Consider the following 115343-nt stretch of genomic DNA (forward strand, 5'->3'; position numbering starts at 1 on the left):
AACAAGCGTTTGTGACTAATAGATTGCAAGGTGCATGTCCAGTACTTTCAATTAATCAGAAACCTTTAGTAAATTGCCAAGATTACATATCTCATCTATTCGAATAGCAAAAAGTTGGATTTTAAATTCAATCAAACTAGACACATAACCCTAAATTGTTTTGAAACCCTATGATTAAAAAAATTTTTCTGATTCTCTTAATGCTCATTGTTATATCATTAACCTATTTGTATTGGTACACACAGCATCTTACCTCCCAGTCTTTAACAAATGAAATTAATATTTCATGGCAAGTAGAATCAGGTCATGGAGTGATTCAAACTTTGGCAAAAATGGAGAAAAAAGGGTTAATTGTAAATAGTAAACATCTGAGTTGGTATTTACGTATAACAGGATTACCAAAAATTAAGCAGGGTGAATATACATTACCTAAAAAGATCACTGTGATGGACGCTTTATCTATTTTCGAAAAAGGGCAATCGGTGCAATATTCAGTGACCTTTGTAGAGGGTAAAACGGTTCAGGAATTTTTAGCATTATTAACAGAAGTGAAGCAAATTGAGCATAAAATAGAAAATATGAGTGAGCTTGAAATTCTCAAGGCATTAAATAGTCCTTATATGCGTTTGGAGGGGGTGATATTTCCAGATACCTATTTCTACCAAAAAGGGGATTCAGACTTAGATATACTTAAGCGAGCAAACGCTAAATTGGAGCAAGTATTGAAGGTCCAGTGGGAAAATAGGGCAGACGACCTTCCTTATAAATCTTCATACGAAGCGCTGATTATGGCTTCTATTGTTGAAAAGGAAACAGGCGTTGCATACGAAAGACCTGAAATTGCAGGAGTTTTTGTAAGAAGGTTGTTAAAAAAGATGCGACTGCAAACGGATCCTACTGTTATTTATGGATTGGGCGATCAATATAATGGTAACTTAACTCGTAAACACCTTAAAACTCCAAGTGATTATAATACCTACTTAAATTATGGCCTGCCTCCTACGCCCATCGCTGCAAGCGGAGAAGAAGCCATTTTTGCTGCTTTGAATCCATCTAAAGGTTCATCTTTGTATTTTGTTGCTAAAGGGGATGGTACTCATTATTTTTCTACAAATCTTGATGAACATAATAATGCGGTGAATCAATATCAAAGATATAAACGAAATAAAGAAAACTATCAGTCGGCTCCCATTCAATAAATATAATAATTTAAATTTTGGGGTCAGATCCAAATTTTATTATTATCTGCAATAATAATTTTAAAAAATTTCGGATCTGACCCCAAAATCTTTCATCCGATCATGTCTAAATAAGACAATTCAAAAAAATGGATTTAAAATACTCTAATAATACCGTTATGGATTATGGTATTAGAATCAATACACTTTACCCAAACGCTGAAGAATTTATTTATTTGAAGTCAATGAACAAGATGGCGCATTACAATTAGTAATTGATAAGCACCTGGATAATGAGGTGCTTTGCGGATCAATTAATGAAATAAAATCATTTATTGCTCGAAATTAAAATCCAAAGGTGTGAAATAGAACAGAAATGCTAATTCTGGGTGGTCAATATATAAAACCTGTTTACTTGCAGTTTGTTTTGTTTCATTCACTTCAATTGAAGAGGTTAATCTATAGGGTAATGTTTTTCCAAACATATGAGTATTAAAGGAGGCGAGTTGTGATTGGTTTTTATCAAAATTCAAATCATTAAACTCTTGTTGTTTTATTTCAGTGAATTCGTTGATATACAGTTGAGGATTAACTTGGATATATCTCGAAATGGTTAAGTGCAACCATCCTGAAATTTCATATTGACTGCCAAACTGTTTGCCAAAATTTAATTCTATTGGTGTGTAAACCTCAGAATCAAAAATCGGTTGTTGCCATGCTAAATATTCAATAACTTCCATATTTCTATTGCGTTTGAAGTTTTCTGCGTGTTCTTGTAATTCTAAGTTTGATAGTTCGGGTGTTAATATTAAATAAGGTTTTGGTAGTAAATTTTGCGTATCATGGGTATTCGAAAAAAACTGAATCACTTGATCATAGGTTAATTGCTCTTCATTGATCAATTGCTGTAAATCAAGATCAGGCTGGCTTAACAGCCTAAAGTCTAAATCTAAAAAACTGATTGATTTGGCCTGAGATGCTGCAAGTGTTTCAACTGTGTTTGGAGAAGCGGGTAACACACTGATATCAAATTGTTCAGGATTCACACTTTTTACTGCATGGTTTTTGAACACTATCATTTCAACCTGATACCATCGCCCAGAATTAGAATTGGCCTGTGCAAAAAAAGATAAACATAAGTTGGAAACAATCAAACATGTTTGTACGATACGGATTTTTTTCATGAATTTGGCTTTTTACTGATTAATTTTAAAATTTCATTTAAGCGTTCAAAACGCGTTTCTTTTTCACTTTCTATAAAAAACTTTAACTGGTCACCTTTGTTTAATTTAAACATTTGAGGCATAGACTGAATTAACTGAACCAATATAAAGGGGTCGATTGTTGTTTGACTGGAAAACTCTATAGTACCACCTTTGTCACCCATATCGATTTTCTTAATCCCTAAAGGTTCCACTTGTAATTTTAATGCAGTTTGTTTGAATAGATTTTTACATGGATCAGTTAACAAACCAAAGCGATCAATCATTTCAATTTGTAAATCATTGAGTTCATTTTCTGTTTTACAACTGGAAATTCTTTTATATAAACTCAAACGCATATTAATGTCGGGCACATAGTCCGCATCAATTATAGCCGCTAATCTAAGGTTGATTTCAGGGCCATGATTATCCATGTCATTAATATCAAAACTTTGTCCATTTTTAATGGCGTTGACCGCTTTTTCAAGCATGTCCATGTATAAACTAAACCCAATGCCTTCAATGTGACCGGTTTGATCCTCGCCTAATAACTCACCTGCGCCACGGATTTCTAGATCGTGGGTAGCTAATGTGAAGCCGGCTCCTAAGTCTTGCGCCCCTTCAATGGCTTCTAAACGTTTGATGGCATCTTTTGTTAAATTAGCAGCAGGAGGCGTTAACATATAACAATAGGCTTGATGATGAGATCGGCCCACACGACCACGTAATTGGTGCAATTGCGCCAAACCAAATTTGTCAGCACGCTCAATAATGATGGTATTTGCCGAAGGGATATCAATACCGGTTTCAATAATGGTGGTACACAACAACACGTTGAATCGGCGGTGATAAAAATCCTGCATCACTCGCTCTAACTCTCGTTCGTTCATTTGTCCGTGACCAATGCCTATGCGGGCTTCAGGGATCAATTCTTGTAATTTATTTTTTGTTTTTTCTATGTCTTTTACACTATTATGTAAGAAATAGATCTGACCCCCACGTAAAATCTCACGCAAAATGGATTCTTTGATGATGTCGTCATCGTATTCGCGCACAAAGGTTTTGACAGACAAACGACGCGCTGGAGGCGTAGCAATAATAGATAAATCTCGAATCGCTGACATCGACATATTTAATGTACGAGGGATTGGTGTGGCAGTAAGGGTCAAAATATCAATATCGGCACGTAATGCTTTGACTTTTTCTTTTTGCTGCACACCAAAACGATGCTCTTCGTCGATGACTAATAAACCTAAATCTTTGAATTTAACATCGGCAGATAATAATTTGTGAGTGCCAATCACAATATCAATGGTTCCAGATTCCAATCCTAACAAGGTCTGTTTGGTGACTTTTGAGGCAGTAAATCGTGATAACAAGCCGATATTGATAGGCCAGTTAGCAAATCGGTCTGAAAAATTTTCAAAATGCTGTTGAGCCAATAGCGTCGTTGGCACCAAAATAGCCACTTGTTTACCGGATTGAGCCGCTAAAAAAGCCGCTCGAATCGCCACTTCTGTTTTACCAAAACCCACATCACCACACACCAATCGATCCATTGGTCGTGTGCGACACATATCTTGAATCACCGCATTAATGGCGGCTTCTTGATCCGGGGTTTCTTCAAAGGCAAAGCCTTGTGCAAATTCACGATAATCGGCATCGCAAGGCTTAAACGCATAACCCTGTTTGGCTTCGCGTTTGGCGTAAATATTTAAAAGTTCCGCTGCGGTATCCCGTATTTTTTCAACGGCTTTGCGTTTGGCGGTTGACCATTTTTCAGTGCCTAAGCGATGCAGTGGCGCGCTTGCTTCTTCGCTTGCACTGTAGCGGCTGATTAAATGCAATAACCCAACGGGCACATATAGCTTGGCGTCACTTGCGTATTCTAATTGTAAAAACTCTTGAACTTGCCCATCTACTTCTAAGGACTGTAACCCTAAATATCGACCCACGCCGTGATCTAAATGCACAACAGGCGCACCTATATTTAATTCAGTTAAGTTTTTAACAATTAAATCGGGGTTTTCACTTTTGGCAGAGCGTTTTCGTTGACGCTGCTGCACAATGAACTGGCCAAATAATTGAGGCTCACAGATGACTTCAATGTTTAACTCAGGCAGAACCAAGCCTTCATCTAACGGCGCAACGGTCAAACAAAGCGGTTCAGTTGAATCCAAAAATTCTTGAAAACTGTTAACTTGTTTAATAGTCAGGTTTTGGCGTTTAAATAAACCTAATAGAATTTCACGCCGACCTAATGACTCAGCACAAATTAACATTCTTTTTTGATCATCTAAAAAGTGATTTTCAAATAAGATTAATGGACGTTCATGAGTACTATCAACGTAGAAATTCTCACTTTTGTCCACGTTTGCCTGATACTTACCAGCGGCAGGTTTGTCTTCACCAAGTTGAGTGCTTAAATTTAAACGCGCAAATTGTTTTAGGGATTTAAAAAATTCTTCTTTATGAAAATACAACGATTCAGGGGGTAAAATCGGGTGAACAATATTGTGTCGCTGGTTTTCATACCGATGATGAATATCAGCTAATTGCTTGTCCATGCTGCGTTCTAAATTTTCAGAGCAAATCACTAACCAATCATCATTTAAATAATCAAAAAAGTGCTGAGTTTGATCAAAAAATAACGGTAAATAATACTCAATACCGGCAGGCACCACACCTTGAATGATATCTTGATATAACGGGCAATCTTGGGTGTTAATTGCGAATTGTTCACGAAAACGACTTCTGAATGAGTTGACGGATTCTTTGGTTAACGAGAATTCTTTACCCGGTAATAACACCAATTCTGATATTTTTTCTAATGAACGCTGAGTTTCAGGGTCAAAATAACGCAGCGTATCAATTTCATCGTCAAACCGCTCAATACGTACAGGGAACTCACTGCCCATGGGGAAAACGTCAATAATTGCCCCACGAACCGCAAAATCGCCATGTTCATAAACCGCTTCAACGTTTTGATAACCCGCCTGTACTAGGTTGTTTCTAAAATGTTCAACGTCTAACACTTGATTAAGCTTTAAACAAAAAGAATGTTGAGCAATAAAAGAGCTAGGAGGCAAACGAGTCAATAGGGTATTGACCGAACAAAAAATAATTTGCTGAGCTTGGTTAGACAACGATGCCAATAATTCTATACGCTCAGAAATAATATCTTGATGAGGAGAAAACTGATCATAGGGCAGCGTTTCCCAATCCACAAACTGCTTAGTGGTGATCGATTTATCTAAATAAAACTGAGTTTGCACCTCAAGGGCTTGAGCTTGCGCGATAGAATCGCAAATCACCAAAATAGGGCGCTTAGTTTGCGCACAACTTTGGGCAATATAATATCCTTGAGCACTGCCTGAAAGATTAAACAATGTACGTTGGTCAGAAGACCCTTTTGGTAACGTGAAGCTCATAATGATCAATGCAAAATAACAAAAAAGACATGATATAACAAAATGCGTGTCGCTAAAACCATCGCAAAAAACCAGATCCAATATAATCCAGGGGTCGGATCCATTTTTCCAAAAATAAACCGGGGGTCGGATCCAAAATTAACCAGTTCTTTTTAATTAATGGCTCATACGATTTTTGGATCCGACCCCAAGCTATTCTTTATAAATGGTTAGACATTTTAGATTTGCCCCTTAACTGATCTACCTAATTTATTGAGTTAGCTCTATTTCTCGTTGCTGTAAAAAATTAGTATGAGTAATACAGCAATATTCCAGGTTCAATCACCCCAGCACATCAATAATTTATTTAAGAGGGGTTTTTATGAAAGTAAAACGAATAGTCACCAATATAAAAACAACCGACCCTGAATTAGGCAAAGATTTCTATGAGACTATTTTTGGGCTTGACGTTGCCATGGATCTTGGTTGGATTAAAACCTATGCAAATGTAGGCAATATGCCAGTACAAATAAGTATTGCAACACAAGGCGGATCTGACACACCAGTGCCAGACATTTCAATTGAAGTTGATGACATCGAAACAGCAATCAACAGAATAAAAAAGCATAATATTAAATTTGAATACGGACCAATTTTTGAGCCATGGGGAGTGTACAGATTTTATGTGCGTGATCCATTTGGAAAGTTAATCAATGTCATTGCGCATATTTCAAATAACCAATAGGGTTCTAGCAAGGGGTCGGATCCAAAAAATAAGCCTGGGGTCAGATCCAAAAAAATCTAAAGGCTTGTTTTCCAGCCATTTCTTAAAAATGGATCCGACCCCTGGATTAATTTTGACACTGAGATATTCGTTTTTTGGATCTGACCCTAGGCTAAAGCATCAGCATGCAAAGTTTACTTTGGTTAAATTTAAAGCAAAAAAAACGCATCTCAAGGATGCGTTTTTGGTTTTAATCAATATTTTGCTTAGTATTCTGCAGGTCGGTTGCGTAGATAATGATCAAGTAACGTCATATAACTTGCAAAAGATACTTGCCAGTTAATTGCGATTTCGTTGGTTGCCCAAGAATCTTGATGATCTACATAAACACGCATTGGTGCTAGGTTTTGTAGTACGGCAGCGGCTGTATCCCCTTTAAGCTCCACAGAGTTTGGTCCACCTACAATCAAACCATAAGGCTCTTTTACTGCTTCTGATGTTAATGGTCTAAAGTGTGGCCATTTTGGTTGTACCGAATATTTGCCTGTGATGAAATCCATGCTTACTGGGTTTAAACCAAAAAACCAATGGCTCATGTCGTAGGCCGATTCTAGATATTCACGCTTGCCTGTTAACTTATAAATCCAAAGTTGCTCTAGTGCAACAGTAGAGATAATACCATTGGATCCCCAGTTCATCTGATCTTCTTCGCCTGCAATACCAATCATCCAAGGCGAGTTAGCTTGTAATGCAATTTGTTGCTGACCAAATTTTTCTAGGTTTTCGATGATCATTAAACGAGTAGACAAGTCTGAGCTGTCATTTAAGGCATATAAGAACAACGCCATAAAGTTGGTTTCTCTCCAGTCAGGCACAACATCACCAAAACGATCCAATACCGCCACTTCTTTTAAGCGCGTTTGAATACTGGTGTGTAATGCAGGATCTTTAGTATGTGTCCAAAGTGTCACATCTGCTAATAATCGCTCATCGGTTTCTTTATAATCGGTATAAGGTCCGCCATATTCAACATTGTCATAACGATCTTCAACCATGATCATTTCAGGATTAGCATCTAACCACTCATAGGCTTTTAATGAAGCTTGTAAATACACTTCTGCCTGCGTTTTATCATCAGCTAATACAGATTGGCTGTATACTTGATATGCTAAAACCATAGTCGTTGCAAAATCTGCAGTGGCAGTAGACGAAATAGGCAATACTGTTTTAATGCCTTTGTCATCTTGAGGTTTTAACGCCAAAGAAGGCCAGTCGGCAGTTGCTGCTTTATGATGAACCGCGCCTGTTTCATTTTGCATTTTTAATAAGAAATCTAATTCGTATTTCAAAATAGATAATGCATCAGCACGTTGAGGATTATGATTAGAGACGGGGAATACTTTCTCCGAATTGGCCTCTAACGCAAAATCATAAGCGTTAGGTTCATATAAATACGCCATTAAACCCAAGGTTGTCGACCAAGCACCGTTAACAGAATATTTCCCGTAATCCCCCGCGTCGAACCAGCCACCACGCACATCCATAGTTTTATCAGAGTTAAACACTTGAGCACGGGTATCTTGTTCGTGAATTGAACCGTAAGGGCCTTGTTCACCATCAGTTAACCACCAAAAAGCAGACCAGGCAGAATCACGGTATTGTGCGATATGTTCAGCCTGCTGGAAAATTTTGAAGTTATTAGTAGTGAGTTTTGATTTTTTTACTTCTTTAATAGGAGGCATAATAACTGTGTAAAAATCTTCAGTTTTGTATTGACTGAAGTCAATTACGCTTAACGGTCGCCCTGAAGTAGGGTGGGGTTGAGCAGAAATTGTATTTGCTAATTTGTCTTTTATGCCTGAATCTTTAGATTTCAAGGTAACGGGATAGCTTTCAATGTTCATCCACTGTTGTGATTCAATCACAATTTGTTTGTCAAAATCTGCCAAGTAGCCATGACGATCTGCGTGAAGTAAGTAATGCTCTCGACGTAAGTCTTCTTCTTCCCAAACATAATACGTATAGTTTTTAAGGGTCACATCATAGTTAGTGGCACCTGCTGCCATGATATTAACAAATGCAATGTCTGTCATTCCTTTTGGAATTTCAAACCAATATGTTCCTGAATCGTTATATACAAACCCTTTTCCATCACTGCCGTAAGATAATTCAAAAACCGCATTACCATTATCATCTGTAGCAGGTTTTAATTCTTTACCATTTACTTGGAACTGAACAATTTTACTTCCACCCCAAGAAACAGTATGTGAATCTCCTACTTCTATATCTACTGATAATAATTTACGACCATAAGGTAATTTGATTTGAGAGTTAATTTTAAACATCTCAGCATCGTCCCATTCGCACCCTGGGTTTTCATCCCATAATCGATAGCCAGATTCGTCATCTAAGGATTTGCCAACGATGCGTTTTTTGCTCCAAAGAGGTTCGGGGGTTTTATTGAAAACCATTTTAAAAACTTCAGAGCCGGTTGTATCAATGGCCACATCTTTTGGGGCAATATAATCGCGAATGATTTCTTCTACTTCTACTTCTTCTTCGTTATCGTCTGGAAGTGAAGGCGGGCAATCTAATTCTGCAGTGACTGGTTTGACTGTCATTGGTTGTTTGGTTGTTTGTTTGATTGTTTGTTTGACGATGTTGTCTTCTATAATGTCAACTTTTGAATCCATATTTTCCTTTGTGGATTGACAGGCGCTTAATAAAATTAAACTGGTCGCTGCAGCTGTACTTAGGCGAATCATATGATCTCCGATATTTAGGGGGTGTAAAAAATGGTGCAAAATGTACCTTTTTCCGATACTTTTAGCAATTCAGTTTGTTAAAATTACACAGTGCGTAGAGTAATTATGAGTAAATTTCAAATTTCAGGAACCATATTGAATGGCCAGTTACCTTATCAGGAGCTTTTAAAATTAGCCAAAGCATTAAATTGCAAGCTGACTCAAACAAGTGATGGGTATTTGATCAAAAATAAGCAGCTTGAAATAGTCATTGATTTACCAATCATACAAGGTAAATTAATGGAAATAGAGGAAGTTGCTATAATATTACAAGACAGCCTGAAAAAATATGACTGCCTTTATAATATTGAGGTGTACGAACTAAATGGAAGGCCTATTGATCGTTGGCAGGGTTAGTGTTTTCAGTTTTTATAGCTTAGATTTATCTCGATTTTTCCAAATTTCTTGCGCTTTTTGTTTTGCTGTATTGGGGACCATAAATGTAGATAGCGCTAATTCGATGGATCCAATAACTGTTGGTACACCATAATCAAATGCTTGATCGCCATTGATGCAGTCAGTATTGCGCCACACCCTTTTTAAATCGTGTATATCTAATAATTCAGGTTTCACTAATCGTCTTGATAATAATTTATCAAATTTCAATGATGTTTCCTTACCATCTTTCACTAAAAATGCTTCTCTTGACCCTTCTGGATTTCTTTCAAATTCCCCACCTTCGCCTTTATAAACAAGGGCGCTAGAGTACCCCAGTAATACATTGGCTTTTTGGTGTACCCCTTGATACGCCGGATGAAATATACCCTGAAGCACATTTTTCGCATGAAATGGGTTTAATAAGCGGCAAAGAGTATGAACAGGGGTTCGCAATCCCATAATGTTTCTTTTATTCATAACATTGGCCATGGCTGGGTTGATATGGCGCAAACATAAATAAGTGAAATTAGAATCGTCCAGTTGTTTCTTGGCTTGCAAAACACTTCGAGCTGTTGTGATGCCAAGTTTTTCTAAGGTTTCTTGCGCGTACATTCTGCCAATAGTATGGCCATCAAAACCATGCATAAATACTTTATAACCACTATCGCTAAGGGCTAACGCCGCTAATAAATACCACGGTAATTGACGTTTTTTTCCTGCATAGCAAGGCCAGTCAAAATCTGGTTGCATGGATTGTGTTTCAAAATCCTGTTCAAACATTTGTTTGATTGCTTGGCAAAACCCTGCTAATTCTTCTGCGGATTCTTCTTTCATACGCATTAACATCATAAATGCGCCAAGCTGTTCATCTAATAAATTGCCATTAATAATCATTGTCATCGCATCAAACGCTTCTTTTTGCGTTAAGTGTCGAGCGCCATTTTTACCCTTGCCAATAATACGGATATATTGTGCAAACGGGTGTTCTACTTTTTCATATTCGTGATTTTGAAATTCGATCATAAACAATTGTCCGGTTTAGGTAGGCCTGCTAATTTTGCTGCCATTTTCGCTGGGGATTGGCCAAATAAAGTCATTAAATAAATGCTGCTAGCTTTATCAGGCCCTAATTTTAATTTTAAAAATTTACATAAAGGGCGCATTGCAGGTGAAAGTTCGAAGGTTTGATAGAATTCTCGTATAGTGAAAATAACTTCTAAATGCTCAGGTGTTAACGTGATTTTTTCAAGTGTCGCCAGATGGATGCATACCTGTTCATTCCATTGAGTTAAATCTTTTAAAAATCCCAAATGATCTGTTTGAATATTCATATTAGAACCAGTTTAAGATGAGGTTACTGTTTGCACTGATATCAATCCAAGTGGCAAAATCAATTGGCTTAAAGTGCTCATGAGATACATTTCTGGCATTTGCGTCTTCATCTAATACAAAACAACCGATGTTTTTATCTTTTATAGCATCAATAAATTCAGGAATTAATAGATTATTTACCCCGGATTCGATCAAAATTAATGCATCTTGATCTGCTAGTAAAGCTATGCATTCAGTGACACAATTTTGGGGGGATATGCCTTTTAAGGTATGCAGAGTTTTAATACTTTCTATCGGTAAGTTATTTGAAATTACATGTTTCATAAGCGAATGACCTTTGAGGCAGTTTGCAAAAGGATTGCTTTTTTATCATTGGGTAACACTTTTATATCAAGGTTTATTTCATCTAATCCTATTTGAAATTTTGCTAAGTCTTGTTCAAATACATAAATTGTTTCTATACCATAAAGGGGGAGGGCACTCAAAGATTTATTGATGTCTTTTTGTTCAATTAATTTACTATTTTGTGCACGCAATTGAAGTACTGCATCGCCTTGAATCAATAAAGCACAATTTAAATCAAACGCTCCGGCTGCTAATACCATATCCAGCAGTTCTTTGTTTTGTTGTTTGGCAAAAGGAGGGTGTGAACTTATAAATAAAATCATCCAAAGGTCACCTGTTTGTCTGCATTGTCCATGCTTGTTAAAAATTCCCCTAAACCCACAATGTTAAAACATGAATGTACATTGCTTTGATTTTTGTTGTAACGAGCACAATCCGCATCGTTTAAAACGCCGCGTTTAATAGCGGCACTGACGCATACGTTTAATTCGATTTGATTTTGGTTTGAAAAATCTAACCAATTTTGTTGGGTTGGATATTCATCCTGTGCAGGGACCAATAAATTTGATGCAAGTATAACGGCATCTTGATAAAAGAAAATCTGTTCTATTTGATGGTTTTTTGCAATTAATGCATTACAAAATCGAATGGCTGTACGGTGTGCGCTGTCAAGTGGATGAGCAACTACACAGATGCTGAATTTCATGGCTAGAATTGTCGCGTATAAAAAACTCCATTATACGCAACTGATTTGAATTGTTATAGGCGTTATTGAATATTCAAAACAGCCTGTTGATTATGCGTATTGTTCATGTTGTAGCAATCGAATAAATAAGCGCATTTTTAAATTATCTGCTTCAAAATCGTGAGGGCGTTTCATTAGGTAATCCATACATTTTTGTACTATATCGTCCCAGCTGTTACCAACTAAGTGACTTGCAGGGCAATGTTCTAAAGATTTTTCAATTTGATCAACTAAATAGTCAGAGGTTAATCCGTTTGGAAGGTATGCATATTGATCATTAATGCGATCAAACATAGCTCGAGCAACTTGACCACGTCTAAAAATTGAATAGTTTTGAGTAGACTTTTTGCGAATTGGAACAATAGCCATAATGATTCCCTTGGGCGCATGAATTGGAGTGAGATCACTTTAAAGGGGATTGAATTGAGTGACAATGGATAACTCGGTGGATAAATGGTTGATATCTTGAGTATAAATTAGGTATAACCAAGGTATTAAATTGCCTTTTTAAATCAATCACTTACGAGGCGGTTGTTTGAGCTTTTGATCAAAAAATGTCCACGTGAAACATATTAGGTATCAAAATAAGGGGGTTTTAGTATTAAAATTTCAATCTTTAGAATAGAGGTGCTGATAAGTGGTTGCATTTAAGAAAGTGTAATATTTCCTATTGCCTTAAAATGGGTTCTAAGCAATCATACGCATCTTTATTTTTGGTAAGGTTTAATAAGATTTATGGGTGTGTTTCGTATAGCAATCAAAAGTTTGTTTGTCATCCTGATGCTTATATTTGGTTTCGTTATTATATTATTTAGCATGTGTTTACGTGCGATAAAACTTATTAATATGCTTCAGTTGTTGTTTGTTGTGAGAAAATGGTATCAATTATTACTGTTTTTCTTGGACATAAAAGTTCACGTTCAATCAAATAAGCAAAAGCCAGATCAATTAAAAGCCTCTGTAGTGGTGGCAAATCATATTTCTTGGTTAGATATTGTTGTACTTGGCAGTGTTATTCCTACCGATTTTTTATCAAAGTCTGAAGTTCGAAACTGGCCATTAATAGGTTGGATGGCTAATCAAATTGGGACGTTATTTATCAAACGTGGCGGCGGCGGTGACGTTGACGGATTAAAAGTTCAAATGCTTGAGTACGTCAATGATGGTAAAAATATATTGTTTTTTCCAGAAGGAACTACAGGTAAAGGGGATGGTTTAATGGTGTTTAGGCCAAGATTGTTTTCTACAGCTATAGATGCAAAAGCAAACATATTACCTCTAGCAATAAAATATGGATTACAACAAGGTGCTCATCCGGTGATTCCTTACGGGTCTGAACAAACGATTTTTGTAAATTTACTTTCGGTTATGGCGTATGGTCATGTGGATGTCTATGTTCAATTTGGACAAACAATTTCATCAAAAGAGACCAATCGAGATGCATTAGCAAATACTGCCCAAAAACAAATTGGTAATATGCTTAATCTTTCTCAATCTCAGATAAAACAACGCTACCAGCGCACAAATGAATCAGTTGCTGATTAAATTCAGCAGATTGAGTTAGCGGTACATTAATCGTCATCATTAACTGTTCACTATATTGGCAGTCCAATATAGTGAACGGCATTTGCGAACAATAATGGCGAATTTTATTCTCAAATGAAAAATCACAAACAACCATAAAGGTCGTCTTTTTAATCTGCTCAACCAACTCACATTGATCCAAGCATTGATTCACCGCCTGTCCATAAGCTCGAATCAACCCGCCAGCACCTAACTTTATTCCACCAAAATACCGAACCACAACCGCTAACGTATTCACTAAATCATTATGCTGTAAAATCGAAAACATCGGTTTGCCCGCAGTACCCGACGGCTCGCCATCATCCCCCATACCGCTATGATTCCCAACCAAAAATGCGTAACAAATATGCCTAGCATCGGGATAGCGTTGTTTTAAATCATGCAATACAGCATTAACTTCTGACTTATCTTGAATCGGATAGACATAGGTAATGAACTGGCTTTTTTTAATAATTAACTCAAAATGCCCAGCTTCTTTAAGCTCAAAAGGCATTAACGCAAGCCCACTTTCATAAGCGCCGTGCAAAATACAGCGTTCACTTTTTCAGACAAAACCTCCTTAAACTCAGATGCGGGATCATCATCCATTGAATGTAATTGATACTGCACAATGGTGGGTTTGGTGTCATCTAACAAAAACGTAATTCTGCGACGATTTCGCTGATTATCAACGGTTAATAAATCGCATTTAAAGCCTTGTTTACGTAATTGACGGTTGATGCCCACAATAGGGTCAATATCGCAAAACTCTTCTTGAATGGTTTTTTGTGAATGACTGAAAATTTCAGCTAGCCAATACACCGCGTCTTTTTGACTCATAATGATCTCAATTATATAAAAGCGGGGGATTATCAGGGGTTCTTACACATTAATCAATTCAGATAAATTAATTTGAAATCACAAAAAAAACCTTGAACTTAAAATCAACGTCCCCATTAAAGCTAGCACTTATGAATGAGGCAAATTATTGCGCAAGAATAAGCCAATAATGTCTTTAGGGTTTTACTTAAAGAATCCAAATAAACTAAATTAACTAAGGTGAGTTACATGACACAAGAAACACAAAAAGAAACCCACAGTTTTCAAACTGAAGTCAAACAACTATTAAATTTGATGGTGCATTCTTTGTACTCAAATAAGGAAATTTTCTTACGTGAGTTAATTTCAAACGCTAGTGATGCGTCGGACAAATTCCGTTTTAAAGCATTAAAAGATGACTCATTGTATGAAAACCAACCTGACTTAAAAGTCACCATTACTTTTAACAAAGAAGCAAAAACATTAACCATCGCTGATACAGGTATCGGCATGGACAAAGACGACGTAATCTCACACTTAGGTACCATTGCTAAGTCTGGTACGGCTGAATTTTTAAGCAACATGACCGGCGATGAGAAAAAAGATTCTCAGCTAATCGGTCAATTCGGTGTAGGTTTTTACTCGGCATTTATCGTGGCAGACGAAGTAACCGTTGTCACTCGTAAGCCTGGTCAACCAGTTGACGAAGCCACACAGTGGATCTCAAAAGGCGACGGCGAATTCACATTAGAAACCGTTTCTAAAGAACACCGTGGTACGTCTATTACGCTTCACTTAAAAGACGACGAAGTTGAATTTGCCGACGCACACCGTCTTCGTGGTTTAGTGCGTAAGTACTCTGACCATATTTCAATTCCTGTTGAAATGATCAAAGAAGCTACACCTGAATTTGATGATGAAGGCAACATCAAAGAAGTTGAAGGTGAGCAGCCAGTTGAATTTGAAGCCGTTAACTCTGCAACAGCACTTTGGACGAAGTCACGTTCAGAAGTCACTGATGAAGAATATCAAGAATTCTACAAGCATATTTCTCATGATTACCAAGATGCATTAACTTGGAGCCACAACAAAGTTGAAGGTAAATTAGAATACACATCATTATTGTATATTCCTGCCATGGCACCGTTTGACATGTACAACCGTGATCAAAACAAAGGCTTAAAATTATACGTTCAACGTGTGTTCATCATGGACGAAGCGGAACAATTTTTACCAATGTACTTACGTTTCATTAAAGGTGTGATCGATTCAAACGATTTATCCCTAAACGTATCACGTGAAATTTTACAATCAGACAAAACCATCGACTCAATGCGCAGCGCATTAACCAAACGTGTTGTTGACATGATCGCTAAAATGGCGAAAAAAGACGAAACAAAATACTTAGAATTCTACAAACAATTCGGTCAAGTATTAAAAGAAGGCCCTGCAGAAGACAACACAAACAAAGAAAAAATCTTAAACTTGTTACGTTTCTCAAGCACACATACTGACAGCGAAGTACAAGATCAAGCATTAAAAGCTTACGTTGAACGCATGAAAGAAGGCCAAGATAAAATTTACTACATCACCGCTGAGAACTTCATTACGGGTAAAAACTCACCGCACTTAGAAGTCTTCCGTAAAAAAGGCATCGAAGTATTAATTTTGTCTGATCGTGTAGACGAATGGATGATGGGTTATGTGCATGAGTTTGATGGTAAGTCATTCCAAAACGTAGCAAAAGGTCAATTAGATCTAACTAAGTTTGAAACCGAAGAAGAGAAAAAAGAACAAGAAAGCACAGACAAAAATTTCGAAAGCTTATTAAAACAAGTGAAAGAAATTTTAAAAGAAGAAGTAGAAGACGTGCGATTAACCTACCGTTTGACTGATTCACCTGCGTGTTTAGTCTTAAGTGAAAATGATATGGGCGCTCAAATGCGTAAAATCATGGAAGCGGCTGGTCAAAAAATGCCTGAATCTAAAGCAACATTAGAGCTTAACCCAGAGCATCCATTAGTTGCACGTTTAAACACAGAGTCAGATGATCAACGTGTAAGTGATTTATCACACATCTTGTTTGAACAAGCGCAATTAGCAGAAGGCGGACAGTTAAAAGATCCTGCGGCTTATGTTAAACGTTTGAATACATTGCTTTTATCTTTAGCTGGGTAAATGTTCTTTATGTTTAATTCTGCTTTTTAAGTTTAATTCTTAAAGAGACAAGAATTAAACGCTTGATGAGAATTTTTGCGGAAGGAAACCTTCCTTGAATTCTCAGTCGCTCTGTATATCGGACTTCTGTCCGTCAAACTAATTAAAGCCATCCTTGTGATGGCTTTTTTTTAATATTCAGTGAATAGATTGTCGGCTTGATAACACAGGGATGTAGCTTATTGTGTGTATCAAAGTAAGTCGTAAAAATGTATTTGATACTTTTATTGATTATTTATTGAAGAATAAAATTAAACCAGGCGGAATTTTGCTAGAAAAATTGGTGATTAAATGAATATTGTAAATAGTATCTATGGTAGCAGAACAACGGCATTAATAAATAATGCTTATTTTGATTGTTATGGTTGTATTTATGAATGGAATAATAATTTATCAATTTGTTTTCAACTTGAAAACGAAAAAATTCTATCGTTAATTGAACATAAATATGAAGTTATTATTGCTAATAAATTTTATAATTCGTTCTATATGTTGGACGGTTCTAAATTTGATAGACGATCTGCTGTAGATAAATTCAAATTACACCCTGAATTGACATATAAATTAATCGATAGTGAAAATCATCAGTTACTTATAGTTAATGACGAGTCGTTATCTATACCAAAAACTGCAAGTGTTATTTTTAGTGGGAATAATTGTTTATTATATCAATTCAATCAAAAGTTGTTTGTATTAACAGATAAGCTTAAAGTTTTGGATACTTATGATTTATTGAAATATAAAGTTTCAATAATTGATGAAGATATTTATTTTTTTAATCTTATTGATTTAGGGTTTTATTTTTTAAATGTAGATGATTTGCAATGCGAGTTAATATTTATAGATACAGTTCGTAGTGATAATGATTTCAAACAAGATATTCATAAAATTGGAGAGTTAGGGAAACTCTGTTTAAATAATGCTAAAATATGAGTGTCCATTAATTTTAAATAAAACCTATATATCACATGAAACAACTCAGCTTTACAGACGCAGAATCCCATTTAAAACGAAAACAAACTCGAAAAGAAAAATTCCTTAATCAAATGGAAGAACTTGTTCCTTGGGGCGTTTTTCTGCCTATCATCGAGCCATTTTATCCAAAAATGCATAAAAAAGGTCGTCAGCCTTACCCGCTTGAAACGATGCTTCGTGTTCATTTAATGCAAAACTGGTATACGATGAGTGATCCATCAATGGAGGATGCACTTTATGAAATTGCATCTATGCGACAATTTGCTCGATTAGAATTAACACATAAAATTCCTGATGAAACGACCATCTTAAAATTTAGGCATTTGCTTGAGAAGCATAAATTACAAGAAAAAATGTAACAAGCCATGAACCAAATTATGGTTGATCAAGGTGTATTATTAAAAGAAGGGACACTGATGGACGCCACAATTATTCACGCATCACCTTCAACCAAAAACAAATCGAAAGCACGCGATCCAGAAATGCATTCCTGCAAAAAAGCGAATCAATATTATTTTGGAATGAAAGCGCACGTGGGTGTTGACATGTACACAGGCGTGGCGCACAGCATGACTTTCACATCGGCTAATCATCATGATGTGACCGAAGCGCATAATTTATTGCACGGTGAAGAAAAATTAATCGGCGGTGATAGCGGATATTTAGGTGCGGATCAGCGTGAAGAAAATAAAGATGTTTCAGCCCAATGGCTGATCGCAGAGCGACCAAGTTCATTGGTAAAAAAACACGGGACGGGCACAATTTACAATGACAAAAAAGCCACGGAAAAAATAAAGGCGCAATTAAGAGCGAAGGTGGAGCATATTTTTAGAATCGTAAAGTGTCAGTTTGGATTTCGAAAAGTGAAATACAAAGGGCTAGCAAAAAATGCGGCACAGCTGACGATGTTATTTACGTTAGCCAATATTTATATGATGAGGAATTTATAAATGAACTAGGCGAGTTACGCCTAGAATTTGGCAAACCAGCCAAATTCTAGGAAGTATGCGAGTTTTTTCGCAATTTCAGGGTGTTTTTTAGAAAAAAAATTGTAAGATTTTTTTTATTGAGTCTTTAGGATTCTAAATCAGAGATTCCTTAGGTGAAAATAAAATTATAAAAATATTTGATAATATTTATGTATGGAATTCTAGAAATGATATTGAATTAGTAAAATTAGATAGTAATAAAAAAATAAATTTTGCCTATGCAAAAAGTAATATCTTATATGTTGTTTATTTTTACGAGCCAATACTTTACGCCTACGACACCAACTTCAAACAACTACCTAGTAATGTAGTATTGCCTAGGAGCACTGATTACATTGCAAATATATCTTATGAGGGTAAAAATAATATTTGTAGAATGGTCAATCATGCTGATTTTAGTCGTACTTATTTTGCCAAATGGAATGATGACGAATTTCTTAAAAATGACAAAATTGAGGTTCAATTGGAAAATGACTTATTTAATCTAAATCCAGAGCTCAATGACGAAAAATTAAATTATAATGTGGTTGTTACGTTAGATGAGAGTGTGACATTTGATAATTATATTCGTCATTCATTCTCCGGTTTTAGCGAATTAGTTTGGTCTTTATGTTTTGATAAAGTAAATGATTTATTTTTGGGTAGAGCGCCTTCCGAATACTCAGGCTTATCTATAATTAGATTGAAAAGAAATATTTATAATCCCTTACAAATTAAAAGAATTAATGATATCGCACATGAAATAAATAGACGGATGATGTTGCAAAAAATAAAAGGTACCGATATTACTCCACATTTAGAAATTGAATTAATCTAAGAATCGAGACTAACTAGGGCGCCCATCTCTAAAACAACTAGGGACATCCAAAAGTTTGATAAGTCCCAATTTTGAAATTTAACTGAATTTAAGTAATGGATGTCCTTAGTTGTTTCATAGTGATAAAATCAATCGAACAAAAAAAAAGGGGGGTCAAAGCTTGACTTCGGACAACACTAGTGTGTTCCTGCGGTCTGAAGTCAAATAGAGTAGAAGACAGCCACATCTAAAAAAACATGACAGCCTCCCCTCATCAAACCGTACGTGCGGTTCTCCCGCATACGGCTTTCCGATATCCTTCTTCTCAAGCATGCACAACTTTCCAACGCGGTTTTACTGGTGGCTGATACAACCCTAAATAACCGTACAAATACTGCCTTGGAAATTTATGATAACTCGCCCCTCTATTTCTCACCTTGTGTCTGTACCTTAGTTGGTGTCGCAGACTTTCTTCCATATAGTATCGGATCTTCTTTATTTTTCGATGACCGTAACCATAATAAAAATAATTGCACCAGCCTCTGACTGTTGCATTTAATTGTCTAACCACTTCATTTATCGGTACTGGATTCATCGCTCTTCGAGTGTAAAATTTAATCTTCTCACTTACTTTTTTCATCGATTTCTGTGACGGCTCAACCATCGGGAATACTTTTCCTGATTGTTTGCTTTTTGCCATTGAAATTTCAAAACCTAGAAAATTAAACTTCTCTTTTAGCGAATCTACCACTTCAGTTTTGTCTCCATTAAGTTGTAAATCTAATTTACCCAAAACTTGTGTTAACACTTTATATGATGCATCTGTTTCATTTTTACAAAGAATCACTAAATCGTCAGCGTATCGGACTATTTTCGCTTTTAATTTAAATGCTAAATTGTGTTTGTCCCATATTCTATCCAATACATCCAGATAGATATTGGCCAATAATGGCGAGATAACACCACCTTGAGGTGTGCCTAATTTACTTTTCTTACCACCTGCAATAACCGTTTGTTTTCCGCTCTTTTCTACTTTGATCACCACCGACTTTAACCATTGATTTAATAACGCTAATACTTTCTTATCAGAAACTCTCAGCGATACTAACTTCATGAGCTTAACGTGCGCGATGGTATCAAAGTATTTCGACAGGTCAGCATCAATCACTTGTGTATGTCCCGATCTTAACGATTGAGTAATACTGTTCATGGCTTGATGAGCCGATCGATTAGGACGAAATCCGTAACTGTTATTACTGAAGCCCGATTCAAAAATTGGTTCAATGACAATTTTAACAGCCATTTGGGTGATTCGATCTTCAATATTCGGGATACCCAACGGACGAGTTTCGCCATTACCTTTCGGTATGTCGACACGTTTAATTGGACTGGATTGATAGGAATTAAATTTAAGCTTAGATTGTAAAATATTTAAGTAACGCCACTTTGATATTTCTCGTTCTATTGTTTCAAATGTCACCCGATCTAAACCAGGTTTGCCATTGTTTTTCTTAACAAGTTCGTAAGCATATTGCAGGACATCCAAACGATAAACCTTGTCATAGATTGAATAAAAGCAAAATGTGGATTGTTGTTTGGCTTTTTGAAATAGTTTCCTCTGAAGGTCACCGACTCGTTTTTTCAAACTGGAAGATGTTAATAGCATAATGCAATCATCTGAGCCTTTTCCTCTTTGGTTACATGAATAAAGTAGAGCCACTTCCCTTGGGTGTCGTTATGTTGTCGCTCACCCTCAAACGGTACTATTAGCCCCTCTGACTTCCAATAAAGCCCGTCATCATTTCGCTCTTCGCTTATAAATGACCGTTGATTCTGCAAAAATCACCTTATTGGATCTCCCGTCCTGCACAATGTATCTTCCACCACATACCACTCTTATAACCCCGAAGGACTCTTTCGTTCATGCTCATTAAACATGTTTGTGACTGTCTAAAAAAGACAGATTAGAAATCATATTTTTGATTGAAAGATGACAGCTTTCCCCTTCAAATCAGAGAGTCAGCGTCCTTATTTAGTTAACGAGGCTAAACAGATTCACTTGCGTTGCGGTCTGCGGTTTCGCCTTTGAAAAACTTACAGCATCCAATTACTTGAACACTGCTTTTCAGTGCTACCTAGGTGAATGAGTAATTCCTAGGACAGGACTTTAACCTGCTAGATATATTGCCGGTAACGGCGTACGATTTGACCCTATTGAATTGTTTTTGGTTGAAGATTAATTATACTATTTGCGCATTATGACGCATACCTTGGGTGTCCATCTCATCACACATGCTAAAAAAACGACACAATAGTCCTGATTTTGATTATTATGTAAGTCTAAGTTATTTCGGAGAAAATAAATGAAATACAAAATCCTAATTAGTATATTTTTTATAATTTTGATTGCTTGCAGTGGTTCAGGAAAAAATAAAAATTCAAAAGTACTCGGATTATATGCTAATGAAGTATTCGAGTCTCAACGAATGATTGATTTATTGAACTTTGCATTTTCTGGAGATGTTCAATCTTTAGAAAGCGCAAATTATACGGCTGAAGAAATCAATAAACGAGGAACAAAAGGTTATAACGTTTTAATGTGGTCATTATTTGATGAAGAATTGAAATCATTTGAATGGCTGATTAAAAATGGAGCAGATATTACTTTGCCTTGGAAAGATGGAAAAAGCTCATTGATTGCTCGAATGTATAATAAAGATATCAGAGTTTTAAAAATTGCATTAGATAATGGATTAGATCCTAATTATCAGGTCAGGGGGAGGCCTATGTTATACCACCTCATTTCATGTGGTTTGCCGCATAAAATAGAATTTTTTAAGTTACTTTTAGACTATAATCCGGATATAAATTATGTGAGTAATAAAGGCTTTAATTCATTTTTGGATCAAAGTATGACGATAGATTGTATTAAATACTCATATTATTTTATCGAAAAACATGAAGAACAATTAATAGGTAACGGCGATATAGAAAAAGCATATATTTACTTTGCAAATTCAATTGCATTCAATGCATATGACAATAGGTATGATATTGACACCGATGAAGAGTTATTGTTATTTGAGTATTTGGAGCGTTTATTGACTAATTATCATGGCGATAGTTATTTAAGTGAAATACAGAGCAAAATTAAGTATCTAGACATATATTTAATCATAAAAAAAGATTGGAAAGATAATAATGAAAAGTTATCGAAAGATTATTTTTTGAATTTTGACTATGAAATTAAAAAAAGAGAATACAACTCAGCTAACTAGTGCCCAGTAAGCGCCGAACGAACCACATTCTAGAAAATCATCCATTCACAGTTTAATCTAGCCTCTTTTTAAAAAGAGGCATCAAACATGAGCACTAAAAAATATAACTGGGATGAAATTATCTCGAATTTCCAGCAAAGCAAATTAAGCCAAGCCGAGTTTTGTCGACAAAATAAGTTAAATGCAAAATATCTCAACCTCCAGCTAAGTAAACGAAATTTTACGAAATCCAAAAACACTCAATCTGACACCGCTCATAAAAAGTCAGTATTTGTTAAAGTCATTCAGTCTGATTCTCAAATAACCACAGCTGCATCGATCACTATCGAATTGAATCACATCAAAATTAAAATCCAGCAGAACGATCCAAATTGGTTGGCTGATTTTTGTAAGGCGATGGTTTAATGAAGTCTCATTTCGATTTTGAACACATCTATTTACATCGTGATCCGGTTGATTTTCGAAAAGCCATCAACGGGTTATCGATGATAGTCACTGATGAACTCGAACAATCTTGCTTTCAAAATGCACTGTTCATTTTTTGTAATAAACATCGTGACAGGCTTAAAATTCTGTATTGGGATCAAACTGGTTTTTGTCTTTGGCATAAACGTTTAGAAGAAGATAAATTCAAATGGCCAAAAAAACATAGCCAAAATTGCATTGAATTTACAACTGAACAACTAGATTGGTTATTGCGTGGTTTAGATGTATCTAAGCTCATTCCACATTCGAATAAAATTTATGATGATTTTTAGAAATGAATCATTAAAATTAACTGCATGAAAATGATGCCCGATTTAGAAATAGAAAATAAAAAGCTTAAGGAAGATATTTCTGAAAAAGATCACCAATCAAGACACACTGAATAAGTAACAAAACATCACAAAACTAAAATAGAGCACAAATCTAAGGGTTAGAGCTGTTGACCAACTTTTGACCAATTCGTTTTTACTAAAAGGTTCACAAACCCGTACGATATTGTTCAGATCGTTTATCGCCACTTGTATCAACAGGCGACACACTTCCACCAAGCTGCTGTTCAATTTGAGCGATAAATCGTGCATCACCCAACGCCTAAGACTTATTCGTTGCATCGCGAATTTGCTGTAACGGCAGCGCTTCAATCTCATCATCAAACAACGAACGATACCGAAATTTACGTGCTTGATCATCTTTTCCTAAATTCAAATAACAATCGTGAGGCGTTAATAATTGTATGTCTTTGTCTAACGCATTCCCCTAACTTGACCAAGGGTAACTCGCTGGATGATCCACCATCTTTGCACGCACAGGATTCATTTCAATATTACGACATAGTTGTAAAAAATAATTGTCTGAGCCCACCAAAGTAGAGCGATATCGTCCCTCCCAAAGGTTGATAATGTTCATTAACGTAACGTACATAAAATCGACCAAGAGACTGCATGACTTGACTGGACTGATACTATTTTCAGTTTTGGGTGTCATCAACAAATGTACATGATTCGTCATCAACACAAACGCATTTCAATCAAACTTAAACCTCAGGCTAAATTACATTGGGGTTGGAGAGGCCTTGCTTTTAGCTCAAGTGGTTTACTTGCAGGAATCTGTTGCATGGGTGGCCCATCTTTGGTTTTATGGGCGATGGCGCACGATTGGTCTACACAAAAAATACGTGGATTTCTATTTGCTGCATTTACAATTTCGTTGCCCATACAAATTTTAATCATGGCGTTTACTTTTGAATCAAGCATAGTGCAATCTATATTAATGGGTGTCATGCTGACTCCCGCCATTTATATTGGTGCCAAAATTGGATTGCCATTGGGTAACACTCTGAGTAAATCCTTGATGCGCAAAATTTTACTTTTTATTTTATTAGGGATTGGGTTAAGCTCCAGTTTGCCTTTTGTTTATCAGTTTTTAATATTTAAAGGATCCAAATGCAGTATTTAAATAAAACAGGCGTCTATTTTCTAATGTTTATTCCAGCGATTATAATCGCGGGGTTATACGGCAGTGTGCACGATCAAATCAGCTTTTCTTTTTCAACTGAATATTTCACCCATTTTAAATTCATTCAATTTAATACACCCTGGGCTCAAGATTTTCCAAGATTAGGTGCGGCAGTGGTGGGAGCAAAAGCCACATGGTGGATGGGTGTCTTAGTGTTTATCGTGTTAGGTTTATTTGGTTTTTTGTTTGATAGTCCTAAAATTATGGCCATTGAATTGTTCAAGTCATTTTTAGTTGTGGTGTTAGTTGGTTTAATCACTGGCTGTCTAGGTTTGATTTATGGTTATATCGTGGTTAATGATCAATCTATAGAACAATATCAGAGTTGGATATGGTCTGATGTGACCCACCCCGTGCAATTTGTGCGAGTCGGGTTTATGCATAACGCTAGTTATCTAGGTGGGTTAACAGGTTTGTTATCTGCCATTGTGTATTTATTATTCGCTCATAAACGCTATACAGGACTTAAATGATGAACATTATTCCGAAAAACAAATCAGACATTGAAGCGGTATCCAATTTAGATAACTTATCAAATAAAGAGCTAGAGCCTTATTTAGTAGAGTTATTAACTTGGGTTCAAGATATTAATTGGCCCGTGGCAGGTTATATTGCACCCAGGCTTTCTCAAGCAGGCATTGAAATAATAGAGCCCATAAAACAAATTTTAAAGTCAGATGATGCCACTTGGAAATACTGGATAATTTCTCAAATTTTGCCATTTTCAAATAAACAGGTTCAGGACAGCATGAAGTCTATGTTAATTGAAATCATCAATAACCCGACTGCATCGGATCATCACGACGAAGTGGATTTAGTTGCCAAAGAATTAATAGAGAGTATGCAAAATGAAACCTGAGATTAATCCAAAAAAAATTGTGGTATTTACCGGTGCAGGCATCAGCGCCGAAAGTGGATTGCAAACCTTTCGTGATTCAAACGGATTGTGGAATGATTTTAAAGTAGAAGATGTAGCAACAATTGAAGGTTGGAAACAAGATCCCAAACAGGTACTTCAGTTTTATAATGACAGAAGAAAACAAGCGTTTGAAGTTGAACCCAATGCCGCACACGAAGCCGTAGCAAAATTAGAAACGCAATATGAAGTGGTGATCATCACTCAAAATGTCGATGACTTGCACGAACGCGCAGGCTCAACCAATGTGATTCATGTACATGGCCAACTAAAATACGCCAGAAGCAGCTCAAATGAAGCATTGACGTATTTATACGATGAAGGTAAACCCATACAACTTGGGGATTTATGCGAGCAGGGCAGTCAGCTAAGACCCCACATTGTTTGGTTTGGTGAAAACATTCAAAACTATGAAGTCGCTAGAAAACACTTAGTTACCGCCGCCAAAGTATTAGTAATTGGTACGTCTTTGAGTGTTTATCCTGCGGCCAATATTTTAAAAAAAGCACGGTTTAATGCTGAGAAAGTCATCATCACGCAACAGCTCGATAAAAAACCCGGCGGTTATAAATTAATTAAAGGAAATGCGACTGAGCTGGTGCCCATTTTGGTTTCTGATTGGTTAAGAGCATCATGATTATTTTATGGGTTGTACTTTTTTTGACCAGTACTTGGTTTTTAACATGCCTATGTTTATACAGAATTAAACACGGTGATGAGTATCAAATTCAAGCAAACGTAACTTTTAAAATGGTGCAGATAACGTTGTCAAATAGAGAACTTTTTGAAAAAATACTGAGAAATAAAGCAATAAATATTGAAGGGTATGATCAAGTTTTTGTGTCTAATCAAACCTATAAAAAACTATACCCTAAAGTATTAAGTGAAATGAGAACCCGCAATCAAACAATACAAGTAACATTGAATGTCACGCCACTTTTATTTGGTGGAAATTCAATCGCTAACATTCAGGACATCACGATGCTTGATGCATCGCCCAAGATTATTAAATAAATGGTTAAAGTTACATTTGGAAGTCAGCTTACCTAAACTGTGATTTGGTAATGTTCGATTTAAATCATTTTCGAACGCGGTATGTTATAAATTACCAATCTACTAAATTTTGTGCCTTGAGTATTGCCATTATGTCTTTTTTCTCCAATTTGAGTGTCGCTCAATCTATCACCTACCCAAATCTTGCTGACGGCAATATCACTTCAAATAATTACGAAATTGTCAAAATCATTGACGGAAAAGTGAGAGGCGTCATGTACGAGCCTAAATCACAACAATTATTTATAAATGCAGACAGCCACGTTTGGCGAATAGACAATCACGGACAGGTGATCGACACTTTTGAGAGTCATACACATTGGTACAGCTCGGGTTATTATTTTTCTAAGAATTACTATAATGATTGGGTATTAACGGGTGAGCGACAGGACAAAAAATACAATGAGCATATCGACGCAAGTCAATTCAAAGATAAGCAATTATTTCAACTCTTGGATCAAGCCGATATTGTAGAATTTGATTTTTCTAGTGATAGTGCGTTTGCTTATTTAATAACTGGCAAAAAAAGTACAATCATTGAAATTCCTCACAAACGAAAAGCAGTCAATCGATCTGGAGATGACGAGCGTTATAAAGACATGGCTTGGAGTCAAAGCAGTATGACGGGGTATACAAAAAAATACCAAGACCGGTTTACACCTGTAAATCCCGATTGGGTCGGGGCTGCATATGCAGAAGATGTGGATGCGCCTCTAACGGTGAGCGGATTTAAAAAACGAAAATACTATCTTGAAGAAGGATTAGGTGGGCAAATAATGGCACCTATTATTTTTCCATTTTTTGGTGGGTCTTGGAATAATCTTCCAGATCGATATTGGTTTGGTGACGCCCTTGTGGATTTTAAAATCAACGATGAAACATTATTTTTTCGTGTGTTTGCTGACAAACAATCAAAGGATCAAAGTGGTAAACGCTTGGTTAATTTTTATAATTTTGTTGTTTATGATTTTCCAAATCAACCTGATGTTAAACTATTAAAATATAAATATTTACCCTATCGATATTCAGGTACGCCAGATAATTTAAATCATTATTACGAAAAAAACGTGGGTTTTTACCTTGTTCGTAAAAAAAGCCTTTCCAGCCCCAATCAAAAATATCCTCAACCTTGGTTTATTCACACAGAAGGGTTAGAAACCCAAGAGGAAGTTTGGGGCCATGTAAGCTTTGTTGATCCAAAAATAAATGCTCAATTTTATCAAATAGGACAGCGTGACATGCATGAATATGTTGTCACCAATAACGCAGCAGCGGCACCTCAGCCTTTTTATTATTTACCAAAGCAAATAAGTGTTAATGTCAAAACTAAGCACTACCGCTGTGTATTTCAACTTACATCAATCAAACAAGACACCCATTGGTTTCATAACCCTGAGGACTATACGGATTTAATTTTTGAGATTGTGTTTGATCAAGACGAATTAGCCGCTATTGTTAAATCGTTAACTAAAAAACAATCCAATAAAAAAACAAAAACGCCAATAAATATTAATGTGGTGTTTGAGCAGGTAACAGACATAAGTGCCTCGTTAAAAGTATTACTTGAATTTAAAGGCAAGACTGTTGAGTTAACTCAATATTCTATAACTACACATTTACCCGATACCCCAAGAATTAAACGCGCAAAATTAAAAGCATTAAATGAGGCCGTAACTTACGGTCATGCTAATTTAGAAACATTAATGAGCAGTATTCACGACTTAACCAAAACCGATGAATATGAAAAAGAATACGCTGCGTATGCCACACAATATATTGCAATTCAAATTAATAACCATGCACTTTCTAGAGAGTTTGAATCCATACTCGCGTTATTTCAGCTCTACGTAGACGATTTGTTGCCATTATTAAATAAACAAACGGCACAAGACAGTACGTTATATAATCACTCAGTGATTGCTAGTCAGTCTTTAGTAGCAGCCATGGAGCAAAAACAACCCGCAACTATTGATTGTGTGTTTGATAAAATGTTTGAAAAAAACTTTGATGTCACCACCTTTGAAAATGGTGTGTTGGTTTACAATATTGCCTGTTATTACGCCTTAGTTGAAAACAAACCGGCTTTACTTGTGGCCGCTAAACGCTCCCGACAGTTAGGTCATTTAGCAGAACAATTTCTCGATGACAGTGACTTTGCGTTATTTTTAGAAGATGAAGCATTTTTAAATACGATTAATGCGCAATATGAACCAGCTGTTGATCCACATAAAAATAAGAATTACACGATTGATGAAAATAAAAACGAAAAAAATGACTTATAAATAATAAGTCATTTTGGTTTGACGCAATCTTTTTATAGTTGCATTAATCACGAAACAATGAATTATTCCACGCCCAACCACCTATCGCTTCATTCCAACCCATATAGTTTTGACTGCGTAATTCAACCATTCTTTCGCAGGCTTTTCTGCCACTTAAATTTTCATGAATAATATGAAAATCTTGTTCAGTAAACGCAAAATCAATCCACGCTTTTTGAAGGATTTTATTATTATGTTTCCCTGATTTTAAACTGGTAAATAAATATTCTTTGTACTCGTCTAACGTATTGGTCATACCGATGAATCCTTCATCTAATGGTGTGCCTTTGGGAGCAATGTGATAAATATAATAACCAAATCTGGGCATACGATCGATTGCTCGTTGTTTTTTGTCATCTTGTTCTTGTATGCGTTGTGCTTTTATTTCTTGATGGGTTAAACGCTTAGAACGAGTCTTATAATTTAAAACAATCATTAATGCTGTAAAAATAATAAATATTATAGTGTAAATTGACATGTGAGATACCGTCTGAATAAAGTGATAGGGTACCGTTAATAAAATTAAAAATCAGTTGATTCATTATTTTAAACTTTAAGACATCTGTGTGTAATTACGAGATTAGAAATAACCCCAGCAATTAATATCCTTAAAAAACATAAAACACGTCATAAAATTCATGAATATACCCATGATGAATCGAGTCAGTCTTATGGAGATGAAGCGGCAAAAATCTTAAAAGTAACACCCAATCGAGTATTTAAAACACTGGTTGTTCGCATCGATCATGGTGAATTGATTGTGGCTATATTGCCCGTTTCGTCTCAATTAAGCATGAAGCACGTTGCAAAAGCCGTAGGGGCAAAAAAAGCCATAATGGCTGACAAGTCAGAGGGGATTCGTGCTACAGGGTATGTTTTAGGTGGTGTCAGTCCAATTGGGCAAAAAAAGCAGCTGAAAACCGTTATGGATATAACCGCCCTGAATTTTCCAACTATTTATGTCAGTGCAGGGCGCAGAGGCTTAGAGATAGAGCTAAATGCTGATGATTTGGCTTTACTCACACAAGCAAAATGGGCAAACCTACGACTACAAGAATAAAACTTGAAACAATTCAGTTAGCATGATGGTTAAGTGCTAAAGTTAGAAGGATATAATGATTCAATTTTTGCGGATAAATTAAAGGCGAATACATGAGCGGTGTGCTATCTAATGATAAAAAACTATCAGTACTGTACAGATTAGAGCCAGGCTGTTTAGGGCCGCAAGGTAAGGGATTGATTGATGAATTTTGCAACTTTGCTCACACCCAATTGGACAGCCTTGAGTCCCACGCCATTGCTTTAAATATCATCCCAAGACATGATAAAACCCTAAATGAAATGCAATGTATTCTTGCTGGGAACAACATAAGTCACACCCAAGCTAAAAAATATCTTAATCTGCTTAAGATTGATCTGGATGAATTTGAGAATAATCTGGACGATAAACTTGAAACATTAATCACTGAATTTATGAACAAAAAACATTGATAGATATAACTCGAGATTAATAGCAGTGAACTCAATAAGTTCACTGCTATTTTCAATTAAGCAATTAAGCAATTAAGCTGCGTGTTGTTTACCCTTATGCTCTAAAACCTGATTATTTGCATTGATTGTGATTTTTTTGGGTTTCATGGAATCGGGAATTTCTTTAATCAAATTAATGGTTAACAATCCGTTTGACAGATCTGCATCAATAACTTCTACATAATCAGCCAAGCTGAATTTTCTCTCAAATGCCCGATTAGCAATGCCTTTGTGTAAAAAATTCCCCTCTTTATTTTCAGGTTTATTACTGCTGATTGTCAGCACCCCTTTGTTAACCTGAATATCAATATCTTCTTGAGAAAAACCTGCAACCGCAAGGGTAATGGCGTAGCAATGTTCATCAAACATTTCGATATTGTATGATGGATAGTCTTTTGACTGGTCCTGTGAAGCCATTGCACTATCGAGTAATGTTGCTAAACGATCAAAACCAATGCTGCTGCGATAAAGTGGGGATAAATCAATTGAGTTCATAATAGAACCTCCTTAAAAAGCGAAATAAGATTAAAAAACAATTAATGTAGGTCAGCTTAACCTCACCGCCTACCATTTTTAATTTAGGGTCATCAATTTCCATTTCAAGGTTTTTTTAAAATTTTTATATTTATTTTTAATGTTTAGGAGAATGTAAAGTTTGCCTGTCTATGTTATAACGCGGTATTGTTAACCTTTGCAAAAGAGATAAACATGGCACGTCCTACAAAAGAACAAATAAGAGAATTGCCTTTATATTTGGGACTCGATATGGAACATATACATATTGTAGACACTCAAGAGCAAGCTCAATTGGCGCTAGTGACTTTACAACATGAACACAGTCTTGGTTTTGATACCGAAAGCAAACCCATATTTCGTAAAGGGCAGGTTTGTCCGGGTCCTACACTTATTCAATTAGCGAATGCAACGGATGCTTTTTTATTTCCGACAAGATTTGCCTTTGCTGTTGATGCGGCAAGTCAATTGTTAAACAATCCCAATATTAAAAAAGTAGGGTTTGGACTGGCAGGTGATAAAAAAGAGTTAAGCACTAAACTAGACATTCATATTCAAAATATTGAAGATTTAGCCGTGACTGTTAAACATTTAGCTGGTGAAAAAAAGCCACTGGGTGCAAGAGCATCTGTAGCGTTTGTACTAAAACAACGATTAGGGAAGGGAGCACAAAAATCAAATTGGGGCACTTATCCGTTAAGCCCAACACAAATTCAATACGCAGCAAACGATGCCTATTGCGCAATTTGTATTGAAAATGTGATTCATACATTATGAATAAAATAAATATCTGCAAAGCAAATGTACAAGATGCGCCCATAATTTTAGAAATACAAAAACAAGCGTACATATCTGAAGCTGAGTTAAATAATGATTTTAACATTCCACCTTTAACTCAAACGTTAGAAGAATTAATAGCTGAATTTGACAATAAACTGATATTAAAAATAGTCAAAGATGATCAAATTATTGGAAGTGGACAAGCACAATTACATGGTTCAACTTGCCATATCGGTCGTATGGCGGTTAAATCAGAATTTAAAGGTCAGGGAATAGGATCTCAATTATTAAGCACGTTAGAGTCATCATTTATTGAAGCTGACAGAGTAGAATTATTTACAGGTAAACAAAGTAAAGCCAATTTAGCCATGTATGCGCGTCGTGGTTATGAGGTATTTAAACAAGAAAAACTCGGACAGACACAAGTTGTGTTTTTATACAAAAATCTAAATCAATAAAGAATTATTTTGTGAGGTTTGTGATGGAATCTAAAGTTGTATTAATTACCGGTGGCAGTCGAGGCATAGGTGCACAAAGTGCTATATTGGCAGCCAAACAAGGTTGGGACGTAGTCATCACTTATCGAAACCAACCCATAGAAGCGCAAAAAATAGTTGATTACATTCTAGAGCTGGGTTGTTATGCAATAGCAATTAAAATGGATCTTGCCATTGAGCAAGAGATTATTGATCTGTTTGAAAAAATTGATTCTGAATTTGGCCGATTAGATGCACTAATTAATAACGCAGGGGTCATCACGGCTATTTCAAAATTTACGGATATGTCTTCTGATCGCATAAAAAACGTATTTAATATTAATGTTGTTGGGACATTTATTTGCACTCAACAAGCCGTTAAACGCATGGTCATCAGCGAAGAAGGCCGAGGAGGCAGTATTGTTAATTTGTCGTCGGTGGCCGCAACCATTGGTTCACCCAACGAATTTATAGATTACGCCGCCTCAAAAGGTGCGATCGATACACTCACACTTGGTTTAGCAAAAGAAGTGGCCGAAGACGGCATTAGAGTGAATGCGGTAAGACCTGGATTAATCAATACTGAAATGCATGGTGATGCTGGGGATATCAACCGGCCTGAAAAACTCAAACATAATATTCCAATGCGCAGGGCAGGAGAGCCATGTGAAGTGGCAAGTGCGGTAATTTGGTTAATTTCAGACGAAGCGTCTTATGTGAACGGTGCAATATTAGATGTTTCAGGTGGGCGTTAATTACTGGTTTTATTTTGTCAATTGAATAGCCAGGGGGTCGGATCCAAATTCTTCAACTGGGTAATACCGTTATTATGACGGCTGTTTATACATGTTTGGTATGTTAGCCATAAGTGGGCAATACAAAATCTACTGTCCAGATGGTGTATGTGAAGATATTCAGTAACCATTCGTAGAATATATGTTTCATGAGTAATATTTAAAACCAGCATCCATTGCTGGTTTTTTTTGCTTTACGGTATGTTGGCTGAAATACAGGGTTGAATGGTATCAATTTTAATAAAGGTGGAAAACATAATGATGGATTTAGAACTAGATCACTTCTTTATATTAACCGACAAACCAATAAAAGCAGGGGAGGTATTGCTTGAAATGGGGCTCAAAGAAAGTGTTAGTCGGAATCATAAAGGACAGGGCACTTCCAATCGCCGTTTTGAGTTTTCTAATGGCATGCTGGAAATATTGTATATTCGAGATATTAATGAAGCGAATAATGGGCCTGCAAAAAACTTAAATCTACCCAAACGAATTAAGAATAAAGACGCATCACCATTTGGCCTGATTTTTAGACGTAGAAATGACAATACGCTTAATGTGCCTTTTGATGGCTGGGCCTATCAACCTGATTTTTTTGAAGCACCTAAAGCGTTTCATATTGGTGATAATTCTGAAAATCTAGCCGAGCCTTTATGTATTTATTTGCCTTTTATTGAACCGTATAAAGCTCAAGAGAAAGTAGGGACTTTTCAAACAATTAGTCATATTCGACTTACAACAACTATTAAAGTACAGTCAAAGACACTTCGATTCTCAGGGTCAGCCCATAAATTGGATATTGTTACAGAAAATGAACATCTACTTGAACTGACATTAGATCGTGGTAAACAACAATTAACTAAAGATCTACGTCCAATATTGCCACTGATTATAAAATGGTAAAGACCATTTACCCTGACTCACTCTCAATAAAGTCGAAACCATAATTGCGCAGGGCGGATCCAAGTCTCGCTAGCCTGGGGTCAGATCCATTTTTTGTTTCCCCGCATATTAAATATTCGTTATACAATTGGATCCGACCCCAGGTTAAATAAAATTCATGTTTTTTGGATCCGACCCCTGAATTTCTACTCATAAATTTTAAGCTTTAAACGCTGGTGAGATTCAATGTGTTAACTTCAGATCGCACCCATCTCATTACTGAGAAATTTAGAGGTATTTATTCGATTTGGTTAATACATGCCAAGCGTTGCAAAGACAGTAGTGTGGGTTTATGTTTAAATGAATTCATACTTTCAAAAATCCATTAATTTAAAATAAGGGAGTTCAAATATGCAAACAATCAATGAAAAAATGGACGCGTTAATAGCCATTCAAGAATATGAAGCCGCATACTTATTGGGTGCTAATATTCTTGCACAACATCAAAACAATGAAGAAGCCGTCAATGCTCTGTGTTCACTCACCGCGAAATTACGATCTGACTGCAACGATTTGGCTTTTAAACAACGCGACAACAGCACTGAATATCACGATTTAGAAGCCCTGTTAATTAAAACTAACTTGCTGACTCATCAAGATATGAATGGTGCATTTCTCACAAGTTCTCTACAAAATTAAACGTCATTTAAGCTAATATTTTTTAAACGAGCAGGTTTGGAGTAATTTCATTTATTTTTTGAAACTGACCAACCACTGGATACAACATTGTTGTTATGCCTGAATTCCTTTAAGCATAACAACTATGCCCACAATATAATCCCTTCAAAAAAATCAGTATTCAACAAATTTCAATCAACTCAATTTGATTGAACACATTTGTTGCTTATTCGCTTATAAAACAAACACGACCAATTGCTCATATTAGACACTCATCTCTTTCAAATAAACTGGCATAATAGACGACTAAATCAACTCAGTTATACAGAGGTAACATGTTAGACATTCAATGGATTATTACATTTTTAGTATTGGGCTCGTTTGTAGGATTTATGGCAGGGCTGTTAGGTATCGGTGGCGGCGGTATTATGGTGCCAATGCTAACGACCATTTTTATTATGCAGGGCGTAGATGCTAATAATGTAGTGCATTTGGCATTGGGCACATCAATGGCATCAATGATATTCACTTCGTTTTCAAGTTTACGTGCACATCATTCAAAACAAGCAGTGCTATGGCCCGTAGTAAAACGAATGGCCATAGGCATAATACTCGGTACTTTTTTAGCCACATTTATAGCATCTAACATGCGCTCTGTTTATTTGGCCATGTTTTTTACAGCGTTTATGGCGTTTGTATCCTTACAAATGTTTTTAAATAAAAAACCCAAACCCAGCAGACAACTTGCAGGCAGTGCAGGGTTGTTTGGTGCGGGCACATTTATTGGATCCATCTCAGCGTTAGTTTCCATTGGTGGAGGCTCTTTAACTGTCCCGTATTTAACATGGCAAAATGTAGACATTAAAAAAGCCATTGGTACATCAGCTGCCATTGGTTTACCCATATCTATTGCAGGTTCATTAGGCTATTTAATTAATGGCGTAATAAGCTCAAACGCAGTTACCTACACAAATACGCTGTATACATTTGGCTTTGTGAATTTACCTGCTGTCTTATTAATCTCAATTACAAGTGTATTTATGGCGCCAATAGGTGCTAAATTTGCACACAAATTACCCGTTGCCATTTTAAAGAAAATATTTGCGGTTCTTTTAATTATTTTAAGTATTAAAATGCTGATTAGTGTTTTGTAGACTGAGTTGATATGAATGCATTAATTGAATTAGAAAAGTCATTACACCAATTTGAAACAAGACAAAACCAAAGCTTAGTACAGAAGTTGCTGCATCCAGAGTTTAGAGAAATCGGCATGTCTGGTACTTATTATGATGTTAAAACAATCAACGAAATGCTTTTACAAGAAGAAAAACCAACAGCACACATACATTCTCAAGATTATGAATGTCTTAATTTTGATGAAAATACTAAACAACTAATCTATAAATCGGTCATTATTGGATCCGATGGACAGTTAACCTCCTTTGCTATCAGAACATCTATTTGGATAAACAAAAATAATAATTGGACAATGAAATATCATCAAGGTACACCGTGTTCTGCATTTGAAATAAAAATTTGACTGTAAAGGAAAAAAATTGATTATTAGAAACGCAACCTTAGCTGACTTGCCCTACATATACGACCTATGCGCTAAAACCGCATTTGATGGTAAAGATTCAAGGTCACTGATCAGCGATGACAACAAAGTAGGGCATTACTTTGCAGCGCCTTATTTACATTATGATTTAGCGGGTTGCTTTGTAGTATGTGACAACCATTTAGTGAAAGGCTATATATTGGGAGTAGTTGACACCAAACACTATACGCAATGGTTAAATAATAATTGGATCAAACAGATTCAACCGCTTTATGACATAAATGCAACGCCTGTGAGTGGCCTTGATGCATATTTAAATACGGTTATTCATAATGCTACACAATTAGATGAGCGGTTAGATCAGTATCAAGCGCATTTTCATATTGATCTTTTACCCGATTTTCAAAACTTAGGCTGGGGTAAACAATTGTTTCAAGCGTTTCGTGATTATTGTAAACATAACAACGTTGAAAAACTTCATTTGAAGGTGTCTTGTACTAACTTAAACGCATTAAGCTTTTATGAACATTTAGGGTTTTATGAAATATTTAAAACTGAAAGTATTGTTGCGGTTGGATTTGATATTTAATCTAACAAATTATCAAATAAGTACCTGACAATCAAAATATGGAAAATACAAATCATGAAATATTTAACGACTTTTTTCATTCTATTTATTTCATTAAAGGGTCAGGCTGAAGTGTCATGGAAATCCATGCAACATTATAATATGGGGGATCTTGATTTTTGCTTAGAGGCAGAGCAATGGATTAATGATAATAATAACAAAACACAAGATTTAATAAATAAAGGACTCACATCAATTGAGGGCACAACGGGATTCTATATATTGAATGTTGCAAACAATAAACCCACAGACATTTTTGTGGTATATGCAAGTTCAGGTACCTGTGGTTCAGCGGGCTGTTCAACTAAAGCGTTTGTTAAAACGGATGAGCGTTGTACTGAAATCCAAAGTCCCAATTGGCATTTTGGAAAAGATATTGGCTTTGATACTAGCTCTATATACTTAGGGATCCCAAGTAAACAATGTGCTATTTGGACGTTTGATGGTGCTAATCGTTTAAATCACCAAGGCAATATAGACAATTGTGGTAGTTAATTTAAAATTTGCTCTTGTAGTAAACTAAAGATAGACCTTTAGTGTTAACCTAATAAACCAATCAATTAAAGGTATAAAAGTGAATATCCGATTAGTATTATCAGCGCTTGTGTCATTTGTATTTTATTTTACCTGGGCGTATTGGGCTAATTATTCCGATGATATTGCTAGAGCTGTCACGTTAAAATCTGCATTAGTTCAGGGTACTTACAGTGCCGTGGTTACTTTATTTTTTACAGCTGTTTTAGAGCGTTTAGTATTCAAATATAAAAATAATGTCATTTCGTTAATGTTCATTACACCTATTATTTGTAAATTTCATGCTAAATCCCCACAAAATTTGGCGATTAAACAAAGCTTTAATAATGCTATTGATCGTTGTGCCAATTTTACAGATCACAAAAAAATACCCGCTACTTTATTCGCTCCGATCATTCCTTTAGCGGTACAAACTGTATTGGTCATTAGCGTCAATATCATAAACCAAACGCCAAATTTAGCATTAACCGTTGCACCCAGTATTTTATTTACCGCACTGTATGCTTACAGTTATATGTTTGTTTTACTTAAAAAATGGAGTTGAGCTAAAACCAACAGTATTAACTCATGTTAATACCGTTAGTAAACTGCAGGAAATTGTCGATACACAGTATGAATGTCATCCAAAATTTCTTGACTTAAATTAATATTCACCGATTCAATATTGCTTTTTAAATCCGTCATATTTGTTGCCCCAATTAAATTAGACGTCACAAACGGTTTTTGGTTTACAAACGCCAAAGCCATTTGACATGGATCTAATCCATGACGTTGTGCAATTTCAATATACGCGCGGGTTGCATCATCAACCGATTGACCTTGACGATGTTCTGCACGTGTTTCCATGGTTAAACGCTTACCAGCAGGCTTTGCACCATTTAGATATTTACCGCTCAATATGCCACGGGCAAGAGGCGACCAAGCCAATAGTCCACAGTTTTCTGCGTAGGATATTTCAGCTAAGTCGGTTTCAAAATGTCGACACAATAATGAATATTCATTTTGAATACTTACCGCTCTTGGCAATTCATTAATTTCGCTTAAGGTTAACCATTTCATTAATCCCCAAGCGGTTTCATTTGATAACGCGAAATGACGAACTTTGCCTTCTTTGATTTTACACGCCATCCAATTTAACACTTCAATGAAATGTGCTTTTTCTTTTTGAATATCAAACTTAGGATCAAACTCCCAAGTTTTGCCAAAGTGGTATGATCCACGATTAGGCCAATGTAATTGATAGACATCTATATAATCGGTTTTTAAGCGTTTAAGGCTGTCTTGTAATGCTATGTCTAAATACATTTCATTAATTTGATGTTTACCATCACGTAACCAAGGCAAACCGGGGCCCGAAATTTTAGAGGCTAAAATAATTTTTTCACGGTTTTGACGTTTTTCAAACCAATTACCTATTATGCTTTCGGTGGTGCCAAAGCGTTCAGGTGAGGGGGGTATGGCGTACATTTCAGCAGTATCAAAAAAATTCACCCCTTGATCTAACGCATAATCCATCTGCTCAAAGCCATCACTTTGTGTATTTTGCCAACCCCATGTCATGGTGCCTAGACCTATTAAACTGACTTCTAGATCGGTGCTGCCTAATTTGTTGTATTTCATTTTTAGCCTTGGGCGTATTAGTAGATTAATGAGACAAATTACTATTTATTCGCACATTAATAAACTAATAATGGGGTGTTTTTTATATCAAACATTCAATATTATTGTATTATTTATTGTCTTCATTGAATCGCGGATTCAAATCCGAAGTGCATCAAAATCTATGCAGCGAATGCTGCTTGATATTCATGCATTAAATCATATGGCGTTTCATAATTCAGTATTTTTCTTGGCCTTGTATTTATTTTTTTAATCGCACAATCTACCTCTTGCTGCTTAACAGTTTTAAAGTCAGTGAATTTTGGAAAATACTGGCGAATTAATCCATTTGTATTTTCATTCAACCCTCTTTCCCAGGAACTATATGGGTGCGCAAAATAAATTTCTGCGTTAAGTGCTTTACTAATTTCTTCATGTCCAGAAAACTCTTTTCCATTATCTGCTGTAATCGTGTGAACAAGGTCTTTGTAAGGTTCTAGTAGCCTAATTGTTGCCGCTGTTACATCTTTTGTACTTTTGCTTTTTACCTGTGCAGCGACTGTAAATTTTGTTTTACGCTCAACAATAGTAACTAATGCACCACTGTGTCCTTTTCCTATTATGGTATCAATCTCCCAGTCACCCACGCGGGATTTTAAATCAACAATGGATGGCCGATCATCAATACTGATTCGGTTTTTAATATGTCCTCGTGTTGATTTTCCATTACGGCGTTTATCATATTTTTTTCCAACTCGACGAAGGTGTGTGTATAAATAACCACCTGCACGCTTATCTTTCCAAATATGAATATAGATGCTTTCGTGGCTGATGAGTGTCGCCTCATCTTTAAGAAGCCAATTTGAGATTTGTTCAGGGCTCCAATCCAATCTAATTTTAGTCTCTATAGTTAAGATCAATTCTTTAGTCATCTTTGTTGGTTTACAAGCATTTTTCCTTCGATTATCAGTCAATATCTGTGCTTGTTTGTACCGATAACCGCGTTCGCCTGTGTTGCGTTTAAGCTCTCGACTAATTGTGGATTGATTGACATTAATAATTTCTGCAATTTTTCTTTGTGAAAAATCACTTTTAATTAATGCGTAGATCTGGCATCTTTATTCATAGGTTAGCTGTGGGTTTATACTCATAATCACTTCATCTCTTGCCGGAGAAAAAGATTATGAGCTTACCTTCAGCTGACCTCTTTTTCTACCTTGTTAGATGATGCACTTCGGATTTGAATCCGCGAATTTAATAGATCGGAGGGCATAAAAAAATAGTAACTTTGGTTGAAACATGGATGCTATGTAAAATGAAATAGACGGATACAAATACAGAATTTTTCTGTATTTGTCACTAAGTTGAAAATTTAAGGGATAAGATAATCCCAAATAATCTTACAAACTTTAGGAGCCTCTGATTTAGAAAGATTTTTTCAGCGAGTCATTTAGGCGCAAAGTGCGCGGCGATAGTCGAAGCGAAATGACTGGTCATTTTCAAGACTATCAACAAAGCAATTTGTGCCTAAATGGCTCGCCCTACGGGGCTTTCAGAAATCCCACTACTCTTCGTTACGATTTTTCGAAATAACCAGTTATTCCTAAAAAACCGTGCCTCGATTAGTGAAATTTCTGAAAGCCTGAATTTATCTTTCTAGATCAGAGGCTCCTTTAATTAATTATAATGTTTTTGCTCGAAATTCTTAAAAAAAGACAAAGTGGTTAACAATAACCCAAAAGATAGACGGACAAAAATAGTAAATAAAAAATCTATGTTTGTATTGTTAACAAAGAATTATTCTATGTTTCAATATCAAGACTTGAAAATAGTGAAGATTGATTCTGTATTTCACTTAAAAAAATAGTAAATGACATAATTTGAAATCCCTCAAACTTGAGGTATAGTGTGGTTTTAAAACGAATTGACGGAGACTATTTAAAATGCGAAATGCAGGTTTTTTTCCGTCTAATAACATGTTCTGTGTACAAGGAGGCTGAATGAGTTTACCTAGAAAAGGCAGTAGAGCAATCAATGTTGGAGGGATAAACTATCGCTGGTTAGTTAGGGCTAGGCCAACATACACTCAAGCTTGTCAGGATGGACCGATGGTTGCTGCCGTAGAGCAAGAGAATACAAATGGGGCAACTCTATCTATAAAATTTAAATGGCAACGCCCAGATGTGGCCATTAATATGTATCCTAATTCGGTTACGCCAAAACTCGTCGAGTCCTGTATTGAAAATGCAATAAGCAAGGGTTGGAAGCCAGCCGAATCTGGACCAGCATTTATTTATGAGTGTGAGCTCGACCAACACAGAACAAGGTTGTTAAATTGACAGTTTTTCCGTCGCTCCTTTTTGTGCTTGATAGCACAAGCGGGCTCCTCCAAAACTGCAATTTACAACGGCGTTATACGACTAGAGTCGTTCTTAAATATGAATAATGAAAAATTTAATTATTGGGCTGGATCTTTAGGTGGTTATTTAACTGCTATTTCACATTTAAATGACCAACAAGGGTTTAGGCATTCTTTTTTTGCAGATATAGTTGATCAGAAACACAGTACCCTTGAAGATTCGATATGTAAAAGGCTTAAAATTAATGATATTAAATTAATAAAATCTGCCTCAGAATTAGATACAATTAAATTGTTTGCATCTACAGTAAAGAGGAATGTATTTAATAATTTTCTATTAGGTGATCATCTTAAAAATAAAGAGATAGAGAATTTAATAAAAGAAAGAATCCAATGGCACATTGAAGAATACATTACACTAATTGAAACAATATCTGAGATTAGACCTGAGTCTTGGTCTGCGAAAGTAAATCGTGGTAACTCAGAAATTGAATACATCTTTTTTAGATTTGATAAACATATAATGATGGTTGGGTTTTCCCACACTAAAAAAGTCGTATAACTAATTAAAACCGACGCAAAACACTCCGCCTTCTTTGTGTTTCGCTTCGCGAAGTATACACAAAGAAGCCTCCGCGTTGTTGCGCGGTTTATTAGAGCGTTATGTGCCCAATCCCCAGTTGAGAGCTACTATAAATGTCAAATAGAGACCTTACGCAAGAAGAAATTGATCGCTTAGATCGGCTTAAAAGAGACAATAAAGTTCGATTGGTAAAAATGGGAGCTATGCTCATCTCTTTATCTGCATTTTGCATGGCAACATTATCGGCTCAAAATATTCCAAGCTCAATAAACTTTATACTTACGGTAGTCGTACTAATAATATTTATAGTAGTACTTTTATTCACAAAATATAGAAATAACCCATTACAGAAAGCACTAAAAGAATTGTATCCGCAATGCAAGGATAACCAATCCGCTAAAAAGCATTTAGATGAAGTTAATGACTGGGTAGGATTTGGGGAGAAAAAGCGGGAGCTATGGCTTCCAGTTTTAATCGCCGTTTTATTTGTAGCGTATGCGCTATTTGATCACGGCATTTGTGTCTTAAGTTAAACACATAACAAGTTTGTTAACTCGGACAAATTTTAAGTGTGAATTTTTATGGTGGCTACGCCACTTTATCACAAAAAACCACACTTAAAATCTGCCGGTTACAAAGGCGTTATATTTATGGAATCAAAAGTGAGTACTAAATTATGAATATTGAATATTATGAATCAGCAATCAATGCTCCAGATGGTGGTGTTTCATGTAGAATAAAAGTAAATGAAAAGGTGATAGCACTTAGGATCTCGATGGAAGCTCTTCAAGATATTGACCCATCGTCATACCAAAATGAGCCTTTAAAACAATTTGAAAAGTATAAAGCTGAACTTCTTGTAAAGGCAAAAGAAAAAATAATAAAAAATCAACTAATGGATGATGTGGTTTGGGTTAGAACCTCCGACCTATAAATATATAATCGGGTAGCCGAGAGTCTTTAACTCTCAGCCCCCACAACACCCTGCATGCGGCTCCGCACACGACTAAATGGATTTAGGAGATAGAGCAATGCAGGGGCATATTGCCGAGGGCGTTTCATTTAGTGTGATGAAGCTTAATCCAACCATCACGTAGTGAAACCAATCCCGCCTTCTTTAAATAATCATTTGCCTTTTTAAAAAACAAAGAGGGCTTCATTAATGCCAAACGTTTTCGCACTGCGCCACGGGCCTTTACTGGTTGTCCCACAATTAATTGCCATCTTATAATAAACTCCCAACTTCATTAAATTTCCTACTTTGGTTCGTGGTTTTCGCCACTGTCGCCAATATGCCATTCTCACTCTTCTGCGTATCCAGTTATCTAGATCACAGCAAAGCTGATAACATTTTGCGATGCCAAAATAATTTATCCAGCCTCGAATATATTGACTGGTTTTAAAAAGTTGGTAGCTCATACTGACACCCCAATTTCAGTTGATGAGTTTTCGAATTCTTTGCTTAAATTTATGCAAAGTTTTCTCGTGCCATTACCGAATTTACGTGGCCAAAAGAAGGTAAATGGGCAGTGGTTAATATTTTTGTATGATCCATAATTTGGAGGCTACCTAAAAAGAATTGGATGTAAATATGGAGAACAAAAAGTGATCGCTTGATGAAACTAAAATCAATCATCCAAGCTTCAATCCCTTAGTACACCTTGGTATCACTGGTTTCCAGAGTGATTATTTTGAATACATTGAATTTTCAAGAAAATGACGACAATCAATTTAAATATTTTTTTGTGAAATTAACGTTCTAAAGTGTTCAGAGAATGAATATACTGTTTGAAATTAATTAAATTAAAAATGAGCGTGGAAGAAAGTTAATTTTTCTACAGACCTTTTATGATTCCGGATTCAAGGAATGAGCATGTCAAAAACTATGATCCGTGTAATTTCAATAATAATGACCGTATCTCTATTTGTTGGAATAATATTTCACAATATAGGGGTATCAATAAGTCGATTTTATTTTCCTGATAGTTATAATGGATATCCAATTGCTATCCCTATTTTACTTTTCACTTTTTTAATATATTTTTTGATTTGTACGTTTACAGGTAGATTCTTAATTTGGAAAAGTGGCACTAAAGAATCATAATAAACCCTTGGAACTAAGCCCTCTATGACAAGCTATTGTACACATCGTTGCGGCTACGCCTCCACTGGGCAGGATTTGAGAAATCTTCAAAAAAGGAAGTTTGATGTTACATAAGTTTCATAGGTTGTCCGCTCTACTTATTGGCTCTTTTATTTTATTCCACTTTATTAATCACCTATATATTCTGGGCGGCGTACAACAACATATAGAGTTCATGGAAACTTATCGCTTGGCTTACCGTAATGTCATCGCAGAGAGTATCTTATTATTATGTGTAATGTTTCAAGTATGTAGTGGTCTTTATTTTGTATGGCAACGCAGAGGTCAACGCTCGAGGTTTCTCGAAAAGGCGCAAGCAATATCAGGCTTGTACTTAGCGTATTTCTTTATAAACCATGTTGGTGCTGTGTTATATGGTAGGATTGGCGCAGAATTAGATACCAATATTTATTATGGCATCGCGGGGTTTCATACAGATCCATTTCAGTTCTTTTTTATCCCTTATTACTTTTTTGCAGTTGTTGCTTTATTTGTCCACTTAGCCTCTGTATTCAATTGGCTTAGTCGAAACGCAATTGAACAACCGTTACGTACAAAGCTTGCTTACGTAATAATCCTTATCGGGGTTTCTATTTCTACAACCTTAATACTTGGCTTTTGTGGTGTATTTAATGAAATATCAATTCCGCCAGAATATAGTGCCACTTATGAATAAGAACCTAATAAAAGCACGCGGACAACGTACCGCTGCCGATGTTTGAGGCGTTCGGTTGTAGAAAAAACTCTAAGTGCGAAGAGCAAACCTTATCAAGTCACACATTGTAAGATTGGCATGGTCATTTTGATACCTTAAAGGAAAACCTAAAAAGCAACCCCACAAATTAAACAATCAATTCAAATGCGCAAGAGAAGTCTTTGTGCAGTCACCATCAATTTTGCTTTTTCTTCTTCTAAAATTTCATCGGTAAATTGCCCCATAAAACAACAGAAAATGCCTTCACCGATCTTAGTTCTCTGTTCTTGGCTCCATTGGATGTCCGATGTGTTGGTATACACCATGAGAATGGCCGTGGCTTTCTGTATGAGAGTAATTTAGACGAACTTATGTGAATATTTTCAAACATAAGTATCTAAAACAATCCTCACACATTTTCGCAACTCACCCAATTAGCATATGCCTTGTATATGCCAAAACTAATGATATACTTCTAATAACCTAATATGAGTGTTGGAGTGGTTATGAAATTGGTTTCAATTTTTAAAAATGGTAAAAATCAAGCAGTGAGAATTCCTAAAGATTTGGAGTTTGATGGGGTCAGTGAGCTTGAAATTTCTCGTGAAGGCGACACTATTATTTTACGTCCTGCTCGCCAAAATTGGCTTTCTTTACAAAATATTGAACATGCTGATGACGATTTTTTAATCGACCGCGAAGAGTCAATCTCTGATGAAGGGCGATTTTAATGGCTAAAACTGTGTATATGTTAGACACCTGTATTTGCAGTTTTATTATGCGTGAGCAACCTTTAGAAGTGTTGCAAAAACTCCAAAATAAAGTGATGCAGCAACATCGTATCGTGATTTCTGCCGTGACTTACGCTGAAATGTGTTATGGCATTGTTGGCAAAAAAGCATCACCAAAACATAAACAATTAGTTGTTGAATTTATAAAACGAGTTGATGAAATTTTGCCATGGGACAAACTCGCAGTTGAAAGCTCTGCGTTAGTTAAAAAACAATTAAGTGATGCTGGAACTCCTATAGGAAATAACGACACAGGTATTGCTGGGCATGCTATTTCTCAGAATTGCATATTAGTCACTAATAATTTGAGAGAGTTTAATAGAGTAGAAGGTTTAAATGTTGAGGACTGGGTGCATTAGTTAGCTTTATTAACCTGAAGTACAACCATCAAAACCATCCCCGCAAACAAAAAAACCAGCAAAAGCTGGTTTTTTTATATCAAATCAAACAATCACTTCAAATGCGCAAATGCAGTCTTGGTGCAATCGCCATCAATTTTAGATTTCTCTTCTTCTAAAATTTCATCAGTGAACTGCCCCATAAAACAACAGCATATACCTTCGCCAATCATGGTTCTTGGCCCCATTGGGTGGCCGATGTGTTGGTAGACCCCATGAGAATGGCTGTGGCTTTCTGCATGAGAGTGGTTATGGTCGTGGGAATGACTGTGAGTTTGATCAGCGCTGTGATCATGGCTATGTTCGTGCCCATGTTGGTGAGAATGACTATGATCATGGGCATGTTCATGATCTGATTTTGATTCACCTTGTGTATCGTCTTGTGGGTCGACAAATTCTGCATGGTGATGATGAATGTCTACATCGCCAGCTGCCAATCTGCGTTTGAATGAGTGCATTAATGACTCTTCACCTGCAGGTAGTTCACCTGACATGATTTCTTCAACACGGTTTTGGAACGCGTCAATGACTTTTGAATGATCACTCAAATAAGGCGTTTGGATGAATTCGATACTTGGATTAGCTTGTGCCACTTTGTCTACGTAACCGGCAATTCGTTTGATTAAACGACCCGTAAATAAGAAGTAGGGCGCAACGACGATGCGTTTGTAACCTAACTTCATTAGGTTTTCTAAACCCACACCTACTGATGGATAGGTAACGCCTGAATACACGGTGTCGGCCCAGCCAAAGCCCATGTTTTCGTTGACTATACGAGTCAGTTTGGCTGCTTCAGCATTGGCTTGTGTGTCTGATGTGCCACGGCCAACGACTACTAATAATGTGTCGTATAGATTTTCTGGTGGGTTTTGTGGATCTAGGCCCATTGATTCGTAAATACGTGCTTGAAAGGCTTCGATCATGTCGTCTTGTAAGCCTAATTCACGACCGTATGTGACGTTTAAATTGGGTTGTTTGTCTTCAAATGTAGTTAATACCGAGGGTATGTCATTTTTGGCATGAGTAGCGGCAAACAACATACCTGGCACTGCAAATATTTCTTCAACGCCTTGGTTGATAAGGCTGTTTAATCCCATATGAATGTTGGGAGCTGAAAATTCTAAAAAGCCGTATTCAACGGGAATGTCTGGGTAACGCAGTTTTAAGCCTTTGGCCACTAAACCAAATTCACGCTCTGCGTCTTTATCACGGCTGCCGTGACCACAAATCATAATGCCTTGTTTTTTGCTCATGTATTTTCTCTTTTTTGGATCGACTTGAACGCGTCTTACTTTTGCGCGGACAAGTTTTAATTAAGATTTTGCTGCTATATCGTTAAATCAACAACTGAAAATGGGTACATTCAATAAAAATGAATGGATTTAATGAGTGAGCGATGTCACATCTAAATCACGTGGCACATTATCGCGCATACTGTCTGGATAAACTAGCGAAGGGCATGCTCATATAGAGTTTTTTTAGGTATTTCTTTTAAAAACAACAAGCTTGAGTAGGTTTAGCATTCATCACTTTTCAATCCGTTTAACGTGAATACTTATTTATTGATAATCCAAGTCAACCAAGGATAATACTCTTCAACTTTACCCAGAATTTACCGCCATGCGCTTAGATAAATTCATCTGCAAAAGCACCGATTTAACCAAAGCTGATGCTATCCAACGGATACACATGGGCAATGTGAGCGTTAACGGTGAGGTCATCACCATTGAGTCTACTCAAGTTCACGAAAACAATACTGTGCTTTTAAATGGCGTTAAGTTAATCACTCGTGCGTTTCGTTATTTATTAATGCACAAACCTGTTGATACGGTTTGCTCAAATGTGGATCAAGCGTACCCTTCGTTGTTTACATTATTAGAGATTGAAAACAAATCAGAGCTGCATATTGCAGGTAGATTAGATGCCGATACGACTGGCTTGGTTTTGATCACCGATGATGGTCGCTGGAGTTTTAATATTACGCTGCCTGAAATGCAATGCAGTAAAGTATACAGAGTGGGGTTGTCACGTGACATTCAAGAGGATGTGGCCCTTAAGTTTGAACAAGGCGTGCAATTACAAGGTGAAACAGGTTTAACTTTGCCTGCAAAACTAGACACTATTTCACCAAGAGAGGTGTTATTAACGATTACAGAAGGCAAGTATCATCAAGTAAAACGCATGTTTGCCAAGGTTGGTAATCGAGTGGTTAAATTGCACAGAGAGAAAATAGGACAAATCAGTTTGGATGTTGAGGTGGGACAATGGCGTTATTTAACAGATGCTGAGATTGCGTTGTTTCGATCTTAATTCATTAGAATGTTATTGAATCAAACCTAATTCCCTTTGTTTTTTCTTAGACAATGCTTGGGCAATCAATGCATGGGAATCTTGAATATATTGCTTTAACTCTTTGTCTTTCATTTCACAGTCATCAAAACGTTGAATCCATTTAAATCCACGGGACGCCAAGTAAGGTGCAGGTTGACAGCCTGGGTGGTCCTTTAAAATATCAAAATTCAAGTCAGTAGTTTTAAAAGTGACTGAAAGTTGTTCATTTTTATTCCAACCTGCAATAGCAAATACTTTACCGCCCACTTTCCACACTTGCGCGTTGCCCCATTGCTCTACAAAGGTGGTGGCTGTTAGATTTTTGCAAAATTCATTAAATTGGTCTTTTGTCATTCGTGTTTTCTCTTTTTTAACAAAATGATTTTTATAGAATGATTATACTTGCTAAATTACCGCAATTTTAAAGTTTAAATATAGAGGCATCACTTGTTCGATTCATTACTTTAAAATAACAATCATCTGTTTTTGGTGATTGATTGAAGCTTTGTGATTGTGAAAGCCTTTCTTGTAGATAGTAATTTGGCATAAAAAAAGGCCACTTCAAATGAAGCGACCTTTTACTAAATCAATCATAAAATATTTAAATTAATCGTTTAATTTAAAATAAGTCCAGTTGATTGAATCGTTTGATTCATACATTTCAGCAGCAGATTCCCAGTTAGGGTTAGTATCAAAATCATCGGCTAAGTCATAAATTGATTCATCTAAACAGGTCGCTAAATCAATTGATAATTGGTTTTTAGATTCTTTTCTGAATTTTTTAGCAACTAATAATGCTTGAACACCCACTGATGGAATAACAACCAATTTGCCACCAATGTTATAAGTTAGGTTTGATTTAACATAAAACGGCGCTTTTTCAGCTAATTCTAAATAATTGATCGACACTAATGTATAACGATTTGTTTTAAGAATATTTTCAACGGCTGCGTAAGGCTGGCCACCGACCAATAAAAATGGAATCGTTGGAGAAGCTCTTTGACCTTCAGGTATTTCAACAATATTTAAATTTAGGTTATAAAAAGAACTTAACGCTTTTAATGAAACTAACGATCCACCCCAGCTGCCCACTGTTTGACCAATTAAGGTTTCAAGCTTCAATGCAACGGTTTCTTCTTCATCAGATTTTGAACTGAACCAACCGCCAGATTTTTCTTCTTCACCTTCAGGCTTCCAATTATTTGGGAAAATCAAATGGAAGGATTCAGTATGCAAACCAGAAATGATACCGATACTGTTTTGGTTTACTTTGTTTGGGGTGGTTTTTGCGTAGTATTTTAGTACATCAACTTGCACAATACCGCCATAAAAACGTTTATTCATCATGCCATCAATATTATCAATGCTTCCGCCTGATGCTGTATTTACTAATACATCGTCACCTGATTCGGGTGCACACCAGTCTTCACTAATGATGTCGTTCATCATTGCATAGTAATTACCCGTAACCGAGCCCGATCCAAATGGTAGTTCGCCTGCTGATGCGATGGTTGTGAATATTAAAGTTGATAAAATAATTATGAGTTTACGCATGATAATTTCCTATTAAAAAAGTGATTCTTGTGATTGAGGTTGTTGCTGCCTAGGTTTTGTTTCTGAATTTCCCATTGGAGATCCAAAAAAAGCCGTAGCCACAATTAAACCTACACAAATTAAGGCACAAACTAAAAAAGTTGAGATAAGAAGTTTAGAGCTCGTTTGCATTTTTGGGTCTTGATCTGACATGTGAAATTTCCTATTTAGCTTGATCGTTCAGCAATGCGTAACGCATCTTCAACGCTGGATTCTAGTTTTATGGTTGCTGTGTAAAATTCTTCTTCAATGGCTTCAAACGCAGTTAAGGACAACATATTGTCTAATGCGTTATCAAATGTTGCACTGGTTGCGTCAATGACTTGATTCGCCATATCGGATATTTTCTTCATTTTTAAATGTTGTTCTACTTTTGTTTTAAACGCTTGGGATTGGTCGTTGCGTAACTCAACAATTTTAGATGCATTTTCTGCTGCAGGTTCTAATACTGCTAGATTTTCTTTAGCAAATTTTAAAACTGGGGAATCAGGCGCTTCATTTTTAATCTCGTTTTGAATTTTACGAATGGCACCTTTTAGCATGTCACGTGCATTAGCAGCAACTTTAATCGACTCTTCTTTGGCAATGGCCATATTTTGCAATTGAACGTCTGCATTTTCAGAAGCTTCTTTGATTTGACGCGCTAAAGCTGCGTTTCTAAAGCGTTGCTTAATATATTTGTCATTCGCGCGAATGTAATAAAACCCAAACCAAATTGCTGGCAAAATGATTGCAGCTGCTACTAACGCAATTAACCCCGTTAATATTTGTACTGCAAAATAAGTAAACAAAAATAAACCTAAAATTGAAGCAACAAAGGCAATATTTCGTTTATGAGGTGTAATTTCTTCTTTCGCTTGGGCTTTAAGCGTATTGATGACGTTTTTATTTTCTTGTAAAAAATCCGACATTTTATCTCCGATTGTCTAAAGTTTTTTGACTAAAGATGCTTTAGTCCTTTTAAGTTGAATTTTAAATCTATCATGTCTCGATACTTTGTTACCAAATGTAAAAAAGTGAGAATAGATTGATTATATTGTTTCGTTGTTTAACACACAATCAAAAGCCTGTACTTTTTAAAGATGAGGTGAAGTGTTTATAATGATCAAATTTCCAAAGTGTCATTCATTTAATTGTTATTGTTTGGATAACGTTTTTTCAAAAACGCGTGCGACATAATATGTCTCAAGACATATTATGTCAATTGTCGCATTTGATTTTTTAACGTTGACTGTAACTTGGAATTTAAACTCTCACTTTTAAACTTTCAGTTTATTATTCAAAATTATGATTTAAAAGTGATAATTGTCATACTTTTAGCGAGTATAAGTTCATTTTTTGATCGAGATTAAACTTCAAATAAAGGAAATTTTAATGTTAGAACTTTCAGGTGGTCGTGAAGATGCCATTTATTTATCAGAAAACCAAGTGCATCGTCCCTTAAATCCGTGGTCTAGCTCCATGCATAAATTATTAATATATTTACATGAAAACGGATTTACCCAATGTCCCAAATTTATTCGAACAGAATCTAATCAAGAGATTTTAAGTTTTATAGAAGGGGGCAGCTATAACTACCCTTTAGTGGGAGAAATTGCATCACTTGAAGTTTTAATCAGTGCTGCAAAAACATTGAAAGCTTTTCATGAACAGTCTGCGAAATTCATCCAAAGCACTCAAGTAGAGTCATTGCCTTGGATGTTAGATTTACAAAGCCCTATTGAAGTTGTATGCCATGGCGATTTTGCACCTTATAATGTTGCAATCAAAAATAATCAGGTTACAGGTATTTTTGATTTTGACACCTGCCATCCAGCACCAAAACTATGGGATATTGCCTATGCAGTGTATTGTTGGGCGCCGTTTAAAACTAAAACAGATGATGCTTTGGGCACTTTAAATGAACAAATACATAGAGCTAAAGTATTTTGCGATGCTTATGATCTAAGTCAAAAAGAGCGTGTCGAATTAGTAACAATGATGATAAAACGCCTAGAAGCATTGGTGAAATTTATGATAAATCAGGCTGACCTACAGGACATTCAGTTTCAAAGAAATATACAAGATGAACATCATTTAAGTTATTTGTCCGATATTGAATATTTGAAACTGCATGCCGATTTAATTCGAAAGGGTATTTTAACTAACTAATTAATTGATTACATTTAAATCAACAGATGAAAGTATTGTTCAACAAATAAAAATTCTATTAAAAATCGTATGGTATTGAGAAAGCTTGGCAACATGAAGTACCTGAATTTGTATTATTAGGTAGCAACAGTTGCAAGTCTATTTCTGGTCCAGAAAATCGATCTGGAAATAAAAAAGTTGGACACACTCATTTAGTGAGAGTTGATTTGAATCTGATGCTACAAATTAAATAGAGGATATCGAGTTAGAGTCCGTTCAAATTATATTCTAATTTCAATAACTTCAATAACTGCTCTTTGGCTGTCCTTATTTTTAAAAAATCGTTACTATTCACTTTTTTTATGAGTAATTATGATGGAAAAAATGCATGAAATAGCGTCGATCGCTTCGGATATTTTTTTAGTGTTATTTGGTTCAGCCATTTTATTAGCGCTTATTACTATAATTGTGCTTTACATTTACGATCGAAATCAAAACAAACACACAGTGATGCGCAACTTTCCAGTCATTGGGCGTTTAAGATATCGCTTTGAACATATTGGTGAATTTTTTAGACAATACTTTTTTGCCATGGATCGCGAAGAATTGCCCTTTAATAGAGCGCAACGAAGCTGGGCATATCGTGCCGCAAAAAACGTAGAAACCACCGTGGCGTTTGGATCCACTAGAAGCATGTTGAGCCCGGGGGATATGTTGTTTTCAAACAGTACGTTTCCCACACTGCCTGAGCAATATCAAGAAAACCATACGATATGTTTTGGCGAGCACTATGTCAAAACACCTTACACCACTAATTCCATTATTAACATATCGGCAATGAGTTATGGAGCGTTATCTAAAAATGCCATTGAAGCGTTGTGTTTGGGAGCTAAAAAAGCGGGCATTTGGATGAACACAGGTGAGGGGGGGTTAAGTCCGTTTCATCAAAAGACCGATTGCGATTTGATCTTTCAAATTGGTACTGCCAAATATGGTGTACGTGACGAAAATGGACAATTATCTGAAAAACGATTAATTGAATTGTCTGAAATTCAACAAGTGAAAATGTTTGAACTAAAACTCAGCCAAGGGGCGAAACCAGGCAAAGGCGGCATGTTGCCCGCTGCAAAAGTCAGCGCTGAAATTGCCAAAATTCGACATATTCCCATTCATACTGATTCAATCAGCCCAAATCGTCATACAGATATTGCCAACACCGATGAATTACTAGAAAAGATTCACTTCATTCGCAAAACCACAAACAAACCCGTGGGAATAAAATTTGTATTAGGCGATAAAAAATGGCTGGATGATTTATTTGAAACCATCAACCAAAAGGGGCTAGATTATGCACCTGACTTCATCACCTTAGATGGCGGTGACGGCGGTACTGGAGCAGCGCCTCAACCATTAATGGATTATATGGGGTTGCCACTTGATGTGAGTTTACCTATTTTAATTGATCAACTCATTACCTATCGATTACGAGATCGAATTAAAGTAATTGCATCAGGTAAATTAATCAATCCATCAAAAGTAGTCTGGGCATTATGTGTTGGCGCTGACGCGATAAACACCGCCCGTGGTTTTATGTTTTCATTAGGTTGTATTCAAGCCATGCAATGTCATAAAAATACCTGCCCAACAGGCATCACCACAAGCGATGAAAAACTACAAAGAGGGCTAGTGGTAGAAGACAAAGCCGAGCGTGTTTATTCCTATGCGAAAAACATGAACAAAGAAATCAACATGATGGCGCACAGTTGTGGACTGACACAACCAAGAGAATTCAGAAGAGCACATTGTGTAATCATTGATTCAAATGGGAAAGCCAAAAACTTGGATGAACTTTATTCAATGAAGTAATAGATTTTAAGCTATTGAAATTTAAAGGCTTTTAACACAACTTAAAGTAATTCTTTAAGTTCGTGAAACATTCTTAAACTCAATAAATACAAAAGTAGCAAGCCTGAAAATCCTAGAGTCAAAAATCCTGGGGTCGGATCCATAAATTCAACAAGCCGACCCAGCTCAACTATCAAAAAACAAAAAACGGATCCGACCCCTGACTCAAAATGATTAGCTGGGGGTCGGATCCATTTTTTTAAGCGTGCTTATTTATTCGAGGTAATCAGTTTTTTGGATCTGACCCCCGGCTATTTTCGTAATGCATCAATCGTGATTTTTTGGATCCGACCCCAGGCTTTGGTTTTAACACATTAAAAGTTTAATCATTGATAACATCGGTTTGAAAAAAAAGGTAGAATTATCAGCTTTTCAAATTTCATATTCAGGGGTCAAATGAGCGGTTTATTTATTACAGTTGAAGGCTTAGAAGGCGTAGGCAAATCAACGAATTTAGCATTTGTTGAACAGTGGTTAATCAATAAAGGCTTAGAAGTCGAAACGACTCGTGAACCAGGTGGCACTGCACTGGCTGAAGATATACGTGAATTATTATTGGCAAAGCGTGACGAGCCCGTAAGCCAGACCTGTGAATTGCTGATGATGTTTGCTGCACGCGCTCAGCATTTAAGCCAAAAAATCAATCCTTGGTTAGATCAAGGTAAATGCGTGTTATCTGATCGCTTTACCGATGCAACTTATGCTTATCAAGGCGGTGGTCGTGAGATGGATGTTTCTATTATTAATCAATTAGAAGGCATCGTACAAAATGGCTTACAACCTGATTTTACTTTGTTATTAGATGCGCCAGCAGAAATTGGCTTGGCTCGCATTCAATCTCGTGGATTTACAGACAGAATTGAACAAGAAAAAGTTGAGTTTTTTGACCGTGCGCGTGAAGGGTACTTAGCTCGAGCTAAGGCTCAGCCCAATAGAATGCACATCATTGATGCAAGCAAAACTTTAGAACAGGTTCAAACTCAAATTGACGCCACTTTAACTGCTTTTTTTAAAGCTCGTGAGCAAGCTTGATGTACATTTGGCAAAATAACGCATTTAACCAAATTATTGATTTATATAAACGTCAATCGCTTCCACATGCTTTGTTATTATCGTCTGATCCATTTTGTGGCGTAGACGAAATGGCCATTCATTTAGCCAATGCGTTATTGTGTGAGCACGAAAACAAGCCTTGCGGTGAGTGTCGTAGTTGTTTATTACAAAAAGCAGGCACTCATCCTGACTTCATGTTGGCTCAGCCACCTGAAGGCAAGCACATTCTTAATATTGAAACCATTCGTGAGATGATTGAATTTGCTCACATTACCTCTTCAATTAAAAATAAAGTAATTGTCATTCAACCGGCTGATGCCATGAATGAAGCGTCTTCAAATGCCATTTTAAAATTGCTAGAAGAACCCAGCGACAATACGTTTTTGATTATGGTTTCAACGGCAAAACATCTATTACTACCCACCATTATCAGTCGCTGTCAAAAATGGCATGTACCCACACCTGAAATGGCAGTATCCGAGAAATGGCTGATCGAGCAAACGGACAAACCGCAAGAGACCGTTCAATTAGCATTGAATCAGTCTAACCATCAGCCTATTAGAGCAAAAAGTTTTCTAGAAAATGATGATATTGTGTTTCAACAGCGTATTATTGATGGATTACAGCAATTATTTAAAAAGCAGATATCTCCCGTACAATTGTCGAGTAATTGGCAAAAAGAAAATCTTGGTCAAATATTGTTTTGGCTTCAAAACTGGCTAACGACTAGTATTAAACTGCAAGTGGCCAAAACAGGGGATCACCAAGCATACGAAGCAAATAAGCGAATTATTGCGTTTACAGCTAAGGTTGCTAGCTCTGAAAACCTATTTGAGTTCTACTCAAAGGTTCAAAGATACAATCTAAGTCTCAATAAACATCAAAATCTCAATCCGCAATTGATTTTAGAGGATATTTTGATAGGCTGGCATAACTTGATCGACCAAACGAATTGATAGGTAAAATATGAGTGAAGCAGGACCAAGAAACGGCATACTATCCGTAACCATGAAAGACAAAGCAGTATTGTATGCCGCTTATATGCCTTTCGTGCAAAACGGCGGATTATTCATTGCAACTAACCGTAAGTTTCAACTAGGTGATGATGTCTTTTTGTTAATGAGCTTAATGGATGAGCCCGAAAAAATTCCTGTAGCTGGCAAAATCATCTGGATTACACCAAAAGGCGCACAAGGCAACCGTGCTTCGGGTATTGGTGTTCAGTTCGAAAAGAAAAACGACCTTGCTCGTGACAAGATTGAAACCTATTTAGCAGGTTCGCTTTCATCTGAAAAACCAACGCATACGATGTAATATGGCTTTAATTTATAACCTTTACAGCACCGATGGTTGTCACTTATGTGAACAAGCATTGGCGCTGATTGCTCAAGTGAATCCCAATATCAAAATAAACGTATTAGATATTATGGATGATCCTGTCTGGCTTGAGTCCTTTCAAATTCGAATTCCTGTTTTAGAAATCCCTAATACGTCAATCCAGTTAGATTGGCCTTTTGATGCAGAACAATTATCTCAGTTTTTAAGTACTAATGACTAAACAGATTCTACTCAGCGTTGGTTTTGTCATTTTATTAGGCCTCATTGTAAGCGCTAATTTTCTGTTAGAAAAATACTCACTCGTAAAACCCTTTGCCTCAGATGAAACCATCAATACGTTATTGGCCAATCAAGCTCAAACTAAGCAGTCTTTTTCTGGTATTTCACAATCAAGCCGTACACTAATTCATATCAATCAACCTTGGTGCATTTGTAACTCATTTACGTCATCTCATGTTTTAAATCTTGATAAACTGGCTACTGCACAATCCATTAAAACCATTAATGTTGAATTAGGTGAACTGAGCGCAGATCAACAATCAAAAGACTGGCAAAACTTGCTCTCACTTATTCCATCAACACCCGCAACGGTGTTACTTAATGATTCTGGCAACATCGAATATATAGGGCCGTACAGCTCAGGATTAACGTGTAATAGCGGTAATAGTTTTATTGAGCAGTTTTTAAAACAAGAACAATCAGACAAAACCATTGCCAACTGGATCAGCACGGGCTGTTATTGTTCGGTTAAATAGAATAAATGCACATGGTGCTTGACTTGAGCGGGGCATTCGTTAAAGTTGCGCGCATTATTTTTTACATCAATTTATTGGAGTTTTCATGGAAATCGCATGTTTAGATCTTGAAGGGGTTTTAGTACCTGAAATTTGGATCGCTTTTGCAGAAAAAACAGGTATTGAAGAATTAAAAGCAACCACTCGTGATATCCCAGATTACGATGTGTTAATGCAACAACGTCTTCGTATATTAGATGAACACAACTTAGGATTAAACGAAATCCAAGAAGTGATTGCGACGTTAAAGCCTTTAGAAGGCGCCGTTGAGTTTATTAACTGGTTACGTGAGCGTTTCCAAGTAATTATCTTGTCTGACACGTTTTATGAGTTCTCACAGCCTTTAATGCGCCAATTAGGTTTCCCAACTTTATTGTGTCATAAATTAGAAGTCGCTGAAGACGGTAAAGTGATCAACTATCACTTACGTCAAAAAGACCCTAAGCGTCAATCTGTATTGTCTTTACAAGGTTTATATTACCGAGTAATTGCGGCAGGGGACTCGTACAACGATACCACTATGCTTAAAGAAGCGGATGCGGGTATTTTGTTCCATTCACCACAAAACGTGATTGACGAATTTCCACAATTCCCAGCGGTACAAACGTTTGAAGATCTTAAAAAAGAATTCATCAAAGCAAGTAACCGTGAATTGAGCTTATAAATTTAAGCGAAGGATCTTTAAAAACCAGCGATTGCTGGTTTTTTTATGCCTGCTATTTGTGGTTATTGATTTACGAATATGTAGTTGGAAGCGAGGGAACCAGGGGTCGGATCCATTATTTAATTAGCCTTCTTCTAAAGCCTGGTTAAAAATTTGGATCCGACCCCAGGTTTAGATATGTCCCCCTAAAATATACTTTTGTCGAGATGTGATATCTACTGGCACAATGAGCTATACAGATGAAGTCAGAGGTCGGATCCACTTTTTTACAGGCTCATTAACACCGACTTTTTCATTTCTGGATCTGACCCCAATTTAACTTTAATGGATCCGACCCCTGGCTAAAAAACGCTGACAATATGTACTAGGTGCATAAAACAACAGACGAAAAAAAAACGCTATTGGTTGTGAAACCTAATAGCGTTTTGATTATGATCTTGAGAGCTTAATCAACCAAACCGTATTGAGTTTTTAAAATCTCAACAATTTCTTCTTTAGGGTTTTGGCTTAACTCAATTTTACGACCTGTGATTTTTTCAGCAATACCTAAGTATGTATTTGAAATGTCTATGATTGCATCAACAGGCAATGCATTATTGCGTGCTAACGCGCTTCGCTCGCTCATACGCTCTTTGTTTAATAATATATCTGGGTCTGGAAAATGATTTAACAAAAACTGTCTGAATCCTTCTTTTGAATTTTCAACGATGTTGCCGTTATTAAATTCAGATTCGTCCCAAATACGTGATGAATCGGGTGTTCCGACTTCATCCATATAGATTAGTTTTTCATTTCCGGCTTTATCAGATACATAACCAAATTCAAATTTAGTATCAACAAAGATCTGACCAACATCAGCAAGTGCATCGCTAATAACATTAAAGCCTTCTTTCAAAAGTTTTTCGTATTGAGCAATATCATCAGTACTTGAGAAGTTGAATCCTTCAAAGTGTTCTTCAATATTGGCACGAGTGATATTCACGTCATCGGCTTCAGGCACGCCATCTAAACCTTTTAAAATGCCTTTAGTAGAAGGTGTGATCAATAATTCTGGTAATTTTTGGTCTTTTTTCAAGCCTTCAGGCAACGCAATACCACAAAAATCACGCTCGCCTTTTTCATAAGCGCGCCACATAGAGCCGGTTATATATCCACGAGCAATGGCTTCAATCATGATTGGCTTGGCTTTTTGTACAATCCAAACAAACGGATGCGGTATGTCTAAAATATGGCTATCGGCTAGGCCATTATCTTTAAACAGCTGAAACCAATGGTTTGATACTGCATTTAATGCCGCTCCTTTACCAGGCACACCTTTTAAGCCGTTTTCACCTTGCCAAATACAATCAAAAGCTGAGATACGATCACTGATCACCATAATGGCTAAAGGCGAATCAATAGCAACGTCGTAGCCTTTTTCTTCAATCAATCGGCGACTGTCTTGTTCAGTTAACCAATACACAGAGCGGACTTTGCCACTATGAACAGGTAAATTAGTACGGATCGGTAAATCATCGTTAACGGCTAAAATAGAATCAGCAAGACGCATCTAAAAGGCTTCCAAAGTTAAATAAGGCTAAATAAAAAAAAGAGCGCGATTTTATCAGATTGTGTTTGGGATGTAACTATTGATGGGTCACTTTGATTAAAAGCAGGCTAGATACTACGCATATAAAACCAAGCTCCTTAAAAAAGTAGCTAACTATTTAAAGTTAAATTGCTAATATATCTCAGTGGCATCATTTTATTTACCTTACGCAGTATCCGAATATTAGTAAAGACGAGTCACAATACACCTAGTCTCATTGTGAATATTTACAAACGGAAAATCAAATTACACATTCTGGGGTCGGATCCAAGTTCTGTCAAAGCTATTATTTGTGAACCCAATTAAAAATGGATCTGACCCCAAATTACGTTACTTAAGGAAACTCTGTTTAAATAATGCTAAAATATGAGTGTCCATTAATTTTAAATAAAACCTATATATCACATGAAACAACTCAGCTTTACAGACGCAGAATCCCATTTAAAACGAAAACAAACTCGAAAAGAAAAATTCCTTAATCAAATGGAAGGACTTGTTCCTTGGGGCGTTTTTCTGCCTATCATCGAGCCATTTTATCCAAAAATGCATAAAAAAGGTCGTCAGCCTTACCCGCTTGAAACGATGCTTCGTGTTCATTTAATGCAAAACTGGTATACGATGAGTGATCCATCAATGGAGGATGCACTTTATGAAATTGCATCCATGCGACAATTTGCTCGATTAGAATTAACACATAAAATTCCTGATGAAACGACCATCTTAAAATTTAGGCATTTGCTTGAGAAGCATAAATTACAAGAAAAAATGCAACAAGCCATGAACCAAATTATGGTTGATCAAGGTGTATTATTAAAAGAAGGGACACTGATGGACGCCACAATTATTCACGCATCACCTTCAACCAAAAACAAATCGAAAGCACGCGATCCAGAAATGCATTCCTGCAAAAAAGCGAATCAATATTATTTTGGAATGAAAGCGCACGTGGGTGTCGACATGTACACAAGCGTGGCGCACAGCATGACATTTACATCGGCTAATCATCATGATGTGACCGAAGCGCATAATTTATTGCACGGTGAAGAAAAATTAATCGGTGGTGATAGCGGATATTTAGGTGCGGATCAGCGTGAAGAAAATAAAGATGTTTCAGCCCAATGGCTGATCGCAGAGCGACCAAGTTCATTAGTAAAAAAACACGGGACGGGCACAATTTACAATGACAAAAAAGCCACGGAAAAAATAAAGGCGCAATTAAGAGCGAAGGTGGAGCATATTTTTAGAATCGTAAAGTGTCAGTTTGGATTTCGAAAAGTGAAATACAAAGGGCTAGCAAAAAATGCGGCACAGCTGACGATGTTATTTACGTTAGCCAATATTTATATGATGAGGAATTTATAAATGAACTAGGCGAGTTACGCCTAGAATTTGGCAAACCAGCCAAATTCTAGGAAGTATGCGAGTTTTTTCGCAATTTCAGGGTGTTTTTTAGAAAAAAAATTGTAAGATTTTTTTTATTGAGTCTTTAGGATTCTAAATCAGAGATTCCTTAAGATTTAATTCAACAATATTTTTTAGATTTATCGATTTTTTGAATATGAGTGTTCTTGAATAGTAATTGTAAGTTATTACGTTGAAGCATTTTCATATCTAATAGATCAAGTATCTGAGTATCTGAGTATCTGAGTATCTGAGTATCTAAGTATCTATCGAAGTGTAATTTATCCGATTAATCTAAAAAATTGAATCTACATTAAACATTCAATTAAAATGCATTTCCAACAGATCTACAGCTAGTAATCTATTAAGTGTATTGGTAATAACTTAAGTGAATCAAAAATTGTAATTACAATATGACCAACTAAATTCAATCGTATTCACCATGATCAAAGGCATTATTCACAAAATAGCATATTCATAAGAACCCAGCTAAATATGGAAGTTCTCTCTCTTACCTATCTAATACACACAATGTCCAGTACTAAATAGAATTGGACTTTTTTTATAGTAATAGGTAATCTGAGAGTACTTCCATATTTATATACGCTAGGTATTCTTATGCAAACCCTTAATCATCCTTTTCCGTTATTTGATAGCCACAAACGATTTGCCGATGCACAAGATCAAGATTACCCGGACACTCAAAAATTGTTAAAGCCAATATTTGCATCTGACTCTAATAAATATGAACATTGGCTTTGGACCAAAGAATACCTGCAGTTTATAGCACGACATAAAGCCACTGGGACATTTGATCGATTTAGAAACGAATGTGAGCGATTTTTATTATGGTGCTGGTGTTTTAAGTCTGACAAAACTTTGAGCCAACTTAATAAAATCGATATTTTAGAGTATGCAGACTTTTTATGGTCACCGCCTAAAGCATGGATCGGCCAAGATGCTAACGCACGACGATTTGAAGAATCTGGCGGTATATTTAAAATCAATCCAAATTGGCGACCGTTTGTGTCACGACAATCTAAAGCATCCAAACTTAAATCGCCGTATCACATCAGCCAGTCAACGCTAAATGCCTCATTTGTCGCATTAACCACATTCTTTAATCACTTAATTGATTTAGATTTAATTGCCAAAAACCCAATCAAACAAGCTAAAAAAGATTGCCGTCACTTAATGAGAGATACACAAGTACGACAAGTTCATCGATTAAGCGACCTACAATGGCAGACTGTTCTAGATTGCGCCACTCAAATGGCCGATCAAGACAGTCGATTTGAACGTCATTTATTTCTAATTGCGTCTCTTAAAACCCTGTATTTACGTATTTCAGAATTAAGTGACCGAGACAATTGGAAACCCGTTATGGGCCATTTTTGGCACAAAGACGGTTATTGGTGGTTAAAAGTTTACGGTAAAGGCAATAAACTTCGTGATGTTTCAGTCCCTGTTTCATTCTTGCCTTTTTTACAACGTTACCGTGAAAGCCGTAATTTAGGCCCATTACCATTATTAGATGAAAGCGTAGCGATTATCAGTAAAAACAATTCTCACAAAGGCCTTGGCGCTCGTCAACTGCGCCGTTTTGTACAAGAAGTATTTGATGATGCCTACCTTAAATTAGTTCAAACGGGCCTGACTTTAGAAGCTAATGAGTTAAAATCGGCCAGTGCCCATTGGCTACGACATACAGGTGCCTCTATGGATATTGAGGAGAATCGCGATCTTAAGTATTTATCAGAAGATTTAGGTCATGCATCGCTTGCTACTACAGACACCATTTACGTGCAAACAGATATACGCAACCGAGCTGAATCAGGAAAATATCGTAAAGTTTAAACCAGTTAGTAATGTAGCCTAGGGTCGGATCCATTTTTCTTTTACTCTATTTTGATACAAATTTTAAATTTTTGGATCCGACCCCTGGCTCATTAATTCTGCTCAATCAATTGAGCAGAACTTTGAACGGGACTTTTAATGCAGGCTAAAACAGGTTCAAAATATTGTTGTTTTTGTCATCGCGTTTTCAATAGATTAAACCTTATCTCGTCATCTAACTTGTACCTAATTCATAATTCTCTATAATTCGCGCTCATTTTAATTCCGAATCGTTTTATGTCTGACTACCCTCACCGTTTTTCTGTTGCGCCCATGATGAATTGGACCGACCGCAATTGTCGATTTTTTCACCGTCAATTAAGTAAAAATGCATTGCTGTACACTGAAATGGTCACCACAGGCGCTTTGATTCATGCTGATGCTCATCGATTTTTAAAATATCACGAAGCGGAACATCCAATTGCTTTACAGCTTGGTGGTAGTGATCCATCTGAACTGGCTCATTGTGCTAAATTAGGTGAAAAATACGGATATGACGAGATTAATTTAAATATAGGCTGCCCATCTGATCGAGTTCAAAATGGCATGATTGGCGCAATTTTAATGGGTCATAAACAAATAGTGGCTGACGCCGTTAAACAGATGAAAGACGCATCAGATGTACCAGTTGTTGTGAAACACCGAATTGGGATTGATGATTTTGATTCAGAAGCATTTCTATTTGATTTTGTCGATCATGTTGCTAAAGCCGGTTGTGACACATTTGTTGTTCATGCTCGTAAAGCAATACTTCAAGGGTTATCTCCAAAAGAGAATCGCGAAGTACCTCCGCTTAATTACCAGCGAGTTTACGATTTAAAGAAAGAATTTAGTAATTTAAACATAATCATCAATGGTGGTATTGAAACCACTGAGCAATGTCACGAACATTTAAAATACTGTGATGGCGTGATGTTAGGTCGCAAAGCGTATCACGACCCTAGATTATTAATGCAGGTTGATCATGAATTTTATGGTGATTCAGAACCAGATGTAGATCAAATTGTTCGTGATGCGATTGCGCAAGTTAAGCAATATATTCAATCAGAAGAAATACCAATTAAGTACATTACTAGACACATGCTTGGGCTTTTTTCGTCCGTAAAAGGCGCAAAACAATATCGACGTCATTTAAGCGAATACGCACCACAGTGTGGTAATCGAATTGATGTATTGTGTGATGCGCTAAGATTTGTTGGGTATTGATTTAAATTTCATTCAAAAAACTGACTTTTATTTAAATATAAGACTGGTTTGCATAGATTGGGGCCAGATCCATTTTTAAATTATCACCTGGTTTACTGTCATTTTTAATTTTTTGGATCCGACCCTTGGATTAAAAACACCTTCATTATGAATTCGCAGCACTAAGAATTAATGCCTCAAGATTGATTACGCAGATGGGTTGATTGCTTATCAATTGGAACCTGGATTCCGTTATTTCATCTTCAGAGTAATTTTGAGATATTACAGAATCCACACCATTTATGATGAGTGTTTTATTTTGAATCTTTACTACTGCTTTTATTCTAATAACCTCCAAACCTAATAATTCATTAAAAAGTATATTCTCGTCAAACATAAAACTTTGATCAAATATCAATCCAACGGCAAAGAATCCTTCTATATTTTGCTCAAACGTTTGAATGGCTTTTTTAGTCTGATTAGGCTGAAAATCCATAAAGTCTATTGAATCGTCTTGCGATTTTAAACCTGTAGTATTCAAAAGTAGATTGAGTTTGGGCTGGGTTATGTTTAATTGAGGCTTAAATTTGGATAATAACTCCTGATCAATGCGCCCTCGCTGAGTTTGAACAATCAATTCTGAGACAATATTTTTTTGAATCATCCAGTTTTTAAATAAAGCAACATCTGCATATTCAAATACATCTTGTTTATTACACACCACCACATTGGCTACGGATATTTGGGTGGTAAACAGTTCATGTTCTGCATATCTAGCATCTTTGACTTTACGTGGATCCACAACTGTAAATACAGTTTGCAGGTTGATATAGGGCAATATCGCTAATTGATTAATGATTTGTTTGGGATGACCTAACCCGGTAGGTTCAATTATAAGTCGATCAGGTGATTTGTTTTGTTGTTTAAGTAATTGAACCAAGGCTACTTGAAACGGCACTCCATTAGCACAACACAAACAGCCACCCGCTATTTGGCTAATTTGAATCTGCCCTTTTTTGGATGAACCATCCGTTAAGTTTGATTCAATGATTTGATCATCTAACCCGACATCGCCAAATTCATTAATTAATACCACCCAGTGTTCATCGTTATTTTTATGAGTGATTAATGATCGAATTAAGGTGGATTTACCGGATCCTAAAAATCCAGTTACAATGTTAGTTGGCACTTTGTTTATTGGTGAGGTTTTGGTTAGTTTTAAAACAGTCATATTGAGTTAGAATGATAAAACCCAATTATCAATGATTAAATGGAAGATGACTACAGAATATCTTTTATTCGTTTAAATAATAAAATTGATTACTCATCTTGATTAAATAACTCATATAACATTTCTAAAATAGTACTTAAACTTGATTCAAATTCTTGGCTATTGCCACGAGTTTCTTCAATTTTTGAAGACGCGCCATATGCAAGCTCCATTAATGCTTTCTCTTGATCTTCTTCTAAACCTAATCTAAATAGTTCACTTTCTAAATTAACGATTAAATCCAGCATGGTTGTACGAATATGACTATCATGTTTCACAAACTTTGATTTTATGGATTCAATTTGTTGTTCAGTCATTTCAATTACACGACTTAAAACAATATTTCGATTTTTATTTAAAGCTGTATTTGCTTTAATCGTTTGAATTCTGCCATCTGCAATGCTAATTAAAACAGCTAAATGATCATTAATACGGCCATAACGGCTTTCGTCATCAATTGGCATATTTTTGATTAATAAGGATAAATTATCACTTTTTACTATCGTTCTGATGCCGAAATGGGTTATTCGGTCATTAATTGCTGTTGTTTTTATCAATAACCTTGCTTCAATAGATTGTTCATCGCAACCATAAAAAACATTCGGTGTATTTGGAATGAATGCACATGAAGATAAGCCAAATTCTTCGGATATTTTGCAAATTTTTTCGGCCATTTTACTTAGTGAATCCGCTTCTAATGTTGAAGTCACAAAATTTATGACCTGACCTAATTCACTACTGGATGTCATTGCTTCCATTGCAACATTCATAGCATCGGTGGCTTCTTGTTTTATACGCTTCATTAAACCGGTTTTACCTAAATTTTCGTGAATTTTTTTAAGTAAATCTTCCTCTACTACAGGTTTAATTAAATATTCGTCGCCGCCGGCCTCAAACCCTGCCAAACGTTCTTCAGCTGTATCTAATCCAGAAACAAAAATCACAGGAATTGAATTAGTAGATTCGTGGCTTTTTAATTTAACACAGGTTTCATGTCCATCCATTCCAGGCATATTAACATCAAGCAATATTAAATCGGGTTGATGCGCTTCAACTTGATCTAAACAAGCTTGGCCAGAATCTGCTTCAATCAAATCATAATTTGACTCTAAAATAGCAGTTAGAACCATTCTATTCATTTCACTATCATCAACTACTAAAATTGTATTTCTCACTAGAAACCTGCTTATTTATTTTTATAGATATATTGAGTGTAGATCGATTGTTTAAGGAAAACTGATTTTAACGTCCCTTGATTGTGAAAAATTGTAACGGCAATCCCCTGCCTAATCTGTTTCATTTGCCAACTATTACATTGCCGTAATTCACTCAATTCACTGTAACCTATTGATTTTAAATAAATTATATATTTGGCACAGCTTATGCTTTTTGCTAAACAACAACATTGATACAGAAGATGGTTATGTCAGCATTAGGTTTTCAAAATTCATTAGGTATACACCAAACGGCATTATTAACTCGTGCAGAACGATCTGAAATTTTAGCCAACAATTTAGCTAACTCAGATACCCCTGGGTTTAAATCCAGAGATATGGATTTTCAAGCAGTGTTAAAAGGTGAAGTTCGAAAACACTCATCGTTAGCTGTGAATCAAACCCATAACGGACATTTACCAGGAGTTGGTTTTGCAGATTTTGATCTGCTTTATCGTACTCCTACACAACCATCCTTAGATGGCAATACTGTTGATGATAATTTAGAAAATAGCGAATTCACTAAAAATGCAATGGGCTATAACGCCAGTTTTGAATTTTTAAATGGCCGTTTTAAAGGGCTAGTTAATGCGATTCGAGGGGAATAATGATGTCTTTAAGTAATGTTATAAATATCGCTGGTACTGGCATGAATGCCCAAAGTATTCGCTTGAATACGACTGCATCTAATATCGCTAATGCTCAAACGGTATCTTCAAGTATTGATGAAACCTACCGAGCAAGAAAACCGGTTTTTCAACTCCTACAAAAGCAATTTCATGATTCAAATTTTAGTGAAATGTACAGTGAAGATAATGTCGGTAATGGCGTAAAAGTCGGTGGCATTATTGAAAAAGACGATCCTTTGGATATTCGATACGACCCGACTCACCCAATGGCAGATACTGAAGGTTATGTGTTTTATCCTAATGTGAACGTCGTGGAAGAAATGGCGGATATGATTTCATCTCAGCGCAGTTTTACAGTAAACGTTGAAGTATTTAATACCGCAAAAACCATGCTTCAAAAAACATTAACGATGGGTAAATAAGGAGTAATTTATGGCTGATGTAACAAGTGTACAAAGCTCCGTTCTTGATCAATATGCGTTAGTTGATCCAAATAAAACCAAATCTAATGAAATGGGACGTGACCAGTTTTTAGAACTAATGATTGCTCAATTGAATAATCAGAACCCTTTAGAGCCTAAAGAAAATGGCGATTTTATTGCGCAGTTAGCTCAGTTTTCGACCGTTGAAGGCATCGAAAGCATGGGGACAAGTTTGGATGATATGTCTGCAAACTTTAAATCCAACCAAGCCATTCAGGCCTCTAGTTTGGTGGGTAAACATGTCACCATCGAAGGGAAAACCGATACGGATTTAAACTGGGGTGAATACATTTATGGCAGTGTCGAAATACCAGCTGGCATGGATAATTTGCACTTACAAATTATCAACGAGAAAGGCGATAAAGTTGAGGATATTTCCTTGGGATATCAGTCAAATGGTGAATCTCGTTTTATTTGGAATGGTGCGCAACTTGAGTTTAACGATGACATGATTGATATCGATTTAAGTAAGTTAGAGACAGATGAAGAAGGTCGCCCTATTCCCCATGCGGAAGGAAATTACCAGTTCAAATTGGTGGGCACCAGCGAAGGACAGCAGCAAGAAATGGCTATCTCAATGAGCGCTCGAGTGGACTCAGTTTCCATCACCGGCGGCTCAGAGTTAGTACTTAATTTATCAGGTAATGAAACCACTTCATTGCTTAATGTAAAACAAATTAATTGATCGCGGAGTAATGTATGGGATTTAGTTCAGGTTTAAGTGGCATTGCTGCTGCAAATAAAGATTTACAAATCACAGGTAACAACGTTGCAAACGCAAGTACGGTGGGGTTTAAAACCAGCCGTGCTGAATTTGGCGATGCGTATACCACTACCATTTTAGGCACAGGCGGCAACGCCATAGGCAGTGGTGTAAATGTTGACTCCGTTGCACAAAAATTTACTCAAGGTAATATCAGCCAAACAAACAGTGTGTTTGACTTGGCGATCGATGGTGCGGGATTTTTTGTTTTAGGTTATGAAAATGGCACGCAAACTTACTCTCGTTCGGGTATGTTTGGCGTGGATAAAGATGGGTTTATTACAAACAATCAAGGCGGTAAATTGCAAGGATTTGGTACTGATGAAAACGGCATTGTTACGGGAATTTTACAAGATTTAAAAGTAGAAACCGGCAATCAACCTCCTAAAGGCACGCAAGGTGTAGAAGCGCAAGTTAACGTTTCTGCAGGTGCTCAAGTTTTGCAACAGCTTGGATCCATTACACGCACTAACGGTTTGGCAGTTGGTGTTGCTCAAGTTGGTCAAGCTGAAGCGACAAGTTCGGTTTTATCGACATTAAATGTCCCAACAACTGAAGGTACACCGAGTTATTTAAATACGAATATTAATATAGCGGACAGATTAACAGCAGGTAATACAGGGCTTGGATTTTCAGGTGTAACACCAACTATCGGGGCGTATCAAACCCCAAACACTCCAAATTTTAATACAACTACAGGTGGTGCAATTGTCAATGGTTATGTGTTAGGTACACCCAGTACCGTCGCAATTACAGCAACATTAAGTGATTCAATCAATATTTCTATCAATACTGGCGGTGCCACTTTAATTGAAGCTGAAATATCTCCATATACAGGAAATGTTTCCGATTTACCTTCTGCAATTGCTGGTTTACAAATTGCAATAAACAATAACGAAGTACTTTCAGGTCATGTTCTTGTTCGTGAGGACCCAAATAATTTAGGTCAAATTGAATTATATTCAACAGATGGTACAACATTTCCAATCCCTGCTATCTCTATTCCATCCACTTCCACCTCAACATTAGCAAATCAATTAGGCTTTGGTGACTCAACTCATGCCACGTTACCAGGTAATGATAACTCAACAAATGATAATAGAATTTTATTAGATGATTTACCTTTGATTGGTGAAACAATAGAAGTTAATTACCTTGACGCAACAGGTGTCGCTGCAGTAACGCCATTAACATTAACATTAGCTCCAGTTTCACAAAATTATGCCTCTCAAACGGCTTTAATTACTGATTTGAATACACAATTAAATGCAGAATTAATACTTGCTGGTTTGAATGGTAATGAGTTTGTCGCTCAAATTAATCCATTTAATGCAAGCGCAATAGAAATCGTGCCGAATATAAATGACACGATTACCCCTGTTGATGAAGATTATGCAATTTCAAGTATTGTAAATACCCTAGGGTCAACATTGGCGCAAGATTTAGGCTTAACCAGTGGTAGTGTCAGTAACCGTTTTTTCCAAAACCCACCCGCATCCTCAGATACAATTCAAATTCAAATTCAAGATCCTAATATCAATGGAGGAACACCTTATACCGCGCTAATTCGCCCATTCCCTAGCGAAATACCTATTACAAATACAGCTGAATTATTAGCTGAATTCCAAGATCAACTTAATGATGATGTTACGCTTTCTGGTCGACTAACCATTCAAGAAGATCCTGATAATGCAGGTGTGTTTCAATTAATTAGCTCAAGTGGCACAAGAATAACATCAGTTACAGATTTAATTGGATCTGTGGCAACTGATCTACATTTTCAACCTGGCTCCACAATTACAGAAAGTGTATTTAGTAATTTACCTCCTTCTATAACTTCTACAATTGATATTACTTTGCAAGGTCCAAATTTCAATAATGGGTCTCAAATTATTGAAAATATAGAGCCATTTCCAGCTGGCTCTGTAATAAACAATATGAATGATATGGTTGCTGCCTTTCAATCAGCAATTGATGGCAATCAAAATCTTGCGGGCAAGATAAAGGTTTCTGAAGATCCAAATAGAATTGGTTTTTTACAAGTAGAAACCTTTGGTCCATATGCTACTGACGGTACGAATATTTTATCTTTAAGTGATAACGTTGGCGGCATGGCATCCTTATTAGGTTTAGATTTAGGGACAGTACCAAATCCGACAGTAAATACAGCCATTGCAGGACTTGAACTGTTTGCCAATGGAGGCAGCATAGATTTAACAACTATTGAAGGAACACCTGTAACCGTTCAAGGAAATTTACCATCAGAATTCATTTTTAATGACTTTACTCCAGGTGAGCCATCAACTCTTACTGGTGCTGCGTTAACATTATCTCCATTTACAGGTAACACTGGCAGTTATTTTAATATGAATATCGTTTCAGGGTCGAATTCAGATACGATTACTGTAAATGTACCTGGTGGTGGATTTTCAAGCCAAGCAGATTTGTCTAACGCCGTAGCTGTAGCAATAGCAGGCTCGGCTCAATTAAATGGTGTCATTAGCGTAGGAGTTGATTCTTCTAATCGTATGTATTTAACCAATATACGTTCAGGAGCTCAGTCAATTTCAGTTTATGAAGCTGGCAGTGATATGTCTCCAACATTTCCAAATCCAGTTCAAGACGTACTGGGTATGACTGCAGGATCGAGCCCTCAACCCATTCTAGAATTGGGTAGTGAAGATATTTCTGCGAATAATGAGTTAACATTAACAGTTGGCGGGGATGAGCCAGGTGTGGGGACTATTCGCATACCAGGTGGTACTTATACAACAACTGACAATATTGTACTTGCTTTAAATGGACAAATTACAGCCAATCCACAACTTACAGGTAAAGTAGAAGCAAGCAATGTAAATGGAAGAATCATTTTTAGTTTAACGCAATTAGGTGGGTTTCCAAACTCCTTAGATGTAGACAGTAATGGATCATCCCTTGCTGCATTTGGACATTCATCTCAATCCACTCCACCTGCAATTGATCCTGTAGATCGACGAAACAGCTTTCGAGTTAACCTATCTGTGCCTTTACCAGATGAAGATAATCGTTCTGGTTCTGTAGAGGTGACACTTGATGAAAATATTCGCTCAATTGAACAATTAGCATCGGCTATCAACCGGGAATTAAATGCTGCTGAAGAAGATCAATACGTTGGCGTTAGAGCTGAAGTCCATACCAATACAGATGGAACCAAAACCCTTAACTTTGTAGCAACCATTCCAGGAGAAGCCTCTCAAATTTCGGTTACTAATGTCCAGGCCATTGGAGAAGACATCAGCGAACAAGAAATTTACGCGATGTTACAAATTGATGCTTATGATGAAAATAACTTAGTTACTGGAGAGCCTGAAATTACAAACGGCTATCCTGAACAATCGTTTGTTTTATACGATGAAGAAAATGACGTTAGACGCTCAGTGACGATCCCTGAAGATTTACAAGCCTCCCAAATCGCCAGTTTATTATCTGAATTAGCGGGTGTGAAAGCCACAGCTGAAACAGAATTAACTATCTATTCACAGGATTATATTAATTCTGGTCAAATGGATATTTTGATCAATGATCAAAGAATTACCGCAAATAATTTTGAAGATATGGTTGAAGAAATCAATCAGTATCAACAAACTACCCTATCTGGCATCACTGCCGATTATGATGAAGAGTCAGGCAATTTAATGTTACACAGCACCATTGGTACTGACATTAAAATTCAAATTGATTCAACGGTTGCCACCGATACATTAACATTGCGTGGTGTCGATGGCACCGCTCCTGCGGTATTAGGTGGCGCAAACAACGAAGAAACGACTGCATTAGTGGGAGGGTTTGTCGATATTGTGTTAAATGAAGGCTACACAATGATTGAACCAGACCCGCGCGTAGTAGGTTTATTCAACGGTTTAACCTCTAACAGCTTTGAAGATTATGTCATTAATAGCTTTAATCCTGATGACCCAGAAACCTACAATGATACAGCATCCATCACAATGTATGATTCGTTAGGTACTCAACATCGATTACAAATGTACTTTGTCAAAGAACCGGATGACCCGCAACGCCCATTAGATTTAAATTACTGGACTGTTTATGCACAGGTAGATGGTTTAAATGTTGGCGATCCGGATCCTTCACTAGCTTATCCTGACAATTTAGCCCCGACAATGGCCAGTCATCGCATGTATTACAATGCCGATGGTACTTTAGACACAGAAAGCACTGGACCTTGGCTAATTTCAAACTGGGACCCAGTGGACGAAAGCGGCGACTCTAACGGAGCGTTCACCTCACAAAATGTTGCCGAAGGCGGATCTTTGCCGATTTCAACGGTAAGCAGCAGTTCTAACTTTGAAATTGATTTAACAGGCTCTACTCAATATGGTGGACCTTTTAGTCGAGCCAACTTCCAACAAGATGGGTATTCATCCGGTCGTTTAAAAGATTTGGAAGTAGGTGATGATGGGATTATTTACGCACGTTATACCAACGGTGAAGCGCAAGTATTAGGTCAAGTAGCTACTGCTTCTTTTCAAAATGTAGAAGGTTTGACTCAAATGGGTCACACCGAATGGCAAGAATCTTTTGATTCAGGAGATGCAACCATTGGGGAACCAGGCACCGGTGTGCTGGGTAAATTACGATCAAGTGCGTTAGAAGACTCGACAGTAGATTTATCTGAACAACTGGTTCATTTGATTATTGCCCAACGTAATTATCAAGCCAGTGCGAAAACCATCGAAACAGCCAATGCTGTGACTCAAACCATTATTAACTTACGTTAATAATCAAAACTAAAAGCGGAAAAACAAGGGATTGTTTGTTCCGCTTTCTTTTTTTAAGCATTCATGCATTACATTAATAAAAGACTGTAAGCATTTGATATAAAAGGAATTAATAAGTAAAAGTTAACATTGGCATTGCCATTGCACTTAATCAATCAGATGAATTAATTATGCTGAGGCAATTATGGATCGCGCAATATATATCGCAATGACTGGTGCTAAAAACAATATGATGTCCCAAACGGCACATTCGAATAATTTAGCCAATGCACAAACCACCGCGTTTAAATCGGATTGGGCTCAAGCTCGTTCAATGCCCGTTTTCGGTGAACACTTTCCTACTCGTGCTTATGCATTATCTGAACGCCCTGCTACAGATTTTAATGATGGACCCATGGTAAGTACTGGAAATGATTTAGATGTCGCAATTGGTGGTGATGGATTTTTTTCAGTGCTCACACCAGATGGCGAAGAAGTCTTAACTCGCCGAGGTGATTTTAGAGTCGATGTTACTGGAGCACTGATTAACGGTGAAGGCTTGCAGGTATTTGGTGAAGGTGGTCCGATTGTGTTACCTCCTTTTGAAAAAGTTGAAATTGCAAATGATGGTTCAATTTCCATAAGACCTCCAGGAAGCGGACCAAATGGATTGGTTGTCATTGACCAGTTAAAACTGTCCAATCCAGTTTATCAAGATCTAGCCAAAGGCACTGATGGATTATTTCGCTTTAGAGATGGCTCGCCAAGTGAAGGTCAACCCTTTGTTGCCGACCCTGCTTTGCAAGTTCGTTCTGGCTTTGTGGAGGGTTCGAACGTAAACGCCGTTAAAGAGCTCACTGAAATTTTATCATTATCTCGTCAATACGAAATTCAAGTAAAAATGATGAAAGCGGCCGAAGAAGTCTCTCAATCTGGTGAACAGATCTTACAACTTCAATAAACTAGGAGAACGTCATGCATAAGGCTCTTTGGGTAGGAAAAACAGGACTAGAAGCGCAAGACATAGCGCTTGCAACCATTTCTAACAACATGGCAAATGCCAGTACCACAGGTTATAAAAAAGACCGTGCGGTATTTGAAGATTTGATTTATCAAATTCAAAGACAACCCGGTGCACAATCATCACAAAACACCATTTTGCCATCTGGTTTGCAATTAGGTACGGGTGTTAGAACGGTTGGCACACAAAAAATCTTCACACAAGGAGATTTGCAAGTAACCGAACAACCTCTTGATTTGGCGGTAAACGGTCGTGGTTTCTTTCAAATAGCCATGCCCGACGGCAACATTGCATATACAAGAGACGGCACATTTCATATTAATAATGAAGGTACGATTGTTAACGCAAATGGTTATGCCCTAGAGCCTCAAATTGATGTGCCCGAACAAACTAAGACCATCACTATTGGTAAAGACGGCATCGTTACAATGGTGAGTGCAGGTGAAATTGATCCTGTTGAAGCAGGAGTAATAGAAACCGTTGATTTTGTGAATCCAGCAGGATTACAGTCTTTGGGTAATAATCTATTTTTAGCAACCGTTGCAAGTGGTGAAGCTCAAGCAGGTACACCAAGTTTGGACGGATTTGGATCAATTATTCAAGGGGCTTTGGAGAATTCAAACATTAAAATCGTAGAAGAAATGGTAGATATGATTTCAACCCAACGAGCTTATGAAATGAATTCTAAAGTCGTTTCGACTGCAGACAGTATGTTGCAGTTCATTACGCAGAATCTATAGGAGTGGTTATGAATACTTTAAAATCATTCGCATTTATTGGTGTAGTTGTTTCAAGTTGCCAAACCATGCCAAGCCAAAAAGTTGTACCTGATGACCCTAATTTTGCACCAGTGCCGTCTCAATCATTAACACCGCCGCCAGCTATGCAAGGGTCTATCTATTCATCATCTTCCTCTGTGCAGTTGTTTTCAGATAAAAATGCAAGGCGTGTTGGCGATATCATCACAGTAATGTTGGATGAGAAAACCACTTCAAAAAAATCATCCAATGCAAATAGCAAAAAATCCAGCTCAACTGCATTCACTGCCCCTACAATTGGCGGAACGTTAATTCCTGAATTATCAGCCAATATCAGTAATGATCGAAATTTTTCAGGATCTGGTGGCGCTGGTCAGTCGAATCAAATGAGTGGTGTTATCACTGTCACCATTGCTGAAGTGCTTCCCAATGGCGTCTTAATTGTAAGGGGTGAAAAATGGATTACGCTCAATAATGGCGATGAATACATTCGATTAAGTGGCATGTTACGCCCTGAAGACATTGATGTTGAAAATTCCGTTTCGTCTCAAAAACTGGCAGATGCTCGAATCACATATTCAGGGACTGGAGATTTAGCAAACTCAAATCGACAGGGTTGGTTTTCAAAATTCTTAAACAGTCAATATTGGCCGTTTTAATTAATATTTAATTAGGAATCATCATGAAACAGTTAAGTTTAATATTTATTTTATTATTCATTTGCACTCAAACCTTCGCACTTCGCATTAAAGATATGAGCAGTGTTCAAGGAGTACGTGAGAATCAATTAATTGGATATGGATTGGTAGTGGGTTTAGATGGTACAGGAGATAAAGCGCCCTTTACCAACCAAACATTTAACAACATGATGAAGCAATTTGGTATCACCGTTCCAGCTGGAACGGATCCAAAACTAAAAAATGTCGCCGCAGTGGCAGTGCATGCTACTCTGCCCGCGTTTGCAAAACCCGGTCAAAAAATCGATATTACAGCTTCAAGTATTGGCAATGCTAAATCTTTAAGGGGGGGTACATTGTTGATGACACCACTTAAAGGCATAGATGGAAAAATATACGGATTAGCTCAAGGCAGTTTAGTTGTAGGTGGTTTTGGAGCAGACGGTGCAGATGGGTCGAGTATTAAAGTTAATGTTCAAGTAGTTGGACGAATCCCTAATGGAGCAAGTGTTGAACGTACCGTTAGCAATAGTTTTAACGAAGGTGATCATTTAACGTTTAATTTAACGCGCCCTGATTTTACCACCGCCACGCATATGGCAAAAACCATCAATGATTTATTCGGTCAAGGTGCAGCATACGCTATGGATGCAAGTTCAATTCGCGTAACAGCCCCAAGAGATGCCAACCAACGGGTTTCATTTCTTTCAATTGTTGAAAATTTAGAAGTGGTACCTGGTAACGAGGCAGCAAAAATAGTCATAAATTCCAGAACTGGAACAATAGTCATTGGACAAAATGTAAGAGTGCATCCTGTAGCTGTTACCCATGGTTCCTTAACCGTTTCAATTAAAAATACTTTAGATGTCAGCCAGCCAGATGGACTAAGTGACGGCCAAACCGCTGTAATTCCAGATACTGAAATCAATATTGATCAAGAAAACAACAAAATGTTTATCATGGGTCCTGCAGTTACACTAGATGACATCGTCACAGCAGTAAATGAAATTGGAGCTGCCCCAGGTGATTTAATGGCAATTTTAGAGGCATTAAAGCAAGCTGGCGCATTAGAAGCGGATATCGTTGTAATTTAAATAAATCACAAAAATGAAACCAAGGGTCAGATCCAAATTCGAATAATTTAAAGTTACTTGCGAATTAAAAGATTAGGGGGCGGATCCTTTTTTATTTTAAACCCGGAGGGAATAAAATCTTTCACTGGCTGAATTTTTATTACCGGGCACTTAGAGGAGGTTTATAAAGAAAAATAGATATAAGAGAAAATATAAAAAACAAAGATAAGTTAATAACAATAGAAAAGTTAGAAATGAAGTAGGAAAACTACATTTTTTTAGCTAATTCATTAAAGTCCCAATGTTTAAACAATCTATCTTCAATTCGAACTAAAGGTAAAAACTTATTATCTAATTCTAATAAAAAGTTAAATACTAACTCCAACTCAACATCTTGTTCAATCAATTCAAAATCAAAAATAATGGTCGCAATTTTAAGACTTTTAATTTTTACAGTTAAATCAAAAGCAGAAGATTGAAAATACGTTTTGCAAAAAACTTGAAGATTTTGGGCACTTGGAATGTTATCAGCAAATTGAATATTCCAGGTTCTTTGCCATTTATTTGCGCTTAAACGGCGCTTAGATGGAATAATTGAATCCATCTCTAACGGTTTGCACTGTGCCATCATAAAAAACCAACTTAAAACATTACTAGTTAATATGAACAATTTAATTACAATTTCAAGTAAATCGAATAAAACTTAACCAAACTGTGTCTCTGTTACATTTAGTATGGACAACAGATCACATTCTTGCCAGTTAGTTTATATACAATTAATAAAAAGTTGATGCTATCTTCATTGATTTTATATTCTTTTTCGATAAAAATACGATTGTAACTTTCTGTTTTCTTGATTTTTTAATTAAATTCAATACAAAACAATTACACCCTGAGTAAATTTATGTAGCATTTTTTATTTAACCACTTTCGGGTGAACTCACAGGATCCATCCCTATAAATATTTGATATTTATAGGGAATTTTGTTGTAGGATTTCTTCCCAACATCTATCCATTCTTTTTTGAGAAATTGGATATTGCGTTTTAATGGTTTGGGCAAATAATGAAATGCGATACTCTTCTAGCATCCATCTAAAGGTCTCAAGTTGCGGCAACACGCGCTGTTGTTCAACTAACTGTTCTTGCAATGTTTGAAACTGTTTCCAATAATTATTAAGTTGTTCAACCCAATATTGTTCTTTTGATGTAATGCCACTGTGGCGCGCTAAGCGCATTTCACAGGCCTTTAAGTAACGCGATAGTTGTTCAAAATGATCTATTGGCGTTTGCTGTATAAAGTTCGGATACACTAAATGGCTGATTTGCGTTTTAACATCTGAAAACACAAACGCCAATGCAAAGCTCATTTTGCCTTTTAAGGTTTTATTAATTGAGTGATGCAACTTCAAAATATCGTTTAACTGTTTCGCCAACGCTTGTGCTTGTTCATCTAAATGGTTTCGCACTTTCAATAACACGTCTTGATAAGACGACGCATTATAAGGAATGTCGTCTTTGTCCATATTGGCAGCACGTGCAATACTGGCCATAATTAAATCGTCATTTAGCTCTTTAGCCTGGCCAAATGGTGCAAAATACAGGGTCGTTTGCTTCCAATTTTTAAGGGCGTTTAAAATGGATTTATGCATCGAAATAGTATCGTGTTTTAATAATTGTAAAACCGATTGCTGATGCTGGTTGATTGCGTGGTATTGATCACCAAAATTTTGAATCTGCAATTGGCCTTTTTCAACCACTAATGACTGATAACGCTTAATTGAAATACCAGCATGTTTTACAGATATTTCTGGAATTACGGGCTTGTTAGGGAACGCAAAGGGCAAATTTTCAGTTTTTGTTTGTTTACTGACCGCGACTTTACTTTGATTAGTGACATGATGCTTAAACTTAGCAATTAATTCGTCTAGATCATTTCCCTTCTCTAATGTTTTACCCTTTTCATCGACCACATTGATAATGAAACGATGATGTTGTTCTAATTTTTCGGCTTGCCATTGGTCTGGATCAATCATAACCGCGGTTTTGTATCGAATTTTTTCACTCATTTGCGAGGTTAATGACTGGCTTTTGTCGGGGTTTGATTTAAGAAAATCATCGACAAAATTGGGTACAGGCACAAATAATTTACGCAGATTTTTAGGCAGTGACTTTATCAAAGCGATGCATTTTTCTTTAACCAAGCCCGGTACCATCCACTCTAAAGCCTGTCTGTTTAGCTGAGTTAACACAGCACTTGGCACTGTAATAGTAATGCCATCATTTTGTTGGCCAGGGCTAAATGCGTAAGCAAGGGGCAATGTCATTTGGTTAAATTGAAGATGATCTGGATAATCAAAATCCGTAATGCCATGTTCCGATTGAGCGGTAAGAATTTCAGGGGTTAATGTGATCAACTGTTCATTAGCGGCATCTTTTAGCCACTTATGAAAACTGATGCCGTTATTGATATCCTCTGGAATATGTTGATCATAAAAATCAAATAACCATTGATCGTCCACCAAAATATCGCGTTTTCGTGCTTTGGCTTCTAAGCCTTCAACCTGTTCAATTTGATTGATATTGTGTTTGATCAATTTTGAATTAGACTCGAACTGCTGCTCTACCAAACCCTGCCTTATAAAGATTTCACGGCTGATTTTGGCATCAATTCGGTTATATTGTACTTTTCTGTTGGCCACAATAATCAATCCAAATAACGTCATTTTGGCTGAAGCGACCACTTGAGACTGCTTTTTAGACCAATGCGGTTCGCTATATTGTGTGTTGATCAAATGCTGAGCTAATGGCTCAATCCATTTAGGATCAATTTTGGCAACCAGGCGAGCATATAATTGATTCGTTTCTAATAATTGACCAGACATAATCCATTTATGATTACGTTTTTTAGTTAATGTCGACGGATGAATCAAACACTGTCTGTTTCTTGCGGCCATAAATTGGTTTTTTTCATAAAACATGGCGCATTGAGACAAATAGCCGGTTAATAACGATTGATGAATCGTATCGTAATTCGAATTATTCTCGTTCATTTTCCAATTTAATGATTTAAAACTACTCACCAATTGATGATGAATGTCTCGCCACTCACGCATTCTTAAATAATGCAGAAAATGCTTTTTACAATATTTGCGTAAATTATTTTGGGATAATTCTTGGCGCTGTGTTTCAAATCGATTCCACAGATTCACGAACGAAATAAAGTCAGAGTCATTATCCGCATCTAGCATGTGTGCTTGTTTCGACGCTTCTTTTTTCTCTTGGGGAAATTCTCTTGGATCTTGAATCGACAAGCCTGCCACAATAATACTGACTTCTCTTAAGCAATTGTTTTGTTGAGCTTGAATCAATACTCTTGCTAATCTCGGGTCGATGGGTAATTTACTTAACATCTGCCCTATTTTGGTTACTTTACGTGATTTGGTCACGGCACCTAATTCAAATAACAACCGATAACCATCGCTAATTAATTTATGGTCCGGTGCTTGTAAGAAATCAAATTCTTCGATGTCACCTAAACGTAAATGATGGGTTTGTAAAATAACCGCCGCTAAGTTGGTTCGAAGAATTTCCGGTTCTGTAAATTCGTCACGCTGTAAAAAGGACGCTTCATCGTATAACCGAATACATAAACCCGGTGCAATACGACCACAACGACCTGAGCGTTGATTTGCACTGGCTTGGGAGATATCTTCAATAGGCAGTTGCTGTACTTTACTGCGAATGGAATAACGCGACATTCTGGCCAAACCAGAGTCAATAACGTAATGAATGCCAGGAACCGTAAGCGAAGTTTCAGCTACATTGGTTGCTAATACTATTCGTCTTGATCCATTAGGTTTGAATATTTTTTGTTGTTCCCCCGTACTTAAACGGGCATATAGTGGCAAAATATCCATCCCTTTTATTTGGGATTTGCGCAGTATTTCGCTGGCTTCACGAATTTCACGCTCACCTGGCAAAAACACCAAAAAGCTTCCACCTCGCTGATGAGTTTGCCCTTGCTTTTCTTTTTCTAAAACATACTCAACCGCGCTTAAAATTTGATCAGATACATTGCCATCAAAATGATCGCAATAATCAATATCCACAGGAAAGCTACGGCCAGAGACTTCAACGATAGGTGCACGATTAAAGTGTTCTGAAAAGCGTTGAACATCAATGGTGGCAGAGGTAATGATCACTTTTAAGTCTTTGCGTTTTGCTAAAACACGCTTTAGAAAACCCAAAATAAAATCAATATTTAAGCTACGTTCATGGGCTTCATCAATGATCAAACAGTCGTATTGATTTAAAAAACGATCGTATTGAAACTCGCTTAATAAAATACCGTCAGTCATTAATTTAACTAATGTGTGCTCATCGGTTTTGTCCGAAAAACGCACTTGGGACCCAACTTGCTGGCCAAATTCTACCCCCATTTCTTCACATAAACGCAATGCCACATTGTGAGCGGCGATTCGTCTAGGCTGGGTATGCCCTATTCGGCCTTTTATTCCAAGGCCTGCTTCTAAACACATTTTAGGAAGTTGAGTGGTTTTACCAGAGCCGGTTTCACCTGCAATGATCACGACTTGATTATTTTTGATTAGCTCAATAATTTCATCTTTTCGACCGCTAACGGGTAAATCTTCGTTATAGGTGATGTCAGGCACATTATTTTGCTTTTGCTCGACGGCTTTTAATGATTTTTCAAAGCGATCAACAAAATTCTGATTGGGCTCTTTTAGCTTTTTTGCTTGCTGCGTTAACCAAAATTGATCTTGAATTAAGCAACGTGAAATGGCTTTTTCTAACTGATTATCTAATATCATAAAACTTTTTAGCGTTCGATTCGGTAGCGAGGGCGTGTTTTCAAAGAGAGATTAAGCACGTGAATAGCACGCTCTGGGTAGCCCATTTGGACTGAAGGACGAATAAAGGGATTGGCTTGATTGGCCCAACCCTCAAAATAAAAATCGTTATATTGGTAGCTTTTGGCGTTTGAAAACAGATTAATGGTTGGTAATTGTTCAGAAACTAATGATTGAATTTTTGATAAAATCTTACTTTGTTCTGATGGAGTTTTGATACCATGATATTGCTCTATCAAATCATACAATGGTTGCAAGCTGTTTTGTACAACGACTAATGATATGGGTTTAGTGCTGTTTTGTTGAGTTTTAACATAATGTTCAATTGAGCTTAAATCCACAATATCTTCATCAAAACCCTGAATATAAGCAGGATATTTGCCTAAAGCAACTGACTCAATCCATTGAGTTTGAGTGGCTGATTGAATACGCACATTTAACCCAATATCTTGTAAATCTTCAACAACTGCAATCAGCACATTAACTAAATCAGTTCGCTCTGATGAAATTGAAATATAAAATGCTAATCTTGTTCCGTCTGGATTTTCTCGAAACCCATCGCCATTTGAGTCAATAAATCCAGATTGAGTCAGCAATTGCGCGGCCTGTTTTTGATTATATTGAAATAAGTAATCGAATTTACCTAAATTAGCATTATCTTTATCGTTACTAAATACCCCTAAAGATTGTTGATTTACATTTGAAGAACTTATGCTTAATTGGGATACTTTTAATAAATAATCTCTATCAATCGCCATACTCATTGCTTGTCTAAATTCTAAAATATCGAATGGATGGGTGTTGGTGTCCAAAACAATGGAAGTTTGCCCCGTAGGAAAAAACCAAAATTTATTATTTTGATTTTTTTGTACAAAATTTCGATCTATATCAGCAATGACAGCATTCATCCAATCAATTTTCCCACTTGCAGCTTGAGTAACCGCTTGTTCGTGATTTTTGATTTGTGGAAATTGCATGCAATCAATATAGGGTTTACCCTCTTCCCAGTAATAAGTATTACGGCATAATTGGAACTTGTTTTTATTGAAATTTTTCACTTCTGTAAACGGACCAGTTCCAACGGGTTTTCGGTTGCTAAATTGGTGTGGGTGCACCATTTTTTTCCAGATATGTTCTGGAAGAATATACATTTTTCCAATACGCTGATGAGCTAAGTGATCGGGTTTAGCAAACAAAAATTTAACTTCTAAATCGTTTACTTTAATTACATCTAACAGATTACCTGTTTGAGTTAACTCATCAAACCAATCGATTGATTGAGACAATTCAGGATGCGCTTTTAACATATTCGCAGTAAAAACTACGTCATCTGCATCAAAAGGCTCACCATCAGAAAATTTAACTTTTTGGCGTAATTTAAATGTTAATTCTTGATAATTTTCAGACCAATAATAATGCGTGGCTAACCTTGGGAAATTACTCTCAGGATTTAAAGGGTTAAAAATCCATAATGGTTCATATATAAAATCTCTCGCATAATGAGCACCGGATCTTAATTCGTAGGGGTTGAAGTTATATTGATGTTGGTCGGAATAAAAAGGAACGGCAGTGAGTATTCCACCACGGATCATTTCTTTACTAAACGATGAATGTACTAATAAAAAAAAACCAACCAATGTACTTACGACAAAACGTAAATACAGGTTAATTATGGTTGAATACCTCTGTGAGAAAATAAACATAACTAATGAACAAAATCACTTTCATTATGCATAGTTTGTTCTAAATATTCCTGCTCTTGTATATTTGCCAAGGTTTCCATGCCACTGTTTAACATGGCTTTAGCTACTTCAATGTATTGTTCATTAATTTGGCTATCTTGTTGAGGGAATTTAACCACCATTAATGGCTCTTTATTCCCCTGTGCTTCGCGTAAAGCAATTTCACCTGACTCTAGTTGTACAATTTCCCAAACATCACTCATAATTTTACCTTATGGATTGGATTTTATTATTGTCTCATTAAACAATGAACTACTGCTGAACACTTAACTCTCGAATTGATTGAATCAAATTGATCAATTCATTTAATATTTCTTGCTCTGTATTGAATGTCTTAAAAATAGCATCCTCATTAAAATGGCTTGGAACAACTAACTGAAAATTTAGTATTTTTTTAAAAAAGTTTTCTTCACCTGATAAAATCAATTCATTTAATATTGCTAACTCAGCTATACCATCTGTTTGATTAGTTAATCCATTAATTTTTTCAATGACCGATTGATCAAATTCCAACACATTTAACTCATACGTTCTGCCGATTTCCGAAACTAGCGCATGGATGACTAACTTAAATTGCGCAAATAAACATTGCTTCACTAAAGATTCATCAAGTGGTAAAGACGAATTCGAGTAATGTGTTAATAATTGCTTGGCATAATGCAATTGAGCATTTGTTATGGATGCAGGATTCATATTAATAATTTAATCTAAAACCGACATTAAAACTATTATCGATATCCTGCACACCAACTTCTGTATCATTGAAAGTGGCAGAAATATGGTTATATCCGACAAATACTCTCGCTCGATTATGGATTTGATAATTTACACGAGCAACCAACTCATGCATGGATTTAGTTTTATTAAATGTCATGATATTAGGCGAATAGTAAAACAGCCCTTCCACACAAAATCCAGATAATGTAGTGGGTCTATAACGGAAGAAACCACCAAGGCCTACTGAAAATGCAGATTCTTCAATTTGGTAAATATAGCCTTTTACGCCAATTGCTCCAATTAACTCTCTATTTAAACTGGTTTGATCAACTACATTAAATGAAGAGGAAACTAAATAGGTATTATCAGGTTTATTGTAAATCCCACCCACAGTAAAATGAATTTCACTATCGACTCGAATTGCATCATGCTCAAAACGTACAGCATCTTTTGACACACTTAAATCAATGCTGCCTCCAGCAATACTTAATGTAGGCACACATAACAGTACTAAATATATTATTTTATTTTTTAACATAGTTGCTCTCAAGTCACTCTCCATTCCAACTTGCCATTTTAGCCTCATTATGCAATTTATGTCACCAATACATTGGTTTTATGTGACTAAAATTTGTCATTTTCCTAAATTTTCACTTACAACTGTAAAGTTTTGTTTAATTTTACCCATATAAAAATTAGACTATGACAAGAATTAATCAAATTAACTCTTTGTTTTTTAAGAAAAAACTGAGTTTTTACACTTAAAGAATAGAGTTTTGAAATTACAAAAGTACACATAAAACTACCTAGTTAAGCAAGACTTATAGCTTACATTTGATATTATGCAAACCATCTTATTAACTGTTTATTTATAAAAACAAATTTTTAATTATACTTTGAGAGGTTTTTATGCAACGTGATTTACCAGATTTTGATACATTAATGGCTATGGCTAAAGACGCTCCGGAACAATTAGAAGCATTGCGTAAAAGTATGATTGATGAAGTAATTAGTGATGCAAGTCCTAAACACCAACCCCGTTTAAAAGGCTTACAATTCACTTTAGATATGGAAATTCAACGTGCGCCAAACTCGTTAATTAGCTGTATGAAAATTTCAAAAATGATGCACAATTCAATGAATCGATTACGTACGTTTTTTGATGAAAATGGCGAAATTCAAGATTCTCGTGATATTTCAACTTCACGAGCGGATATTATTTGTTTTGAAAACTCTAAAGGTAAATTGAGAGCTTAATAAAATCCATTTGACCCATACAGCCTTAAGCAGTATCTTTTGCAGAAATACTCTATAAGGCTAATTTATTATGAATTTTTGCAGTCAATGTGGCGGAAAAATTTCATTTATTATTCCTGCTGATGATAATCGCCCTCGTCATGTTTGTAACGAATGCGAAACTATTTTCTACCAAAATCCTCGTTTAATCGTATGCAGCATCCCAATTTACCAAAATAAAATATTACTATGTCGCAGAGGTATTGAACCAAGACTTGGTTTATGGACTTTACCTGGTGGATTTATGGAAAATGGAGAAACTTGCGAGCAAGCAGCATTACGAGAAAGTGAAGAAGAAGCGAAAATTGATATTAAGCTTGAGAAATTGGCAAGTATCGTATGTATTCCAAATTTTGATCAGGTTCATTTATTTTATTTGGCTAAATTACATAGCCCAAAATGGGAATTAACACCAGAAAGTACAGAAATACAGTTGTTTGAAATTGACAATATTCCTTGGGACAACTTAGCATTCAAAACAGTGAAACAGTGTTTACAACATATAGAGCGACACCAAGACAACTTACTTGCAATGCCATTACTTGAAAGCAGCATCCAAACCTAACCCTAAATTGCTCGGAAACTATTCCTTTTGGAATATAGGATAATTTAAATTAAGCCGTTATATTAATATTCAAATAATTGAATAAATATGAAGGTATATTATGTTTTTAGATGAAGTGATCGTTTCAGGCATTGTGATTGTAGCAGCAATCATTGGCTTAAGTGCTTACGTTATTGCGTATGCATACAAGCATATCAAACAAGATATAAAAGACCACCCTGGTGAGTAACATTTAAATCAAACGCCTAAATTGATTAGGCGTTTGATTTTAAAAATCTAAATCCAGCTCCTCTTCATCAACAAATCCTTCAGAAGACTCACCAGTATTTCCACCAATAAACGCATCTTCTACATTTCCATCTCTTACATCAAACTCGCGTAATTGAATGGTTAATTCCCTCATTGCAACATATCGATCACCAGTTAACATAGACTCCACAGCCAATAAATCTGCACGGACATCAATATATTTAATTGCTGTGAGAGTATTTCGCTGTAATGGTGAAAGTTCGAATAAATTTAATGGACTTAGTTGTGAGTCAACATAAAAATCGACTGGCATACTTGCAAAATCACGAACATTTGATGGGCCTAATATGGGAATCATCACATAGGGACCGGATTTAACGCCCCAGTGACCAAGTGTTTGTCCAAAATCTTCCCTATGCTTTTCTAGCCCCATACGAGTTGCTACATCAAACAAACCACCAATCCCAATCGTTGAATTAATTGTTAATCGTAAAGTGCTCGTTCCTGCGTGTTTGAATTTTAATTGGAGCAAGGAATTGGGAATATTTTTGACTTCAGAAAGATTTGAGAAAAAATTACTCACACCTTTATCAACTGGCTCTGGAGTAATCCATTGATAACTTTTGGCAATGGGTTTAAGTAATGCTTTATCAACGGCTTCATTAAATCCGAAAATTTTTCTATTTACAGGCTCCCAAGGATCCTGTTCAGATTTTGCGTATGTTAATAAAGGAAATAGGATCAATATCCATAATGCTACATATTTCAAGTTTATGCCCTTAATGTAATTTTAAAGCACTTTAGCATTTTTCATAATCATTAGTAAATCGCAACTTTTAATAATCAAAAAGTACGGATTTATTACTTAATGATTATGCATTGATTGAATCAGCTGCACTTCGGCAAAGGAAAATCCTAGTGATTGGGATATTTTCTGATTATTTGCCCCTTCTTCACTTAGTTGATGTGCCAATTCTATTTTTTTTGATGGCAGTTCATCTTTTAAAAATGCAGCATGACTTAAATTCACTTGGTCATTATATGATTTTTTAAAATTTGGAGACTGGTGTGTTTTTTCAACTTTGGGTTTTGCTTTTTGAAATTGCATTTTCAATAACTTTTTACCTACGCCAATAGCCCCTTGATTTACGATAAAAATTTCTTGTTTTAAAACTTCAAGTTGATCATTGGTCAATTGAATCAATTGTTTTTGCCGTCTATTACTTTGCCAAAGTATTAATAAAGCAATAACTGTTACAAATAACAGTGCATATGTAACAATTTGATCCGTACTATAAACGTTTAATAAAGACATAAAGATTCCCGGTTTTCTTCTGATTTATTATTATTGGTTTGCAAAGGATATGCCTAGTTTTTATAAATTTTCTCTAAAGTTATTAAATTCATTCAATACAGGTACTCAGAATTCTTTGAGCAAACTAACTTACATTTCAAGCCAGTACTGCGCTGTATAGCGGTTAATTAGTATATTGAATGTTTTTTATAAAAAGAATGTGGGTTTTTAATCCATCCACATTCTTTCTTATCAACTTACTTTTTGGACTTGATATTAAATATTAGCAACATCTGACCATTCCACATCAGAAAGCAGCTTCTCTAATTCGACCAGAATTAATAATTCGTCGTTTTTATGACAGACTCCTTGAATAAATTTGGCGCTTTCATCATTTCCAACATTTGGTGCTAATTCAATTTCTGATTGGCGTAAATAAACAACTTCAGCAACAGCATCCACTAATATGCCAACAACTTGTTCATCGGTTTCAATGATTACAATTCGTGTGTTATCGCTAAGTTCTTGACTTGGTAATCCAAATCGCTCGCGTGTGTCAATAACAGTGACAACATTACCACGTAAATTAATAATGCCCATTACATAATTGGGCGCTCCTGGAACTGGAGCAATTTCGGTATAACGCAACACTTCTTGAACTTGCATAACATTAATGCCATACGTTTCATTATCTAATCGGAACGTAACCCATTGCAAAATTGGATCTTCAGAGCCTTTTACTGCTTGTGTACTCATACTGTTTCCTCAAACATTACATACTTTTTTAACTATAGATCATTTAATCCATAATGCTTAGGAAGGTGATGATTTATAATTAAAAATTAGGAAATCTTTTTTAATAAATTGGTTACATTTACTAACATACACATTTTTTCTTTAATTGTGCCTGCTATCAACTGTTCATTTGAATGTTGCCGCCATTGTATATTTTCGTTCTTTACATTAATTGAACCAACAATTTGATCACAGGTTAACGCCCATTTTGTACCGTAAACATTAATACTAAATTTTGGTTGATGGTTAATTAAGTGCAATTTCTCTTTTTGTTGTTCGCTAAATAATAAATCCTGAGTATCAATCAGATTATATCGACGTTTTTCATCTATGTGTTGAACACCTAAAAACCACTTTGGTTTGCCTGGTAATTGTGTTGGCGCTTCGATAATTTGATTAATGGTGCCAAGTGCGACCATAGGCAATGCAACCAACAAAGTTCCAATTTTAATTAATACGCAATCAAAGGTATTTAATTTTTTTAAATCCTCTTGTATTAAAGATTTATCTTTTGATTCTTCGTGATTTAAATTTGATTCTTCATGAATCGAGAATTCTTCGTTGGTTGCATCAAATTTTGCATTAGTTTTTGGAATAACTTTTTCTAAAGTTTTTACATGGATATTAATCGCTGAATTAGAATGATAATTTTTATTTTGTATTCTAACTTCAGGGGTTACTACTTTAGAAGTAAGATCTAGTTCAATATTTTTTAATGAAGAAATAAGTAAAGAGTGAGAGTAAGATTCGTTATATTGATATGAAGTAGGTTTATATTTTTCTGTTTTAAATAAAGTGCTGGTATCTTCATTTTCTATGCATTGTGCATTAAATTTCGACTTAACATTACTCTTTAGAACTGAATGTTTATCAACACAATCTTTTTTCTCATTTTTTATTTTTTCTTGAGTACTTTGAAAGGGTGTTTCAGAGTCAATATCTTTTGTTTCTATTTTTAATAATTGATCAATATATTCAAACATAACTAAATTCCCACCCAATCCAGAATGGTCTAGTTGCTTGCCAGTATTTGAATCTTCACGATTGTTCATCATGTACTTTATCAATTAAAAAGTAAGTTTCAATTTTGTTTAATATACTTTGATGAAGCTCAGTAGTAGGGTCAATAGAATAATTTAAATGTAAAAGTTGCAATCCATGGGTAAATGTAAATTTTTTTTCTATACAATCAACTTCAAGAGAATGTTCAATAGTACTAAAATTCTCATATACATTTGGTAACACGGAACTAGAAGGACAGCCTATTAAATCTTCAATATAACAACCAACAGGGTTATCAAACATTGATGTATTAGTTAACTGAGATTGAATTTTTGATGACAACAAAGTTTCAACTTGCATGACTTAACACTCCTTCTTTTAAAGTTTCAAGCAATTTTCTATAGGCTCTGGCACCTTTACTATCTGGATTAATTTGATTCACACAAACACCCAAAGCAGATGCGTCACGCAACGATGTATCAACTGGAATCGCGCTGTCCCATAAATTATTTTGATAGGTATTTTTTAACGATCGTAAAGATGAAGTAGAAGCATTCGTTCTTCTATCAAACATGGTGGGAACAACAATGTAATCCATTTTTTTATGTAACGATTGAGCAACCATTTTTAAGGTATGCACCATTCTTTCTAGCCCTTTAATAGCTAAAAATTCAGTTTGAACTGGTACTAGTAATTGTTGACAGGCTGCCAGTGAATTAATCATTAACAATCCTAAAACAGGTGGAGTATCGATTAAAACATAATCAAATTCATCCCAAAGTTGAGTTAAAGCTTTGGATATCACGAGTCCCATTCCATCTTGTTGAGATATATTTCTCTCTAACGTTGCCAGCGAAGTCGATGCTGGCATGATACTCATTCCAGAAATAGGCGTTGCTAAAATGGATTGTTTGATTAAGGAAATATTCAATTTTTTCGCATTCATAAACAAATTATAACTGCTATGAGCAATATGATCAGGATCCATTTTAAAATAACAAGTCAATGAACCTTGAGGATCTAAATCAATGATTAATACTTTATTACCTTGTTGTGCAAGCATTCCACCAAGGTTAACTACTGAAGTTGTTTTACCAACGCCACCTTTTTGATTAGCTACTGACCATATTCTCATGAACTTGCTCCAATTGGTAAAAGTTTGCCGCTAAAAAATAATTAGCAATAAATAGTCCAAAACAATATACAGCTGATAAAATTGTTACTTTTCTTTTTCAAGCATTTGAAATAGCAAGCTCAACTTGCCTAGAACTCATTTGATTTAAAATACTTTTAAACCCTAATTGATATATTAAATAAGAATCAATTTTATGCTTTTGATACAACGAAATCTGAAAATATATTGGAAATAATAACCCGCAAATTATTATTAAAAAATACAACCAATTGATGAATTGAAGCTCTGATAAAATTTCACCATAAATTAAATTTAAAAATAAACTATACAATATATTGATAAATAAATAGATTCCTATTAAATGTACAAGCATTAATTTAGCTTGAATTAACTTACGATTAAAATTTTGTATCGCTAAAGTTAATTCAGTTTCAAATTGGCTCACAGACACTTGATCAACCACTAAATGTATTGCTTTTTGAACAAATGGATCATTATTATTTTTTAACATTGATTCTAATGAAAGTGCACCCTTCGCATAATACATTTTAGCGCAAGTAATAATAAATTCTTTATCAACTTCAAGTGACTTAATTGAAATAAATGTCGTATCCCAACACTGTTTGATAATTTGAACCCCATAAATCCAAACAACTAAAAAAATTAAATTAATTGCAATTAACAAATGAAATAATAATAGAGACTGATTTAAAGGGATGATAATGAATTGATTAAGACCAATACTTAAAATTATATATAGACAAATAAAAAAACACAGTTGTCGTAACCAGAACACTAACTTAACTCCATTAATTTATTTCCAATATCATCTAAATGATAAACACAATCCGCTAGATTTGCATTGATTATGGATGCTGGCATGCCATCTACTACACAACTATTACTTGATTGAGCCCAAATTTCATGGCCTAATTCTTTTAAAAGTTGCGCTCCTTTTTTTCCATCAGAGCCCATCCCCGTTAGCACGACAGCAAGAATATGTTTAAAATGACTTTTACTACAAGATGCAAACGTGAGATCAACACTAGGCTTATAATTCATTGCCTCACCTCCTTCTTTAATTACTATTTTCCCACTTGCACTGATTAACATTTGTTGCCCACCAGGAGCAATAAAAACACCGCCCTTATTAATGTCATCATCATTTTCGGCCATCTTAACATTAAGTGCACATCGTTGGTTCAAACGCTGGGCAAAAGCGCCTGTAAATGTCGCAGGCATATGTTGAATGATTAAAATAGGAATCGAAAAACTGTCAGGAATATCATTTAACACTTTTGCAAGAGCAACAGGGCCTCCAGTAGAAGCACCAATTGCAATTAAGTCAATTTGAGATTTATTAATAGGTGTTGAGGTAAACCGAGTAATTGTAGCTTCGAAATTATGATTGCTTTGATCTTTTTCTAATTCTGTGTGTTTTTTATTTTGCTTGGCACCTGCAACCTCTCTTATTTTATTACAAAGCAATGTTGAAAGTTGACTTTTATGATTCGTGACACCTTCAAAACTTTTACTTAAAAAATCTACTGCACCTGCCTCAAGAGCATCAAGAGTAGTTTGTGCTCCTTCATAAGTTAAAGATGAAAACATTAATATATTTGTTGGACATTCATTCATAATTACTTTAACAGCAGTGATGCCATCCATTAATGGCATTTCATAATCCATAGTAATTACATCGGGCATTAATTGATTTGCTAACGTTATGGCTTCCTTTCCATTAATAGCTTGCCCGACCACAGTCATATCGTCTTGTGCATTGATAATCTGTTTAATTTGTTGCAATAAAAAAGAGGAATCATCCACAATTAAAACTTTTATAGTCATGTATCAACTCTTATTTTATATTTAATTTTTTAGAAATTCTAAGCGCTAAGCAAAATATAGTTTTGCATATTTAACTATTGTTTAAATAATTAAAATTATTTTTTCATTCAAGATTCATTATTATGCGTACCGATTTAACATACTTGGAACATCAAGAATCAGAGCAATACGTCCATCGCCAGTGATCGTCGCCCCAGCCATTCCGTCAGTGCCATGTAACATCTTACCTAATGGTTTTATAACGACTTCTTCTTGCCCTACTAATTGATCCACTACAAACCCGACTTTTTGATTACCAACAGACACAACCACTACATGTCCTTCATCCCCTTCCTCCAAATCTGGTGAACCTTGAATCAACCAACGTTTCAAATAAAATAAAGGTAACGGTTTACCACGAACAATGACTACTTCTCGCCCATCCACAACGGACGTTTTACGTAAATCCAAATGAAAAATTTCATTTACATTGACTAATGGAAGTGCAAAAGCTTGCTCATCTAACATCACCATTAACGTTGGCATGATTGCTAACGTCAGAGGGACTTTAATTGAAATTTTTGATCCTCTGCCCAGAACACTATCGATATCTAACGAGCCGTTTAATTGAGAAATTTTAGTTTTGACGACATCCATTCCAACGCCACGACCTGATATATCGGAAATTTCTTTCTTAGTACTAAAGCCTGGAGCAAAAATTAACGCATAACATTCAGAATCGGGTAACCGATCAGCTGCTTCTTGATCCATTAACCCCTTTTCAACAGCAATAGCTCTTAGAACATTAGCATCCATGCCTGCGCCATCATCTTCTATAGAAAGCAAAATGTGATCACCTTCTTGCTGAGCAGACAATCGAATTAAACCCATTCTAGGTTTATCGTTTGCTTCACGGATGCTAGGTAATTCAATACCATGATCAACTGCATTACGCACTAAATGCACTAAAGGATCAGCTAATGCATCGACTAAATTTTTATCTAGATCAGTCTCTTCCCCTACTAATTCTAAATTGACTTCTTTTTTCAAATTTCGAGCTAAATCCCTGACGACTCGTGGAAAACGACCAAACACTTTTTTAATTGGTTGCATTCGAGTCTTCATCACACTCGTCTGTAAATCAGCGGTTACAACATTTAAATTAGCAACGGCTTTAGCCAAAACTTCATCTTCTAATTGAGTGCCTAACCTTACAAGTCGATTACGAACTAATACTAGTTCTCCAACCATATTCATGATGTCATCTAAACGCTTAGTATCAACTCGCACTGTGGTTTCTTGTGTGTTCGCTTGTGATTTAGGGTTGGTTCCAGCTGGTGATTTGGGCTTCAAAGTGGAGGTATTTTCAATCGCTTCAATTTGCTCAATTGACTCTGGTTTCGTAACTGCTTGAGTCGATGAACTTTGAAGTTCCGTTTTTTTAATTTCATGTACTGGTGCTGCTGAAGTTTTCTGACTTTCACTTGCTAATTCAGGTTCTTGATTATTTGAAGCTGATGAACTATTACCCGCCTCTTGATCCCCTAAACTAATTTTTCCAACGCCGTGTAGATCATCTAATAATTTTTCAAACTCTTCATCTGTAATGTCATCGGAATTTGACGGTTGGGCTGAAACTTTGGCTGTCGTGGTTGCATCATCTTCTTTCTTAGAATCCAATTCATCTAAAAGCGCTTCAAATTCATCCTCTGTTATTTCATCGGAATTTGTTTTTTCACTTGAAATACTCAAATCATCGGAACCAAATAAAACATCATCCTGAGTTTGATTCACATCTGAATCTTTGATGACTTCAGGCGTTTTATTTGCCGTTGTGTTATCAGAACCCAGCGCGTCTAATAAACGTTCGAATTCTTCGTCAGTAATATCTTCTTGGGAATTTGAAAACTCTTCAACCACAGCAGTAGAATCACTAGAAGACGGTGGCTCAATTGATATTTCTTTTGGCTCATCCATAATGGGTGTATTGGGTTCTGGTTTCGGCTCAGACCCTATTGGAATAGCATATTTTTCAAGCTCTTTTATTAATTCTGCAGGAGCAGGATCAGGCATCTCACCTTGCTTGACCGTTTCAAACATTTCAATAATTGTATCAAGGGAACGCAATACTGCATCCATCAAATCTGCACTAATAACTTGTTTTTGATTTCTCAATAAATCAAATATATTTTCTGCAACATGACAGCAATCAACTAATGGATCAAGTTGTAAAAACCCTGCACCTCCTTTAACTGTATGAAATCCTCGAAAGATTGCATTCAATAAATCTGCATTATCAGGTGATTGCTCTAATTCAATTAATTGTTCAGATAAAAGTTCTAGGATTTCACCTGCTTCAACCAAAAAGTCCTGCAATATTTCTTCATCAGCATCTAATCCCATTATAATTCTCCCTAGAATCCTAGACTTGATAACAAGTCATCAACATCATCTTGATTATTGACCACTGATTCGTCTTTTCTAATTTGCGGACCATGACCTTTATTTGGGTCTGTTTGTTCATCTTTTATTACAGTTTCAGAATCTGAAACTTTAAATCCTGTGACTGTTTCAACATCACTTGCCATTTTAACTAAATCTATTAAGCTTTTTTCTACATCTCTAACCAAAGAAGTGACACGCTGAATAACCTGCCCTGTTAAATCTTGAAAATCTTGCGCTAATAAAATATTGGTTAGATTAGATTGTAATTCAATATAACTGGCATCCTGAGATTTAAAAAAACCATCAACACGTCGATACAATCCACGAAATTCTTCTGCGGTCATATCTTTTTCCCCTAAGCGGGACCAATCATTTTGCAATACTGTCAATTCATCACGAGCATGATTTGTCATAGGAATGCATTCATCCACTAAGTCCATGGTTTTATTGGCTGCTTTTTCAGTCAAATCAACAACGTAACTTAAACGATCTGAGGCATCTACCATATCTGATAAATCATTATTAGAAGGTTCGTTCGGGTTAGTATCTATATGAAAATTTCTTATCGCATTATGCAATGCTCTAGTCAGCCTTCCAACTTCTTGATAAACCGATTGATCTCGTTTAGCTTGAATTTCTTGAAAGACTTTAGCTGCTTGATCAATGTCAACCGCTTCGACTATCAATTTCAATTCTTCCGATTTTGAAGCCATAATATCCGCTGCACATTGAGAAAATGTGGCTTTATTGGGCTCCATATTTTCTTGATTATTTGCTTGCATCGACACGCTCAAAAATCTTTTCGATCTTTTCTTTTAACGCTGCAGCCGTAAAAGGCTTAACAACGTACCCATTTACGCCAGCTTGAGCTGCTGCGACAATTTGATCGCGTTTAGCCTCGGCTGTTACCATTAAAACTGGCATCGTTTTTAAACGATCGCTTGATCGAATTTTTTGTAACAATTCTATGCCTGTCATATTTGGCATATTCCAATCAGTTACAACAAAGTCGAAATTACCACTTTCAAGCATAGGCCAAGCGGTAGCACCGTCATCAGCTTCTTGAGTATTGGTAAAACCAAGATCACGCAGTAAATTTTTTACAATTCTTCTCATTGTTGAAAAATCGTCAACTACAAGAATTTTCATGTTCTTATCCAATTTGACCTCCCGGTTGGAACACAGGTTTAGGATTTATTAAACCTTTAAATTGATAATAGACGGCTAATGCTAACTCACCAGATTTTTTTTGATTTTTTTTCAAACACTTACGCGTTATCGTTCCATTGTTGAAGTCTAGAGCGAAGTCGACATGCTGCTTGTGAATGTAATTGACTGACTCTTGATTCAGACACACTCAATACTTCACCAATTTCTTTAAGGTTTAATTCTTCGTTATAGTATAGGGACAGAACGAGTTGCTCTCGTTGAGGAAGGCCTTGCATTGCACTTACGATTGACTGGTGCCTCAAATTATCAGACAACCCTTCAAATGGGCCATCCTGATGCCCTTCAATCATTAATTCACCTGGACCGTCTTGCTCAGAAAGAATGTCTTCAAAACTAAAAAGTCTTGCACTTTGAGAGTCTTGCAATAATGCATTGTATTGTTCGATTGAAATTTCTAATTGTTCAGCAACTTCATGATCTTTGGCATCTCGTCCGGTCATTGCTTCGACATCTCTGATTGCTTGAGCTATTTTTCGCCCATTTCGATGAACAGATCTAGGAATCCAATCCCCGCGCCTCACTTCATCAATCATTGAACCACGAATTCTAATACCTGCATATGTTTCAAAAGAAGCACCTTTGGTCGAATCATAATTCTTTGACGCTTCAATTAATCCGATCATTCCAGATTGAATTAGGTCGTCAACTTGAACTGAATCAGGCATCTTAGCAAGCAAATGATAAGCAATACGCTTAACTAAAACCGCATGCTCTTCTAACAGTTGATTATTTAATACCGACTTTTGCACTTGATACATTTTGCCTGCATTAGAATAGCCAGTAGAATGCCCTGTAAGCGTCATTAACGATACTCCATCCCTTGAATTAATCGCTCAACAAAGAACTCCAAATTTCCACGAGGATTTTGTGGTAACGGCCAATTAAATATTTTTTGACCAAGTTCACGATAGGCTGCTGATGCTTTAGAGCGAGGATATGCTTCTAGAATTGCTCGCTGACGTTGTACCGACTTTCTAACATTCTCATCAAATGGAATGCTACCTACAAATTGCAACGTTACATCTAAAAAACGTTCAGTAACTTTTAATAATTTATTAAATAATTGTTGTCCTTCATGACTGGTACGAACCATATTACATAGGATTCTAAAGTGATGCGTTTTACTTTCTTGTGCAAGTAATTTAATTAAAGCGTACGCATCAGTCACCGAAGTGGGTTCATCGCAAACTACGACAAGAACATCTTGAGCCGCCGAAACAAAACTGACTACCGTAGTTGAAATACCTGCAGCAGTATCGACTATTAAAGTATCAATATCATATCCAATTTCGCTAAATGCGTGGACTATACCGGCATGCTCTTTTTCGGTTAAATTAGCCATTTTTTTTGCCCCACTTGCAGCAGGAATAATTTTAATCCCTTCTGGGCCTTCGATCATAATATCGTCCAAATCACATCGACCTTCTAACACATCAAGAATAGTATGATGTGCCGTTAATCCTAATAAAACATCGATATTAGCTAAACCAAGATCTGCATCCAATAACACAACACGCTTACCTTGCTGGGCTAGTGAAATTGCTACATTAATTGAAACGTTTGATTTACCTACGCCCCCTTTGCCACCGGTGACGGCAATTACTTGTACTGGATGTCGATTCAAGCGTTTCTCCTGCTTTTTCATAACAGCGGTTTGGTTATCAGTATAGGTCACATTTGAAATTTGTTGTGTCATTTTCACTCTCTTTTAGCCAACGAGTTCGTTATTGGCAATATGGCTAATGTGTTTGTATTCATCAATTAGATTAAATATTAATTTGGCACTTGCGTGATGAATATCTTTTGGAATATTTTGTCCAACCGTCAAATAACTAGTTGGTAAATTTTGTTCTAAGACACAGCTCATTGCCGCACCTGCACAAATACTTTCATCCAATTTAGTTATGATTGCGCTATGTATTGGTAAAATTTGTATCAAATTTTGATATTGATTGAGTGAAAAATGCGATGCGGTTGCGGGCAAACATATTAAATGCTTAATTTGATCTTGATTTTCAATTAATACAAATTGCTCAAGATAATCATTAACTGCAAGTGCGCTTCCACCTGTATCAATTAATACCAGAGATTTATCCTTTAACTTTTCAAGTGCTTTTGTTAAATAATCGTCGTTTGACACACTTAAAAATGTGACATCTAAAATATCAGAAATTAATTTTAGAGAAGATTGAGCTCCAATTTGATGGTGATCCATACATATAATACCGACACTGGATTTACCATTTTCCATGACAAATTGACTTGCTAATTTACCAATAGAGGTAGTTTTTCCTGCTCCAGTTGGTCCAAGAAATGTAAAAATGCCACCTTGAGTACAGATAGGTTGTTTTAAAAATGACATTTGATTAATTAGCGATTTAGATATTAATGTCCAATTAATTTGTGAGTGATCTTTTAATGCATTTAAAACTTTATTTCTATATTGCTCTGTCAAGCCAAATTCATTCACACTAGAATGCCAGTATGCATGGGTTTTAGAATTAAACTCAGAATGTGATTTTGAAATGTGCTTTTCTTTTGGTTTTGTTTTTTGTGTTTCTGTATTTTTTTTGTTTTGAGTTTCTAATTGCTTCTGTTGATCTGAAAGTTTGCTTCTTAATTCTGTGATTTCAGATTGCATTTTCATCCATTGATCAGATTGTTGAGTTTGATTTTTAGCAAACATCTGTTCTATAGATTCAGACAATTCTTTTTTTGATTGATTGATTATTTGATTGTTTGATTGATTGTTTGATTGATTGCTTTTAATTTCTTGTTGTTGGATATCATGATTCGTTTTCTTGTGTCTATTATATTGTGATTCTTCATAATTTACGTCTAAATCAGGCTTTTTAGATTGTGCCTCTCCAAAATTTCTTGCTAATTTTTTTTGTAAGGATCGAGCCGAAATCGCAAAACTTGGATCTTGTTCCATCATACTTTCAAGTTTGCTTTTTTTAATTGGTGTAAGTTGATTATCTTGTTCATTTTGAGCATCTATTTCTGGTTGTGCCTGTTCTCTTAATTCCATCAGTAATTCTGAAATGGATTTTTCATCCGCTACTTTTGATTTTAAGTTTTTAATAATATCGCTTTTTTCCCATTTCTTTTTATTTGTTTCACTTATTTTTATTTCAGCAGGATCATCCAACTCTAATGATTGTTGCTGTAACTTTAAATCTGCATGTTTTATAGGTTTTGAGCTTATTGATGTCTTTAAATTATCATCGACTCCCGCTACTATTTCAACGCCACCGTCAACTTTATGATGATTTAAAATAACCGCTTCAGAGCCTAATATCTGAGAAATTTCTTTCAGGCCCGCTTGCATATTTTTTGCAAAAAAACGTTTAACTTTCATAACCCTACCTCATGCACTATTCAAATTATTGTTATGATTTGAACATTAAATTATTGGCCAACACTTGCAACAATAGTAATTTTTTTATTGTCAGGTATTTCTTGAAATGACAATACACTGATGTTTTCAATGCTATGTCGGCAAAATCGTACCACAAGCATTCTAATTGCTGATGGAACTAATAAAACTGATGGCCTACCTTCAATTTCTTGTTTTTGTACTACTTGAGCAAGAGATTGTTTTAATTTTTCAGCCATCATTGGTTCGAGCATAACCGAATCCAAATTCCCGTCATTACCCGACTGTTGCATACTCTTCAGCAACAAATGTTCCAAATCTTTTTCTAAAGTGATAACAGGTAATTCATCTTCACTTCCAATGATGTTTTGGATAATTAAACGTGATAAACCTTGACGTGCAGCCGATGTTAATACATTTACATCTTGGGTTGGGGGTTGAACATTAGTAATGGATTCAGCAATTGAACGCATATCTTTTATTGGCACATCTTCAATTAATAAATTTTGTAACACTTTTAAAAGTAAGCTATGTGAAACGCAATTTGGAATCAGTTCTTCTGCTAATTTAGGTGAGGATTTTTTAAGCTGCTCTATTAAATGCTCAACATCTTCATGGCCGAGTAATTCATAACTGTGTTGATGTAAAACTTTGTTAACATGCGTAGCAATCACAGTAGAACAATCAACAACGGTATAACCTAATGTTTGCGCTTTTTCTTTGTCTTTAGTTTCAATCCATATCGCATCTAATCCAAATGCAGGATCTTTAGATTCAATGCCGTCAACTGATCCAAAAACTTGCCCTGGATTGATTGCCAATTCTTTATCAGGGAACACTTGAGCTTGCGCGATTGTTACCCCCATTAATGTAATTCTGTAATGATCGGGCATTAATTCCAAGTTGTCTCGAATATGGATTGAAGGCATTAAAAAACCAACATCTTGAGAAAACTTTTTACGCACTCCTTTAATTCTAGATAGCAGCTGTCCTCCTTGAGATTTATCAACAATCGCAATTAATTTGTAGCCTACTTCTAAACCAACGACATCTATTGTTTGCACATCATCCCATGTCAATTCTTTACTTTCATCATCTACTGGTGCGTCTTGTGGCTGTCCATTTTCATCAGTTATTTGTTTTTTTCCTGAAACAGATTCTTCTGAATTCATTTCAGATTTTTTCCCGATCCACCAAGCGCCACCACCTAAAATTGTTGCCAACATTAGAAATACTAAATGCGGCATACCAGGTATAACCCCCATAATAAACATAATACTGGCACTGACCCAAAGCGCTTTGGGTTTTGTTAAAACCTGATTTGCAACTTGAGTTCCAATATCTTCTTTCTCACCATTACGCGTCACCATTATTGCTGTTGCAACAGAAAGTAATAAAGAAGGAATTTGCGCAACTAAGCCGTCACCAATGGTCAATAAAGCGTATTTTTCAACTGCGTCAGAAAATATTAAATCATGCTGAATCATACCGATTGCAAGCCCACCAAAAATATTGATGAATAAAATTAACAGTCCTGCAATCGCATCGCCTTTAACAAATTTTGACGCACCATCCATTGATCCATAAAAATCCGCTTCGCTTGCTACTTCAGCTCGTCTTAGTTTTGCAGTTTCAGCCTCAATTAACCCAGCATTTAAATCCGCATCAATGGCCATTTGCTTTCCTGGCATCGCATCCAATGTAAATCGTGCAGAAACTTCTGAAACACGTCCCGCCCCTTTTGTGACAACGGCAAAATTAATGATCATTAAAATCACAAACACGACTAAACCCACAGCATAATCCCCGCCGATGACTACTTCACCAAACGCTTTAATCACTTCACCAGCTGCATTACCACCTTCGTGGCCATTCATTAAAACCACGCGTGTGGATGCGACATTCAATGCTAAACGTAATAATGTAGCAACTAGCAAAACACTTGGAAATACTGAAAAATCAAGGGGACGTAATACGTAGATTGACATCAACAATACAATGATTGCGATAGCGATATTAAAAGTAAAAAATGTATCTAATAAAAAAGTAGGAACAGGAAGTGTCATTAAACCTAGCATGGCCAATAATAAAAATGGCACACCAAATTGAATACTTAAAAATGATCGAGACTTGCTTTTAAACATCCCGACGGCTTGCTCTTTATTCATACCTCTTAAATCAGAAATATTTTTTCTTACAGATTGAACCGACGGTAAATTTGATTGAGCCATAAAGCGTAAACCTTAACTGTTTTTTGACAACTTAAGCGTCCATCGCAAAAGCAGTACCAGCTTTAGTTTTTCTATCTTTTATTTTATTGTTGAATATAAATAAAAAAAGAAGGCCATTCAGCCTTCTTTTAAATTTTTGAAATATATTTTATTAGAATAATAAATTACATTGCAGATGCTTCGTTTGATTCCATTGATTCACAAGAAACTGCGGCACCTGATTGGTCGTAACACTCTGCCATTTCTGGTAAGTAAGGTTCAATTGCTTCAAAATCTCCTGGGAAAAATTCAAATGAAGATGAGTTAGCAACATGGTAAGCATCATCTGTTTGAGTGTCTTCTTTCATGCCATCGACTCTCCAAATGTAAAACCCACTTTCGTTTATTGAAGTTAGAACAGATGCATTCGCAAATGGTGTATTCACTTTTAGTTCAGCACTCATATCTACAGAGCTTGAAAATTGAATTGAAGTTTCAGTTGTTTCAGTTATATAAATTTCAGTAACATAATTTCCAATGTCTGAATTCATGTTTTCAAAAAACTCAAAACTTACTTTCATTACCATCACCTGATAAAAATCAGGAACTTCAGGATAATTTTGATCAACTGTCCAACTAAATGTAGGGTCATTTGAAACATTAAGCTCAACATGATCACCTTCATAATCACTCACAGCATACTCTGGTACTTCAGCAAAATTATTTAAGTAAATACCATTTGGCTGATTATCATCACCTTTATGTTCATCACCAGGTGTTGCGTAATCTTGACTTAAATCGAAGCTTGGGCCATCAACATTTGTATCAGGAAGCACTAATTTACTTGAATGCTCACAATAGTAATCAATATATGCATTACCCTGTTCGTCAGTCATTTGGTTTTCACTACAATTTTCTGACTCAGCGTGTAATAACCCCCCCCAAACATTAAACCAAACATAATCTATTGGCCACCACATTTGTTCGAACTCGCCAGTTTCATTATCTGCATCTAGTTCATTATCCGAATCAGCATCAAAGAATACCCGAACTTCCACCCAAGACTCATGAGAACGCTGCATTAATGATTGAACAGTAGGTGTTAACGTGTACGATCCAAACTCATCAATGGTTGTCACATTCATTGTCTCAGTTGAACAAGTCCACATAATATAGCCGCCATTACCGGCTTCACTTTGTGTGCCATCTTCTGAAGATTCTTGTATTTGAGTTTCAGAATCCATTTCAGATTCAACTTTTGTTTCACTACAAGATTCTTTTATTAATGCGACTTTATATAATTCAGAATCGGTTTCAGGAAGATTATTCACTTGGCCAGTAAGATTAAATGTACCTGACAAATCAATAGCCTCACCAACTCTAAACGGAGCGTGGGAATAACCACCTTGCCCTACATGCTGCCCTGTATTTTCATCAATAAATTCGACATTTACATTCACTTGATATGGTCGATCAGTCAAACTTTGCTCTTCTAAGCTAACCGGTACAATGAACTTGTTTCCAAAAATACGAATATCTTTTTCCCAAGTTGCATAGACATGCTCCCAACGGCACATATCATAATTACCTTTAGCTCCACCTTGATCAGTTGATTCACTTTGCATTTCTGCTTCAGTTTCATCTGAACCAGCATCACACACTTCATGACCAATATCTAATTGATAAACAGGTACCACCCCTTCAGGAAGCTTACTGTAATCTGGCTCATCCCAAGATAATTCAATTTTTTCACCAGGGGCAAACGTACTCATTGTAAAGTTTAACTGGGCTTGTGAGAATGCTTCCCATTGCGCTTGAGTACCACCATTATCTGGTGCTTTAGGTTCTGCTAATGGGGAAGTTAATACCGGATGTAAATGATTCATCCCAAGGATCAAACGTTTTTCAAAAGGCGCTGCCACTGTTTCGCCATCGTTATAAGTTACGGTCACAGTATATGATCCTGACACAAAATCAGACACTAATTTACCTTCTGAACCTAACTGTTGCCAAACCCCATTCCAATCAATGAAATCCCCATTAACATCATCAGCACGATAATCATCAGCAATTTGATCACCTTCATACCAAGGATCTAATGTCCAACAATTATCCCCCTCACTATATGTTGATAATTCAACGCTTTGAGTCACTCCACCTGCTGTAGGGTACGTAACTGAAACAGAACTCACATCATAATCATGCCCAATGGATTCATAACAAGCCCACATACTTAGAACGTTTAATTCTTCTTGACCATTCCAAATGGTATTTGGATAAACATCAAAATGTCCCACTGAAATTCCTGCATATTTTTCAATATCGAAGGCATCGTCACCCCAACCATAAAGCCCCATTAAATATTGAGGATTAAAGTCATACCCTTCTTTCTGATCAATTTCACCATCACTGTTGCGTTCAAAAGAAACTAAATCTTTTAAATATTTATCCGTCACAAAAATCGTAATAGTTACTGCTTGAGGCACTGTAATCTCGGAATTACCATCTAGTGTTAACCACTCTGCTTTGCGACTTGGAGGGAATGTCCCCATGACAACGTCTGGGATTTCAGCAACTTTTGCGCGTAATGTTTTAAGTTGCGTTTTTTGAGCATCTGTTCGATTGGCCACGGCTTCTAATTCTGCTATTTGTGCAATTGAACTATAAATACCACCTAATTCAGTTGAAAATGCAGTAATTGCATTAGCGGTAGTTAATTCAGCCGCAACGGATTGATCTTCAAATTCTATACCTTCGAAAATAGACTCCATTACTTCAGTCACTGACCTCATTGAACCAGCTGCAAATTGATCACCAAAGAAATCAATTATATATTGAGGAGCACCGCCGCCATCACCTTCTTCAATTAATTGAGCAAAGATTTCAGCCATAGCTGCACGACCATCTGATTCAGTTTCAACTGTAGCCTCAACTTCGAAAGATTCGGTTACTGCTGCTTTTTCAACAACCGAAACTTGTTCAGATATATCTTCATTAGTCACGATTTTTGCTACTAATCTATCAAGGGATTCTTTATTTTCAATGGCTGATGTAAATTCAGCAATATCAAAATCCCCCCCTTCCTGAGCTTGTGTAATTGCATCTTTTATTACTGCAGTTAACGTATCATTAAGGTCTTCAATAAAGTTTTGATTGAGTGCTTCGCCACCGGTTTCAAAATAGCTGCTTTTTACTTTTTGTACGACCACTTCAGCAATTACTGTCGTAGTTGGCGATACTTCAATTTTAGTCGATTGCGTTTGGCCTTTTGGAACATATGCGATGTTTGAAATTTTACGAGGCACATTGTTACTATCGAGCACTTCAATTTCTACAATATAATTTAATCCGTCCGATACACCAGAAATAATAAACTGTGGATTACCGCTTACAGGTGTATAGGTTTCAACAGTTAAATCGTCCATGGCAACTTCGTTTTTATTGCCTTTTCCATCCATCCAATATACTTTAAAGCTGCTTGAAGTAATTGCTTCGGCTGCTTTAGCCTTTAATTCAAGATATGAAGACGTTGATTTCACCCCAGACATTCTGGCAAGCATTCGAGGGGTAAGCTCACTTACACCTACCACACCAGCTAATTTCGCATTTCCTCCTGATGTAAATGCTGCTTCTTCATCTTCGATATAGTCACTTTCTAATGCATCGTTTGTATTTACTGTAACTGCTGAATCGTCTTCAAAATCACCAAATAATGAGGCAAAGCCTTCACTTATTTGCTCTTTATCACTGTCATCAAGGTTATCACCTAAATCATTCACTACATCTTTACAACCAGTACTAATTGCAAGGGAAAGTGCAGCAACTACAAATGGGAATTTATTCATACTTCGTTTCTCTCTAGTTATTTATGTTTTATTAACAAGTACAAATAGAGTAGTAGTTAAAATCCATTTAAAATAAAAAAAACATCCTTTTTTTGTAGTTTAAAATTACGAAAAGTGAAGTTTTGTAATTTGTTTAAATTCGCCAATAAAACCTGTTTTATTAACCTATTTTTTAATATTTAAATGTTCAAAAAATGTCATTTAAATACATAAGTACAAAGGGGCAAACATAAAAAAACCAGCATTGAGCTGGTTTTTTTTTACAAATTTAGAATACTAAATTACTGAGCTCTAGAGCTTTGCATATCTGAAATTGCATTCATATGATTTAAATCTGCTACAAATAAATACCCTTTACTTCGTACTGTCTTAATTCTTCGTGGATGAAGGGGGTCATCCCCAACTTTTGGTCGAATTCTAGAAACTCGTACGTCAACAGATCGATCCTGCCCATCATATTCAATACCGCGAAGTTGATGAAAAATTTCTTCTCGGGTCAAAATTTCTCCAGCATGGCTTGATAGCAACCATAGCAAATCAAATTCAGCGCTGGTTAACTCAATCGCTTCGTCACCTAACCATGCTTCGCGCATTGTATTGTCGATGGTTAATTGCCCAAATTGCAATCGATCTTGCTTCTCTGCAACCGCATCTACATCTTCATGAGTATGTCGACGTAATAATGCTTGTGCCCGTGCTAACATTAACCGATTTGAAACGGTTTTTGATAAATATTCATCCGCTCCCATATCTAATCCTAATACTTGATCTAACTCATCTGCTCGATGAGATAACATCATGATCGGCCCTGTGTAAAGTTGCCTAGACAATTTACAAATTGTTAATCCGTTTTCTCCTGGAACGTTTAATTCAAGCATGATCAAATCAGGCTTTTCATCATCTATTCGCTGTATTGCTAAGCTGCCATTATTCTCTATGGCAACATCAAAGCCATTGGATACAAAATATTCACTTAATTGTTTTGAAAAAATCATATCATCATCAATGATCAATATTTTACGCTTATTAGTTTGATTTAAATAAGTCACTATATAACCCACCGCATTAAAAAGAGTTTTCGAACAAAGTTACAAATCAATATGAAACATAACTTTGTGACTTAATATTAAATCTAGTCACAATTTGAAGTTTTGCCTTGTTTAAATAATCTGTTTTAACAAATAGTTTTCTTAAATTCACATTGCAAAATCAGTAAAGAGGAAAAACAACAGAAAAACATCTATTTTGACGGTTTTTGAAAGAGTTGATATCTGAAAATTGTCATATTAACTTTATTAAAGAAAGCCGGAATAACATTGCCGTTACGTAATTTTATGTAAATGAAATATAGATTTAACCGATTCTTATAAAAATTAAAGATAATTGATATTTGAACTGAACACCGAGAGAAAATATTCCATCATTTTCTTTCGATAATAATTGATTATTTAACCAAGAATGGAAGCACTTCCCCGCCCTTGCCTAACGATTTGTGGCACTTCATCCAAAAAGCTCACAACTGTTGTATCTTCATCTGCACAATATCCGCCATCGACGATTAGATCGACACTATGACCGATTTGTTCATTTATGTCCCAAGGCTCAACCAATGCTTGAGTCTTGCCTGGTAGAATTAATGACGTACTCATAAATGGTTCGCCCAACTCTTCTAATATCGCCTGAGTAATGGCGTGATCAGGAATACGAAGCCCTATTGTTTTTCTTTTTGGGTGCATTAATCGTTTAGGCACTTCTTTGCTGGCTTCTAAAATGAATGTATAAGCCCCTGGAGTGTTGCTTTTCATCAAACGGTAATGATCATTACCCACTCGAGCGTAGTTTGAAATTTCTGATAAATCTTTGCATACCAAGGTTAAATGGTGTTTTTCATCTATTTGGCGAATCTGGCGAATACGATCTAATGCTTTTTTATCCCCCATATGACAGGCCAATGCATAACTAGAGTCTGTTGGATATGCGACCACTTCACCCTTTTTTAATGCGTCTACAACTAGTCGAATCAGTCTCAGTTGAGGTGAGTCCGGATGGATTGTGATAATTTTACTCATGGTTTTGTCCTTTAAATCTGACCCAAGAAAGCCTACCGACAATAAGTGATAATTGTGCTAGCACTAAAGCTGAAACTAAAAAAATTAAACTTTTGATGGTTAGCGACCAATCGGGGGTATTTGCAAATAAATTATCCATTCCAGAAAGACCTAACACCATAATGGCAGGAGCAATGGCATTAATTGAATCAACAGAATTATCTATAGGAGTCAGTAAGCCAACAGCAAAAGTCATTAATGAAATATAAACAATCCAAAAAGATTTAAAAAACAGCTTCAGTAGAAAATGAAAAAGGATTATAAATATTGCGCTGGTCAGTAAATAGATTAACCATGCTTCTGTGTAAAAATCTGCGTTCATTATTAAATCACTCTACCCAATTAATTATGTGCTCTTCCCAGTCTTGTTCGGGAACCGTTACGTCTTTAAACAATGTTTGACTGGAAATACTTTGTTTGTTTCTTACAGTACTGTTACTTTTTGCGTCTTTTTCTAAATCATTCAGCGGATGCCACATTGGCAAAGGCGTGCGCTCATGCACTAAGCGATAACTGCATGTAGACGGCAACCAATAAAAGTTTTCAACGTCTTCTTTTTTGAGCCATACGCAATTTGGCACTTTTTCTTGGCGAGTTTGATACACCGTACAGCTACAGTCGTCACTCATGTACTGACATACCAAATCGGTGTAATACACGGTGCCGTCAAAATCGTCTTCTAATTTTTGCAGGCAACATTTTGCGCAACCGTCACACAAAGACTCCCACTGAGTCTGATCCAAATCCGCTAACGCAGGCATGGCAACAAATGGAAAGCTCATGGGTGGTTTACCTTGTTTATTTGATTCAACTTAAGTACCAATGTCCGACCCGCCCATGTTTTCGTATTTTTCTGACGTGTCTTTATATAGGTCTAACATATAGTCGTCTTTTTTATCGGGCAGTTGTAAATAAAAGCCTTCTTTATTTAACGCTTCTACCAATTGCTCTCTTGTAAAACGGGCAAAGGTTTTGTCTTTTTTAAGTAACAAACTTAAGGTCAACAGTGGCGTGCCAAAAATTTCTTTAAGCCCTTCTGGCAACGTCGATAAATCTTTATTTTTTAGCGTATACAAATAAGTATCCGCTCGTTTGTTGGTTTTGTATACACACACAATTTGATTCAATAAATCATTCATGATTTAAAAACTCCAATAATACAGGTTGTAGAAGTTGTTGACGAAATCCACCGAAGTACGTTTCATCATAATTTAAGCTGGGTTGATTCAAAACATAACGTCGATAAAAGCTTTCTAGGTGTTTTTTATTACACAAGCAATCGGCAAATATGCCTAATTGTTCTGCTTTGACACCAATGGCTTGTTTCATTTTTTTAAGCTCGCCTTGGGCTTTTGAATTTAAGCCCGGTTCAATCAAGTCAAATTCTGGCAGTGACGATTGTTGCGCTAATGCTGTCACCTGCTCTTTTACACAATCTACCGCTAACTGAGCGTATTTGCGTATTTGTTTAGGATGCACATCCACAATATTGGTTAAATCGTGTTTCGATTGTGGCAAACGTTCTGCAATTTGCACTAAGGCAACGTCATTAAATACACGGGTTCTGGGTACATTTTCTGACTTTGCAAGCTCTTCACGCCATGTGCAAAGTTGCTTTAACACATATTGATTGGCAGCAGGTAATTTCCAAGCACGCTTTACTTTTAAATAATATTGATCGCTGGGTTTACCCAACATATTACTGGCCAAACGGGTTGAATCTTCAAGGGTCACATCAAAAAAGTCTTTGTCTTTTAAAGCTTGGTGTAATTGAGCAAATATTTGCTCCAAATAAATCACATCGTCTGCGGCGTATTGTTTTTGTTTGTCAGTTAAAGGACGCTGTAACCAGTCAGACTGGGTCTGATCTTTTGGCAATACCACATCTAAGCCATGCTCAATCAGTTTTGCATAACCGATGCTTTCACCTATATTCAACCATTTAGCCGCCACTTGAGTATCCAAAACCGGAGTCACAAACACATCTAACTCAGCCATAAATACTTCAATGTCTTCACTTAATGCGTGTAATACTTTAACGACATTAGGATTGGTAAATAATGGTTTTAAGCAGGACATATCTTCAATGGTTTTAGGATCAATCAAAAACGTTTGACCCTTAGCTTGAATTTGAACCAGGGCTAAAATCGGATAAAACGTTTGAGTACGAATAAATTCCGTATCCACAAACAAAAACGGCTCAGTGGACCAAGATTCAATGTAGCTCTCTAATGTGGATTGATCAGAGATATAAAGGTAATTAGGATTATTTGACAACGTAGCGCGCCTGTAATGCACGAGATAAAGTACCCGCGTCTGCTTGATCCAGTGATTTACCCATTGGCAAACCTTGAGCTAACCGAGTCACACTGGCATCAGTATCTTTAAGCAGATGCGCAATGTAATTGGCCGTCGCATCCCCTTCTACCGTTGGATGCGTCGCTAATATCACTTCTGTAATGCTATGAGAATGAATGAAATCGGACAAATCATTCAAGCCTAGTTGTTCTGGGCCAATACCATCGATCGGCGATAAATGCCCATACAATACAAAGTATCGGCCATCAAACATGCCAGACTGTTCTAAAAATTGTACGTCAGACGGCGATTGCACCACACATATAATGTTTGCGTCGCGCTCATCGTCTTGGCAAATTTCACAGATCGTTTGCTCGGTTAAAATTCTACATTGTGAACAATGAGTCAAATGTTTTAACGCATTATCTAATGCGTCTACTAATACTTGCGCGCCATCACGATCACGCTCCAATAAATGAAGCGCCATCTTTTCACTGCTTTTATTTCCAATGCCAGGTAACACCCGCAATGCATCGACTAACTGTTGCAAACTATTCATGTTTTTTTATTCGCTAGAAAGGCATTTTAAACCCAGGCGGAAGATCCATACCTGCGCCCATTTGCGACATAGACTCTTTGTTTTTCTCTTCGACTTTACGATTTGCATCATTTAATGCCGCGGCAATTAAATCTTCTAATAATTCTTTGTCTTCGCTCATTAAAGACGCATCGATGTTCACTTTTTTCACATCGTGCTGACCGTTCACAATCACTTTAACCAAACCCGCACCTGATTGACCTTCAACTTCAACTTTTGCTTGGTCTTTTTGCGCTTGTTGCATTTTTTCTTGCATCTCTTGGGCTTGTTTCATAAGCCCTTCCATTCCACCTTTAAACATAGTTTCTCTCTTTCATTCTGTAGGTGTGCCTGTTCGGGCACAAATTATTGTATATTCACCATCACTTAATTAAGCAATGGGTTTGACTGTTTCAAATAAAATTGAGCCCGAAAACTGCTCTTTTAAATAATTCACAATATCGCTGGCAGCAAACTCAATATTGGCGCGTTTTTGTTTGATTTCTTTACGCTGAGTTTGAAACACATAAGGGGTTTGACGTACGGGACCAAACTGAACATTCACCGGTTTTTGAGGCGCGATGCCCGCTTCGTTTAATTTTAATTTGATCGCATCTAAATGTGTAGGGTTAAACAAACGTTCATGCTGTTCACAAATCACTAAGTCAACGCTGTCGTCTTGCTCAACCCATTGAGCATTAGAAAATATGCTACCAAGCAAGCCTTTTAGATTTAACGATTCAAATGCCGCAATCCATTGATCAGACTGAATCATCGGCTCATCTAACAATTCTTGATCCGTCATGTCATTGGTTAATACGCGCTCGGGTTTTGCAGGAATTTCTGGATCAAGAGATAAACCTGCTGACGGATCTTCAGATTGCATTGGTTGAACTTGCTCGGTTTGAACGTTTTGCTCATGGTTTTGAGTCGGTTCATTTTGAGCGGCTGGCGCTGTATTTTCAGCCTGATTAAATCCATCAGGACTAAACGGCAAATCAGGCACCGTTTCAACTTGTGGCTGATTATCAACTTGAGTTTTTGGTTGATCTAAAGATTGAACTGGGGCGACCGCTTCAATAACAGGCTGTGCAATTTGACTTTCTTCAGGGGTTTGTTGAATGGGTGCGGATTCTACAGAGCTAGATTCAGTCGCCACTTCTGGCTGAGTCTCTTCCAAAATTGCAGTCGGCTTATCTTCAGCAGGCTCAACGTTAGGCGTGCTTAGTGCGTCAGACTTTGGGGTGGATGTATCCGGTGACTCAGGTGTCGATTCAACTTTCGCAGGTTCAGTCGGTGTTGATTGAACCACACTGCCTTCAATCGGATCGCTGTTTGGTAAATCAGGAATCTGACCAATAATAGGCTGATCTGAAAACGCCATAATGCGCATCATCGCCATTTCAAACCCAACTTTTGCATCAGGTGAAATTTTAAGATCAGAGGTCGATTGCAATGCCAATTGATAACACAACTGAATATGTTCAGCTGTGGTTGATTGTGCCAATTCAATTAAATAATCGTGTTGATACATCGCATTGTTTAATGCCGAAGGCGCCATTTGAGCAATGGCCAACGTATGAAAATACGCCACGACTTCTTGTAATAAATTCAAATAATCAGGTGCGTGATCAGCTATTTGTTGAATTAACGCCAACAGCCCTTTTGCATCCACTTGTAATAACAAACGCACAATTTTTTGAACTTGGGACGCGTCCACATTACCCAACATGTCATTCACATCAGAAGTAATGATTTTACCCTGACCAAATGCAATGGACTGATCCGTCAAACTCATTGCATCACGCATACTGCCATTAGCCGCTTTCGCTAATTGCCACAATGCAGGGGTTTGAAATTCAATTTGCTCTGCCGCTAACACGTTTTCTAAATGACCAACGACCATTTCAACGGACATATTTTTAAGATTAAACTGCAAACAACGAGACAATACCGTCATTGGCAATTTTTGAGGATCGGTCGTCGCTAATAAAAACTTCACATGCTCTGGCGGTTCTTCTAACGTTTTTAACAACGCATTAAAACTGCTTTTAGAAAGCATGTGTACTTCATCAATTAAGTACACTTTGTAACGACCGCGAGTCGGCGCATATTGTACGTTTTCTAAAATTTCACGGGTGTCCTCTACTTTAGTTCGAGACGCCGCATCCACTTCAATCAAATCAACGAATCGACCGTCGTTAATTTCCTGACAAGCCGCACATACACCACAAGGGTTACTGCTAATGCCCTCGTCACAGTTTAAGCTTTTTGCAAATATACGCGCCACGGTGGTTTTACCCACACCGCGTGTGCCCGTAAACAAATAAGCATGGTGCAAACGATTCTCATCTAACGCATTGATCAACGCACGTAATACGTGAGATTGACCCACCATTTCATGGAAATTTTTAGGACGCCATTTACGCGCCAGTACCTGATAACTCATAGCAATCTTCGATGGTAAAATTGGGGTGTATGCTATCACAGGCGAGGCTTTGAGATAAAGCTAGATTCAAGTCTAAAGATAATGAAATACCTAGCTTTTGAGTTTGATGGTTTATATATGCTTTTGATATAGGAGGATGCGACACCCAATGTATTTATTTGGATTTAAATTGAGCGTTTTTTACACCATCACTACTTTAATTATTTCTTTGTCGCCTGTTGAATTTGCCACTCTAATTTAGAACTTTCTTGCTGCGCCACTATATTCTTTTCAATCAATTGATCAATCCTTTGTGTCAGTGTCATGATTTTTTGTTCTAATTTGGTATTTTCTTTTTGTGCAACCCCAAGCTGATTGCGCTCATTTTGAGCCTCCGATACCGCTTTCACTAAATCAATATTACATTGATTATGCTCTGCTCTGGTCGAAGTAAAATCACTGTTTATCTGTTTAAAATCACTTTCAAATTGATTTGATTTTTGAATCAACATCGCTTTATGCTCACTCAAATTCTGATTCTCTAACTTAATAACCATCATTTCTTTATTTAAAAACACCTGACTGTCTTGCATTTTAGTATTTTCAAAAACAACTTTTGCCATTGCGTTTTTGAGCTCACTTAACTGGTGATCATAGTTATTAATCTGACCTCTAAATTGCTCGCGCTCTTGATTTCGATCTAATGCGGTTTGTTCCTGAAAGTGCTCAAAATGTTCGCGCACATCTCGTTTTTCTTGTTTTAATTCAATGATTTCATTTTTTAATTGTTCTATTTCTTGAGTTTTTTGATCCACCGTTAATGCAAGCTTAGTATTGGTTAAATTATTGATGGTCAATTCACTGTTTAAATGAGCATTATCAGCTTCTAATTTTGCAGTTTCCGTTTTGAGCTGTGTGTTTTTAACCGTTAAATCGTTTATTTCAAGCTGTGCGTCGGCGATTTGTTTGGAGCAATTTTCTTTAATGGATTGAACCTCTGCCTGTGATTGCATAATTCGCTCATCAGCTAACGCATTAATTCGAGATGACAATTGTTTAGCAGCAAGAATGATTTCGTCATCAAGACTCTCCCCACTTAAAATACTGCTCTTTTCATCTTTTTGTGACTTCCATTTTTTTAACAAAGGCCCAATAGTGCTTTTGCTTCCCGTACCTAATAACGCGCGCACTCTATCTACTGTGGGCTCTTCATTACTGTCTTGAATTTGTTTTGCTGCTGTCGATACATCAACGTAATTCACCCCTATGCGCGCCATACTTTTTACCCTTTTTTAGCGTTTAAATAACCCAAAGTAAGTCATACTCAATTGAATTCTTTTTATATTGTATTACATACTATGTAATATTACATAATTTATAGTATTTAATTGTTATACAAAAAACACTTTTTTAACCCTCTATAATGTTTATTATCGTATGTTATAATATTTAAACCACTGATAACCCTGTACTAACCCCATATTTAAATAGAGGCGATAAATAGCGTGAAACAGCCCATAACCTTGAATACATCTGAAACGCCACTTGCACAAACGCACTATGAGCAAGCAGTGCGCACCTATATAAAAGCAGGCACTTCTGACAACACTCGTAAAACATATCGCAGCGCCATTCGCCAATTTGAAAAATGGGGTGGTCGCTTACCATGCGAGAGCGAAGCACTAATACGCTATGCCATTCATAAAATCCAAAGCATCAATCCACGCACCATTGATTTACACATAACGGCAATTAGCCAGTGGCACAAACAACAAGGCATCAGCGATCCCACACAAAACATCACCCTTAAAAAAACCTTAGAAGGCATGCGCCGTTTGCATATTCAACCCGCAAAAAAAGCCAAGCCACTGCAGATTAGTGATGTTATTACCCTACTTAATTATCTAGAAAGTTTGCCCGATGATTTACGTAAAATTCGCGATCGCGCTTTAATATTAACCGCGTTTATGGGGGCCTTTAGACGAAGTGAGCTTGTTGAAATTCAAGTAAAAGATCTTGAATGGGAGTCACAAGGCCTTAAAATCAACATGAAAAAATCCAAAACAGACCAGCAAGGACAAGGCAGTAGCAAAGCCCTTCCCTTTTCACCCAGCGGCGCATGTGCAGCAACGGCAATTAAACAATGGATTGATTTGAGCAACATAAAAGAAGGCGCTTTGCTTTGTGCAATTAATCGCTGGGGACAGATTTCAAGCAAAGCACTGCATGACGGAGCCATTAACAGCATCTTAAAAGATCGCGCAAACCAAGCAGGGCTTGAGAATCCATCTGAATTTAGCAGTCACAGTTTTAGGCGTGGTCACGCAACATCCGCAGCAAGAGCGGGAGTAGATTTTAGATTAATCAAAAAACAAGGCGGATGGAAAAGCGACGCTAGCGTGTACCGCTACATTGAAGACGGCACAGCCATGCAAGAAAACTCATCAATTACATTAATGAATGAGTTTTCAAATCAAAATACTTAACAAGAACTTAACGCTCACCAAGCATGCCATTTTACTTCGACTTGAATGATCTGATTATTTTACATATCAACTTAGGCAGAATTAACCAACTAAAAAAATCGGGGTTAATCAATTTCATCAATTCGTCGTAAAACACATTTGCAGATATTAACAGAATTAATACTGTTAATACAAAGATCAAAGACACATAGAGAAATACTAGAAAAGCGGATGAATTTATTTTTAATTAATCTATTTTACTAAAAACCACTATAAAATCAGTGGTTTTTTAATTTTTCTACAGCTTGTCCGCTGCAATGCTTTGTTGAACGAAGCCGCTGCGCGGCAGATTTACAAAT

At 36.3% G+C, this 115343-nt stretch carries 119 protein-coding genes and 1 pseudogene (1 of these 120 running past the window's edge); 61 read left to right on the forward strand and 59 right to left on the reverse strand.

Going from position 1 to position 115343, the window contains the following annotated elements; genetic code table 11:
• Positions 1 to 107, forward strand: partial view of an aminodeoxychorismate lyase gene (gene pabC / locus TYM08_RS09425; RefSeq protein ID WP_422382722.1) — the 3' portion only. 685 nt of this gene lie to the left of the window's left edge; the window shows 107 of its 792 coding nt (coding positions 686–792); its start codon lies off the left edge, out of view; it ends in the stop codon at positions 105 to 107.
• Positions 108 to 170: 63 nt separating this feature from the next.
• Positions 171 to 1199 carry an endolytic transglycosylase MltG gene (mltG, locus tag TYM08_RS09430; protein WP_422382723.1) on the forward strand — a complete coding sequence of 343 codons (1029 nt, stop codon included), beginning with the start codon at positions 171 to 173 and terminating at the stop codon, positions 1197 to 1199.
• A gap of 311 nt (positions 1200 to 1510) precedes the next feature.
• Here mltG and TYM08_RS09435 read toward each other — a convergent pair whose 3' ends face one another.
• Together TYM08_RS09435 and mfd are read right to left on the reverse strand one after the other, a co-directional pair.
• On the reverse strand, positions 1511 to 2362 hold the full coding sequence (locus TYM08_RS09435; RefSeq protein ID WP_422382724.1) for a CsiV family protein: 852 nt from the start codon (positions 2360 to 2362) through the stop codon (positions 1511 to 1513).
• The gene (gene mfd, locus TYM08_RS09440; protein WP_422382725.1) at positions 2359 to 5811 is read right to left on the reverse strand and encodes a transcription-repair coupling factor; all 3453 of its coding nucleotides are present in this window, start codon (positions 5809 to 5811) and stop codon (positions 2359 to 2361) included. Before mfd ends, TYM08_RS09435 begins: the two co-directional genes overlap by 4 nt.
• Before the next feature lie 361 nt (positions 5812 to 6172).
• Between mfd and TYM08_RS09445 the strand changes: the two genes are divergently transcribed.
• Positions 6173 to 6535 carry a VOC family protein gene (locus TYM08_RS09445; RefSeq protein ID WP_422382726.1) on the forward strand — a complete coding sequence of 121 codons (363 nt, stop codon included), beginning with the start codon at positions 6173 to 6175 and terminating at the stop codon, positions 6533 to 6535.
• Positions 6536 to 6780: 245 nt separating this feature from the next.
• Here TYM08_RS09445 and TYM08_RS09450 read toward each other — a convergent pair whose 3' ends face one another.
• Positions 6781 to 9279 carry a glycoside hydrolase family 9 protein gene (locus TYM08_RS09450; protein WP_422382727.1) on the reverse strand — a complete coding sequence of 833 codons (2499 nt, stop codon included), beginning with the start codon at positions 9277 to 9279 and terminating at the stop codon, positions 6781 to 6783.
• Between the two features lie 105 nt (positions 9280 to 9384).
• On the opposite strand from TYM08_RS09450, the gene TYM08_RS09455 reads away from it, so the two are divergent.
• Entirely contained in the window at positions 9385 to 9675 is a 291-nt protein-coding gene (locus TYM08_RS09455) for a hypothetical protein (RefSeq protein WP_422382728.1), read from the forward strand.
• Between the two features lie 12 nt (positions 9676 to 9687).
• On the opposite strand, the gene TYM08_RS09460 is transcribed toward TYM08_RS09455, so the two are convergent.
• The 6 genes from TYM08_RS09460 to TYM08_RS09485 form a co-directional block, all read right to left on the reverse strand.
• Complete coding sequence (locus TYM08_RS09460) at positions 9688 to 10719, reverse strand: glycosyl transferase family protein (RefSeq protein WP_422382729.1); 1032 nt, start codon at positions 10717 to 10719, stop codon at positions 9688 to 9690.
• The gene (locus TYM08_RS09465) at positions 10716 to 11027 is read right to left on the reverse strand and encodes a TusE/DsrC/DsvC family sulfur relay protein (RefSeq protein ID WP_422382730.1); all 312 of its coding nucleotides are present in this window, start codon (positions 11025 to 11027) and stop codon (positions 10716 to 10718) included. Before TYM08_RS09465 ends, TYM08_RS09460 begins: the two co-directional genes overlap by 4 nt.
• Position 11028: 1 nt before the next feature.
• The gene (locus tag TYM08_RS09470; protein ID WP_422382731.1) at positions 11029 to 11352 is read right to left on the reverse strand and encodes a DsrH/TusB family sulfur metabolism protein; all 324 of its coding nucleotides are present in this window, start codon (positions 11350 to 11352) and stop codon (positions 11029 to 11031) included.
• Positions 11349 to 11696, reverse strand: a complete 348-nt coding sequence (locus TYM08_RS09475) for a DsrE family protein (protein WP_422382732.1) — start codon at positions 11694 to 11696, stop codon at positions 11349 to 11351. The genes TYM08_RS09470 and TYM08_RS09475 overlap by 4 nt, the downstream gene beginning before the upstream one ends.
• The gene (gene tusD / locus TYM08_RS09480; RefSeq protein ID WP_422382733.1) at positions 11693 to 12079 is read right to left on the reverse strand and encodes a sulfurtransferase complex subunit TusD; all 387 of its coding nucleotides are present in this window, start codon (positions 12077 to 12079) and stop codon (positions 11693 to 11695) included. Before tusD ends, TYM08_RS09475 begins: the two co-directional genes overlap by 4 nt.
• Before the next feature lie 90 nt (positions 12080 to 12169).
• Entirely contained in the window at positions 12170 to 12487 is a 318-nt protein-coding gene (locus TYM08_RS09485) for a hypothetical protein (RefSeq protein WP_422382734.1), read from the reverse strand.
• 477 nt (positions 12488 to 12964) lie between these two features.
• Between TYM08_RS09485 and TYM08_RS09490 the strand changes: the two genes are divergently transcribed.
• The gene (locus TYM08_RS09490; protein WP_422382735.1) at positions 12965 to 13663 is read left to right on the forward strand and encodes a lysophospholipid acyltransferase family protein; all 699 of its coding nucleotides are present in this window, start codon (positions 12965 to 12967) and stop codon (positions 13661 to 13663) included.
• On the opposite strand, the gene TYM08_RS09495 is transcribed toward TYM08_RS09490, so the two are convergent.
• Both TYM08_RS09495 and TYM08_RS09500 read right to left on the reverse strand, forming a co-directional pair.
• Complete coding sequence (locus tag TYM08_RS09495) at positions 13599 to 14195, reverse strand: YigZ family protein (RefSeq protein ID WP_422382736.1); 597 nt, start codon at positions 14193 to 14195, stop codon at positions 13599 to 13601. The genes TYM08_RS09490 and TYM08_RS09495 overlap by 65 nt on opposite strands.
• Positions 14195 to 14521 carry a hypothetical protein gene (locus TYM08_RS09500; protein WP_422382737.1) on the reverse strand — a complete coding sequence of 109 codons (327 nt, stop codon included), beginning with the start codon at positions 14519 to 14521 and terminating at the stop codon, positions 14195 to 14197. Before TYM08_RS09500 ends, TYM08_RS09495 begins: the two co-directional genes overlap by 1 nt.
• Positions 14522 to 14749: 228 nt before the next feature.
• Between TYM08_RS09500 and htpG the strand changes: the two genes are divergently transcribed.
• The 4 genes and pseudogenes from htpG to TYM08_RS09520 all read left to right on the forward strand — a co-directional run bounded on the left by htpG (position 14750) and on the right by TYM08_RS09520 (position 19498).
• Complete coding sequence (gene htpG / locus TYM08_RS09505) at positions 14750 to 16678, forward strand: molecular chaperone HtpG (RefSeq protein ID WP_422382738.1); 1929 nt, start codon at positions 14750 to 14752, stop codon at positions 16676 to 16678.
• A gap of 330 nt (positions 16679 to 17008) precedes the next feature.
• Complete coding sequence (locus TYM08_RS09510; RefSeq protein WP_422382739.1) at positions 17009 to 17650, forward strand: hypothetical protein; 642 nt, start codon at positions 17009 to 17011, stop codon at positions 17648 to 17650.
• Between the two features lie 35 nt (positions 17651 to 17685).
• Positions 17686 to 18642, forward strand: a pseudogene (locus TYM08_RS09515) (IS5 family transposase).
• A 415-nt stretch (positions 18643 to 19057) separates the two neighbouring features.
• A complete protein-coding gene (locus TYM08_RS09520) occupies positions 19058 to 19498 on the forward strand; it encodes a hypothetical protein (protein ID WP_422382740.1) in 441 nt (146 codons plus the stop codon).
• A gap of 304 nt (positions 19499 to 19802) precedes the next feature.
• Here the strand turns inward: TYM08_RS09520 and ltrA are convergent, their stop codons facing one another.
• A complete protein-coding gene (gene ltrA, locus TYM08_RS09525; protein WP_422382741.1) occupies positions 19803 to 21143 on the reverse strand; it encodes a group II intron reverse transcriptase/maturase in 1341 nt (446 codons plus the stop codon).
• 697 nt (positions 21144 to 21840) lie between these two features.
• On the opposite strand from ltrA, the gene TYM08_RS09530 reads away from it, so the two are divergent.
• The 3 genes from TYM08_RS09530 to tnpB all read left to right on the forward strand — a co-directional run bounded on the left by TYM08_RS09530 (position 21841) and on the right by tnpB (position 23513).
• Positions 21841 to 22755, forward strand: coding sequence for an ankyrin repeat domain-containing protein (locus TYM08_RS09530; protein ID WP_422382742.1), 915 nt, complete (start codon positions 21841 to 21843; stop codon positions 22753 to 22755).
• Positions 22756 to 22842: 87 nt separating this feature from the next.
• The gene (tnpA, locus tag TYM08_RS09535; protein WP_422382743.1) at positions 22843 to 23160 is read left to right on the forward strand and encodes an IS66 family insertion sequence element accessory protein TnpA; all 318 of its coding nucleotides are present in this window, start codon (positions 22843 to 22845) and stop codon (positions 23158 to 23160) included.
• Positions 23160 to 23513 carry an IS66 family insertion sequence element accessory protein TnpB gene (tnpB, locus tag TYM08_RS09540; RefSeq protein WP_422382744.1) on the forward strand — a complete coding sequence of 118 codons (354 nt, stop codon included), beginning with the start codon at positions 23160 to 23162 and terminating at the stop codon, positions 23511 to 23513. Before tnpA ends, tnpB begins: the two co-directional genes overlap by 1 nt.
• A 484-nt stretch (positions 23514 to 23997) precedes the next feature.
• On the opposite strand, the gene TYM08_RS09545 is transcribed toward tnpB, so the two are convergent.
• Positions 23998 to 24162 (reverse strand): hypothetical protein, encoded by a 165-nt coding sequence (locus TYM08_RS09545; RefSeq protein ID WP_422382745.1) that lies wholly within the window; start codon positions 24160 to 24162, stop codon positions 23998 to 24000.
• A gap of 75 nt (positions 24163 to 24237) precedes the next feature.
• Between TYM08_RS09545 and TYM08_RS09550 the strand changes: the two genes are divergently transcribed.
• The 6 genes from TYM08_RS09550 (at position 24238) to TYM08_RS09575 (ending at position 29007) form a co-directional block, all read left to right on the forward strand.
• The gene (locus TYM08_RS09550; protein ID WP_422382746.1) at positions 24238 to 24696 is read left to right on the forward strand and encodes a hypothetical protein; all 459 of its coding nucleotides are present in this window, start codon (positions 24238 to 24240) and stop codon (positions 24694 to 24696) included.
• Positions 24684 to 25229, forward strand: coding sequence for a hypothetical protein (locus tag TYM08_RS09555; RefSeq protein WP_422382747.1), 546 nt, complete (start codon positions 24684 to 24686; stop codon positions 25227 to 25229). The genes TYM08_RS09550 and TYM08_RS09555 overlap by 13 nt, the downstream gene beginning before the upstream one ends.
• The gene (locus tag TYM08_RS09560; protein WP_422382748.1) at positions 25226 to 25615 is read left to right on the forward strand and encodes a DUF5071 domain-containing protein; all 390 of its coding nucleotides are present in this window, start codon (positions 25226 to 25228) and stop codon (positions 25613 to 25615) included. The genes TYM08_RS09555 and TYM08_RS09560 overlap by 4 nt, the downstream gene beginning before the upstream one ends.
• Positions 25605 to 26309: an SIR2 family NAD-dependent protein deacylase gene (locus tag TYM08_RS09565; protein WP_422382749.1), complete on the forward strand. Its 705-nt coding sequence runs from the start codon at positions 25605 to 25607 to the stop codon at positions 26307 to 26309. The genes TYM08_RS09560 and TYM08_RS09565 overlap by 11 nt, the downstream gene beginning before the upstream one ends.
• Positions 26306 to 26686, forward strand: a complete 381-nt coding sequence (locus TYM08_RS09570) for a hypothetical protein (protein WP_422382750.1) — start codon at positions 26306 to 26308, stop codon at positions 26684 to 26686. The genes TYM08_RS09565 and TYM08_RS09570 overlap by 4 nt, the downstream gene beginning before the upstream one ends.
• 131 nt (positions 26687 to 26817) lie before the next feature.
• The gene (locus tag TYM08_RS09575) at positions 26818 to 29007 is read left to right on the forward strand and encodes a hypothetical protein (protein ID WP_422382751.1); all 2190 of its coding nucleotides are present in this window, start codon (positions 26818 to 26820) and stop codon (positions 29005 to 29007) included.
• Between the two features lie 43 nt (positions 29008 to 29050).
• Here TYM08_RS09575 and TYM08_RS09580 read toward each other — a convergent pair whose 3' ends face one another.
• On the reverse strand, positions 29051 to 29524 hold the full coding sequence (locus TYM08_RS09580) for a hypothetical protein (protein WP_422382752.1): 474 nt from the start codon (positions 29522 to 29524) through the stop codon (positions 29051 to 29053).
• 120 nt (positions 29525 to 29644) lie between these two features.
• Between TYM08_RS09580 and ybaK the strand changes: the two genes are divergently transcribed.
• Together ybaK and TYM08_RS09590 are read left to right on the forward strand one after the other, a co-directional pair.
• Positions 29645 to 30106 (forward strand): Cys-tRNA(Pro) deacylase, encoded by a 462-nt coding sequence (gene ybaK, locus TYM08_RS09585; protein ID WP_422382823.1) that lies wholly within the window; start codon positions 29645 to 29647, stop codon positions 30104 to 30106.
• A gap of 92 nt (positions 30107 to 30198) precedes the next feature.
• Positions 30199 to 30537: a hypothetical protein gene (locus TYM08_RS09590; RefSeq protein WP_422382753.1), complete on the forward strand. Its 339-nt coding sequence runs from the start codon at positions 30199 to 30201 to the stop codon at positions 30535 to 30537.
• A 72-nt stretch (positions 30538 to 30609) separates the two neighbouring features.
• Here the strand turns inward: TYM08_RS09590 and TYM08_RS09595 are convergent, their stop codons facing one another.
• Complete coding sequence (locus tag TYM08_RS09595; protein ID WP_422382754.1) at positions 30610 to 31071, reverse strand: Hsp20 family protein; 462 nt, start codon at positions 31069 to 31071, stop codon at positions 30610 to 30612.
• A 213-nt stretch (positions 31072 to 31284) separates the two neighbouring features.
• Here TYM08_RS09595 and TYM08_RS09600 point away from each other — a divergent pair, with 213 nt between their 5' ends.
• The 10 genes from TYM08_RS09600 to TYM08_RS09645 all read left to right on the forward strand — a co-directional run bounded on the left by TYM08_RS09600 (position 31285) and on the right by TYM08_RS09645 (position 37960).
• Positions 31285 to 31866 (forward strand): 3'-5' exonuclease, encoded by a 582-nt coding sequence (locus tag TYM08_RS09600; protein WP_422382755.1) that lies wholly within the window; start codon positions 31285 to 31287, stop codon positions 31864 to 31866.
• Entirely contained in the window at positions 31863 to 32327 is a 465-nt protein-coding gene (locus TYM08_RS09605) for a GNAT family N-acetyltransferase (RefSeq protein ID WP_422382756.1), read from the forward strand. Before TYM08_RS09600 ends, TYM08_RS09605 begins: the two co-directional genes overlap by 4 nt.
• A gap of 23 nt (positions 32328 to 32350) precedes the next feature.
• The gene (locus tag TYM08_RS09610) at positions 32351 to 33100 is read left to right on the forward strand and encodes an SDR family oxidoreductase (RefSeq protein ID WP_422382757.1); all 750 of its coding nucleotides are present in this window, start codon (positions 32351 to 32353) and stop codon (positions 33098 to 33100) included.
• Positions 33101 to 33397: 297 nt separating this feature from the next.
• Positions 33398 to 34039, forward strand: coding sequence for a hypothetical protein (locus TYM08_RS09615; RefSeq protein ID WP_422382758.1), 642 nt, complete (start codon positions 33398 to 33400; stop codon positions 34037 to 34039).
• Between the two features lie 390 nt (positions 34040 to 34429).
• On the forward strand, positions 34430 to 34717 hold the full coding sequence (locus tag TYM08_RS09620) for a hypothetical protein (protein WP_422382759.1): 288 nt from the start codon (positions 34430 to 34432) through the stop codon (positions 34715 to 34717).
• A 314-nt stretch (positions 34718 to 35031) separates the two neighbouring features.
• Positions 35032 to 35850, forward strand: coding sequence for a sulfite exporter TauE/SafE family protein (locus TYM08_RS09625; protein ID WP_422382760.1), 819 nt, complete (start codon positions 35032 to 35034; stop codon positions 35848 to 35850).
• Positions 35851 to 35861: 11 nt separating this feature from the next.
• On the forward strand, positions 35862 to 36236 hold the full coding sequence (locus TYM08_RS09630; RefSeq protein ID WP_422382761.1) for a DUF4440 domain-containing protein: 375 nt from the start codon (positions 35862 to 35864) through the stop codon (positions 36234 to 36236).
• A 16-nt stretch (positions 36237 to 36252) separates the two neighbouring features.
• Positions 36253 to 36843 carry a GNAT family N-acetyltransferase gene (locus TYM08_RS09635; RefSeq protein WP_422382762.1) on the forward strand — a complete coding sequence of 197 codons (591 nt, stop codon included), beginning with the start codon at positions 36253 to 36255 and terminating at the stop codon, positions 36841 to 36843.
• A 54-nt stretch (positions 36844 to 36897) separates the two neighbouring features.
• On the forward strand, positions 36898 to 37377 hold the full coding sequence (locus TYM08_RS09640) for a hypothetical protein (protein ID WP_422382763.1): 480 nt from the start codon (positions 36898 to 36900) through the stop codon (positions 37375 to 37377).
• A 79-nt stretch (positions 37378 to 37456) separates the two neighbouring features.
• Positions 37457 to 37960, forward strand: a complete 504-nt coding sequence (locus TYM08_RS09645; RefSeq protein WP_422382764.1) for a hypothetical protein — start codon at positions 37457 to 37459, stop codon at positions 37958 to 37960.
• Between the two features lie 35 nt (positions 37961 to 37995).
• On the opposite strand, the gene TYM08_RS09650 is transcribed toward TYM08_RS09645, so the two are convergent.
• Positions 37996 to 39036, reverse strand: coding sequence for an aldo/keto reductase (locus TYM08_RS09650; protein ID WP_422382765.1), 1041 nt, complete (start codon positions 39034 to 39036; stop codon positions 37996 to 37998).
• Between the two features lie 161 nt (positions 39037 to 39197).
• Positions 39198 to 40124, reverse strand: coding sequence for an IS30 family transposase (locus TYM08_RS09655; protein ID WP_422382824.1), 927 nt, complete (start codon positions 40122 to 40124; stop codon positions 39198 to 39200).
• 891 nt (positions 40125 to 41015) lie between these two features.
• On the opposite strand from TYM08_RS09655, the gene TYM08_RS09660 reads away from it, so the two are divergent.
• The 4 genes from TYM08_RS09660 (at position 41016) to TYM08_RS09675 (ending at position 42891) form a co-directional block, all read left to right on the forward strand.
• Positions 41016 to 41354 carry a hypothetical protein gene (locus TYM08_RS09660; protein ID WP_422382766.1) on the forward strand — a complete coding sequence of 113 codons (339 nt, stop codon included), beginning with the start codon at positions 41016 to 41018 and terminating at the stop codon, positions 41352 to 41354.
• Positions 41355 to 41453: 99 nt separating this feature from the next.
• A complete protein-coding gene (locus TYM08_RS09665; RefSeq protein ID WP_422382767.1) occupies positions 41454 to 41936 on the forward strand; it encodes a hypothetical protein in 483 nt (160 codons plus the stop codon).
• A gap of 134 nt (positions 41937 to 42070) precedes the next feature.
• The gene (locus TYM08_RS09670; protein ID WP_422382768.1) at positions 42071 to 42490 is read left to right on the forward strand and encodes a hypothetical protein; all 420 of its coding nucleotides are present in this window, start codon (positions 42071 to 42073) and stop codon (positions 42488 to 42490) included.
• Between the two features lie 143 nt (positions 42491 to 42633).
• Positions 42634 to 42891: a hypothetical protein gene (locus tag TYM08_RS09675; RefSeq protein ID WP_422382769.1), complete on the forward strand. Its 258-nt coding sequence runs from the start codon at positions 42634 to 42636 to the stop codon at positions 42889 to 42891.
• A gap of 203 nt (positions 42892 to 43094) precedes the next feature.
• Here the strand turns inward: TYM08_RS09675 and TYM08_RS09680 are convergent, their stop codons facing one another.
• Positions 43095 to 43376, reverse strand: coding sequence for a group II intron maturase-specific domain-containing protein (locus tag TYM08_RS09680; RefSeq protein WP_422382770.1), 282 nt, complete (start codon positions 43374 to 43376; stop codon positions 43095 to 43097).
• Positions 43377 to 44164: 788 nt separating this feature from the next.
• On the opposite strand from TYM08_RS09680, the gene TYM08_RS09685 reads away from it, so the two are divergent.
• Positions 44165 to 44776, forward strand: a complete 612-nt coding sequence (locus TYM08_RS09685) for a hypothetical protein (protein ID WP_422382771.1) — start codon at positions 44165 to 44167, stop codon at positions 44774 to 44776.
• A gap of 179 nt (positions 44777 to 44955) precedes the next feature.
• Here TYM08_RS09685 and TYM08_RS09690 read toward each other — a convergent pair whose 3' ends face one another.
• A complete protein-coding gene (locus TYM08_RS09690; RefSeq protein ID WP_422382772.1) occupies positions 44956 to 45120 on the reverse strand; it encodes a hypothetical protein in 165 nt (54 codons plus the stop codon).
• 180 nt (positions 45121 to 45300) lie between these two features.
• Here TYM08_RS09690 and vapB point away from each other — a divergent pair, with 180 nt between their 5' ends.
• Complete coding sequence (vapB, locus tag TYM08_RS09695; RefSeq protein WP_422382773.1) at positions 45301 to 45525, forward strand: type II toxin-antitoxin system VapB family antitoxin; 225 nt, start codon at positions 45301 to 45303, stop codon at positions 45523 to 45525.
• A complete protein-coding gene (locus TYM08_RS09700; protein ID WP_422382774.1) occupies positions 45525 to 45944 on the forward strand; it encodes a type II toxin-antitoxin system VapC family toxin in 420 nt (139 codons plus the stop codon). Before vapB ends, TYM08_RS09700 begins: the two co-directional genes overlap by 1 nt.
• Positions 45945 to 46036: 92 nt before the next feature.
• Here the strand turns inward: TYM08_RS09700 and TYM08_RS09705 are convergent, their stop codons facing one another.
• Entirely contained in the window at positions 46037 to 47236 is a 1200-nt protein-coding gene (locus TYM08_RS09705) for a sirohydrochlorin chelatase (protein WP_422382775.1), read from the reverse strand.
• Between the two features lie 367 nt (positions 47237 to 47603).
• Between TYM08_RS09705 and TYM08_RS09710 the strand changes: the two genes are divergently transcribed.
• Positions 47604 to 48293, forward strand: a complete 690-nt coding sequence (locus tag TYM08_RS09710; protein ID WP_422382776.1) for a pseudouridine synthase — start codon at positions 47604 to 47606, stop codon at positions 48291 to 48293.
• 12 nt (positions 48294 to 48305) lie between these two features.
• Here the strand turns inward: TYM08_RS09710 and TYM08_RS09715 are convergent, their stop codons facing one another.
• The 4 genes from TYM08_RS09715 to TYM08_RS09730 form a co-directional block, all read right to left on the reverse strand.
• A complete protein-coding gene (locus TYM08_RS09715) occupies positions 48306 to 48668 on the reverse strand; it encodes an MmcQ/YjbR family DNA-binding protein (RefSeq protein WP_422382777.1) in 363 nt (120 codons plus the stop codon).
• Positions 48669 to 48920: 252 nt separating this feature from the next.
• Complete coding sequence (locus tag TYM08_RS09720; RefSeq protein ID WP_422382778.1) at positions 48921 to 49868, reverse strand: hypothetical protein; 948 nt, start codon at positions 49866 to 49868, stop codon at positions 48921 to 48923.
• Positions 49869 to 49880: 12 nt separating this feature from the next.
• Positions 49881 to 50060, reverse strand: a complete 180-nt coding sequence (locus TYM08_RS09725) for a hypothetical protein (protein ID WP_422382779.1) — start codon at positions 50058 to 50060, stop codon at positions 49881 to 49883.
• 14 nt (positions 50061 to 50074) lie between these two features.
• Positions 50075 to 50818, reverse strand: a complete 744-nt coding sequence (locus tag TYM08_RS09730) for a hypothetical protein (protein WP_422382780.1) — start codon at positions 50816 to 50818, stop codon at positions 50075 to 50077.
• Positions 50819 to 51281: 463 nt separating this feature from the next.
• Between TYM08_RS09730 and TYM08_RS09735 the strand changes: the two genes are divergently transcribed.
• The 8 genes from TYM08_RS09735 (at position 51282) to thrH (ending at position 57791) form a co-directional block, all read left to right on the forward strand.
• Entirely contained in the window at positions 51282 to 52058 is a 777-nt protein-coding gene (locus TYM08_RS09735) for a phosphotransferase (RefSeq protein WP_422382781.1), read from the forward strand.
• Between the two features lie 351 nt (positions 52059 to 52409).
• Positions 52410 to 53903: an FMN-binding glutamate synthase family protein gene (locus TYM08_RS09740; RefSeq protein ID WP_422382782.1), complete on the forward strand. Its 1494-nt coding sequence runs from the start codon at positions 52410 to 52412 to the stop codon at positions 53901 to 53903.
• A 435-nt stretch (positions 53904 to 54338) separates the two neighbouring features.
• A complete protein-coding gene (gene tmk, locus TYM08_RS09745) occupies positions 54339 to 54974 on the forward strand; it encodes a dTMP kinase (protein ID WP_422382783.1) in 636 nt (211 codons plus the stop codon).
• Entirely contained in the window at positions 54974 to 55951 is a 978-nt protein-coding gene (locus TYM08_RS09750) for a DNA polymerase III subunit delta' C-terminal domain-containing protein (RefSeq protein WP_422382784.1), read from the forward strand. Before tmk ends, TYM08_RS09750 begins: the two co-directional genes overlap by 1 nt.
• A 10-nt stretch (positions 55952 to 55961) precedes the next feature.
• Positions 55962 to 56309: a PilZ domain-containing protein gene (locus tag TYM08_RS09755; protein ID WP_422382785.1), complete on the forward strand. Its 348-nt coding sequence runs from the start codon at positions 55962 to 55964 to the stop codon at positions 56307 to 56309.
• A gap of 1 nt (position 56310) precedes the next feature.
• On the forward strand, positions 56311 to 56553 hold the full coding sequence (locus tag TYM08_RS09760; protein WP_422382786.1) for a glutaredoxin family protein: 243 nt from the start codon (positions 56311 to 56313) through the stop codon (positions 56551 to 56553).
• Positions 56546 to 57088: a DUF6436 domain-containing protein gene (locus TYM08_RS09765; protein WP_422382787.1), complete on the forward strand. Its 543-nt coding sequence runs from the start codon at positions 56546 to 56548 to the stop codon at positions 57086 to 57088. The genes TYM08_RS09760 and TYM08_RS09765 overlap by 8 nt, the downstream gene beginning before the upstream one ends.
• A gap of 85 nt (positions 57089 to 57173) precedes the next feature.
• The gene (gene thrH, locus TYM08_RS09770; protein WP_422382788.1) at positions 57174 to 57791 is read left to right on the forward strand and encodes a bifunctional phosphoserine phosphatase/homoserine phosphotransferase ThrH; all 618 of its coding nucleotides are present in this window, start codon (positions 57174 to 57176) and stop codon (positions 57789 to 57791) included.
• A 445-nt stretch (positions 57792 to 58236) separates the two neighbouring features.
• Here the strand turns inward: thrH and TYM08_RS09775 are convergent, their stop codons facing one another.
• Positions 58237 to 59340 carry a phosphoribosylaminoimidazolesuccinocarboxamide synthase gene (locus TYM08_RS09775; RefSeq protein WP_422382789.1) on the reverse strand — a complete coding sequence of 368 codons (1104 nt, stop codon included), beginning with the start codon at positions 59338 to 59340 and terminating at the stop codon, positions 58237 to 58239.
• Between the two features lie 444 nt (positions 59341 to 59784).
• Here TYM08_RS09775 and TYM08_RS09780 point away from each other — a divergent pair, with 444 nt between their 5' ends.
• The 3 genes from TYM08_RS09780 (at position 59785) to dusA (ending at position 63882) form a co-directional block, all read left to right on the forward strand.
• Positions 59785 to 60741, forward strand: coding sequence for an IS5 family transposase (locus TYM08_RS09780; protein ID WP_422379715.1), 957 nt, complete (start codon positions 59785 to 59787; stop codon positions 60739 to 60741).
• Between the two features lie 657 nt (positions 60742 to 61398).
• Complete coding sequence (locus TYM08_RS09785; RefSeq protein ID WP_422382790.1) at positions 61399 to 62637, forward strand: tyrosine-type recombinase/integrase; 1239 nt, start codon at positions 61399 to 61401, stop codon at positions 62635 to 62637.
• Between the two features lie 276 nt (positions 62638 to 62913).
• Positions 62914 to 63882 carry a tRNA dihydrouridine(20/20a) synthase DusA gene (gene dusA, locus TYM08_RS09790; RefSeq protein WP_422382791.1) on the forward strand — a complete coding sequence of 323 codons (969 nt, stop codon included), beginning with the start codon at positions 62914 to 62916 and terminating at the stop codon, positions 63880 to 63882.
• A gap of 145 nt (positions 63883 to 64027) precedes the next feature.
• Here dusA and TYM08_RS09795 read toward each other — a convergent pair whose 3' ends face one another.
• On the reverse strand, positions 64028 to 65092 hold the full coding sequence (locus TYM08_RS09795) for a CobW family GTP-binding protein (RefSeq protein WP_422382792.1): 1065 nt from the start codon (positions 65090 to 65092) through the stop codon (positions 64028 to 64030).
• A gap of 89 nt (positions 65093 to 65181) precedes the next feature.
• Positions 65182 to 66306, reverse strand: a complete 1125-nt coding sequence (locus TYM08_RS09800; protein ID WP_422382793.1) for a response regulator — start codon at positions 66304 to 66306, stop codon at positions 65182 to 65184.
• A 248-nt stretch (positions 66307 to 66554) separates the two neighbouring features.
• Between TYM08_RS09800 and flgB the strand changes: the two genes are divergently transcribed.
• The 8 genes from flgB to TYM08_RS09840 all read left to right on the forward strand — a co-directional run bounded on the left by flgB (position 66555) and on the right by TYM08_RS09840 (position 76526).
• Complete coding sequence (flgB, locus tag TYM08_RS09805; RefSeq protein ID WP_422382794.1) at positions 66555 to 66953, forward strand: flagellar basal body rod protein FlgB; 399 nt, start codon at positions 66555 to 66557, stop codon at positions 66951 to 66953.
• Between the two features lie 2 nt (positions 66954 to 66955).
• A complete protein-coding gene (gene flgC, locus TYM08_RS09810; RefSeq protein ID WP_422382825.1) occupies positions 66956 to 67396 on the forward strand; it encodes a flagellar basal body rod protein FlgC in 441 nt (146 codons plus the stop codon).
• 10 nt (positions 67397 to 67406) lie between these two features.
• Entirely contained in the window at positions 67407 to 68141 is a 735-nt protein-coding gene (locus TYM08_RS09815) for a flagellar hook assembly protein FlgD (RefSeq protein ID WP_422382795.1), read from the forward strand.
• A 14-nt stretch (positions 68142 to 68155) separates the two neighbouring features.
• Positions 68156 to 72997: a flagellar hook-basal body complex protein gene (locus tag TYM08_RS09820; protein ID WP_422382796.1), complete on the forward strand. Its 4842-nt coding sequence runs from the start codon at positions 68156 to 68158 to the stop codon at positions 72995 to 72997.
• Positions 72998 to 73181: 184 nt separating this feature from the next.
• On the forward strand, positions 73182 to 73937 hold the full coding sequence (locus TYM08_RS09825) for a flagellar basal body rod protein FlgF (protein ID WP_422382797.1): 756 nt from the start codon (positions 73182 to 73184) through the stop codon (positions 73935 to 73937).
• Between the two features lie 14 nt (positions 73938 to 73951).
• Positions 73952 to 74737, forward strand: coding sequence for a flagellar basal-body rod protein FlgG (flgG, locus tag TYM08_RS09830; RefSeq protein WP_422382798.1), 786 nt, complete (start codon positions 73952 to 73954; stop codon positions 74735 to 74737).
• A gap of 8 nt (positions 74738 to 74745) precedes the next feature.
• A complete protein-coding gene (flgH, locus tag TYM08_RS09835; RefSeq protein WP_422382799.1) occupies positions 74746 to 75414 on the forward strand; it encodes a flagellar basal body L-ring protein FlgH in 669 nt (222 codons plus the stop codon).
• A gap of 23 nt (positions 75415 to 75437) precedes the next feature.
• Entirely contained in the window at positions 75438 to 76526 is a 1089-nt protein-coding gene (locus TYM08_RS09840; RefSeq protein ID WP_422378977.1) for a flagellar basal body P-ring protein FlgI, read from the forward strand.
• A 247-nt stretch (positions 76527 to 76773) separates the two neighbouring features.
• Here the strand turns inward: TYM08_RS09840 and TYM08_RS09845 are convergent, their stop codons facing one another.
• From TYM08_RS09845 to TYM08_RS09870, 6 genes are all read right to left on the reverse strand, one after another.
• Positions 76774 to 77175: a hypothetical protein gene (locus tag TYM08_RS09845; protein ID WP_422378978.1), complete on the reverse strand. Its 402-nt coding sequence runs from the start codon at positions 77173 to 77175 to the stop codon at positions 76774 to 76776.
• A gap of 302 nt (positions 77176 to 77477) precedes the next feature.
• The gene (gene hrpA, locus TYM08_RS09850; RefSeq protein WP_422378979.1) at positions 77478 to 81338 is read right to left on the reverse strand and encodes an ATP-dependent RNA helicase HrpA; all 3861 of its coding nucleotides are present in this window, start codon (positions 81336 to 81338) and stop codon (positions 77478 to 77480) included.
• An 8-nt stretch (positions 81339 to 81346) separates the two neighbouring features.
• Positions 81347 to 83080, reverse strand: a complete 1734-nt coding sequence (locus TYM08_RS09855) for an ABC transporter substrate-binding protein (RefSeq protein WP_422378980.1) — start codon at positions 83078 to 83080, stop codon at positions 81347 to 81349.
• 2 nt (positions 83081 to 83082) lie between these two features.
• On the reverse strand, positions 83083 to 83322 hold the full coding sequence (locus TYM08_RS09860; RefSeq protein ID WP_422378981.1) for a hypothetical protein: 240 nt from the start codon (positions 83320 to 83322) through the stop codon (positions 83083 to 83085).
• Between the two features lie 49 nt (positions 83323 to 83371).
• Positions 83372 to 83812 (reverse strand): hypothetical protein, encoded by a 441-nt coding sequence (locus TYM08_RS09865; RefSeq protein WP_422378982.1) that lies wholly within the window; start codon positions 83810 to 83812, stop codon positions 83372 to 83374.
• 1 nt (position 83813) lies between these two features.
• On the reverse strand, positions 83814 to 84374 hold the full coding sequence (locus TYM08_RS09870; protein WP_422378983.1) for a YfaZ family outer membrane protein: 561 nt from the start codon (positions 84372 to 84374) through the stop codon (positions 83814 to 83816).
• Positions 84375 to 84745: 371 nt separating this feature from the next.
• On the opposite strand from TYM08_RS09870, the gene TYM08_RS09875 reads away from it, so the two are divergent.
• From TYM08_RS09875 to TYM08_RS09885, 3 genes are all read left to right on the forward strand, one after another.
• A complete protein-coding gene (locus TYM08_RS09875) occupies positions 84746 to 85093 on the forward strand; it encodes a DUF3135 domain-containing protein (RefSeq protein ID WP_422378984.1) in 348 nt (115 codons plus the stop codon).
• 70 nt (positions 85094 to 85163) lie between these two features.
• Positions 85164 to 85697: an NUDIX hydrolase gene (locus TYM08_RS09880; protein ID WP_422378985.1), complete on the forward strand. Its 534-nt coding sequence runs from the start codon at positions 85164 to 85166 to the stop codon at positions 85695 to 85697.
• A 100-nt stretch (positions 85698 to 85797) separates the two neighbouring features.
• On the forward strand, positions 85798 to 85926 hold the full coding sequence (locus TYM08_RS09885) for a hypothetical protein (protein WP_422378986.1): 129 nt from the start codon (positions 85798 to 85800) through the stop codon (positions 85924 to 85926).
• Between the two features lie 39 nt (positions 85927 to 85965).
• On the opposite strand, the gene TYM08_RS09890 is transcribed toward TYM08_RS09885, so the two are convergent.
• The 26 genes from TYM08_RS09890 to TYM08_RS10015 form a co-directional block, all read right to left on the reverse strand.
• A complete protein-coding gene (locus TYM08_RS09890; protein ID WP_422378987.1) occupies positions 85966 to 86715 on the reverse strand; it encodes an MlaA family lipoprotein in 750 nt (249 codons plus the stop codon).
• 96 nt (positions 86716 to 86811) lie between these two features.
• On the reverse strand, positions 86812 to 87261 hold the full coding sequence (locus TYM08_RS09895) for a hypothetical protein (RefSeq protein WP_422378988.1): 450 nt from the start codon (positions 87259 to 87261) through the stop codon (positions 86812 to 86814).
• A 255-nt stretch (positions 87262 to 87516) separates the two neighbouring features.
• Positions 87517 to 87996: a chemotaxis protein CheW gene (locus tag TYM08_RS09900; protein WP_422378989.1), complete on the reverse strand. Its 480-nt coding sequence runs from the start codon at positions 87994 to 87996 to the stop codon at positions 87517 to 87519.
• An 86-nt stretch (positions 87997 to 88082) separates the two neighbouring features.
• Positions 88083 to 89090, reverse strand: coding sequence for a chemotaxis protein CheW (locus tag TYM08_RS09905; RefSeq protein WP_422378990.1), 1008 nt, complete (start codon positions 89088 to 89090; stop codon positions 88083 to 88085).
• Complete coding sequence (locus tag TYM08_RS09910; protein ID WP_422378991.1) at positions 89074 to 89397, reverse strand: hypothetical protein; 324 nt, start codon at positions 89395 to 89397, stop codon at positions 89074 to 89076. The genes TYM08_RS09905 and TYM08_RS09910 overlap by 17 nt, the downstream gene beginning before the upstream one ends.
• Positions 89387 to 90172 (reverse strand): ParA family protein, encoded by a 786-nt coding sequence (locus TYM08_RS09915; protein WP_422378992.1) that lies wholly within the window; start codon positions 90170 to 90172, stop codon positions 89387 to 89389. Before TYM08_RS09915 ends, TYM08_RS09910 begins: the two co-directional genes overlap by 11 nt.
• A gap of 97 nt (positions 90173 to 90269) precedes the next feature.
• Entirely contained in the window at positions 90270 to 90968 is a 699-nt protein-coding gene (locus TYM08_RS09920) for a hypothetical protein (protein ID WP_422378993.1), read from the reverse strand.
• A complete protein-coding gene (locus TYM08_RS09925) occupies positions 90968 to 92020 on the reverse strand; it encodes a protein-glutamate methylesterase/protein-glutamine glutaminase (RefSeq protein ID WP_422378994.1) in 1053 nt (350 codons plus the stop codon). Before TYM08_RS09925 ends, TYM08_RS09920 begins: the two co-directional genes overlap by 1 nt.
• A 120-nt stretch (positions 92021 to 92140) precedes the next feature.
• A complete protein-coding gene (locus TYM08_RS09930) occupies positions 92141 to 94402 on the reverse strand; it encodes a chemotaxis protein CheW (protein ID WP_422378995.1) in 2262 nt (753 codons plus the stop codon).
• 11 nt (positions 94403 to 94413) lie between these two features.
• A complete protein-coding gene (locus tag TYM08_RS09935) occupies positions 94414 to 95226 on the reverse strand; it encodes a protein phosphatase CheZ (protein WP_422378996.1) in 813 nt (270 codons plus the stop codon).
• On the reverse strand, positions 95213 to 95593 hold the full coding sequence (cheY, locus tag TYM08_RS09940; protein ID WP_425325068.1) for a chemotaxis response regulator CheY: 381 nt from the start codon (positions 95591 to 95593) through the stop codon (positions 95213 to 95215). Before cheY ends, TYM08_RS09935 begins: the two co-directional genes overlap by 14 nt.
• A gap of 119 nt (positions 95594 to 95712) precedes the next feature.
• The gene (locus tag TYM08_RS09945) at positions 95713 to 96432 is read right to left on the reverse strand and encodes an RNA polymerase sigma factor FliA (RefSeq protein ID WP_422382826.1); all 720 of its coding nucleotides are present in this window, start codon (positions 96430 to 96432) and stop codon (positions 95713 to 95715) included.
• 44 nt (positions 96433 to 96476) lie between these two features.
• A complete protein-coding gene (locus TYM08_RS09950) occupies positions 96477 to 97319 on the reverse strand; it encodes a MinD/ParA family protein (RefSeq protein ID WP_422382827.1) in 843 nt (280 codons plus the stop codon).
• Between the two features lie 63 nt (positions 97320 to 97382).
• Entirely contained in the window at positions 97383 to 99035 is a 1653-nt protein-coding gene (locus TYM08_RS09955) for a hypothetical protein (RefSeq protein WP_422378998.1), read from the reverse strand.
• 50 nt (positions 99036 to 99085) lie between these two features.
• Positions 99086 to 101221: a flagellar biosynthesis protein FlhA gene (flhA, locus tag TYM08_RS09960; RefSeq protein WP_422382828.1), complete on the reverse strand. Its 2136-nt coding sequence runs from the start codon at positions 101219 to 101221 to the stop codon at positions 99086 to 99088.
• Between the two features lie 227 nt (positions 101222 to 101448).
• Positions 101449 to 105108: a hypothetical protein gene (locus tag TYM08_RS09965; RefSeq protein WP_422378999.1), complete on the reverse strand. Its 3660-nt coding sequence runs from the start codon at positions 105106 to 105108 to the stop codon at positions 101449 to 101451.
• A gap of 281 nt (positions 105109 to 105389) precedes the next feature.
• Positions 105390 to 106157 (reverse strand): winged helix-turn-helix domain-containing protein, encoded by a 768-nt coding sequence (locus TYM08_RS09970; protein ID WP_422379000.1) that lies wholly within the window; start codon positions 106155 to 106157, stop codon positions 105390 to 105392.
• A gap of 399 nt (positions 106158 to 106556) precedes the next feature.
• Positions 106557 to 107177 (reverse strand): L-threonylcarbamoyladenylate synthase, encoded by a 621-nt coding sequence (locus TYM08_RS09975; protein ID WP_422379001.1) that lies wholly within the window; start codon positions 107175 to 107177, stop codon positions 106557 to 106559.
• Positions 107170 to 107538 (reverse strand): hypothetical protein, encoded by a 369-nt coding sequence (locus TYM08_RS09980; protein WP_422379002.1) that lies wholly within the window; start codon positions 107536 to 107538, stop codon positions 107170 to 107172. Before TYM08_RS09980 ends, TYM08_RS09975 begins: the two co-directional genes overlap by 8 nt.
• A gap of 7 nt (positions 107539 to 107545) precedes the next feature.
• Entirely contained in the window at positions 107546 to 107998 is a 453-nt protein-coding gene (locus tag TYM08_RS09985; RefSeq protein ID WP_422379003.1) for a hypothetical protein, read from the reverse strand.
• Between the two features lie 30 nt (positions 107999 to 108028).
• Positions 108029 to 108355, reverse strand: a complete 327-nt coding sequence (locus TYM08_RS09990) for a YcgL domain-containing protein (RefSeq protein ID WP_422379004.1) — start codon at positions 108353 to 108355, stop codon at positions 108029 to 108031.
• Positions 108348 to 109493, reverse strand: coding sequence for a ribonuclease D (rnd, locus tag TYM08_RS09995; protein WP_422379005.1), 1146 nt, complete (start codon positions 109491 to 109493; stop codon positions 108348 to 108350). Before rnd ends, TYM08_RS09990 begins: the two co-directional genes overlap by 8 nt.
• On the reverse strand, positions 109483 to 110073 hold the full coding sequence (recR, locus tag TYM08_RS10000) for a recombination mediator RecR (RefSeq protein WP_422379006.1): 591 nt from the start codon (positions 110071 to 110073) through the stop codon (positions 109483 to 109485). Before recR ends, rnd begins: the two co-directional genes overlap by 11 nt.
• A gap of 13 nt (positions 110074 to 110086) precedes the next feature.
• A complete protein-coding gene (locus TYM08_RS10005) occupies positions 110087 to 110413 on the reverse strand; it encodes a YbaB/EbfC family nucleoid-associated protein (protein ID WP_422379007.1) in 327 nt (108 codons plus the stop codon).
• 69 nt (positions 110414 to 110482) lie between these two features.
• Positions 110483 to 112540, reverse strand: coding sequence for a DNA polymerase III subunit gamma/tau (gene dnaX / locus TYM08_RS10010; protein WP_422379008.1), 2058 nt, complete (start codon positions 112538 to 112540; stop codon positions 110483 to 110485).
• Positions 112541 to 112740: 200 nt separating this feature from the next.
• On the reverse strand, positions 112741 to 113796 hold the full coding sequence (locus TYM08_RS10015; protein ID WP_422379009.1) for a DNA-binding protein: 1056 nt from the start codon (positions 113794 to 113796) through the stop codon (positions 112741 to 112743).
• 228 nt (positions 113797 to 114024) lie between these two features.
• Here TYM08_RS10015 and TYM08_RS10020 point away from each other — a divergent pair, with 228 nt between their 5' ends.
• Complete coding sequence (locus TYM08_RS10020) at positions 114025 to 115005, forward strand: site-specific integrase (protein ID WP_422379010.1); 981 nt, start codon at positions 114025 to 114027, stop codon at positions 115003 to 115005.
• Positions 115006 to 115343 lie beyond the last annotated feature (338 nt).

The organism is Marinicellulosiphila megalodicopiae (assembly GCF_045862395.1).
In the GTDB taxonomy this organism is placed as follows: Bacteria; Pseudomonadota; Gammaproteobacteria; order Pseudomonadales; family Natronospirillaceae; genus Marinicellulosiphila; species Marinicellulosiphila megalodicopiae.

What these genes read in the sequence shown, in the direction of transcription:
- mltG (WP_422382723.1), top strand. Translation starts at nt 171, where the DNA reads ATGATTAAAAAAATTTTTCTGATTCTCTTAATGCTCATTGTTATATCA.
- TYM08_RS09435 (WP_422382724.1), bottom strand. Translation starts at nt 2,362, where the DNA reads ATGAAAAAAATCCGTATCGTACAAACATGTTTGATTGTTTCCAACTTA.
- mfd (WP_422382725.1), bottom strand. Translation starts at nt 5,811, where the DNA reads ATGAGCTTCACGTTACCAAAAGGGTCTTCTGACCAACGTACATTGTTT.
- TYM08_RS09445 (WP_422382726.1), top strand. Translation starts at nt 6,173, where the DNA reads ATGAAAGTAAAACGAATAGTCACCAATATAAAAACAACCGACCCTGAA.
- TYM08_RS09450 (WP_422382727.1), bottom strand. Translation starts at nt 9,279, where the DNA reads ATGATTCGCCTAAGTACAGCTGCAGCGACCAGTTTAATTTTATTAAGC.
- TYM08_RS09455 (WP_422382728.1), top strand. Translation starts at nt 9,385, where the DNA reads ATGAGTAAATTTCAAATTTCAGGAACCATATTGAATGGCCAGTTACCT.
- TYM08_RS09460 (WP_422382729.1), bottom strand. Translation starts at nt 10,719, where the DNA reads ATGATCGAATTTCAAAATCACGAATATGAAAAAGTAGAACACCCGTTT.
- TYM08_RS09465 (WP_422382730.1), bottom strand. Translation starts at nt 11,027, where the DNA reads ATGAATATTCAAACAGATCATTTGGGATTTTTAAAAGATTTAACTCAA.
- TYM08_RS09470 (WP_422382731.1), bottom strand. Translation starts at nt 11,352, where the DNA reads ATGAAACATGTAATTTCAAATAACTTACCGATAGAAAGTATTAAAACT.
- TYM08_RS09475 (WP_422382732.1), bottom strand. Translation starts at nt 11,696, where the DNA reads ATGATTTTATTTATAAGTTCACACCCTCCTTTTGCCAAACAACAAAAC.
- tusD (WP_422382733.1), bottom strand. Translation starts at nt 12,079, where the DNA reads ATGAAATTCAGCATCTGTGTAGTTGCTCATCCACTTGACAGCGCACAC.
- TYM08_RS09485 (WP_422382734.1), bottom strand. Translation starts at nt 12,487, where the DNA reads ATGGCTATTGTTCCAATTCGCAAAAAGTCTACTCAAAACTATTCAATT.
- TYM08_RS09490 (WP_422382735.1), top strand. Translation starts at nt 12,965, where the DNA reads ATGCTTCAGTTGTTGTTTGTTGTGAGAAAATGGTATCAATTATTACTG.
- TYM08_RS09495 (WP_422382736.1), bottom strand. Translation starts at nt 14,195, where the DNA reads ATGCCTTTTGAGCTTAAAGAAGCTGGGCATTTTGAGTTAATTATTAAA.
- TYM08_RS09500 (WP_422382737.1), bottom strand. Translation starts at nt 14,521, where the DNA reads ATGAGTCAAAAAGACGCGGTGTATTGGCTAGCTGAAATTTTCAGTCAT.
- htpG (WP_422382738.1), top strand. Translation starts at nt 14,750, where the DNA reads ATGACACAAGAAACACAAAAAGAAACCCACAGTTTTCAAACTGAAGTC.
- TYM08_RS09510 (WP_422382739.1), top strand. Translation starts at nt 17,009, where the DNA reads ATGAATATTGTAAATAGTATCTATGGTAGCAGAACAACGGCATTAATA.
- TYM08_RS09520 (WP_422382740.1), top strand. Translation starts at nt 19,058, where the DNA reads ATGGTCAATCATGCTGATTTTAGTCGTACTTATTTTGCCAAATGGAAT.
- ltrA (WP_422382741.1), bottom strand. Translation starts at nt 21,143, where the DNA reads ATGCTATTAACATCTTCCAGTTTGAAAAAACGAGTCGGTGACCTTCAG.
- TYM08_RS09530 (WP_422382742.1), top strand. Translation starts at nt 21,841, where the DNA reads ATGAAATACAAAATCCTAATTAGTATATTTTTTATAATTTTGATTGCT.
- tnpA (WP_422382743.1), top strand. Translation starts at nt 22,843, where the DNA reads ATGAGCACTAAAAAATATAACTGGGATGAAATTATCTCGAATTTCCAG.
- tnpB (WP_422382744.1), top strand. Translation starts at nt 23,160, where the DNA reads ATGAAGTCTCATTTCGATTTTGAACACATCTATTTACATCGTGATCCG.
- TYM08_RS09545 (WP_422382745.1), bottom strand. Translation starts at nt 24,162, where the DNA reads ATGTACGTTACGTTAATGAACATTATCAACCTTTGGGAGGGACGATAT.
- TYM08_RS09550 (WP_422382746.1), top strand. Translation starts at nt 24,238, where the DNA reads ATGATTCGTCATCAACACAAACGCATTTCAATCAAACTTAAACCTCAG.
- TYM08_RS09555 (WP_422382747.1), top strand. Translation starts at nt 24,684, where the DNA reads ATGCAGTATTTAAATAAAACAGGCGTCTATTTTCTAATGTTTATTCCA.
- TYM08_RS09560 (WP_422382748.1), top strand. Translation starts at nt 25,226, where the DNA reads ATGATGAACATTATTCCGAAAAACAAATCAGACATTGAAGCGGTATCC.
- TYM08_RS09565 (WP_422382749.1), top strand. Translation starts at nt 25,605, where the DNA reads ATGAAACCTGAGATTAATCCAAAAAAAATTGTGGTATTTACCGGTGCA.
- TYM08_RS09570 (WP_422382750.1), top strand. Translation starts at nt 26,306, where the DNA reads ATGATTATTTTATGGGTTGTACTTTTTTTGACCAGTACTTGGTTTTTA.
- TYM08_RS09575 (WP_422382751.1), top strand. Translation starts at nt 26,818, where the DNA reads ATGTCTTTTTTCTCCAATTTGAGTGTCGCTCAATCTATCACCTACCCA.
- TYM08_RS09580 (WP_422382752.1), bottom strand. Translation starts at nt 29,524, where the DNA reads ATGTCAATTTACACTATAATATTTATTATTTTTACAGCATTAATGATT.
- TYM08_RS09590 (WP_422382753.1), top strand. Translation starts at nt 30,199, where the DNA reads ATGAGCGGTGTGCTATCTAATGATAAAAAACTATCAGTACTGTACAGA.
- TYM08_RS09595 (WP_422382754.1), bottom strand. Translation starts at nt 31,071, where the DNA reads ATGAACTCAATTGATTTATCCCCACTTTATCGCAGCAGCATTGGTTTT.
- TYM08_RS09600 (WP_422382755.1), top strand. Translation starts at nt 31,285, where the DNA reads ATGGCACGTCCTACAAAAGAACAAATAAGAGAATTGCCTTTATATTTG.
- TYM08_RS09605 (WP_422382756.1), top strand. Translation starts at nt 31,863, where the DNA reads ATGAATAAAATAAATATCTGCAAAGCAAATGTACAAGATGCGCCCATA.
- TYM08_RS09610 (WP_422382757.1), top strand. Translation starts at nt 32,351, where the DNA reads ATGGAATCTAAAGTTGTATTAATTACCGGTGGCAGTCGAGGCATAGGT.
- TYM08_RS09615 (WP_422382758.1), top strand. Translation starts at nt 33,398, where the DNA reads ATGATGGATTTAGAACTAGATCACTTCTTTATATTAACCGACAAACCA.
- TYM08_RS09620 (WP_422382759.1), top strand. Translation starts at nt 34,430, where the DNA reads ATGCAAACAATCAATGAAAAAATGGACGCGTTAATAGCCATTCAAGAA.
- TYM08_RS09625 (WP_422382760.1), top strand. Translation starts at nt 35,032, where the DNA reads ATGTTAGACATTCAATGGATTATTACATTTTTAGTATTGGGCTCGTTT.
- TYM08_RS09630 (WP_422382761.1), top strand. Translation starts at nt 35,862, where the DNA reads ATGAATGCATTAATTGAATTAGAAAAGTCATTACACCAATTTGAAACA.
- TYM08_RS09640 (WP_422382763.1), top strand. Translation starts at nt 36,898, where the DNA reads ATGAAATATTTAACGACTTTTTTCATTCTATTTATTTCATTAAAGGGT.
- TYM08_RS09650 (WP_422382765.1), bottom strand. Translation starts at nt 39,036, where the DNA reads ATGAAATACAACAAATTAGGCAGCACCGATCTAGAAGTCAGTTTAATA.
- TYM08_RS09660 (WP_422382766.1), top strand. Translation starts at nt 41,016, where the DNA reads ATGAGTTTACCTAGAAAAGGCAGTAGAGCAATCAATGTTGGAGGGATA.
- TYM08_RS09665 (WP_422382767.1), top strand. Translation starts at nt 41,454, where the DNA reads ATGAATAATGAAAAATTTAATTATTGGGCTGGATCTTTAGGTGGTTAT.
- TYM08_RS09670 (WP_422382768.1), top strand. Translation starts at nt 42,071, where the DNA reads ATGTCAAATAGAGACCTTACGCAAGAAGAAATTGATCGCTTAGATCGG.
- TYM08_RS09675 (WP_422382769.1), top strand. Translation starts at nt 42,634, where the DNA reads ATGAATATTGAATATTATGAATCAGCAATCAATGCTCCAGATGGTGGT.
- TYM08_RS09680 (WP_422382770.1), bottom strand. Translation starts at nt 43,376, where the DNA reads ATGAGCTACCAACTTTTTAAAACCAGTCAATATATTCGAGGCTGGATA.
- TYM08_RS09685 (WP_422382771.1), top strand. Translation starts at nt 44,165, where the DNA reads ATGTTACATAAGTTTCATAGGTTGTCCGCTCTACTTATTGGCTCTTTT.
- TYM08_RS09690 (WP_422382772.1), bottom strand. Translation starts at nt 45,120, where the DNA reads ATGGTGTATACCAACACATCGGACATCCAATGGAGCCAAGAACAGAGA.
- vapB (WP_422382773.1), top strand. Translation starts at nt 45,301, where the DNA reads ATGAAATTGGTTTCAATTTTTAAAAATGGTAAAAATCAAGCAGTGAGA.
- TYM08_RS09700 (WP_422382774.1), top strand. Translation starts at nt 45,525, where the DNA reads ATGGCTAAAACTGTGTATATGTTAGACACCTGTATTTGCAGTTTTATT.
- TYM08_RS09705 (WP_422382775.1), bottom strand. Translation starts at nt 47,236, where the DNA reads ATGAGCAAAAAACAAGGCATTATGATTTGTGGTCACGGCAGCCGTGAT.
- TYM08_RS09710 (WP_422382776.1), top strand. Translation starts at nt 47,604, where the DNA reads ATGCGCTTAGATAAATTCATCTGCAAAAGCACCGATTTAACCAAAGCT.
- TYM08_RS09715 (WP_422382777.1), bottom strand. Translation starts at nt 48,668, where the DNA reads ATGACAAAAGACCAATTTAATGAATTTTGCAAAAATCTAACAGCCACC.
- TYM08_RS09720 (WP_422382778.1), bottom strand. Translation starts at nt 49,868, where the DNA reads ATGCGTAAACTCATAATTATTTTATCAACTTTAATATTCACAACCATC.
- TYM08_RS09725 (WP_422382779.1), bottom strand. Translation starts at nt 50,060, where the DNA reads ATGTCAGATCAAGACCCAAAAATGCAAACGAGCTCTAAACTTCTTATC.
- TYM08_RS09730 (WP_422382780.1), bottom strand. Translation starts at nt 50,818, where the DNA reads ATGTCGGATTTTTTACAAGAAAATAAAAACGTCATCAATACGCTTAAA.
- TYM08_RS09735 (WP_422382781.1), top strand. Translation starts at nt 51,282, where the DNA reads ATGTTAGAACTTTCAGGTGGTCGTGAAGATGCCATTTATTTATCAGAA.
- TYM08_RS09740 (WP_422382782.1), top strand. Translation starts at nt 52,410, where the DNA reads ATGATGGAAAAAATGCATGAAATAGCGTCGATCGCTTCGGATATTTTT.
- tmk (WP_422382783.1), top strand. Translation starts at nt 54,339, where the DNA reads ATGAGCGGTTTATTTATTACAGTTGAAGGCTTAGAAGGCGTAGGCAAA.
- TYM08_RS09750 (WP_422382784.1), top strand. Translation starts at nt 54,974, where the DNA reads ATGTACATTTGGCAAAATAACGCATTTAACCAAATTATTGATTTATAT.
- TYM08_RS09755 (WP_422382785.1), top strand. Translation starts at nt 55,962, where the DNA reads ATGAGTGAAGCAGGACCAAGAAACGGCATACTATCCGTAACCATGAAA.
- TYM08_RS09760 (WP_422382786.1), top strand. Translation starts at nt 56,311, where the DNA reads ATGGCTTTAATTTATAACCTTTACAGCACCGATGGTTGTCACTTATGT.
- TYM08_RS09765 (WP_422382787.1), top strand. Translation starts at nt 56,546, where the DNA reads ATGACTAAACAGATTCTACTCAGCGTTGGTTTTGTCATTTTATTAGGC.
- thrH (WP_422382788.1), top strand. Translation starts at nt 57,174, where the DNA reads ATGGAAATCGCATGTTTAGATCTTGAAGGGGTTTTAGTACCTGAAATT.
- TYM08_RS09775 (WP_422382789.1), bottom strand. Translation starts at nt 59,340, where the DNA reads ATGCGTCTTGCTGATTCTATTTTAGCCGTTAACGATGATTTACCGATC.
- TYM08_RS09780 (WP_422379715.1), top strand. Translation starts at nt 59,785, where the DNA reads ATGAAACAACTCAGCTTTACAGACGCAGAATCCCATTTAAAACGAAAA.
- TYM08_RS09785 (WP_422382790.1), top strand. Translation starts at nt 61,399, where the DNA reads ATGCAAACCCTTAATCATCCTTTTCCGTTATTTGATAGCCACAAACGA.
- dusA (WP_422382791.1), top strand. Translation starts at nt 62,914, where the DNA reads ATGTCTGACTACCCTCACCGTTTTTCTGTTGCGCCCATGATGAATTGG.
- TYM08_RS09795 (WP_422382792.1), bottom strand. Translation starts at nt 65,092, where the DNA reads ATGACTGTTTTAAAACTAACCAAAACCTCACCAATAAACAAAGTGCCA.
- flgB (WP_422382794.1), top strand. Translation starts at nt 66,555, where the DNA reads ATGTCAGCATTAGGTTTTCAAAATTCATTAGGTATACACCAAACGGCA.
- flgC (WP_422382825.1), top strand. Translation starts at nt 66,956, where the DNA reads ATGTCTTTAAGTAATGTTATAAATATCGCTGGTACTGGCATGAATGCC.
- TYM08_RS09815 (WP_422382795.1), top strand. Translation starts at nt 67,407, where the DNA reads ATGGCTGATGTAACAAGTGTACAAAGCTCCGTTCTTGATCAATATGCG.
- TYM08_RS09820 (WP_422382796.1), top strand. Translation starts at nt 68,156, where the DNA reads ATGGGATTTAGTTCAGGTTTAAGTGGCATTGCTGCTGCAAATAAAGAT.
- TYM08_RS09825 (WP_422382797.1), top strand. Translation starts at nt 73,182, where the DNA reads ATGGATCGCGCAATATATATCGCAATGACTGGTGCTAAAAACAATATG.
- flgG (WP_422382798.1), top strand. Translation starts at nt 73,952, where the DNA reads ATGCATAAGGCTCTTTGGGTAGGAAAAACAGGACTAGAAGCGCAAGAC.
- flgH (WP_422382799.1), top strand. Translation starts at nt 74,746, where the DNA reads ATGAATACTTTAAAATCATTCGCATTTATTGGTGTAGTTGTTTCAAGT.
- TYM08_RS09840 (WP_422378977.1), top strand. Translation starts at nt 75,438, where the DNA reads ATGAAACAGTTAAGTTTAATATTTATTTTATTATTCATTTGCACTCAA.
- hrpA (WP_422378979.1), bottom strand. Translation starts at nt 81,338, where the DNA reads ATGATATTAGATAATCAGTTAGAAAAAGCCATTTCACGTTGCTTAATT.
- TYM08_RS09855 (WP_422378980.1), bottom strand. Translation starts at nt 83,080, where the DNA reads ATGTTTATTTTCTCACAGAGGTATTCAACCATAATTAACCTGTATTTA.
- TYM08_RS09860 (WP_422378981.1), bottom strand. Translation starts at nt 83,322, where the DNA reads ATGAGTGATGTTTGGGAAATTGTACAACTAGAGTCAGGTGAAATTGCT.
- TYM08_RS09865 (WP_422378982.1), bottom strand. Translation starts at nt 83,812, where the DNA reads ATGAATCCTGCATCCATAACAAATGCTCAATTGCATTATGCCAAGCAA.
- TYM08_RS09870 (WP_422378983.1), bottom strand. Translation starts at nt 84,374, where the DNA reads ATGTTAAAAAATAAAATAATATATTTAGTACTGTTATGTGTGCCTACA.
- TYM08_RS09875 (WP_422378984.1), top strand. Translation starts at nt 84,746, where the DNA reads ATGCAACGTGATTTACCAGATTTTGATACATTAATGGCTATGGCTAAA.
- TYM08_RS09880 (WP_422378985.1), top strand. Translation starts at nt 85,164, where the DNA reads ATGAATTTTTGCAGTCAATGTGGCGGAAAAATTTCATTTATTATTCCT.
- TYM08_RS09885 (WP_422378986.1), top strand. Translation starts at nt 85,798, where the DNA reads ATGTTTTTAGATGAAGTGATCGTTTCAGGCATTGTGATTGTAGCAGCA.
- TYM08_RS09895 (WP_422378988.1), bottom strand. Translation starts at nt 87,261, where the DNA reads ATGTCTTTATTAAACGTTTATAGTACGGATCAAATTGTTACATATGCA.
- TYM08_RS09900 (WP_422378989.1), bottom strand. Translation starts at nt 87,996, where the DNA reads ATGAGTACACAAGCAGTAAAAGGCTCTGAAGATCCAATTTTGCAATGG.
- TYM08_RS09905 (WP_422378990.1), bottom strand. Translation starts at nt 89,090, where the DNA reads ATGATGAACAATCGTGAAGATTCAAATACTGGCAAGCAACTAGACCAT.
- TYM08_RS09910 (WP_422378991.1), bottom strand. Translation starts at nt 89,397, where the DNA reads ATGCAAGTTGAAACTTTGTTGTCATCAAAAATTCAATCTCAGTTAACT.
- TYM08_RS09915 (WP_422378992.1), bottom strand. Translation starts at nt 90,172, where the DNA reads ATGAGAATATGGTCAGTAGCTAATCAAAAAGGTGGCGTTGGTAAAACA.
- TYM08_RS09925 (WP_422378994.1), bottom strand. Translation starts at nt 92,020, where the DNA reads ATGACTATAAAAGTTTTAATTGTGGATGATTCCTCTTTTTTATTGCAA.
- TYM08_RS09930 (WP_422378995.1), bottom strand. Translation starts at nt 94,402, where the DNA reads ATGGGATTAGATGCTGATGAAGAAATATTGCAGGACTTTTTGGTTGAA.
- TYM08_RS09935 (WP_422378996.1), bottom strand. Translation starts at nt 95,226, where the DNA reads ATGCAAGCAAATAATCAAGAAAATATGGAGCCCAATAAAGCCACATTT.
- cheY (WP_425325068.1), bottom strand. Translation starts at nt 95,593, where the DNA reads ATGAAAATTCTTGTAGTTGACGATTTTTCAACAATGAGAAGAATTGTA.
- TYM08_RS09945 (WP_422382826.1), bottom strand. Translation starts at nt 96,432, where the DNA reads ATGTATCAAGTGCAAAAGTCGGTATTAAATAATCAACTGTTAGAAGAG.
- TYM08_RS09950 (WP_422382827.1), bottom strand. Translation starts at nt 97,319, where the DNA reads ATGAAAAAGCAGGAGAAACGCTTGAATCGACATCCAGTACAAGTAATT.
- TYM08_RS09955 (WP_422378998.1), bottom strand. Translation starts at nt 99,035, where the DNA reads ATGAAAGTTAAACGTTTTTTTGCAAAAAATATGCAAGCGGGCCTGAAA.
- flhA (WP_422382828.1), bottom strand. Translation starts at nt 101,221, where the DNA reads ATGAATAAAGAGCAAGCCGTCGGGATGTTTAAAAGCAAGTCTCGATCA.
- TYM08_RS09965 (WP_422378999.1), bottom strand. Translation starts at nt 105,108, where the DNA reads ATGAATAAATTCCCATTTGTAGTTGCTGCACTTTCCCTTGCAATTAGT.
- TYM08_RS09975 (WP_422379001.1), bottom strand. Translation starts at nt 107,177, where the DNA reads ATGAGTAAAATTATCACAATCCATCCGGACTCACCTCAACTGAGACTG.
- TYM08_RS09980 (WP_422379002.1), bottom strand. Translation starts at nt 107,538, where the DNA reads ATGAACGCAGATTTTTACACAGAAGCATGGTTAATCTATTTACTGACC.
- TYM08_RS09985 (WP_422379003.1), bottom strand. Translation starts at nt 107,998, where the DNA reads ATGAGCTTTCCATTTGTTGCCATGCCTGCGTTAGCGGATTTGGATCAG.
- TYM08_RS09990 (WP_422379004.1), bottom strand. Translation starts at nt 108,355, where the DNA reads ATGAATGATTTATTGAATCAAATTGTGTGTGTATACAAAACCAACAAA.
- recR (WP_422379006.1), bottom strand. Translation starts at nt 110,073, where the DNA reads ATGAATAGTTTGCAACAGTTAGTCGATGCATTGCGGGTGTTACCTGGC.
- TYM08_RS10005 (WP_422379007.1), bottom strand. Translation starts at nt 110,413, where the DNA reads ATGTTTAAAGGTGGAATGGAAGGGCTTATGAAACAAGCCCAAGAGATG.
- dnaX (WP_422379008.1), bottom strand. Translation starts at nt 112,540, where the DNA reads ATGAGTTATCAGGTACTGGCGCGTAAATGGCGTCCTAAAAATTTCCAT.
- TYM08_RS10015 (WP_422379009.1), bottom strand. Translation starts at nt 113,796, where the DNA reads ATGGCGCGCATAGGGGTGAATTACGTTGATGTATCGACAGCAGCAAAA.